General features: G+C 44.1%; 120 protein-coding genes (2 of these 120 only partly in view). 49 read left to right on the top strand and 71 right to left on the bottom strand.

All coding sequences use genetic code 11. The annotated features are described in order from the left end of the window. The 4 genes in view from phnE (LZG75_RS04380) to LZG75_RS04365 are tightly spaced (at most 19 nt apart) and all read left to right on the top strand, a layout consistent with a single transcriptional unit that may run on beyond the window. On the top strand, positions 1-209 hold the 3' end of the coding sequence (gene phnE, locus LZG75_RS04380) for a phosphonate ABC transporter, permease protein PhnE (RefSeq protein WP_233925224.1). Its footprint begins 550 nt before the window's first position; the window shows 209 of its 759 coding nt (coding positions 551-759); its start codon lies beyond the left edge, outside the window; its stop codon occupies positions 207-209. Next, complete coding sequence (gene phnE / locus LZG75_RS04375) at positions 206-1,015, top strand: phosphonate ABC transporter, permease protein PhnE (protein ID WP_233935632.1); 810 nt, start codon at positions 206-208, stop codon at positions 1,013-1,015. Before phnE (LZG75_RS04380) ends, phnE (LZG75_RS04375) begins: the two co-directional genes overlap by 4 nt. Before the next feature lie 19 nt (positions 1,016-1,034). Beyond that, positions 1,035-1,877 carry an HAD-IIB family hydrolase gene (locus LZG75_RS04370; RefSeq protein WP_233935629.1) on the top strand — a complete coding sequence of 281 codons (843 nt, stop codon included), beginning with the start codon at positions 1,035-1,037 and terminating at the stop codon, positions 1,875-1,877. A gap of 1 nt (position 1,878) precedes the next feature. Beyond that, on the top strand, positions 1,879-2,871 hold the full coding sequence (locus LZG75_RS04365; protein WP_233935627.1) for a tripartite tricarboxylate transporter substrate binding protein: 993 nt from the start codon (positions 1,879-1,881) through the stop codon (positions 2,869-2,871). 159 nt (positions 2,872-3,030) lie between these two features. Here LZG75_RS04365 and LZG75_RS04360 read toward each other — a convergent pair whose 3' ends face one another. Beyond that, positions 3,031-3,945 (bottom strand): tripartite tricarboxylate transporter substrate binding protein, encoded by a 915-nt coding sequence (locus tag LZG75_RS04360; protein ID WP_233935625.1) that lies wholly within the window; start codon positions 3,943-3,945, stop codon positions 3,031-3,033. 68 nt (positions 3,946-4,013) lie between these two features. Further along, entirely contained in the window at positions 4,014-5,327 is a 1,314-nt protein-coding gene (locus LZG75_RS04355; RefSeq protein ID WP_233935621.1) for a sulfatase-like hydrolase/transferase, read from the bottom strand. 251 nt (positions 5,328-5,578) lie between these two features. On the opposite strand from LZG75_RS04355, the gene LZG75_RS04350 reads away from it, so the two are divergent. Together LZG75_RS04350 and LZG75_RS04345 are read left to right on the top strand one after the other, a co-directional pair. Beyond that, a complete protein-coding gene (locus tag LZG75_RS04350) occupies positions 5,579-6,028 on the top strand; it encodes a fasciclin domain-containing protein (protein ID WP_233935618.1) in 450 nt (149 codons plus the stop codon). A 53-nt stretch (positions 6,029-6,081) separates the two neighbouring features. Beyond that, positions 6,082-6,978 carry a histone deacetylase gene (locus tag LZG75_RS04345; RefSeq protein WP_233935616.1) on the top strand — a complete coding sequence of 299 codons (897 nt, stop codon included), beginning with the start codon at positions 6,082-6,084 and terminating at the stop codon, positions 6,976-6,978. Positions 6,979-7,135: 157 nt separating this feature from the next. On the opposite strand, the gene LZG75_RS04340 is transcribed toward LZG75_RS04345, so the two are convergent. The 3 genes from LZG75_RS04340 to LZG75_RS04330 all read right to left on the bottom strand — a co-directional run bounded on the left by LZG75_RS04340 (position 7,136) and on the right by LZG75_RS04330 (position 9,235). Continuing rightward, positions 7,136-7,663, bottom strand: a complete 528-nt coding sequence (locus LZG75_RS04340) for a DUF427 domain-containing protein (protein ID WP_233935614.1) — start codon at positions 7,661-7,663, stop codon at positions 7,136-7,138. 11 nt (positions 7,664-7,674) lie between these two features. Then, the gene (locus tag LZG75_RS04335; protein ID WP_233935611.1) at positions 7,675-8,073 is read right to left on the bottom strand and encodes a VOC family protein; all 399 of its coding nucleotides are present in this window, start codon (positions 8,071-8,073) and stop codon (positions 7,675-7,677) included. 94 nt (positions 8,074-8,167) lie between these two features. Next, positions 8,168-9,235 carry a TauD/TfdA family dioxygenase gene (locus LZG75_RS04330; protein ID WP_233935609.1) on the bottom strand — a complete coding sequence of 356 codons (1,068 nt, stop codon included), beginning with the start codon at positions 9,233-9,235 and terminating at the stop codon, positions 8,168-8,170. A gap of 120 nt (positions 9,236-9,355) precedes the next feature. On the opposite strand from LZG75_RS04330, the gene LZG75_RS04325 reads away from it, so the two are divergent. Beyond that, positions 9,356-11,005, top strand: coding sequence for a thiamine pyrophosphate-binding protein (locus LZG75_RS04325; RefSeq protein ID WP_233935606.1), 1,650 nt, complete (start codon positions 9,356-9,358; stop codon positions 11,003-11,005). A gap of 77 nt (positions 11,006-11,082) precedes the next feature. Then, positions 11,083-11,370 (top strand): hypothetical protein, encoded by a 288-nt coding sequence (locus LZG75_RS04320; protein ID WP_233935603.1) that lies wholly within the window; start codon positions 11,083-11,085, stop codon positions 11,368-11,370. Positions 11,371-11,376: 6 nt separating this feature from the next. Here LZG75_RS04320 and LZG75_RS04315 read toward each other — a convergent pair whose 3' ends face one another. The 12 genes from LZG75_RS04315 to gspG are packed head-to-tail and all read right to left on the bottom strand — an operon-like array spanning position 11,377 to position 23,142. After that, positions 11,377-12,270 (bottom strand): M23 family metallopeptidase, encoded by an 894-nt coding sequence (locus LZG75_RS04315; RefSeq protein ID WP_233935601.1) that lies wholly within the window; start codon positions 12,268-12,270, stop codon positions 11,377-11,379. An 18-nt stretch (positions 12,271-12,288) separates the two neighbouring features. After that, positions 12,289-13,509 carry a type II secretion system inner membrane protein GspF gene (gspF, locus tag LZG75_RS04310; RefSeq protein WP_233935598.1) on the bottom strand — a complete coding sequence of 407 codons (1,221 nt, stop codon included), beginning with the start codon at positions 13,507-13,509 and terminating at the stop codon, positions 12,289-12,291. A 23-nt stretch (positions 13,510-13,532) separates the two neighbouring features. Beyond that, on the bottom strand, positions 13,533-14,969 hold the full coding sequence (locus tag LZG75_RS04305) for a GspE/PulE family protein (protein ID WP_233935596.1): 1,437 nt from the start codon (positions 14,967-14,969) through the stop codon (positions 13,533-13,535). Then, a complete protein-coding gene (gene gspD, locus LZG75_RS04300; protein WP_233935586.1) occupies positions 14,969-17,287 on the bottom strand; it encodes a type II secretion system secretin GspD in 2,319 nt (772 codons plus the stop codon). The genes LZG75_RS04305 and gspD overlap by 1 nt, the downstream gene beginning before the upstream one ends. Before the next feature lie 29 nt (positions 17,288-17,316). Next, entirely contained in the window at positions 17,317-18,105 is a 789-nt protein-coding gene (gene gspN, locus LZG75_RS04295) for a type II secretion system protein N (protein ID WP_233935575.1), read from the bottom strand. Beyond that, positions 18,102-18,755 (bottom strand): hypothetical protein, encoded by a 654-nt coding sequence (locus LZG75_RS04290; protein ID WP_233935566.1) that lies wholly within the window; start codon positions 18,753-18,755, stop codon positions 18,102-18,104. The genes gspN and LZG75_RS04290 overlap by 4 nt, the downstream gene beginning before the upstream one ends. Beyond that, on the bottom strand, positions 18,752-20,107 hold the full coding sequence (gene gspL / locus LZG75_RS04285; RefSeq protein ID WP_233935563.1) for a type II secretion system protein GspL: 1,356 nt from the start codon (positions 20,105-20,107) through the stop codon (positions 18,752-18,754). Before gspL ends, LZG75_RS04290 begins: the two co-directional genes overlap by 4 nt. After that, a complete protein-coding gene (gspK, locus tag LZG75_RS04280; protein WP_233925252.1) occupies positions 20,104-21,078 on the bottom strand; it encodes a type II secretion system minor pseudopilin GspK in 975 nt (324 codons plus the stop codon). Before gspK ends, gspL begins: the two co-directional genes overlap by 4 nt. Before the next feature lies 1 nt (position 21,079). Beyond that, complete coding sequence (locus LZG75_RS04275) at positions 21,080-21,802, bottom strand: prepilin-type N-terminal cleavage/methylation domain-containing protein (RefSeq protein ID WP_233925253.1); 723 nt, start codon at positions 21,800-21,802, stop codon at positions 21,080-21,082. After that, positions 21,799-22,212: a type II secretion system minor pseudopilin GspI gene (gene gspI, locus LZG75_RS04270; protein WP_233925254.1), complete on the bottom strand. Its 414-nt coding sequence runs from the start codon at positions 22,210-22,212 to the stop codon at positions 21,799-21,801. The genes LZG75_RS04275 and gspI overlap by 4 nt, the downstream gene beginning before the upstream one ends. Next, positions 22,209-22,709, bottom strand: coding sequence for a prepilin-type N-terminal cleavage/methylation domain-containing protein (locus tag LZG75_RS04265; RefSeq protein WP_233935561.1), 501 nt, complete (start codon positions 22,707-22,709; stop codon positions 22,209-22,211). The genes gspI and LZG75_RS04265 overlap by 4 nt, the downstream gene beginning before the upstream one ends. Beyond that, on the bottom strand, positions 22,687-23,142 hold the full coding sequence (gspG, locus tag LZG75_RS04260; RefSeq protein WP_255696520.1) for a type II secretion system major pseudopilin GspG: 456 nt from the start codon (positions 23,140-23,142) through the stop codon (positions 22,687-22,689). The genes LZG75_RS04265 and gspG overlap by 23 nt, the downstream gene beginning before the upstream one ends. Positions 23,143-23,225: 83 nt before the next feature. Between gspG and LZG75_RS04255 the strand changes: the two genes are divergently transcribed. After that, the gene (locus LZG75_RS04255) at positions 23,226-23,993 is read left to right on the top strand and encodes a hypothetical protein (protein WP_233925256.1); all 768 of its coding nucleotides are present in this window, start codon (positions 23,226-23,228) and stop codon (positions 23,991-23,993) included. Positions 23,994-24,044: 51 nt separating this feature from the next. After that, complete coding sequence (locus LZG75_RS04250) at positions 24,045-24,515, top strand: hypothetical protein (RefSeq protein WP_233925257.1); 471 nt, start codon at positions 24,045-24,047, stop codon at positions 24,513-24,515. Here LZG75_RS04250 and LZG75_RS04245 read toward each other — a convergent pair. Beyond that, complete coding sequence (locus tag LZG75_RS04245; protein WP_233935557.1) at positions 24,512-24,787, bottom strand: hypothetical protein; 276 nt, start codon at positions 24,785-24,787, stop codon at positions 24,512-24,514. The two genes, LZG75_RS04250 and LZG75_RS04245, sit on opposite strands and share 4 nt — an antisense overlap. Further along, positions 24,787-25,158, bottom strand: a complete 372-nt coding sequence (locus LZG75_RS04240; RefSeq protein ID WP_233935555.1) for a TetR/AcrR family transcriptional regulator — start codon at positions 25,156-25,158, stop codon at positions 24,787-24,789. Before LZG75_RS04240 ends, LZG75_RS04245 begins: the two co-directional genes overlap by 1 nt. Before the next feature lie 196 nt (positions 25,159-25,354). Here LZG75_RS04240 and LZG75_RS04235 point away from each other — a divergent pair, with 196 nt between their 5' ends. The 3 genes from LZG75_RS04235 (at position 25,355) to LZG75_RS04225 (ending at position 29,195) form a co-directional block, all read left to right on the top strand. Beyond that, the gene (locus LZG75_RS04235; RefSeq protein ID WP_233935553.1) at positions 25,355-27,424 is read left to right on the top strand and encodes a glycoside hydrolase family 5 protein; all 2,070 of its coding nucleotides are present in this window, start codon (positions 25,355-25,357) and stop codon (positions 27,422-27,424) included. 82 nt (positions 27,425-27,506) lie between these two features. After that, on the top strand, positions 27,507-27,956 hold the full coding sequence (locus tag LZG75_RS04230; RefSeq protein ID WP_233925261.1) for a DUF2844 domain-containing protein: 450 nt from the start codon (positions 27,507-27,509) through the stop codon (positions 27,954-27,956). A gap of 30 nt (positions 27,957-27,986) precedes the next feature. Continuing rightward, the gene (locus tag LZG75_RS04225; RefSeq protein WP_233935551.1) at positions 27,987-29,195 is read left to right on the top strand and encodes a DUF3443 family protein; all 1,209 of its coding nucleotides are present in this window, start codon (positions 27,987-27,989) and stop codon (positions 29,193-29,195) included. 14 nt (positions 29,196-29,209) lie between these two features. Here the strand turns inward: LZG75_RS04225 and LZG75_RS04220 are convergent, their stop codons facing one another. The 5 genes from LZG75_RS04220 to LZG75_RS04200 are packed head-to-tail and all read right to left on the bottom strand — an operon-like array spanning position 29,210 to position 33,409. Next, positions 29,210-29,515, bottom strand: coding sequence for a hypothetical protein (locus tag LZG75_RS04220; protein WP_233925265.1), 306 nt, complete (start codon positions 29,513-29,515; stop codon positions 29,210-29,212). 8 nt (positions 29,516-29,523) lie between these two features. Then, the gene (locus LZG75_RS04215; RefSeq protein ID WP_233925266.1) at positions 29,524-29,778 is read right to left on the bottom strand and encodes a MoaD/ThiS family protein; all 255 of its coding nucleotides are present in this window, start codon (positions 29,776-29,778) and stop codon (positions 29,524-29,526) included. A gap of 18 nt (positions 29,779-29,796) precedes the next feature. After that, entirely contained in the window at positions 29,797-31,056 is a 1,260-nt protein-coding gene (locus tag LZG75_RS04210) for an NAD(P)/FAD-dependent oxidoreductase (RefSeq protein WP_233935549.1), read from the bottom strand. A gap of 8 nt (positions 31,057-31,064) precedes the next feature. Further along, positions 31,065-32,912: an aldehyde ferredoxin oxidoreductase family protein gene (locus LZG75_RS04205; RefSeq protein WP_233925268.1), complete on the bottom strand. Its 1,848-nt coding sequence runs from the start codon at positions 32,910-32,912 to the stop codon at positions 31,065-31,067. Between the two features lie 20 nt (positions 32,913-32,932). Then, on the bottom strand, positions 32,933-33,409 hold the full coding sequence (locus LZG75_RS04200; RefSeq protein ID WP_233925269.1) for a 4Fe-4S dicluster domain-containing protein: 477 nt from the start codon (positions 33,407-33,409) through the stop codon (positions 32,933-32,935). A 177-nt stretch (positions 33,410-33,586) separates the two neighbouring features. On the opposite strand from LZG75_RS04200, the gene acsF reads away from it, so the two are divergent. Next, positions 33,587-34,663 (top strand): magnesium-protoporphyrin IX monomethyl ester (oxidative) cyclase, encoded by a 1,077-nt coding sequence (gene acsF / locus LZG75_RS04195; protein WP_233925270.1) that lies wholly within the window; start codon positions 33,587-33,589, stop codon positions 34,661-34,663. Between the two features lie 2 nt (positions 34,664-34,665). On the opposite strand, the gene hemN is transcribed toward acsF, so the two are convergent. The 3 genes from hemN to LZG75_RS04180 are packed head-to-tail and all read right to left on the bottom strand — an operon-like array spanning position 34,666 to position 38,073. Beyond that, on the bottom strand, positions 34,666-36,102 hold the full coding sequence (gene hemN / locus LZG75_RS04190; protein ID WP_233935547.1) for an oxygen-independent coproporphyrinogen III oxidase: 1,437 nt from the start codon (positions 36,100-36,102) through the stop codon (positions 34,666-34,668). Positions 36,103-36,156: 54 nt separating this feature from the next. Further along, complete coding sequence (locus tag LZG75_RS04185; protein WP_233935544.1) at positions 36,157-37,428, bottom strand: DEAD/DEAH box helicase; 1,272 nt, start codon at positions 37,426-37,428, stop codon at positions 36,157-36,159. Positions 37,429-37,479: 51 nt separating this feature from the next. Further along, positions 37,480-38,073 (bottom strand): hypothetical protein, encoded by a 594-nt coding sequence (locus LZG75_RS04180; RefSeq protein ID WP_233935542.1) that lies wholly within the window; start codon positions 38,071-38,073, stop codon positions 37,480-37,482. 143 nt (positions 38,074-38,216) lie between these two features. Between LZG75_RS04180 and LZG75_RS04175 the strand changes: the two genes are divergently transcribed. Further along, positions 38,217-39,407 carry an MFS transporter gene (locus tag LZG75_RS04175; RefSeq protein WP_233935540.1) on the top strand — a complete coding sequence of 397 codons (1,191 nt, stop codon included), beginning with the start codon at positions 38,217-38,219 and terminating at the stop codon, positions 39,405-39,407. Here the strand turns inward: LZG75_RS04175 and LZG75_RS04170 are convergent. The 3 genes from LZG75_RS04170 to LZG75_RS04160 form a co-directional block, all read right to left on the bottom strand. Further along, a complete protein-coding gene (locus tag LZG75_RS04170; RefSeq protein WP_233935537.1) occupies positions 39,404-40,273 on the bottom strand; it encodes a tetratricopeptide repeat protein in 870 nt (289 codons plus the stop codon). The genes LZG75_RS04175 and LZG75_RS04170 overlap by 4 nt on opposite strands. An 85-nt stretch (positions 40,274-40,358) precedes the next feature. Next, positions 40,359-41,123, bottom strand: coding sequence for a VOC family protein (locus tag LZG75_RS04165; protein WP_233935535.1), 765 nt, complete (start codon positions 41,121-41,123; stop codon positions 40,359-40,361). Positions 41,124-41,197: 74 nt separating this feature from the next. Continuing rightward, positions 41,198-42,022, bottom strand: a complete 825-nt coding sequence (locus LZG75_RS04160; protein ID WP_233935527.1) for a substrate-binding domain-containing protein — start codon at positions 42,020-42,022, stop codon at positions 41,198-41,200. Between the two features lie 76 nt (positions 42,023-42,098). Here LZG75_RS04160 and LZG75_RS04155 point away from each other — a divergent pair, with 76 nt between their 5' ends. Continuing rightward, positions 42,099-43,124, top strand: a complete 1,026-nt coding sequence (locus LZG75_RS04155) for a helix-turn-helix transcriptional regulator (protein WP_233935525.1) — start codon at positions 42,099-42,101, stop codon at positions 43,122-43,124. A 4-nt stretch (positions 43,125-43,128) separates the two neighbouring features. Here the strand turns inward: LZG75_RS04155 and LZG75_RS04150 are convergent, their stop codons facing one another. The 12 genes from LZG75_RS04150 to LZG75_RS04095 all read right to left on the bottom strand — a co-directional run bounded on the left by LZG75_RS04150 (position 43,129) and on the right by LZG75_RS04095 (position 54,886). Next, the gene (locus LZG75_RS04150; protein ID WP_233935523.1) at positions 43,129-44,154 is read right to left on the bottom strand and encodes a DUF6352 family protein; all 1,026 of its coding nucleotides are present in this window, start codon (positions 44,152-44,154) and stop codon (positions 43,129-43,131) included. 87 nt (positions 44,155-44,241) lie between these two features. After that, positions 44,242-44,541, bottom strand: a complete 300-nt coding sequence (locus LZG75_RS04145; protein WP_233924842.1) for a hypothetical protein — start codon at positions 44,539-44,541, stop codon at positions 44,242-44,244. 3 nt (positions 44,542-44,544) lie between these two features. Continuing rightward, positions 44,545-45,624 carry a formate dehydrogenase subunit gamma gene (locus tag LZG75_RS04140; protein ID WP_233924843.1) on the bottom strand — a complete coding sequence of 360 codons (1,080 nt, stop codon included), beginning with the start codon at positions 45,622-45,624 and terminating at the stop codon, positions 44,545-44,547. 25 nt (positions 45,625-45,649) lie between these two features. Further along, entirely contained in the window at positions 45,650-45,883 is a 234-nt protein-coding gene (locus LZG75_RS04135; protein WP_233924844.1) for a hypothetical protein, read from the bottom strand. Beyond that, entirely contained in the window at positions 45,880-46,542 is a 663-nt protein-coding gene (gene fdh3B, locus LZG75_RS04130) for a formate dehydrogenase FDH3 subunit beta (RefSeq protein WP_233924845.1), read from the bottom strand. Before fdh3B ends, LZG75_RS04135 begins: the two co-directional genes overlap by 4 nt. A 36-nt stretch (positions 46,543-46,578) precedes the next feature. Next, complete coding sequence (locus LZG75_RS04125; protein ID WP_233935520.1) at positions 46,579-49,563, bottom strand: formate dehydrogenase subunit alpha; 2,985 nt, start codon at positions 49,561-49,563, stop codon at positions 46,579-46,581. 52 nt (positions 49,564-49,615) lie between these two features. Continuing rightward, on the bottom strand, positions 49,616-49,846 hold the full coding sequence (locus LZG75_RS04120) for a formate dehydrogenase (RefSeq protein WP_233924847.1): 231 nt from the start codon (positions 49,844-49,846) through the stop codon (positions 49,616-49,618). Between the two features lie 114 nt (positions 49,847-49,960). Further along, a complete protein-coding gene (locus LZG75_RS04115; RefSeq protein ID WP_233924993.1) occupies positions 49,961-50,560 on the bottom strand; it encodes a molecular chaperone in 600 nt (199 codons plus the stop codon). A 53-nt stretch (positions 50,561-50,613) separates the two neighbouring features. Further along, positions 50,614-52,719, bottom strand: coding sequence for a 4Fe-4S binding protein (locus LZG75_RS04110; protein WP_233924848.1), 2,106 nt, complete (start codon positions 52,717-52,719; stop codon positions 50,614-50,616). Positions 52,720-52,728: 9 nt separating this feature from the next. After that, complete coding sequence (locus tag LZG75_RS04105) at positions 52,729-53,310, bottom strand: DUF3306 domain-containing protein (protein WP_233924849.1); 582 nt, start codon at positions 53,308-53,310, stop codon at positions 52,729-52,731. Further along, complete coding sequence (locus LZG75_RS04100; RefSeq protein WP_233924850.1) at positions 53,310-53,852, bottom strand: DUF3305 domain-containing protein; 543 nt, start codon at positions 53,850-53,852, stop codon at positions 53,310-53,312. The genes LZG75_RS04105 and LZG75_RS04100 overlap by 1 nt, the downstream gene beginning before the upstream one ends. A gap of 44 nt (positions 53,853-53,896) precedes the next feature. Then, complete coding sequence (locus LZG75_RS04095) at positions 53,897-54,886, bottom strand: Bug family tripartite tricarboxylate transporter substrate binding protein (protein ID WP_370634823.1); 990 nt, start codon at positions 54,884-54,886, stop codon at positions 53,897-53,899. Positions 54,887-54,994: 108 nt separating this feature from the next. Here LZG75_RS04095 and LZG75_RS04090 point away from each other — a divergent pair, with 108 nt between their 5' ends. Both LZG75_RS04090 and LZG75_RS04085 read left to right on the top strand, forming a co-directional pair. Further along, positions 54,995-55,384 (top strand): cytochrome c5 family protein, encoded by a 390-nt coding sequence (locus LZG75_RS04090; RefSeq protein WP_233935518.1) that lies wholly within the window; start codon positions 54,995-54,997, stop codon positions 55,382-55,384. A gap of 12 nt (positions 55,385-55,396) precedes the next feature. Next, complete coding sequence (locus LZG75_RS04085) at positions 55,397-56,071, top strand: alpha/beta hydrolase (protein WP_233935515.1); 675 nt, start codon at positions 55,397-55,399, stop codon at positions 56,069-56,071. Between the two features lie 18 nt (positions 56,072-56,089). Here the strand turns inward: LZG75_RS04085 and LZG75_RS04080 are convergent, their stop codons facing one another. Further along, positions 56,090-56,320 carry a hypothetical protein gene (locus tag LZG75_RS04080; protein WP_233935513.1) on the bottom strand — a complete coding sequence of 77 codons (231 nt, stop codon included), beginning with the start codon at positions 56,318-56,320 and terminating at the stop codon, positions 56,090-56,092. A gap of 124 nt (positions 56,321-56,444) precedes the next feature. Between LZG75_RS04080 and LZG75_RS04075 the strand changes: the two genes are divergently transcribed. Then, positions 56,445-57,032 carry a histidine phosphatase family protein gene (locus tag LZG75_RS04075; protein ID WP_233935510.1) on the top strand — a complete coding sequence of 196 codons (588 nt, stop codon included), beginning with the start codon at positions 56,445-56,447 and terminating at the stop codon, positions 57,030-57,032. Between the two features lie 12 nt (positions 57,033-57,044). Here LZG75_RS04075 and LZG75_RS04070 read toward each other — a convergent pair whose 3' ends face one another. The 6 genes from LZG75_RS04070 to LZG75_RS04045 form a co-directional block, all read right to left on the bottom strand. Next, positions 57,045-57,848: a hypothetical protein gene (locus LZG75_RS04070; RefSeq protein WP_233935508.1), complete on the bottom strand. Its 804-nt coding sequence runs from the start codon at positions 57,846-57,848 to the stop codon at positions 57,045-57,047. A gap of 62 nt (positions 57,849-57,910) precedes the next feature. Continuing rightward, positions 57,911-60,010, bottom strand: a complete 2,100-nt coding sequence (locus LZG75_RS04065) for a TonB-dependent receptor (protein ID WP_233935506.1) — start codon at positions 60,008-60,010, stop codon at positions 57,911-57,913. 79 nt (positions 60,011-60,089) lie between these two features. Next, on the bottom strand, positions 60,090-60,470 hold the full coding sequence (locus tag LZG75_RS04060; RefSeq protein ID WP_233935503.1) for a hypothetical protein: 381 nt from the start codon (positions 60,468-60,470) through the stop codon (positions 60,090-60,092). A gap of 44 nt (positions 60,471-60,514) precedes the next feature. Continuing rightward, on the bottom strand, positions 60,515-60,964 hold the full coding sequence (locus tag LZG75_RS04055) for a tetratricopeptide repeat protein (protein WP_233935500.1): 450 nt from the start codon (positions 60,962-60,964) through the stop codon (positions 60,515-60,517). A gap of 20 nt (positions 60,965-60,984) precedes the next feature. After that, on the bottom strand, positions 60,985-61,731 hold the full coding sequence (locus LZG75_RS04050; protein WP_233935498.1) for a hypothetical protein: 747 nt from the start codon (positions 61,729-61,731) through the stop codon (positions 60,985-60,987). A gap of 51 nt (positions 61,732-61,782) precedes the next feature. Continuing rightward, a complete protein-coding gene (locus LZG75_RS04045) occupies positions 61,783-63,039 on the bottom strand; it encodes an MFS transporter (protein WP_233935494.1) in 1,257 nt (418 codons plus the stop codon). A 98-nt stretch (positions 63,040-63,137) separates the two neighbouring features. Between LZG75_RS04045 and LZG75_RS04040 the strand changes: the two genes are divergently transcribed. The 3 genes from LZG75_RS04040 to LZG75_RS04030 are packed head-to-tail and all read left to right on the top strand — an operon-like array spanning position 63,138 to position 63,729. After that, positions 63,138-63,377: a hypothetical protein gene (locus LZG75_RS04040; protein WP_233924864.1), complete on the top strand. Its 240-nt coding sequence runs from the start codon at positions 63,138-63,140 to the stop codon at positions 63,375-63,377. Positions 63,378-63,397: 20 nt separating this feature from the next. Further along, on the top strand, positions 63,398-63,580 hold the full coding sequence (locus LZG75_RS04035; RefSeq protein ID WP_233924865.1) for a hypothetical protein: 183 nt from the start codon (positions 63,398-63,400) through the stop codon (positions 63,578-63,580). Continuing rightward, positions 63,577-63,729 carry a hypothetical protein gene (locus LZG75_RS04030; protein ID WP_233924866.1) on the top strand — a complete coding sequence of 51 codons (153 nt, stop codon included), beginning with the start codon at positions 63,577-63,579 and terminating at the stop codon, positions 63,727-63,729. The genes LZG75_RS04035 and LZG75_RS04030 overlap by 4 nt, the downstream gene beginning before the upstream one ends. Positions 63,730-63,744: 15 nt before the next feature. Here the strand turns inward: LZG75_RS04030 and LZG75_RS04025 are convergent, their stop codons facing one another. Further along, on the bottom strand, positions 63,745-64,344 hold the full coding sequence (locus LZG75_RS04025) for an isoprenylcysteine carboxylmethyltransferase family protein (protein ID WP_233924867.1): 600 nt from the start codon (positions 64,342-64,344) through the stop codon (positions 63,745-63,747). 127 nt (positions 64,345-64,471) lie between these two features. Here LZG75_RS04025 and LZG75_RS04020 point away from each other — a divergent pair, with 127 nt between their 5' ends. Further along, entirely contained in the window at positions 64,472-64,819 is a 348-nt protein-coding gene (locus tag LZG75_RS04020) for an FKBP-type peptidyl-prolyl cis-trans isomerase (protein ID WP_233935752.1), read from the top strand. 36 nt (positions 64,820-64,855) lie between these two features. On the opposite strand, the gene LZG75_RS04015 is transcribed toward LZG75_RS04020, so the two are convergent. Then, on the bottom strand, positions 64,856-66,010 hold the full coding sequence (locus LZG75_RS04015; protein ID WP_233924868.1) for an iron-containing alcohol dehydrogenase: 1,155 nt from the start codon (positions 66,008-66,010) through the stop codon (positions 64,856-64,858). Between the two features lie 130 nt (positions 66,011-66,140). On the opposite strand from LZG75_RS04015, the gene LZG75_RS04010 reads away from it, so the two are divergent. Further along, positions 66,141-67,436, top strand: coding sequence for a Rieske 2Fe-2S domain-containing protein (locus LZG75_RS04010; protein WP_233924869.1), 1,296 nt, complete (start codon positions 66,141-66,143; stop codon positions 67,434-67,436). Continuing rightward, positions 67,436-68,401, top strand: a complete 966-nt coding sequence (locus LZG75_RS04005; RefSeq protein WP_233935492.1) for a tripartite tricarboxylate transporter substrate binding protein — start codon at positions 67,436-67,438, stop codon at positions 68,399-68,401. Before LZG75_RS04010 ends, LZG75_RS04005 begins: the two co-directional genes overlap by 1 nt. A gap of 12 nt (positions 68,402-68,413) precedes the next feature. On the opposite strand, the gene LZG75_RS04000 is transcribed toward LZG75_RS04005, so the two are convergent. Next, positions 68,414-69,043: an LON peptidase substrate-binding domain-containing protein gene (locus LZG75_RS04000; RefSeq protein WP_233924871.1), complete on the bottom strand. Its 630-nt coding sequence runs from the start codon at positions 69,041-69,043 to the stop codon at positions 68,414-68,416. A 147-nt stretch (positions 69,044-69,190) separates the two neighbouring features. Here LZG75_RS04000 and egtD point away from each other — a divergent pair, with 147 nt between their 5' ends. The 3 genes from egtD to LZG75_RS03985 are packed head-to-tail and all read left to right on the top strand — an operon-like array spanning position 69,191 to position 72,617. Then, positions 69,191-70,135 carry an L-histidine N(alpha)-methyltransferase gene (gene egtD / locus LZG75_RS03995; RefSeq protein WP_233935488.1) on the top strand — a complete coding sequence of 315 codons (945 nt, stop codon included), beginning with the start codon at positions 69,191-69,193 and terminating at the stop codon, positions 70,133-70,135. Positions 70,136-70,137: 2 nt separating this feature from the next. Further along, positions 70,138-71,469 (top strand): ergothioneine biosynthesis protein EgtB, encoded by a 1,332-nt coding sequence (gene egtB / locus LZG75_RS03990; protein ID WP_233935486.1) that lies wholly within the window; start codon positions 70,138-70,140, stop codon positions 71,467-71,469. A gap of 11 nt (positions 71,470-71,480) precedes the next feature. Beyond that, entirely contained in the window at positions 71,481-72,617 is a 1,137-nt protein-coding gene (locus LZG75_RS03985) for a MalY/PatB family protein (protein WP_233935484.1), read from the top strand. On the opposite strand, the gene LZG75_RS03980 is transcribed toward LZG75_RS03985, so the two are convergent. After that, positions 72,614-73,033, bottom strand: coding sequence for a carboxypeptidase regulatory-like domain-containing protein (locus LZG75_RS03980; protein WP_233935482.1), 420 nt, complete (start codon positions 73,031-73,033; stop codon positions 72,614-72,616). The genes LZG75_RS03985 and LZG75_RS03980 overlap by 4 nt on opposite strands. Before the next feature lie 63 nt (positions 73,034-73,096). On the opposite strand from LZG75_RS03980, the gene LZG75_RS03975 reads away from it, so the two are divergent. Together LZG75_RS03975 and LZG75_RS03970 are read left to right on the top strand one after the other, a co-directional pair. Continuing rightward, positions 73,097-74,008 (top strand): NAD(P)H-hydrate dehydratase, encoded by a 912-nt coding sequence (locus LZG75_RS03975; protein ID WP_233924876.1) that lies wholly within the window; start codon positions 73,097-73,099, stop codon positions 74,006-74,008. A 94-nt stretch (positions 74,009-74,102) separates the two neighbouring features. Beyond that, positions 74,103-74,507: a translational machinery protein gene (locus tag LZG75_RS03970; RefSeq protein ID WP_233935480.1), complete on the top strand. Its 405-nt coding sequence runs from the start codon at positions 74,103-74,105 to the stop codon at positions 74,505-74,507. Positions 74,508-74,515: 8 nt separating this feature from the next. Here LZG75_RS03970 and LZG75_RS03965 read toward each other — a convergent pair whose 3' ends face one another. After that, positions 74,516-75,421 carry a fumarylacetoacetate hydrolase family protein gene (locus LZG75_RS03965; RefSeq protein WP_233935478.1) on the bottom strand — a complete coding sequence of 302 codons (906 nt, stop codon included), beginning with the start codon at positions 75,419-75,421 and terminating at the stop codon, positions 74,516-74,518. An 83-nt stretch (positions 75,422-75,504) separates the two neighbouring features. On the opposite strand from LZG75_RS03965, the gene LZG75_RS03960 reads away from it, so the two are divergent. Beyond that, positions 75,505-76,524, top strand: coding sequence for a Bug family tripartite tricarboxylate transporter substrate binding protein (locus tag LZG75_RS03960; RefSeq protein WP_370635388.1), 1,020 nt, complete (start codon positions 75,505-75,507; stop codon positions 76,522-76,524). A gap of 39 nt (positions 76,525-76,563) precedes the next feature. On the opposite strand, the gene LZG75_RS03955 is transcribed toward LZG75_RS03960, so the two are convergent. Next, entirely contained in the window at positions 76,564-77,142 is a 579-nt protein-coding gene (locus tag LZG75_RS03955; protein ID WP_233935476.1) for a lipocalin family protein, read from the bottom strand. A gap of 74 nt (positions 77,143-77,216) precedes the next feature. Here LZG75_RS03955 and LZG75_RS03950 point away from each other — a divergent pair, with 74 nt between their 5' ends. Together LZG75_RS03950 and LZG75_RS03945 are read left to right on the top strand one after the other, a co-directional pair. Then, complete coding sequence (locus LZG75_RS03950) at positions 77,217-79,013, top strand: ABC transporter transmembrane domain-containing protein (RefSeq protein WP_233924881.1); 1,797 nt, start codon at positions 77,217-77,219, stop codon at positions 79,011-79,013. Positions 79,014-79,038: 25 nt separating this feature from the next. Further along, on the top strand, positions 79,039-79,335 hold the full coding sequence (locus LZG75_RS03945) for a hypothetical protein (protein ID WP_233924883.1): 297 nt from the start codon (positions 79,039-79,041) through the stop codon (positions 79,333-79,335). 53 nt (positions 79,336-79,388) lie between these two features. On the opposite strand, the gene LZG75_RS03940 is transcribed toward LZG75_RS03945, so the two are convergent. Genes LZG75_RS03940 through LZG75_RS03930 form a run of 3 tightly spaced genes read right to left on the bottom strand, consistent with a single transcriptional unit; the run spans position 79,389 to position 82,397 of the window. Continuing rightward, positions 79,389-80,384, bottom strand: a complete 996-nt coding sequence (locus LZG75_RS03940; protein ID WP_233935474.1) for a tripartite tricarboxylate transporter substrate binding protein — start codon at positions 80,382-80,384, stop codon at positions 79,389-79,391. Then, entirely contained in the window at positions 80,385-81,440 is a 1,056-nt protein-coding gene (locus LZG75_RS03935) for an Ldh family oxidoreductase (RefSeq protein ID WP_233935472.1), read from the bottom strand. A 27-nt stretch (positions 81,441-81,467) separates the two neighbouring features. Next, positions 81,468-82,397 carry an SMP-30/gluconolactonase/LRE family protein gene (locus LZG75_RS03930; protein WP_233924889.1) on the bottom strand — a complete coding sequence of 310 codons (930 nt, stop codon included), beginning with the start codon at positions 82,395-82,397 and terminating at the stop codon, positions 81,468-81,470. A gap of 172 nt (positions 82,398-82,569) precedes the next feature. Between LZG75_RS03930 and LZG75_RS03925 the strand changes: the two genes are divergently transcribed. The 8 genes from LZG75_RS03925 (at position 82,570) to LZG75_RS03890 (ending at position 92,733) form a co-directional block, all read left to right on the top strand. After that, complete coding sequence (locus LZG75_RS03925) at positions 82,570-83,505, top strand: 3-hydroxyacyl-CoA dehydrogenase family protein (RefSeq protein ID WP_233935463.1); 936 nt, start codon at positions 82,570-82,572, stop codon at positions 83,503-83,505. Between the two features lie 381 nt (positions 83,506-83,886). After that, complete coding sequence (locus tag LZG75_RS03920; protein WP_233924892.1) at positions 83,887-85,128, top strand: cytochrome c; 1,242 nt, start codon at positions 83,887-83,889, stop codon at positions 85,126-85,128. A 214-nt stretch (positions 85,129-85,342) separates the two neighbouring features. After that, positions 85,343-87,646, top strand: a complete 2,304-nt coding sequence (locus LZG75_RS03915) for a chemotaxis protein CheW (RefSeq protein WP_233924893.1) — start codon at positions 85,343-85,345, stop codon at positions 87,644-87,646. Beyond that, positions 87,643-88,104, top strand: coding sequence for a chemotaxis protein CheW (locus LZG75_RS03910; protein WP_233924894.1), 462 nt, complete (start codon positions 87,643-87,645; stop codon positions 88,102-88,104). Before LZG75_RS03915 ends, LZG75_RS03910 begins: the two co-directional genes overlap by 4 nt. A 58-nt stretch (positions 88,105-88,162) precedes the next feature. After that, positions 88,163-89,263, top strand: a complete 1,101-nt coding sequence (locus LZG75_RS03905) for a chemotaxis response regulator protein-glutamate methylesterase (RefSeq protein WP_233924896.1) — start codon at positions 88,163-88,165, stop codon at positions 89,261-89,263. After that, complete coding sequence (locus LZG75_RS03900; protein WP_233935461.1) at positions 89,263-90,117, top strand: protein-glutamate O-methyltransferase CheR; 855 nt, start codon at positions 89,263-89,265, stop codon at positions 90,115-90,117. Before LZG75_RS03905 ends, LZG75_RS03900 begins: the two co-directional genes overlap by 1 nt. Continuing rightward, entirely contained in the window at positions 90,117-91,241 is a 1,125-nt protein-coding gene (locus LZG75_RS03895; protein ID WP_233935459.1) for an adenylate/guanylate cyclase domain-containing protein, read from the top strand. The genes LZG75_RS03900 and LZG75_RS03895 overlap by 1 nt, the downstream gene beginning before the upstream one ends. 31 nt (positions 91,242-91,272) lie before the next feature. Continuing rightward, complete coding sequence (locus LZG75_RS03890) at positions 91,273-92,733, top strand: mechanosensitive ion channel family protein (protein ID WP_233935456.1); 1,461 nt, start codon at positions 91,273-91,275, stop codon at positions 92,731-92,733. On the opposite strand, the gene LZG75_RS03885 is transcribed toward LZG75_RS03890, so the two are convergent. Next, a complete protein-coding gene (locus LZG75_RS03885; RefSeq protein WP_233935454.1) occupies positions 92,720-93,664 on the bottom strand; it encodes a hypothetical protein in 945 nt (314 codons plus the stop codon). The two genes, LZG75_RS03890 and LZG75_RS03885, sit on opposite strands and share 14 nt — an antisense overlap. Positions 93,665-93,694: 30 nt before the next feature. Next, positions 93,695-94,864, bottom strand: coding sequence for a GNAT family N-acetyltransferase (locus LZG75_RS03880; RefSeq protein ID WP_233935451.1), 1,170 nt, complete (start codon positions 94,862-94,864; stop codon positions 93,695-93,697). Between the two features lie 92 nt (positions 94,865-94,956). Between LZG75_RS03880 and LZG75_RS03875 the strand changes: the two genes are divergently transcribed. Further along, entirely contained in the window at positions 94,957-96,240 is a 1,284-nt protein-coding gene (locus tag LZG75_RS03875; RefSeq protein WP_233935448.1) for an amidase, read from the top strand. Positions 96,241-96,248: 8 nt separating this feature from the next. On the opposite strand, the gene LZG75_RS03870 is transcribed toward LZG75_RS03875, so the two are convergent. The 4 genes from LZG75_RS03870 to LZG75_RS03855 form a co-directional block, all read right to left on the bottom strand. Beyond that, positions 96,249-97,274, bottom strand: coding sequence for a cytochrome d ubiquinol oxidase subunit II (locus LZG75_RS03870; protein WP_233924909.1), 1,026 nt, complete (start codon positions 97,272-97,274; stop codon positions 96,249-96,251). Beyond that, the gene (locus tag LZG75_RS03865; RefSeq protein WP_233924911.1) at positions 97,262-98,614 is read right to left on the bottom strand and encodes a cytochrome ubiquinol oxidase subunit I; all 1,353 of its coding nucleotides are present in this window, start codon (positions 98,612-98,614) and stop codon (positions 97,262-97,264) included. Before LZG75_RS03865 ends, LZG75_RS03870 begins: the two co-directional genes overlap by 13 nt. A 103-nt stretch (positions 98,615-98,717) precedes the next feature. Beyond that, the gene (locus LZG75_RS03860; RefSeq protein WP_233935444.1) at positions 98,718-99,341 is read right to left on the bottom strand and encodes an NTP transferase domain-containing protein; all 624 of its coding nucleotides are present in this window, start codon (positions 99,339-99,341) and stop codon (positions 98,718-98,720) included. Between the two features lie 15 nt (positions 99,342-99,356). Next, the gene (locus LZG75_RS03855; protein WP_233935442.1) at positions 99,357-99,593 is read right to left on the bottom strand and encodes a hypothetical protein; all 237 of its coding nucleotides are present in this window, start codon (positions 99,591-99,593) and stop codon (positions 99,357-99,359) included. Between the two features lie 110 nt (positions 99,594-99,703). Between LZG75_RS03855 and LZG75_RS03850 the strand changes: the two genes are divergently transcribed. Both LZG75_RS03850 and LZG75_RS03845 read left to right on the top strand, forming a co-directional pair. Beyond that, complete coding sequence (locus tag LZG75_RS03850; RefSeq protein WP_233935440.1) at positions 99,704-100,927, top strand: Coenzyme F420 hydrogenase/dehydrogenase, beta subunit C-terminal domain; 1,224 nt, start codon at positions 99,704-99,706, stop codon at positions 100,925-100,927. Further along, positions 100,924-101,547 carry a 2-hydroxychromene-2-carboxylate isomerase gene (locus LZG75_RS03845; protein WP_233935438.1) on the top strand — a complete coding sequence of 208 codons (624 nt, stop codon included), beginning with the start codon at positions 100,924-100,926 and terminating at the stop codon, positions 101,545-101,547. Before LZG75_RS03850 ends, LZG75_RS03845 begins: the two co-directional genes overlap by 4 nt. On the opposite strand, the gene LZG75_RS03840 is transcribed toward LZG75_RS03845, so the two are convergent. After that, positions 101,536-103,128 carry a 4-hydroxyphenylacetate 3-hydroxylase family protein gene (locus LZG75_RS03840; protein WP_233935436.1) on the bottom strand — a complete coding sequence of 531 codons (1,593 nt, stop codon included), beginning with the start codon at positions 103,126-103,128 and terminating at the stop codon, positions 101,536-101,538. The genes LZG75_RS03845 and LZG75_RS03840 overlap by 12 nt on opposite strands. A gap of 74 nt (positions 103,129-103,202) precedes the next feature. On the opposite strand from LZG75_RS03840, the gene LZG75_RS03835 reads away from it, so the two are divergent. From LZG75_RS03835 to LZG75_RS03815, 5 genes are read left to right on the top strand one after another with little or no spacing between them, the layout of a single operon-like run. Continuing rightward, the gene (locus tag LZG75_RS03835) at positions 103,203-103,742 is read left to right on the top strand and encodes an isochorismatase family protein (RefSeq protein ID WP_233935434.1); all 540 of its coding nucleotides are present in this window, start codon (positions 103,203-103,205) and stop codon (positions 103,740-103,742) included. A gap of 11 nt (positions 103,743-103,753) precedes the next feature. Next, positions 103,754-104,962 (top strand): acyl-CoA dehydrogenase family protein, encoded by a 1,209-nt coding sequence (locus LZG75_RS03830; RefSeq protein WP_233935431.1) that lies wholly within the window; start codon positions 103,754-103,756, stop codon positions 104,960-104,962. Next, complete coding sequence (locus LZG75_RS03825) at positions 104,963-105,745, top strand: SDR family NAD(P)-dependent oxidoreductase (protein WP_233935428.1); 783 nt, start codon at positions 104,963-104,965, stop codon at positions 105,743-105,745. 11 nt (positions 105,746-105,756) lie between these two features. Then, entirely contained in the window at positions 105,757-106,818 is a 1,062-nt protein-coding gene (locus tag LZG75_RS03820; protein ID WP_233935427.1) for a phosphotransferase family protein, read from the top strand. A gap of 49 nt (positions 106,819-106,867) precedes the next feature. Continuing rightward, complete coding sequence (locus LZG75_RS03815; RefSeq protein ID WP_233924938.1) at positions 106,868-107,224, top strand: phage holin family protein; 357 nt, start codon at positions 106,868-106,870, stop codon at positions 107,222-107,224. A 107-nt stretch (positions 107,225-107,331) separates the two neighbouring features. Here the strand turns inward: LZG75_RS03815 and LZG75_RS03810 are convergent, their stop codons facing one another. From LZG75_RS03810 to pcaD, 6 genes are all read right to left on the bottom strand, one after another. Further along, positions 107,332-107,850 (bottom strand): c-type cytochrome, encoded by a 519-nt coding sequence (locus LZG75_RS03810; RefSeq protein ID WP_233935424.1) that lies wholly within the window; start codon positions 107,848-107,850, stop codon positions 107,332-107,334. Between the two features lie 77 nt (positions 107,851-107,927). Next, positions 107,928-109,229 carry a sorbosone dehydrogenase family protein gene (locus tag LZG75_RS03805; RefSeq protein WP_233935423.1) on the bottom strand — a complete coding sequence of 434 codons (1,302 nt, stop codon included), beginning with the start codon at positions 109,227-109,229 and terminating at the stop codon, positions 107,928-107,930. 154 nt (positions 109,230-109,383) lie between these two features. Beyond that, positions 109,384-111,564 carry a TonB-dependent receptor gene (locus LZG75_RS03800; RefSeq protein ID WP_233924941.1) on the bottom strand — a complete coding sequence of 727 codons (2,181 nt, stop codon included), beginning with the start codon at positions 111,562-111,564 and terminating at the stop codon, positions 109,384-109,386. Between the two features lie 17 nt (positions 111,565-111,581). After that, positions 111,582-113,330, bottom strand: a complete 1,749-nt coding sequence (locus LZG75_RS03795; RefSeq protein ID WP_233935420.1) for an AMP-binding protein — start codon at positions 113,328-113,330, stop codon at positions 111,582-111,584. A gap of 102 nt (positions 113,331-113,432) precedes the next feature. Then, positions 113,433-113,663: a hypothetical protein gene (locus tag LZG75_RS03790; protein ID WP_233924943.1), complete on the bottom strand. Its 231-nt coding sequence runs from the start codon at positions 113,661-113,663 to the stop codon at positions 113,433-113,435. Positions 113,664-113,674: 11 nt separating this feature from the next. Further along, positions 113,675-113,763: the end of a 3-oxoadipate enol-lactonase gene (gene pcaD / locus LZG75_RS03785; protein WP_233935418.1), read on the bottom strand. It continues 736 nt past the right edge of the window; the window shows 89 of its 825 coding nt (coding positions 737-825); its start codon lies off the right edge, out of view; its stop codon occupies positions 113,675-113,677.

Below are 113,763 nucleotides of genomic sequence, written 5' to 3'. Positions count from 1 at the left end.
CTAATTTAAGAAACTCAACAATGGTGGGAATTGTGGGTGCTGGAGGTATTGGAGGTACTTTATTTGCCGCCTTCCAACGCTTCGACTATGACTTTGTATGCGCTATTTTGCTCGCCATCATCGCAATGATTATGACTGGCGAATTATTAGCTAAATTGATTCGTATTCTACTTACCGGAAAACAAAGTCGAATTGAAAACGAATCATGATTACATCCCAAAAAGAATACCCTAGTACTTGGTCGCGTTATAGCTTTATTCAAGTACAACTTCGATTTTTTTTATCGCTTATAGCCATCGCACTAATTATTTTCTCAGCTAAAAATGTTGAAGTTATCCCCGAGTTTTTATTAGATGCTCCAGAACAGGTGCAGGATCTATTTTTGCGTATGTGGCCAATTGATTTTGACTACTACCCAAAGGGAATTCATGAAGCCTTGTTGGATACAATCCATATTGCAACTTTAGGCACTATTATTTCATTAGCAATTGCCTTTCCCATTGGGCTTTGCACCTCTTATCGCTTAATACCTTTTCGCATTATTAATTTAATCGCACAATTTATTTTAGTTGCCTCAAGATCAATTAATTCAATTATTTGGGCCTTATTATTTGTGGCGATTTTTGGTCCAGGAGCTCTAGCTGGCACTCTTGCAATTGCTTTTCGATCAATTGGTTTTGTTGGTAAGTTACTGGGCGAGTCAATTGATACTGCTGACATGAACAGCATTGAAGCATTAAAAGCCTGTGGTGCACCTTGGCTTTCAATTTTTACCAAAGGCTATTGGCCTCAGATTGCGCCAAGTTTTTGGTCAATTGCCTTATTTCGTTGGGATATTAATATTCGCGAATCTTCAGTCTTGGGCCTAGTTGGTGCTGGGGGTATTGGGATGGCACTCGATTCTGCACTAAATCTATTTCAGTGGACTCGTGTTTCATTAATACTATTATGTATTTTTATTATCGTTGTAATTGCTGAAATTATCGTGACACAAATCCGCAAAAAATTAATTTGACTTTTTGAGCAATTATTCCTTGAGCCGATTAATCAATCCCAAGCCAATTGCTGATCTACCTACAAAGGTTGTCACAGAAATTGAGTACGTATTTACAGATATAGATGACACTATTACAGACGGGGGGAAATTACTTCCTGAAACTTTTACTGCAATAGCCGCCCTTCAAAATGCGGGTTATAAAGTAATCCCAGTTACAGGAAGACCGGCTGGATGGTGTGACCTAATTGTCAGACAGTGGCCAGTAGATGCTATTGTTGGCGAAAATGGAGCCTTTTATATGTGGCAGGATAAAGTCTCAAAAAAACTTTGCACCCATCATGTGCTTGACCAAAACGAAAGAATTGTTTATGCCCAGCGCCTTTTGCAAATAAAAGAGTTATTGATTAAAGAATATCCTAAGATTGTTTTTGCTTCAGATCAATTTTCACGTCTATACGATTTAGCTATCGATGTTAAAGAAGATGTTCAGCCATATTCAGCTAAAGACATAGAAACACTACTACAATTTCTTGCCGCCTATGAATTAACAGCTAAATTAAGCTCGATTCATGTCAATCTTTGGTTGGGTCATTGGGACAAGCTAAGCACCACCAAACTAATGATGAAAAACCTCTTTCATAAAGACTTGGAAACTTATAATCAAGCTTGTCTCTTTATAGGCGATTCTCCAAATGATGCTCCAATGTTCTCTTATTTCAGACATTCCTTTGGAGTTGCTAATGTATTAGACTATCGGGATAGAATAGAGTTTATGCCCAAATGGGTTACTAAATCTAAGGGGGGCAAAGGTTTTTCTGAGTTAAGTGAAGTCCTGATCAGATCAAAATCTTCTGTATCAACTATCGTGAATGGATCTTGAGATGATTACTAGAAAAATTTTTATTGTAAAAATTGCATTAATGTTGAGTACGGGTCTTTTTTATTTGCCTAGTAACACTAATGCCCAAGCAAACCCGGTACCCGACTACCCTTCCAGACCAATCAAATTAGTCATTCCCTTTCCTGCAGGCGGCAGTTCTGATGGCATTGGCCGGCAAATTGCTGATAAATTATCGGGCGTATTAAAACAAACTGTAGTAGTTGATAACAAAGGAGGTGCAGGAGGGATTATTGGCACCGATTACGTCGCTAAAGCTGCGCCCGATGGCTACACCTTAGTTCTAGTCGATGTATTCCATACTAGTACGCCCATCTATACCCGTAAGATGCCTTATAACGCACTTAAAGATTTCACACCGATTTCACTAATTGGTCGATCGCCAGCATTTTTAGTTGCAAGCCCCTATTTTCAAGTTCAAACTGCTCGTGAAGCTATTACTTTTGCAAAAGCCAATCCTGGCAAAATGACCATGGCAATTGCTGGCACTGGTAGCGTTGTCGTTGATCTTTTTAAAGCACGCTCTGGGCTTAATTTTATTAGTGTTCCCTATAAGGGATCTTCACCAGCGATGATTGATTTAATGAGTGGGCAAGTAAACGTCATGATTACCACCATGGCTAGCGCAGGAACCCACATAAAAGCTGGAAAACTACGCCCATTAGCTGTGACTGGTAACAAGCGGAATAGTGATTTTCCCGAAATACCTACCTTTGCTGAATTGGGAATTAATGGCATGGACTATGAACAGTGGTTCGGCATTATGGGGCCAGCTAATCTACCAAAACCCATTATCGATAAAATCTTTTTAGCAATGAAGCAGGTATTAAATATGCCTGATGTCCGAGAGCGCTTGAGTGGAATGGCGCTTGAGGTTGCATCCCCTACCCCAGAAGAAATGAAGCGTAAGGTTGAAGAAGACAGCAACCGCTGGCAAAAACTAGCTGTAGAGCTAGATATAAAGCCGATTGATTAATTAATCTCGGTATTTTCTAACAAAGTGCGAATAAAAACTAGGTTTAACAAGCTAAAATTTCTATTTATTAATCTAATCTCAGTAGTGCTTTCTTTCAAGATGATCTTTTATGGGTATAACCCTAGATTCATATGCTGAGCCGATTAAATAAGCTACTGCTTACTGAGCCTCGATACCAGCAAACTGTGCGATCTTTTCATATTTTGTCATTTCTGTTCGCACAAATTTCTTAAACTCATCTGTTGTCATTTGCCTTGAGCGAATGCCCGCCTTTGCATACGCGTTCTGTACTTCTTTATCTTGCATAGCCAAATTAATATCAGAATTAATTTTTTGAATGATTGCTACCGGTGTTGCGCTAGGGGCCCATACTCCAAACCACAGACTCATGTCATAGCTAGGGTAGCCCTGTTCAGCAATCGTTGGAATATTAGGAGCAGCCTCTGAGCGTGTTTGGGTCGTTACCCCTAAGGCCTTTAATTTGCCAGAGTTAACTTGTGTAATTGCGGTATCAAAAGCAATCATAAAAAAGGCAACCCGATTACTCATCAGATCTTGCATGGCATCTGGCCCACCCTTGTATGGCACATGGACCATTTTAATGCCGGCAATTTGATTGAAATATTCTGCCGCTAAATGGGTTGAACTGCCAATGCCTGCAGAGGCGAAGGGAATTTCTCCTGGCTTGGCTTTGGCTGCCAAGACCAGATCCTTAAGAGATTGATACGGCCCACCAGGAGAGGTGGACATTAAATAGGGGGTAATTCCTAAAATATTGACATCTACTAAGGCCTTTAAAGGATCGTAAGGTAATTTTTTATAAATTGCGGGATTAGCTGCATAAGAAGCGGACTGAACTAAAAGTGTATAGCCATCAGGTTCCGCGTTCACTACTGCGCCCGTCCCAATTAAACCGCCAGCTCCAGGGCGATTTTCAACTACTACCGGCTGCTTCCAAGTTTCACTTAAATTCTTGGCCACAATCCGCGCCACAATATCAACCCCAGAACCAGGCGTTAGGGGCACAATTAATTTAACTGGTCGATTTGGGTAAGACTGTGGCAACTGCGCCATACTGTACGAACTAAATAAAATAAAAATGCAACCCAATATTATTTTGATTTTTTGCTTCAAGTTTTCACCTATCTCTGGGGCATATTTTGAATTGAATAACCTACGCTGATATTAGCACCCTGCGGAATTTCTGGCATCGTTAAATTCCAACTTAGCCAAGATTCTCGCATTGACCTTAACTGCTCAGGAAAATATTCGGCTAAATTTGCCCGCTCACGCTCATCTGCTCCAACATTAAAAAGGTACTCATTTTCATCGACCTTAAGATACTTCCATTCATCTAAACGATAAGCCCGCTGGCCTCGATAATTCATGCGCCAAAACAGAGGCCTTTCAAATAGGTGATTAGCATTTTTTAAAATAGGCAGCATTGAGACGCCATCGAGGGGATATTCTGGGTCTATATGAGCGCCAGCAATATCCAATATCGTTGCCGTCCAGTCCATCGTGATACCAATTTGCGTACTCACTTTATTTTGAGGAATGAGGGCTGGCCAATGCACAATCCAGGGAACGCGAATGCCCCCCTCAGTCAAATCCATTTTCCCGCCGACTAAAGGCCAGTTATCAGAAAACCGCTCGCCACCGTTATCGCTAGTAAAAATAATCAAGGTGTCATTCAACAAATTTTCTGCTTGAAGTGTGGCAACTATTTTGCCAATACCTTCATCCATATGATGGATCATTTGCTGATAGGTTTTTACATTACCGCCATGCAGATGAAATAAATTATTCTTTACTTCACTTGCCAGATGGGCATCATCTCTTGTTTCCCAGGGCCAATGTGGGGCAGTGTAATGAAGGCTAATAAAAAAAGGGGTTCCTGCCCTTGCCACAGCAGATTTTTTCTGAATATATTCAATAGTTTTATTGGAAAGCAAATCTGTTAGATACCCTTCTTCGGCGGTCTCCTCGCCATTGAGCCAAAGATCATGAATTCCCTGTGAGTCACAATGGGTAAAGTAATCAACTCCACCTGCCATTGGACCAAAAAATTCATCGTAGCCCGAAAGTAAAGGTCCAAATTGTGGCGGAAAGCCTAGATGCCATTTGCCAAATAAGGCGGTTTGGTAACCCACTTCGCGGAGCATCGATGGCAAAGTGGGGATATCCACTGGCAATCCTAAAGTTGTATTGCCTCTACTTTTAAAATTAATTGGCTCCTCTGCTGCCCCACGCAAGCGATACTGATATCGTCCAGTCATCAAAGCAAAGCGCGTTGGCGAGCAGACTGGAGAATTCGAGTAACCCTGAGTAAAAAGGAGACCATTGAGTGCTAACCAATCAAGCGTGGGTGAAGCGTTTGACTTCGCGCCATAACAGCCTAGGTCTGCATAACCCAAGTCATCAGCAACAATAAAAATAATATTAGGGCGATTCACAGATTCTTTACCCACCAAATAATGCAAAAGTTAAGGGCAAATAGTATCAATAAAAAGGGGTTAATCAAGCCTAAAGCGGGAACTACAGCCTTAAAGATCAGGATTAATTGGTAAAGCTATTTTAATAGTAAGGTAATTTCACCTTTCAACAGCCTTATTCCAAAGGGCGTATATTTATTTAGGGTATTCCCTAACTTTTTTTATCAATCCATTCTTAACTGTATTTGCAACTACAAAATAAGGTTCTAAAGATGAGCTCTAGCACTTATGAGCATTTTGAAGGATGCGTTTTATGTGGGCTAATTGATACTGCAATTAGCTCTGGAATTTTTAAAATCTGGACAAAACTAATCAAAAAATCAGAATGGTTTCAGTTACTCGATAACGGTGGATTTTTTACACTTTTTATCCCTACTGATGCTGCCTTCAGTAGAGTCCCCCCAGAATATCTTCAAGCGCTTGAATCTAATCCCGAGGAATTAAACGATTTTATTGATCACTTTATTGTTCCTGAGTTTGCCTCAACTAAAGTTCATAATTCCCACTATTCCTCCATTGCTGGTGATGATCTTTTAATTGAATCCAATCTGAGTGGCCCGAGTGTAAATCGAGTCAGCATAAAAATAGAAAATATAATTGCTACAAATGGCATGATTCATGCTGTTGATTCAATTGATATTTTTAATACGAAGAAGAATTAATTCATTACTTTCTCAGTACTCATTAAATACTTACTAATCAGGACCAATGTCTAGTGAAAGCGTATTATAGCGATCACTTTGTGTTACCCCTTCCAAAAGGGCATCGCTTCCCGATGGAAAAATATGCTCTACTGCGACAATCAATCCAATCATTAGCCGATTTAGAACTGCTTGAGGCTCCAAGCGCAACTAATGCGCAGTTACTTCTTGCTCATGACGCAAAGTATGTTGAAAAAATAATTAGTGGACAACTTAATGTAGCTGAACAAAAGGAAATTGGCTTTCCATGGAGTCCGCAGATGGTTGAACGCTCTAAAAGGTCGGTTGGCGCAACCTTAGCAGCTTGTAATGCCGCACTTATGGATGGAGTCGGTGTTAATTTAGCTGGTGGAACTCACCATGCCTATCGCGATAAAGGCAGTGGGTTTTGTGTTTTTAACGATGTCGCAATCGCAGCTAAAAATTTACAGGCCATCAAGGGCAATCATTTCCGTGTTGCCATTGTTGATTTTGACGTGCATCAAGGTAACGGAACCGCTAGTATCATGCAATATAACGATTCAATTTTTACTTTATCAATTCATGGAGAAAATAACTTTCCCTTAAATAAAGAACAAAGCGATCTTGATATTGGCTTAAAAAATCAATGCGCAGATAACGAATATTTAAATGCTGTTACTTATGCACTTGATGAACTTGAAAAAAGATTTAGTGCAGACTTTGTGATTTATTTAGCTGGTGCAGATCCGCATACTGATGATCGCCTAGGTAAATTAAGCCTGAGTAAAAAAGGTTTGTTATTGCGTGATCAGGCAGTATTCGATTTTGCAAAGATTTATGGAATTCCGATTGCAGTTGTAATGGCAGGTGGTTACGGCGAAAAAATCGAGCAATCTGTTGAGATTCATCACCAAACTATTGCTCTAGCACTCCAATATTCTCATAATTAAATGATTAATTCCAATCTACTGTTAATTGCAGCATTTATCATTCTGTTTGTCAGTATTGGTTTGGGATTAATGTATCAAGAATTCAAACAATGGCTAGCCGACCTCTGGTCGGATTAAAATCAACTTTACTCACCATGATTCACTTCCGGGCTCACCTTTAAATGGTCCAACTAGCTCTGGAGTAACCCAGCCACCATAAAAGCCCGCTAGGCTGAGGTAAAACCTGTTCTCCATCAACAGTACAGTGCAGCTGAGTAGGGTAAAAAGCAATGTGATCGGCAATCATCTTTGCTTCATCAAAGGGTTGGGCATAGCTCCATGCAACTTTTTTGAGTTGATTAACACCATCATTTATATCCCAGTATTGAGCGGGGCCTTTCCACTCACAAAAAGAATTGCCGGTAGATGGCTTCAAAAATTTGAAGTTGATATCCTTTGGTGGGATATAAAAACTCGGTGGATGAGAAGTTTCTAATACCAAAATAGCATTTTTTGTGCGCGCAATTTCTTGCCCATTAAAGCAAATAACAACCTGCCTACAATCCTCAACATACTTTGGGGGACGTGGAAAATCCCATACCGAAATTTGCGACGCATTGGGTACAACTGCAAATGGTGGTCTTGTGGCTCCTCGCCAATTCCATTGCTCTTGTGCAAGCTTGACCCAAGCCGGTAACTGACTCATAAGCAATGAAATTAAATATACTCAGACACCTCTACCAAGTTCCCATCAGGATCGCGTAGATAGACTGACCGAATTGGGCCCAAGGCACCCCGTCTAGCAACGGGCCCAACATCAATCGCAATATTATTAGCTGTCAAATGGGTGATCACATCATTAAGCGGAATGGCAGTAATCAGACAAAAATCGCCAGCGCCAATAGTGGGTACTTTTGCTTTAGTTGGTGTTTCAGTAGCTCGATCTTGTAAATTAATTTTATATTGCCCAAAGCGTAAGGCGTAACGAGGTTGACCTTCAGGCCCAGTGAAAAATTCACGCTCAAAACCAAGAGCCTTTTCATAAAACTGGGTAGAAGCCTCAATATCGGTAACAGTTAATACCACATGATCAATGCGATCAATAATACTTTTCATTTTTTTCCATTCAACTTTTTAAAAAATACTCAATTTTTATCTGCATTAGGAGACCTTAAGCCCTAAACAATCTCGCTCTATTGGGTCTCAAGCTCTACTGATAATCAAGCTCTACTGATAATTTAGTGCCAGGCACAATAATACCGCCTCGCTCACCTGCTTGGGTTGAGCCCCAGCGGGCTTTAAAATAATCAGGTAACGGTCTACCCTCTTTAGGGGCCATCCATAGCCGTAATAAATGCCGCTGACGCTCCCGTTCGGGCCAATTTTCAAAATCATTACGGGAATGCAAGATTTGATGATTATGCAAAAGTTGCATATCACCAGGCTCAAAAGCCATAGGCAAAACAAAGCCAGGCTCAGCTAAAATTTCATCGATTAAGTCCATGACTGCAAGTTGATCGGTAGTTAAGCGCTTCGCTTCAGGAAAATTATTTTGTGCCGCTTCAATGTACTGACGAATATAAACACACGATAAATTATTTTCATACCAAGTAAAAATGGGCATATCAAACCAAGGGTGCAGTCCCTCCGGCACTTCGCCACGCCGATCCGTTGGATAAGGCATAAATAACGCCTCAACTAAATCAGGGCGCCGGCGCACCACTTCGTTATACAACTTCATCGAGCTAGCTATAAAAGATTCACCGCCCGCTTTAGCCTTTTGTAAACATAGCAAGCCCACAAGATCAGCTGAATCTGTATGAAAATCAAGTTTTTTATTCGTTTGATAAAAACGTCCACCCGTCTTAGTAATGTCGACACCTTGGTCGCAAACATGACCCAATAAGTGGCCTTTGCCATTACTACTTCGCAAGGTACCTAAATGAACGCCTAAGCCCATATAGATGATGGCAGCAAGCTCAATACCTAAATCTTGTACTGGTATACCGCGTAGCAATACAAACCCTCTGCCATGCAGTAATTCAGTCAATAAACGACCCAAAAATGGCTTAAGTTGTGTAAGCGGAAAATTATCAGGTGAAATTTGCTCAAAAGGCAAATTGAGTGCCTGAAAGTGCAAAGCCGCGGCACGCATTTCAGCTAGCTGCTCTGGTTTCCAAGGGACAATCCATAACGGCTCAGCCAACATCTCGGCCCCAGTCCAGACGCTTGGTCCCTCAACAGCTATCGGCGGTGGCTCTAAAGCGAATATAGACATCCAACCCTCAAATGATTTTTACCTCAATTAAGATTAAACTCTTTATACCTTTTAAGCCCTTAGTGTTATCCCTTAATTGATCAATCGATAGCTAGTAATTCACCAGAAAGTACTGTTTTTATGCCAAATAATTCCTCACCAGTGCTAGGTGCCAATGCTTTAGTCGCAGCCTTAAAATTAGCTAAAGTGAAAACAATTTTTACGCTTTCGGGCAATCACATCATGCCAATATTTGATGCGATTCTCGATAGCGATATCAAATTAATCCACACCCGTCATGAAGCTGCCGCAGTGCACATGGCAGATGCTTATGCGAGACTGACAGGTGAAGTTGGTATCGCACTCGTTACTGGTGGCCCAGGCCACGCGAATGCAATAGCAGCGCTTTACACCGCACAAATGGCTGAGTCGCCGGTAGTCTTAATTTCGGGTCATGCGCCCCTTGCACAATTGGGTACTGGTGCTTTTCAAGAAATGGCGCAAGCTGATTTGGCTGCGCCGCTTGTCAAAGCAGCCTTGACTTCGAACTCGATTGAAGCAATTCCTTTTGACCTAGCCAAAGCAATCAATCTCGCGAAATCGGGGCGTCCAGGGACTGTGCATTTAAGCCTGCCTTCTGACTTATTAGAAGGCCCCTACCCCAGTGTAAAAAATTTGCCTACAGAGCAGACGTTTACCGCTAAAGAAACATCGGCGGCAAGCGAGGCTATTGAAACGATCTTGCAAGCGCTACAAGTTGCCCAACGCCCCATCATCTTAACTGGGCCACAAATGCAATCACAAGCGGGAAGAAAACAACTGGCGACTCTAGAGCAGGCATTAGGAATTCCCGTGGTGGGCATGGAAAGCCCTCGCGGCATCAATGATCCGTGTTTGGGCGCCTTTCCGGAAGTGCTGGCAAAAAGTGATTGTGTGTTACTCCTTGGGAAAAAATTGGATTTCACTTTAAAGTTTGGGCAATTTCCAAGCTTTGCTAAAGATTGTCAATTTTTACAACTTGATCCAGAGCCTGCTGAAATTCAACGCGCAAGTGTTAGCTTAGGCAAAAGCTTGCAACTCTCTGCACTTGGTGATGTGCACTCCAGTATTACTTTGCTAATAAATTCAGCGCGTACTATAAACTTTAAAAGTAGTTCTCATCAAGTCTGGTTGCAAGAAGTTCAGACCGCAATTAACTATCGCCCTAATGATTGGCAATCGGCGACTGTTGAGCCTGGCCGGGTTCATCCAGCGCAAGCATTTGCCGTATTACAAACAATTCTCGATAGTCACCCAGATTCAGTCCTCATTAGCGATGGTGGCGAGATTGGACAATGGGCTCAAGCTTGTCTGCAAGCGCCAAACCGAATTATTAATGGTGTGGCTGGCTCAATTGGTTCTGGCCCACCCTTTGCAAGTGCAGCTAGCCTTGTCAAACCGAATGTGCCTATCGTTACAGTGATGGGAGATGGTAGTTTTGGCTTTCATTGCGCAGAAATAGATACTGCAGTTCGTTATAAATTGCCCTATCTTTTGGTCATCGGTAATGATGCTTGCTGGAATGCCGAACACCAAATCCAATTGCGCGACTATGGTCAAGAACGGCTCATTGGCTGCGATCTGCTACCAACTCGATATGACAAAGTCTGCGAAGGATTTGGTGGTCATGGAGAATTGGTTACGGAACTAGGCGCCTTACTGCCCGCTACAAAAAGAGCGCTCGCGAGTAACTTACCGGCCTGTATTAATCTGCTGATTCCGAGTTTAGCGGCGCCGAAGATGCAGAGATAAGCAATGACATAAATAGGTTAATATTTACTATGAACATCACAATTCTGTGCCGAAAATTATTTCTACTGCTTTGTCTCATGCCAGCATTTTCTGCGCTTGCCCAAATTGGTACCGCTTGGACACCTGGCAGCTGTCAGTGCCCTAACGGGTTTATTTTTGCGCAAGCTACAGCACCCAATTGTACGCAGACATTTAATTATGAGGGTTGCATTAACCCGAACGTTGGTGCGAATGGTGCTTGTTTCGAGTGTGGGCAAGGCGGCACGCGTGCGCTCAATACCTATGGTTGCATGGGCGGCCTACAAAACCAAGAATGGCGCCCCGCATTTAATGCTGGTACCGTCGATTGCGCTGCCCAAAACTAAGTCTTGCTAACTAGCAGGCGCGCCATCGCGCAAAATTTCATAATGCAAATGTGGGCCAGTCGAGCGCCCCGTAGAACCAACCTTAGCTAAGGGTTGGGATTTTTTCACTTTTTGCCCTAGTTGTACCATCAGCTCTTGAGCGTGGGCATAGCGCGTTACGGTGCCATTGCGATGCTGCACATCAACTAAATTACCGTACTCACCACTCCAACCTGCTTTAATCACAATACCGTCGGCGGTTGCCAAAATAGGCGTACCATAAGCAGCCGGAAAGTCGGTGCCATCATGCCAAGCAATTTGTCGCGTAAAGGGGTCAATGCGATAACCGAGGCCACTCGATGGCGCAACCTCAAAGGGTAATGGTGATCCTGCAGGGACCCCACTCATTGAAACTTGGGTTTCAGCAAAAGCCCGCTGTAAAGTCAAAACTTGGGTTTGCAAACTAATGGAGTCTTGCAAGGTCCGATCAAGGCGAACGCCATAAGTCTCATCGGGTGAAAAAATCTCGCTTGATAGTTTTAGTGGGCCACCTAGTGCAAGGGGCGTCTCTGGCAGTAGCTCTTTTTGAATAACTTTGGGTGAACTATTTAATTGTAATAATTGGTTTCTGAGGGAATCTAATTGTCCCAAACTTTGCTGGGCTTGCGCTAAACGCGCTTGTAACTCGTGCAGCTTATATTCATAATCAGCCTCGGCTAAAGTGACAATTTTTTTCTCCTGTAGCTCTGCTTGACCTAGAGTAAATAGAGTATCTCGAGTTAAATTAACGCTAGCAGCTACTAGCCAGTTCACTGCCACCAAAGCCAGGAATACTGCCATTGCGCCAAGCAAAAAATGCATTTTCGATAAATGAAATTCTTTGACGCGACTGGTTGGACTAGTAATAATTAAAATTTGCATGTTTACCTCACTAAAAAATCAATGAATTCCAGAATTCATTTCTAAAATTGGTTGCATTACTGCCATCACAATACCTAAAACCATCAGCCCCATAAATAATATTAATACAGGCTCTAATAAACTAGTAAAAATTTTTGTTTTTTGTTCAGCCTCTAGTTCTGCATTTTCAGCGCCATATTTAAGCATCTCAGCAAGCTGACCAGAAGCCTCTCCAGAACGAATTAAATGGATCAAAATAGGAGAGAAAACCCCTTGACTTCCTAATGATCGAGACAAGCTAGAGCCTTCTCGTAAGCGCGCTTCAGTGGAGTCAATGGCCTCCTTCAAAACTTCATTGCCCAAAGTACTGCGCGCGCTATGTAAGGCAGTTAAGATCGGCACATTGGCGGCAACCAGCATCGCCATGGTGTTGGCAAAACGGGCAGTTTCAAAACCCAATAACAAGGGACCCAAAAAAGGTAAATTAAGGATGAAGCGATCAAAGCGCAGCCGTATTTCGATTTGCTTTAAAGCCCGGCGACCAAAATAAATACCTAGAGCAATAACTAAAGCCAACAACCAACCCCAATCAACTAAAAAATTAGATAAGCCCAAAATAAAACGGGTCATAAATGGCAAGGTTTGTTTGGTACTTTGAAAAACGCGGGCAATTTGCGGTACAACATAGGTCATTAAAAATAAAATGACCATAAACGAAACCGCAGTCAACATTGCAGGGTAAGCTAAAGCACCCAAGGCTTTTTGTTTTAACGCTTGCCGCTTTTCTAAAAATTCAGCTAATTGGGTTAAGACTTGACCCATGCGGCCCGATTGTTCAGCGGCACCAACCACCCCTTGATATAAAGGGTCAAAGGTTTGTGGTTGCGTAGCGACTGCGCGCGATAAAGATAAGCCGGCGCGTAATTCAGCAACTACTGACTGTAAAACATTTTTGATGTGGGGTTTTGAGCTTTCATTCGATAAAACAGTGAGCGCTTCATCAATTTGTACACCAGAACGCACTAGCAAAGCAAATTGCTTGGTAAGTACCGCTAATTCATTACGGCTCAGTGGCCTATCTTCAGAGAATAAACGCTGCCAAAATTGTTGCTTAGTCCATTGGTTCTCAAGCTCAATGCGCACGGGTACGAGCTGCTTCGCCATTAACTGCTGCCGAATAGCACGCTCATTCTCGCCATCAACACTACCCCGCTCACTCTTACCGCCATAGGTTAAAGCCTCAAATCGGTAGCGTGGCATAGCTTAGTTGCTCGAAGGCAGAATTAATCAATTTCAACAGCACCAGTGACGCGCATCATTTCTTCTACCGTCGATTGACCTGAATCAATCCACCGCTGGCAATCTTCTGCCAAATTGCGCATCCCATTTGCAGTCGCCTGCTTACGGATTTCACTTTCAGCAGCACGGTTATGAATTAATTCACGAATCGTTTCATTAGTGGCCATTAATTCATAAATGCCTGCTCTGCCGCTATAGCCAGATTCGCCGCAGGCTGGGCATCCCTTGCCGCCACAGGCTTTACAAGTAAGGCGAATTAAGCGCTGTCCTAATACCCCTAAAAGCGTTGAAGAAAGTAAAAACGGTTCAATTCCCATATCAATTAAACGCGTTACCGCCGATGGCGCATCGTTGGTATGTAAAGTTGCCAACACCAAGTGTCCGGTAAGAGAGGCTTGAACCGCAATTTGTGCGGTTTCTAAATCGCGAATTTCGCCAATCATCACAATATCTGGATCTTGCCGCAAAATCGCCCTCAAGGCTCGTGCAAAATTCATATCAATCCGCGCGTTCACTTGTGTTTGACCAATCCCATCCAAGTTATATTCAATTGGATCCTCAACCGTCATAATGTTATTGGTTTTATTGCGTAAGCGTAATAAGGCGCCATAAATCGTGGTGGTCTTACCGCTACCCGTTGGTCCAGTAACCAATACAATGCCGTGTGGGCGATGAATCAATTGATCAAAATTAGTAAAGGTATCGTCAGCCATTCCCAGTGCTTTGAGATCAAGGCGATCGTAATTTTTCTCTAATAAACGCATTACCACCCGCTCACCATGGGACGTAGGCAGGGTAGAAACCCGAATGTCAATGGCTTTACCGCCTACCCGCAAAGAAATGCGACCATCTTGCGGCATGCGTTTTTCAGCAATATCAAGCGACGCCATAATTTTGATCCGCGATACTAAAGCAGCATGTAAATCGCGGCGCATATCAACCACATCGCGCAAATTTCCATCGACCCGAAAACGTACTACCGATTTACGCTCAAATGCTTCTAGGTGAATATCAGAAGCGCCATTACGGCTAGCTTGTTTTAATAAACTATTAATCATCCGAATTACTGGAGCGTCATCATTCATTTCTAAGAGATCTTCTGAAATGGGTATCTCTTGCAATAAACGGGATAAATCAATCGTGTCTTCAACCTCATCAACCACTTGCGAGGCGTCTAAATCGCCTTGTGAATAAGCTGCATTCACTGCTTGCATCACCTCATCGCTGGATTTTTCTACTCGCTTTACAGGGCCAACTAGACGACAAATTTCTTGGAGTACTGTTAAATCGGTAGTGGGGCTATGAATGACAATCAGATCATCTTCTTGTCCACCATCTAAAAATTGCTGGCCTTCAGTTACAGGCGCTTTCATTAACAGCACCTGATTATCCCGCGCGTAAACAAAAGGAATACGTAGCATTATTTATTCGCCGGTAATGCGGGGGCTATTGGAGCAATAGAAGGTGGACTTGAGGGTTTTATCGCAGGGCTGGTATTGATGGTGTCAGAGGGTAATCTTGGTGGAACCAGCGGCACTTCGGCATCTTTAACGTTTGGCATATTCTTTTCTGTAGGCAATAACATCGGTAATTGCTTAAACTGATCTTCTTTGGTTTGCATTAGGTCTAAACGATTTTTAGTCATTTGCTCATTTTCATCTTTATCCCGCAAAACATAGGGGCGAATAAAGACTAATAAATTACTTTTGATTCTTTTTTTATTGTCATAGCGAAATAAATTGCCAATAATGGGAATGCTGCTTAAAAATGGAATACCGCTTGTTTGATCTCCGTATTCATCTGTGATCAAACCGCCCAACACGATCATTTGGCCGTCATCAACCAATACATTCGATTCAATATTGCGTTTATTTATAATCGGCCCTGAAGGATCATAAATTGGGACAACAGATGAGACTTCTTGGAAAATTTGCATTCTAACAATACCGTTAGCTGAAATTTGTGGCCGAACCCGTAAAGTTATTCCCACGTCTTGCCGCACAATTGTTTGAAACGGCGTGACCGTTGAGGTGGTCCCCGTTTGCGCATAGGAACCGGTTAAGATCGGGATATTTCGACCGACAATAATGCGCGCTTCTTCATTGTCAAGTGTGATTAAATTTGGGGTTGAAAGAACATTGGTGCCAGTAGCAGTTTCTAGTGCTCTAATTAAAGCCGACATGGCATAAACACCATTAAACCTACTTATCATGCCTAAATTTAAGCCAGGCGCTGGTGGTATTGGTACGCCAGTAGCAGGCGTGCCTGGATTTGCAATTATGCTCGTATCTCGCCCCAGACCTATAATATTTGCGCCAGGGCCTTGACCGGGAACATTAAAGTTAGTGCCACCAAAACCCACGTTTTGATTACCCGAGCCCAATAAAAAATTCCATTGAATACCCAACTCTGCAGCAGTTTCAGAACTCACCTCAACAATAAGTGCCTCAATGTAGACCTGAGTACGTCTTCGATCTAATTCTTCAATGACTTGTCGTAAATTACGATAGAGCGGTTCGTTAGCCGTAATAATGAGCGAATTCGTTGCTGGCTCAGCTTGAATAAAACCGCCTACATTGGGAGTGCTAGTACTAACTAATGCAGAGGTGGCTAAGCTCGTGCCAGAACCCGTTGCCGCAGGATTGGCAGCCGGATTTTGCTGTGGATTTGCTGCTGCGGGATTAGCAGCAGCATTACCGCCAGCAACCTGCGCAGATAAAGCTGCATCAGCTGCTACTATAGCGCGTAAGGTTATTGCTAATTTACTAGCCTCAGCATTCTTTAGTGGCACTACCCAAATATTGCCGTTTTTATTACCTGGAATATCAAGACGTGCCACTAAAATACGAACTTGTCTTACGCGCTCTGCACTCGAGCTACGTACTAAAATCGAATTACTCCGTGGCTCAGCCAAAATAATGGTTTTTAATGCAGGGTCTGCGGTACCCGCTGCGCCTGTATCCAACACCTTACTTAAGATTGCTGCTATATCACTTGCAAAAGCATGTTGTAATTTAATCGTCTGCACATCAGTTGTAGTTGGTGCATCAATTGCATCAATTAAAGTTGCAATTCGCTGAATATTGCTCGCATAATCGGTTACCACAATCGTGTTATTGCCTGGATAAGCGTTAATCGTATTGTTCGGTGAAACCAAAGGCCGTAAAACTGGTAATAAATTATTGGCTGATTCATAGCTCAATCTAAAAACTCGTGTAATAATTTGATCGCCCTCTTGCTTGGTTTTCCCTGTTGAAACCGATGTACTGACTAATTTTGCATCTGCTTGGGTAACAACCCGATATACGCCGTTAACTTCCACTAAAGCAAAACCCGCTGTTCGCAGGGCGGTAGAAAAAGAATCTAAGGCCTTGGCTTTACTCACTGGTTTATTACTAATGAGATTAATCGTGCCCTTCACTTGTGGGTCAACCAAGATGGTCTGTCCAGTTGCTTTGGCAACTACACTTGCAACTGAGTCAATGTCCGCATTCATGAAAGATAGGGTGACAGTGCCAACCTCACTATTACTAGCAACGTTGGGGGTGGTTTGTGCCATTACCATAGCTGGGGCCAAAACAAAATCACCCATTAAGCAGCAAAGTAAAAATTGTAAACAAGCTTTACGTAAGCTACTACGCGAAAAAAATGAATAGCCTAATCCGTCACTCGCTCCCTGTGGAGCTAGCTTAGTTTGTTTCAGTGACCCAATTTGCTGAGTCAATTTACTTAGCCGCATACGTCTTCTATTCCGCAGTTCATTGCTATTCAATATTGCATGCGGTAAATTTCACCGTCTTTTTTGCCTAATAAAGACAATAACCCAATCAACGATTCTTCAGCCTCAGCTGAGGCGGTAGCTGCGCCTAAAAAATGTAAGCCTGCGCTAGTGCCAGTACCCATATTACCTTTGCCACTCAACAACAAAGGCCCCACCGTAGTGCTGAGGTTAAACACTGTACCAGCTTGTGCCAAATTAACCTGTATTTCATAGCTACCCAAGGGTTTTACTGGGCTAATTGGACTGCTTAGGCTGCTCATCATAAGGCGTATTGTTCCCGCAGTTTCTTTGCCTATTTTAAGCTCAGTCCAGCGGGCAGATAACTGCCCACGGGGTCGCAGCGTACTCCAGGGGTTGCCAACCCCTTCCAATATAGTGGCTGGCAGGCTAATTTCGCCACTGGCAACCGCTACTTGCCCTAATTTCAACAGTATTTGCAGCGGTTGATCGAGCGCTGAAAAACTTATCGACAAGCCACACTCTCCATTAACTGCATTACACTGCGCAGTCCAATGAAAACGTTCGGTTAAAGCGCTGGCCTCGCGGCAGCCTCCCCCTGCTACATTCGACTCCGAAAAGCCAAGCGCTGCACTGCCTTGCCAGATTGTGCCAATTGGTTGATGCAATGTAACCCGACATGCTGTTTGGCTACTAATAAAGCTAGTAAACCAGCTAGCGGGAAGTTGCCTAACAATGACGACTAATACAGTCAATAATAAGGCAACCCAAAGTAACTTTGGTAAATGTCCACGTGTAGAATCTAGCAGTATTTTCATTTTGATAAAGCGCCTGCAAGCAACGAGACATTGCTGGAATAACTAGAGGCACTCGTTTGTACCAGACTAGCGCTTAAGTTAACTACTGCCGTAGCTGGAGTGGCCACCAACTCAATGCGCTCTGGATACAAGCGCCAAGTCATACGTAATTCTTCTAAGACATCAACGACCACAGCAAACATCACATCACTTGCTTGCAATTCAATGCGGGGAGGGTTTTCCACGCCGAGTCTAAGAACACTAGGCTTTAAGCCTCGTGCGACTAAGATATTACGAATTTTTTGTAGCTCTGCCTCATCCACTAAGACTACGGTATTAAGTTGCATAGGCTTGCTTTTAGACAATTTGATTAAATTCTCTAATTGAGCCCACTGCATAGGGCGCAATGAAATTTGCCCCTCTAAGCGGTGCACATAAGGAGTCGCCCAAAATTGCATTAAAGCCCACAGCGCGCCAAGAACAGCTAAGTTTAGTAATAACTTACGCTTAGCGTGAGCAAAGTTCAAGGCGCTAGCAAACCCCCATGCAGCACTAGCTTGTGAGGGTTTTTTTTGTTGTAGTGCGTTGAGCGTCATTTGGCTTGAGCCCATCACTTGATTTAAAGCAGCGCGACATTTTTTTACTAGCTCTTTTAATGAAAAAGGGGTCATAAGCTGGCCTCCTTAGTATTACTTCCCAATCCCGCATAAGGCTCTAAGCGATAACGATTGTTGCCTAAGTCGATCACCATCATCCCTAGTAATTCTGCTTTTTTAATGATCTCGCTTGCACTAAGAGGAATCGCGCTTGGTTTGAATTCAAAATCTATGCGGTAGCCATCATAAGTAATTTTTTGTAATGTCTCTTTGCCTAAGGCGGCTTTTAATTGCTGTACTTTTGCAGCCATCGGTACAAAATCAGCATCTGTAGTTTGCCCTTTTCTTCGCTCTTCTTGCGTCAACTGTTTAATAAAGGCGCCTGTCACTGAATCATTTGTTTTATTTTGCGCTAGTAACGCAATAGAAGTTGGTGAAATAAATTGGGCTGCAGTTATTTCAAGATTTCTGACCCAGCGCCAATCATCAACTGCAAGCCAAGCTGCATGCAAACTAAAGCCAATAAAAATACTGGAAATTGCATAAATTGCCCAGCGTGAAGGTGCTACCCATAAATTTTTATCAACCCAGGATTGATATACATTAGCTAGTCCGTTGATGCCTTTAGCTTGCGCCGATTGCCAACGCGCATTTAATTTCAACGGAGTTTTTTTCGCGTTTGGCGCTGCCAATAATAAATTAAGGCTAGCGGCTGCTATATCTGTGCGCCGACTAAATGCTACGGCACTTATCATCAGCCAATTCCATGACCACTCAACTGGTTTGCAGTTCTCCACCATACTAGGTAATTGCTCGCTGGGATTCTGCTCAACCCATGCTAGGCCTAATTGCTCACTCTTACGCCAAGTATAAATAATTTCATTTTCAGCAGTTTTAAAAGCAAGGCTAGGAATAGCAATTTCAGGATATTGATCTGCAGTTAATGGCTCTTCTGCCTTAGCGTAAGATAAAAGTAAACAGTCGGGAATAAAACGTATCCGCGGTGCGAGCAAAGCACTCAGTTGTTGATTAAGCCAATAAAACCAAACCCGATCAATAATTGCTAAGGTTCTTTGCGAACCCATTTGTCCGAGAAATGGCGGTAATGCATGCACTAAAACACTATCAGCACCAGCCAATAAATATTCCTCAACTAGGCTCGGTAAAACCTGTTGTAATTTTTTTGCCTTCACTAGAGGAACTTTAGTTTCAATCAGCCGTACATCTAAAGTTGGAATTAATACTAAAACCTCATCTGCGTAAGGCATTGATTCTGCACTACCAATACCCTGCCGTCCCGCGGTCGGGTCTTCAGCAGGATTTTCGCAAAGACACCAGGCAAATTGGTCGGCGCGCGCGCTCTCCTCACTTTTACTGGATGAACCAGCAAAAGGTTTGAGGGGGCAATGAATTACTAATAAACTCATTCTGGCAACATCCTGACTGATTTATTCCAAATTACTTGGGTAAAAATACCGCTTGGTAATGGCACTGGGGAACGCTGTATTAATGCCGAGTTCACAAATATACCGCTTCCTAGGTGAATTTCGGATTGCGCCAGCCAAAACTGTGACTTTACATTGACCAAAGAGCCGTCAACTGCCACCCCTGCACCCGCACCAGCTTTAGTCAATAAGGTGGTGATTTCATCAAGCGCCTTCATAGGTGCCGCCGTTCGGTATTGCACTAAATTATTTGCTGCACTGCGAGATAAGCCTGCAAATGCAGCCATTAGCACCTCAGCACTTGCTGTATTGACATTAATAGCAGTATTAATAGGCAGGACTGCTACATGAGGACGTAATTTCTCAATTAAGGCGGGGGTATAACCAGGGATGCTGGCTAACCCATCTAAATCAACCAGAGGGATTTGAGTTTGGAGCACGGCTTGGGCAGTTTGCTGTGCTAAATTCGCATCTAGTCCTAAGGCAGCTAATAGGCGACCATAGGCGGATACTCCGCCTGCATTAATGCCTTGAAATTGATTGTTCCATAAATTAGTTAAATTAAATAATCCTTGTGCATCAGTTAGCCTACCCTGTACAGTGACGCTTTGTAATTCGTCTGGAATATCAGCATTTTTCAAAAAATCAGCAACTTTACTATCAGCTAACGGTAAGGCCCAAGATTCTCCCAAGTGATCATATTGACTGGTGCGGCCATCTTGAGCTAGAACCAACCTAGCAAAATCAAGAATGCCGTGCTGCAACCAAAGTACTTGCGTGCGATCGCGTAAATTTTCTAAAGTACGCACCTGCAATTGCTGGCGCCACATTAAGCTAGCCATCAACACCACTGAAACGCCAACCACAATGAGCGCAGTAATTGTCGCCGAGCCGGTTTGCGCGCTGACGCCAGATCGAGCAAGTACATCATTTGTCGGCTTTACATTTTTCATCTTATAAACTAGTTCCCGCTAAACAAGATCTAGTAATAGGAAAGGGCATAGTTTTAAGGCCCCAGCGCATAGCAATACCATTTAATAATTCGTTTTTTTCTGCTGGGTCAGTTGATGTAGTTTGGGTGCCTGGTGGATTAGCACTGGTTGGCGTACCCGACCCACCAGGTGTAGTTGGTGTCGTTGGAGTAGTTGGTGCTGCTTGATTTCCTTGTCCCGCTTGGGTGGCACTTGGGTTACTAGTTAAGACTTGGGCTTGCTGACTAACTACTTCTGGTATCTCAAGACTTACTTTCATTTCGGTTGAAAGTAGATCGGGATCACTCAAAATAGCTTGCCATACCGTCAACGCATCTGCTCTGCCTTTCAGAGGCCTACTAGTCCAACGTTGCAAACCCGCTGGAGTCATGCCAAAACCCACGATCATCCAGGCATCAATATTATCGAGTCGATAGCGGCGTACCCACCAAACATTTTTTGTACCTGCGGCATATGGCTTAACACCCAATTCTGAATTGCTTAACATTTCTTGGCAATCTCGCTCAAACTGCCGAACCAATTGCACATAGCCAGCATCTTGAGTAGATCGACGATCAATCGTCTCGCGTCCGCGAATCATGGCATCCATGCCGCGCCATGCCATTAAGCCAACGACGGCCATAATGATTAGCGCTACCAATACTTCTACTAGCGTAAAACCTGCATCATTAACGCGCAGTTTCACAAGACACCGCCAGTTGGGTTGGCCACCACCGTAACTAACCAAGCTAAGCGTGGGCCATTAGACTCGGTAGCACTTGCCTGGCTGGCTAGGTAAACCGTAATTTCAACTCGTCGAAAGGCTGGATTGGGGGTGGCCAATACTTTGCGCTGACAAACCAAGATTATTGATACTTGTGGGCAACTAAATGAGCTGGTGCCCAAATCAGGCCAAATTTTTTTCATACGAATTTCGTTTAGTGCATCATCAGCACTCCATAGGGCCATGGTCCGTTGTGAAATTGCCAGCTGCGTATCGGCACTGTATGCCACTGCTCGTAAGGCTGCAATTAAGGCGACGCTTAAAATAATTAAGCCTACCAATACCTCAACTAATATAAATCCATTTTGCTTAGGTGAACTTTGCTGGTTCATGGCGACTCCCAACTAAAACGCCCGTTACTGGCGCGCACTAAGGTCGCAAAACGCCTATCTTGTTGAATTGGAATACGCATGGCTGTGGTCACAGACTCAGCGCCTAAAGTTAGTTGGATTGGACTGACGATCACTGGTTTAGCCCAAACCTTCGCCTTATAGGCATCCGGAATAAATGTGGCAGGAGTATTCGCTTCAGCCATTGGATTTACATTTAGTGGTCGGCTAAAACGCCAACCGGTTTCATCAATTTGCGCCAACATGGAAGACCCACTCATCAGGCTTTCATCCTGAGCTGCATTCAGTGAGGCCACTAATTGATCGAGGTTATCGCGCCAATAACGTTCATCATGATTCGGAATTGTCAGCACTGCAATTCCTAACATCACCGCCACAATTGTGAGGGCTAGCAACAGCTCGATTAAAGTAAATCCACTTTCAGCAGAAGAACACTTAATTAAGCCCCTACTTTTTTTACCAATTCCCAATATCCGCATCGGTTCCGGTTCCGCCCGGCTTGTTGTCTGCCCCATAACTCAAGATATCAACTTCACCTTTAGTCCCAGGGTTACTGTACTGATAAGGATGGCCCCAAGGATCATTTGGTAATAAATCTAAATAGCCACCCGTTTTCCAATTTTGTGGCACTGGCTCAGCACTAGGGCGAGTAACGAGTGCCTTGAGGCCTTGCTCGGTAGTGGGATAGCGGCCAATATCTAAGCGATATAGTTTTAGTGCTTGGGATAAGGTGCCAATATCATGTTTAGCAGCGGTCACGCGCGCCTCATCAGGACGCCCCATAATGCGGGGCACTATTAAAGTAGCCAAAATACCAATAATGGCTATAACAACCATAATTTCAATTAAAGTAAAGCCGGCCTCGCGCTTTTTGCAATCAATACGCGCCTTGTTTAGATTGGGGCTGACCAGTGCTGTAGGTAGTTTAAGTAGGTATTTCAAAAGGGGCTCTCAATCAATTAAACTGAATGAATATTATAAGGATTAATTCTAATTTGAGCGAATTTCTGCATCGTCTTCAAGAGCGTCTAAAAAAGCGCTCTGCTAGCGCTACTGATAGCTCTGGCACAGGGCGCTTACCCTTGTCTTGGGCAGAGCGTTGGGCGTCTTTTAATCACTTCGCCCAGCAACTACTGACCGCAAGCAAACAATCTCTGACTAAAAATGGTTTTAATTCTGATTTAAATAAATCTAGCATTATTTTACAGTTAAAGCTGTTTGCTAAAAATTATCTTAAACCAAGCCCAGTTATTCATAGCCTTACTTATCTGGGCATGTTAATTACTATTGCTTCAGTGACTTATTGGCTGATGCATTTATCACAAATTCCCAGCCCACCAGAGGCTCTAAGCAAAAATGCTAAAGGGGCTGTACTTTATAGTAATCAAGGTAGTGCTGAGAGTTATGCACTGTTTGGTAGCAAACCTATCGCAACCGACAATATCATCTTACGCGGTGTTGTTGTCACTGATAAAAATAAAGATGGTTTACTGCAAGGCTTTGCCCTCTTTGAAATTGATGGCAAACCGACTGGCGCTATTGCAGTTGGTGAAAGTTTAGGCAAAGGACTGATGTTGCAAACTATCACCACAGAAACTGCAACTTTGCTCTATCAAGGCAAGCGGCTCAACTTTAGTCTGAATAAATCAAATAAAGATAAACAAGCGAATAATTCTAGTAACGGATCTAATAGTGGTACAGCAGCAGTACCCAAGGCTCGTGCAATTCCTAATGTCTCACCAAAAACAGAATTACCAAAATAGCTAGCCCGCTTAATGATCTGTTTACGCTTCGCTATATCTTTTATATTAAGCATGTTAGGCCTATTAGCCTGTAACTCAGTCTATGCGCAAGCCGATACTTTTATTGGACTACTTGAGCCAAGTGCAAAAAACGAATTGTGGCTTAACCCAGGTATGGTCACTTACCACTTTCAAACTGATCAAAACCTCAATGGCGCTAACTGGGGCGCAGGGGCTGAGTATCGCTTCTCTACGGTATCTTCAATCACAGCCGGCCGTTTTTATAATAGTAATAATGCTTATTCTAATTACGCTGGCATCTACTACCAACCCCTAGCGATTGGGCCAATTAAAGTTGGCGCTGTTATTGGTGGCTTTAGTGGTTATTCATCAACGAATAATGGCGGATGGTTTCCAGCTGCAATTCCCGCGCTCACTTGGGAAGGGGATTGGGTTGGGGCTAATGTTTTTATTATTCCTACTATCGGTGATCGAGTGCATGGTGGAATTTCTCTGCAACTGAAATTTAAAGTGTTTAGCTAAGCCTGTCCTTTGGCCTTACCAAATAAACCAACTCCAAATTCACAGACATATTTTTTATGCTCTGCTGAACCTGCAATCGGATCATTCTCTAAAAATGGACTCCGAATAACAGCCTGAAATGCCCTAAGGGCTAAGCGGCATTCATTTTCATTCATTATTCTGAACGTATTGGTTACATTATCTTGCGCCAACTGCAGAAGCGCGGGAATGACAGAATCCATCACTTTATTTAATTCTTCAGGTTTTTTAGATACTTTTAATAAAAGTCTCATCAAGAGCTTATATTTTTTACCCGTATGTTTTTTTTGTTCAGGCGCGCAAAAAGTAGATCAACAATAGTGCCTATAACTGGGCCAATCTCTTCATACGGGGTAAATTGCTGGATGATTTCTTCCGCATGAAGGGCGACCTTACGCAAATGGCGATCAATAAAAATAAATGCAAATAGTGAGTTGAGTGCGCCAAAATAACGGTAAAAGGTGCCAATAGAGTAACCCGACTTAGAGGCCAATTCTCTTGCAGTAGGCATCCCATCACTGTCTTTTTGCATCAAGTCATCAGCGGCTTGAGTAATGTCGATAAAGGTTTTTTCAGCACGTAACTGCAGTGATTTTTTATACTCAAATTCCTGAATTTCTTTCATATTGAGCCATCATAACCAAAATTACGCATATTTGAAGATGAACATGCTGCAGATTAGTGCAAAGAAAGGATGAGAGCCATATATATATTGGGTCTCAGGCCATCAAAAAAAAATGGAAAGTGAACTAGAAAAGCGTTGAAACGCACAAAATTGTAGGTAAATTCGAGGCTAGCATCAATTTTCTAAGGATAAAATCATGAAAAAAACGATCGGTCTTTTGATGTCTTTAGCAGCCTCGCTATTCTTGGTTGCTTGTGGCGGAGGCGACATGGGTTCGGCATCAACAGGTAATTCAGCAACGCCTACCTCAGTTTCAGCAGTTTCTGCGGCAGCAACTAATAGTTGTTTCAGCATTACAGCTCCAAGCACTAATCTGGGTCAATGGTGGACCAGCGGCTCATTTAATGTCACCAATACTTGCGCTACCGTACAAAGTGCTAGTGGTTTGCAAATTAAAATTGCTAGCAGTAGCACTGCTTTGGTAGGCTCTAAGTTTCAGCTGGACTCGATTAATGGCTTATATTTTCCGCCGCCAATCTATTGGGCCCAATCTACAGGGACGTTTATTACCAATAGTGTGGCCGGTAGTAAAGATACGGTCACCTTAACCTTAAATACGACTGGGTCGATTCAACCCAATACTTCAGCCACCGTATTTTATGGCTATAACCCCAATGGTACGACGCCAGGCGCAATCAGCTATACGGTTAATGGTGGTAGTACTCCGGTGACGCCAACCGGTGGTTCAATTGCTTTTAGTATTGATGCCACTGCGTTAAAGGCGGTTTGTGTTAGTGGTACAACCTGCAATATTCCGGTGATGCTGAGCGGGCCTAATAGTTATGCATCGACGGTTGCGACCATCGATAATAATAATGCCGGCACGGTTATTACGAACAATAATTTCACTCGACTAGCTACGGGCTCTTATACCCTTACTGTTGCTAGTAGCGCTTTACCTGCTAATGTCAGCTTTAGTGCTCCCGCAATTAACGTTACTGACAATAATACGGTGAATGAAGCTGCCCTCTTCACGGTTGCTAGTACACCCGTAGTTATCGGTTCTTATAGTGTTGGTGGTACGCTAAGCGGCTTGAATACAGGCTTAACAGTGGCGCTGAATAATAATGGTGCTAATTCACTGAGTCTTAGCTCAAATGGCGCATTTAAGTTTAGTACGCTAGTAGCCAATAACGCTAACTATGCAGTGACAGTTGGCACACAACCTAGCGGGCAAACGTGTACCGTTTCAAACGGTGCAGGTAAGGTAACTGCTAATATTACTACCGTTACTGTTTCCTGCACCACCAACTCAACGGGCTCTACCGGCGCAATTAAATACCGCGGTGTTAATTTAGCTGGCGCTGATTTTGGTGAAAGTAATTTACCTGGCACCTATGGTGTGGATTACACCTATCCAACCAATGCTGAAGCGACTTACTTTAAAAGTAAAGGCATGAATGTCATTCGCTTGCCATTCCGGTGGGAGCGTTTACAGCCCACTTTAAATGCAGCCCTTGACCCAACTGAACTAAATCGGATGCAGACTTTTGTTAACCAAGCAATTGCAGCAGGCCATACAGTTGTTTTAGATCCGCATAACTATGCGCGCTATAAAAACAATATTATTGGCGCCAGCTCGATTACAAATGCTAACTTTGCTGATTTTTGGGGTCGTTTAGCAACAGTGTATAAAAATAATCCAGCTGTCTTATTTGGTCTCATGAATGAGCCTAGCGAGATGTCCACTGAAACTTGGGTGGCAGCCGCCAATGCTGCAATTGTCGCAATTCGTAATGTTGGGGCTAATAATGTGATTCTGGTTCCTGGCAATGGCTGGACTGGTGCCCACAGTTGGGCGCAAAATTGGTATGGCACCGCAAATGCCGTTGCCATGCTATCGATCAAAGACTCTGCCAATAACTTGATGTTTGAAGCCCATCAATATCTAGATTCCAATAGCTCGGGAAATTCAGATATTTGTGTTAGCTCCACCATTGGGGCTGAGCGCTTAGTTACTTTTACCAATTGGCTACGCGCCAACGGCAAGAAAGGCTTTTTAGGGGAATTTGCTGGCGGCAATAATGCTACCTGTAATCAAGGCATTGCTAATATGCTCGCTTATATGGAAGCTAACGCGGATGTCTGGGCTGGCTGGACTTGGTGGGCTGCAGGCCCATGGTGGGGAGGCTATAAATTTACTATTGAGCCGAGTAATGGCGTAGATGACCCCAAACTAACCAATCTATTACCATATTTGAAATAAGTTGTAAATTCAGCATAAAATCTTAGCCTAAGATCTCATCCTTAGGCTAAGATTAGTTTTTATCTCATTTTGAAGTAATCCTATGAAAATCATACGAACTGCTTTAGTTACTATTTTTAGTATTTTTCTTTTAGTTTTACCGATGGTATCCCAAGCAGAATTAGGCGGTAATCTTGCTAGCATTAATCTAGAACAAAAAACTTTTGGGTCAACTCTGACCTCTTCACCGCAAGCTGGCTACACTATTTATTCGCAAAATATTAACCCCGGCTTAGTCATTAAAGAATATTTAACTAACAATGGCAATGTTTTTGCAGTGACCTGGAAAGGCCCCAACCTACCTAATTTTCAAGTGGTATTAGGGTCTTATTATTCAAACTACCTCACTGCATTGCAAAATAACCCGCGAGCGATTTTTTTTCAAGATGACAACATCGTGATTGAATCGGGCGGCGTGATGGGAGGGTATGTAGGGCGTGCCTATTTACCTAAGCAATTTCCAGCGGGTATGACATCTGCAAATATTCAATAGGCCATGCATTTAATGGCTATGGCTTTCCTATTGAGATGGCAATTCATGCGTGGCATGGCAATAATGGTATTTGCAGTCGTTTTAGTTGCCTGTGGTGGCAGTAGTACTAGTAGCTCATCCTCTAGTAGTAATCAAGATTCTCTGCCCAGTATTAACTTAGCGGCTAATTCAATTAGCGTTAATGTTGGTGCTGGGCAAGCAAAAAATATTAATACGCCTTATGTTAGTGTGACTATCTGCCAGCCTGGTACAAGTATTTGCAAGACCGTTGATAACATTCTGCTCGATACTGGCTCAACCGGCTTACGAGTTTTGGCTTCTACCATCACCTCTTTACAGCTCACCCAAGTAGTTGTCAATAATGCCCCTATTCTGGAGTGTGCCTCTTTCATCAGTGGTGATGCGTGGGGGCCCGTAAAGCTGGCCGATGTCAAAATGAGTGCAGAGGTAGCTAGCTCAATTCCGATTCAAATTTTGGCAGACCCTAGTTACAGCACCATTCCAAGTTCGTGTGGCGGTTCACAAGCCACCCAAATTTCAAACACCCTTAAAACTAATGGTATTTTAGGGGTTGGTTTATTCATTAGCGATACCCAAAGCTACTTTAATTGTGTGCCAACCACTTTAAATAATTGTCGAATCAGCCTAAGTCTCAGCCCTAATTTACAAGTTCAGAATCCGGTTTCTGCCTTTCCGGTCGACAATAATGGAATCATTATTAAACTTCCTACAGTTAGTGCCAATGGCGCAAGCCTCATTACCGGATCACTCACTTTTGGAATCGATACCCAAGCCAATAATTCCTCGAGTGGGTCTTATGTCATCCCCACTAATAGTAGCGGCCTATTTACTACTATTTTTAATAACACTACGTTTACTAGTAGTTTTATCGATAGTGGCTCAAATGGTCTTTATTTTCCATCTGGCAACTTAAGTTCTGTTTTGGTGAATTGCTCCTCGTATTCGTTAGCAGGTTTTTACTGCCCTGCCACCACTCAATCGTATTTGGCCGCCCTCACCTTAAAAAATAATATTCAGGGTAATGTCAGTTTTTCTGCTGCTAATGCGAAAACTTTAGTCGCTAGTGGCAACTATGCTTACAACAATATTACCGGGCAAATTGGTAATAATTTATTTGACTGGGGCCTGCCTTTTTTCTTTGGCCGCAGCGTCTATATTGGCATTACTGGGCGTACGAGCAACGCTGGTATAGGGCCTTATTACGCATATACAAATTAACTATTCTTTTAGCCTTAACCCCCACCCCTACGGGTATATAAATCAAATTTAGCCATTACCTGCGCTACTTGCTCTGCATTAAAAGCGTTCATTGCAAATGAAAAATTTACCACCAACACAGGAATTTTCAGTAAGGCAATTTGTTGGGAAGGTTTTGTGTGGGCGGCAATCAATAATCTGGGGCCGGGAACTTCATAATGCGTTTTATTATCGATTGCTACTGCAGTTGATTGTAGCAACTCACCCAAAGCATCTGGTAGCCAGCGAATTAAATCATCGGCAGAACAACCCATCACTCTTTGCACTTGAATTACAGTCACACTGAAAATTAACCGCCAGCAACGGGTGGGCAAATAGCTAAAGCATCATTTTCTTGCAAGACTGAACCGAGTCGCTCTTGGGGTGGAATATATTTACCATTAATCATTACTAAGTGGGCTTGAGGATGAGGAATGTGATGCAAGTCCATCACTTCACTGACTGTAGATCCATCAGGCACTTGAATAATCGCCTCAATTGTATTGATTTTATTGGCGGGCAAATAGCGATTGAGGCTGGCAAAAAGCTTGAGGGTAACTTGCATACGTAAAGCTTAATTCATTCAAGCAGATTGTGCTTGTCCTTTAGCTAAATATGCCTCTACTAGCTGGGTGGGGTCTTCTAGTAAAGTCTCTTTCCAGGCGCCTAAGGCAAGCTTCGTTTGAATTAGGCCCCGCAAGACTCCGACATGCTCGGTAAACCCTAAGCTAGTTGCGCCAATCAAAACATCACCTAAAAATTCTAACCGCAGGTATTTAAAACGCTGGGGATCACAAAGCTCTACGTGATCACCGCCTTTAGCGCCTGACCATAAGCCAAATGAAGAAGCAATTAAACCGAGGGTATCTAATACATTCACTTGCAAGGTGCCAATACTTTGCACCATCCCTCCAGTCATATTGATCGCAGCAACTCCGGCTTGCTCAGCAGCATTAGGTTGAATGGCATTAATCATGCGCTCACCAGTGAGAAAATCAACACTTTCAGTTACATCACCCGCTGCATAAATATCGGCAATCGAACTTTGCATTTGCTCATTTACTACAATTCCAGTTTTGATGTCTAGTCCCGAGTCTTTCAAAAAGGCAATGTTCGGGCGTACGCCTGCTGCTGAGATCACTAAATCAACTTCAAGTGTCTGTCCATTTGAAAGTTTTACAGCTAAACCTGCTTTGCCTTGGGTAATAGCCTCAACCTTAGTATCGGTAAATACGGTGATACCTTTAGCTTGCACCCATTTTTTGATGAGAGCGCCCGCCATTTCCGTCATCATGCGCGGCACCATCCGGTTTCCCATTTCAACTACGGTTAGTTCAACTTCTCTACTGGCCAATGCCTCTAGAATGATGCAACCAATAAAACCTGCGCCCATTTGTAATACTCGTGCCCCAGGCTTGGCTAAGGCATGAATCGCCCGTGCATCCTCTAGTGTCCAACAATGGTGAACCCCTGGAAGGTCAATACCAGGTACAGGCGGTAGCACAGGCACTGAGCCAGTGGCAATCAGCAACTTATCAAAATTGATTTTTTGTGGTTTTTTATTACCTTCTTCAACTTGCAGTGATTTACTTTTGGCGTCGAGTGAAAGCACTCTGCCCTGTACTTGCTGTATTTTGAGCCGTTCAAAGTGATTGGCAGTTTTCCGCAAATACGTTCCCGATTCGTCAATATTGCCAACCAATAAATAAGGAATTGCCATGCGAGAATATGGTGGCGAGAGCTCATCACCAATTAGGATAATCTCGTCCGCAGGACAACGCTTGCGAATCGTCTCTGCTGCAATTACGCCAGCTGGCCCATTGCCAATAATGACATGCTTCATGGGGCTACTTAAAGACCTAAACGCTTGCGAGTATCGGCATTAATTTGCCCATCGCTATCCCAGCCACGAATCTTGTAATACTGCGGTAACATCTTGCCCAAGCCGCTGACTGAACCCTTACCAGGTCCAGTTTTTGCAGCTTCAGACATTAAACGCTTGGGTAGCTTATCGTCTTTACTAGTAAAGCCAGCACGATTATTAAAATCACGCTCCATATTCCAAATCCGCTCGCCAATTAAAGTTAAATTTTCAACTGTAAATTCATCTCCACAGGCTGCTTGAAGTTGGGGCGCAACATCGGCTAGTGTCCAAGCAAAGCTAGTAAAAATACAGAGTCCAGCAGAATCAAAGGCAGCAGTAGCATCTTGAAAGGCTTTTACCAACTCAGGCTTACCATCCGTATCAGCAGGCTCTGTTTTAACAGGAATGCCTAAAACTTCAGAGGCGATAGTGTAACCACGTAAATGACATGCGCCCCGATTCGAAGTGGCATAGGCCAAGCCAATACCCTGAATCACCCGCCCATCGTAAGCGGGAAACTCTTGCCCTTTGACGCTCATCGATAAATCGGGTTGGCCATATTTCGCTGTCAGCCGAGCAGAACCTAAGGCAATTTCTTTACCAAAGCCAATTCCTTGCGCAGTAATTTCAGCAAAGTGGCAAAGTGCTTTGACCGAACCAAAAGGCGCTTCAATACCGAGTTGCTCTTTGGTCAAGACCCCCATTTCATACATTTCCATCACTGCGCCAACTGTAGCACCAAAAGTAATCGGGTCAAAACCGTCTTCATTACAAATCATATTGGCATACTGCAAAGCCTCAAGATCATTGACACCATTAGCTGCGCCCAAAGCCCAAGCAGCCTCATATTCAAGGCCGCCCGAGGTATTCTTATATTGCGGTTTATTTTCAATCGTGAAATGAGATTCATCTATTTGCGAAATACGACCACAGGCAATCGTGCACGCAAAGCAAGCTTGAGTTGTTACCAAATGTGATTTTCCATCTGAGTCACGTTCAACTGCCATCGCTTCAGCTGAAATATCTTTTGCGCCTTCAAATTGCACATCTTGATGATTACGAGTTGGTAGGGCTCCCACCTCATTAATTACATTCATTAATACTTGGGTGCCATAAGTCGGTAAACCTTGGCCGGTTACAGCGTGCCCGGCTAAAACCGCTTTACCAGCATTTACTGCCGCCATAAAGGCTTTGGGGTTTTTAATATTGCCAACCCCTTTGGTACCACGCACTGCCAGCGCTTTCAAATTCTTGCTACCCATCACAGCGCCAACGCCAGAGCGGCCTGCAGCGCGATGCAAGTCATTGACGATAGCGGCAAAATATACTTGATTTTCACCAGCACGCCCAATGCAGGAAACCCGAATTTGGGGATCTTGATGTTTAATTTTGATCGCTGGCTCGGTTTCCCAAACCGTCTTGCCCCACAAATCACCTGCGTCTACTAATTCAGCGCGATCATCTTCGATATATAAGTAGACAGGCTTAGGCGACTTGCCTTCAAAAATAACCATGTCCCAACCAGCCATTTTTAATTCAGCACCTAAATACCCGCCTGAATTAGAACAAGCAATTGCACCAGTTAAAGGACCCTTGGTAACCACCGTAAAACGCCCACCAGTAGAGGCCATGGTGCCTGTTAACGGCCCAGTTGCCCAAATAATTTTATTTTCAGCTGATAAAGGATCGACCTTCGGATCAACTTCATCGACAAAATATTTTGTGGCTAAGCCCCGTGAACCTAAATAGGTTTTAGCCCACTCCATATTCAAAGGCTCAGACTTGCAAGTGCCTTTAGTTAAATTAACGCGTAGTAGTTTCCCAGCCCAAGACATAGTATTTTCCTATTCAATAATTAGTTAGTACTAGCTTGATTGCCAAGCTTATCGGCCCATGCGCGCATGCGATCGAGCCCTGTCCAATCGGCATCTACATAAGTAATAGCTTCGGTTGGACACGCTGTAGCGCAAGCTGGGTCACCAGAACACAAGTCACACTTTTGTACCTTACCAGTATCCTGCACATAATTAATCGTGCCAAAAGGACAAGCAATTGTGCAAACTTTGCAGCCCACACAGGTGTCCTCAGAGACTACTTTTGCGCCCGTTACTAGATCAATGGAAATGGCATCTACCGGGCAAGCCTTTAAACACCATGCCTCATCGCATTGAGTACAGGTATAGGGTACCTTTACCCCAGTGTTGTGAAAATCAAAGACCCGAATGCGGGATTTAGAAGGATTAAAGATCCCATAATGTTCATAACTACAGGCCATTTCACACTGGAGGCAACCCGTGCATTTATCAGCATTAATCAGTAAAGACTTTTGCATTTCTAATCCCTTGTTTATTTGAAAAATAAGCTATTTATGCAATATTCTGCCAATATAAAACAAATGGGAAGCTAGTAGTAACCCTAGTAAAACAAGCCCTATCTTTTTGACCTACATCAAACGCCTTCAATAGCGTATTAGCTACATTAAAACCTCGTCCTTAGTAGCTAGGAAGACATGCAAACTGTAAAAGAAATTGAATCGGCAGCTGACGCCGCCCGAAGGGCGGAGGTGAATAACTTAATTAGCCCTCGTTTTTATAAGACCGACTATGCGTATATGGATAGGCTGAATATCGAACCCGTTCGAGCAGAGTGGGACATGATGATGAAAGAATATGAAGGTGACAATAATCAAGATCATTTTCAGCGCGATGAGCAGTTTGTCGCCGAAGTTGCTCGATTAGTTCCCCAACTTAATCCCGAATTAAGGCGTGAATTTCTTGATTTTCTGGTAACGTCCCTAACCTCAGAATTTTCTGGCTGCGTGCTGTATAACGAGATTCGCAATCATGTTGATAACCCCGATATTAAACAATTAATGGCGTATTTAGTGCGCGATGAATCACGTCATGCAAGCTTTATCAATTCGTCACTTAAAGATTTTGATTTAGGTGTAAATCTAAGCGAATTAAAGAAAAATAAAGCTTATACCTACTTTAAGCCGAAATATATATTGTATGCAACATATCTATCTGAAAAAATTGGGTATGCGCGTTACATTACGATCTTTAGGCAACTAGAAAAAAATCCAGATAAACGCTTTCACCCTATTTTTCGCTGGTTTGAACGCTGGTGCAATGATGAATTCCGTCATGGCGAATCATTTGCCCTCATCATGCGTGCTGATCCAAAATTATTGCAAGGTACTAATTTATTATTCATTCGCTTCTTTTTATTGGCGGTATATGCCACGATGTATGTCCGCGATCACACGCGCCCTGCACTAAAACATGCAATGGGGCTTGATCCTACTCAGTACGATTACGCAGTATTTAAAATTACTAGTGAAATTTCGAAACAAGTATTTCCGATCTCTTTGGATATTGATAGTCCTGCATTTCGCCAAGGGATGAATCGACTATTTCGCATTGCTGAAAAATATTATGCGGCACGGGAAAAGGGAGGGATCTACGCATATTTCCAGCGAGGTGGATATGGGTTAGCGGGCTTTATGACCTTCGTTGGCATGTATTTCATTCCAGTGAAACGTCATAATCTACCTCAGCAAATTCGGATAGCGGCAGCCTGGTAATTTCAGACTACTTTTGAATAGGACCCCATGGTCAGGGATTCACGCAAATGTCGATCGAAAGCCATTGCCACCCGCCGTACCAATAAGCGCCCGCTCATGGGCACCATTAAAGAGTCGCCATGCCATTCAATTAAACCAGAATCTTCGAGATAATTTAGGTCGGACTCTTCATTGACAAAATACGCGTCGAAATCAATTGCATGTTTTTGCGAAAATTGACTAGCATCGATCTTAAAGTGGCACATGAGTTGCCCAATTAAATCGCGTCGCACTATATCATCTTCGGATAAACGCATGCCCCGCAATGTAGGCAGGCGATGTTGATCAAGCAAAGCGTAATACTCATCTAAAGTTCTTACGCTCTGAACATAGCAATCGTCAACTTTACCTATAGCTGTTACTCCAAATGCCAACATATTGCACTCGGCTTGTGTAGAGTAGCCCTGGAAATTGCGATGTAAACGACCTTCTTTTTGCGCGATTGCTAGCTCATCATTCGGTTTGGCGAAATGATCCATGCCAATAAAGATATAACCTGCTTGCATTAACTGGTCAATGGTACTCGACAAAATTTGCAGTTTATCTACCGCATTCGGTAAATCACCTGCGACAATACGGCGTTGCGGCTTAAAAATATGCGGTAAATGGGCATAACTATAAACTGATATGCGCTCTGGATTCAGCGCGATTACGGCTTGCACTGTTGCTACAAAACTGGCAGGCGTTTGCTTTGGCAGGCCATAAATCAAATCAACACTACGCGAAGTAAAGCCATATTTACGCGACCAATTCAGCACCGACTGAGTCTCTTCTAGGGTTTGAAGCCGATGAATTGCCTGCTGAACCTCGGGATTGAAATCTTGCACTCCCAGACTAATGCGGTTAAAGCCTAACTCAGCAAGCAATTTAATATCGGCTTCAGTTACTCGACGCGGATCAATTTCAATTGAGTATTCCCCGTTTTGCTGAAATTCAAAATGGTTTTTAATCGAGGTCATTAATTCCCGCATTTCAGAGTGAGACAAAAAGGTCGGTGTGCCACCGCCCCAATGCAGTTGACTAATAGGTAATTTTTGCTCGGGAGCCAGCTCCATCGCCTCACAAACAGCAGCCATTTCTTTGGCTAGATATTTAATGTACTTAGCGCTACGCCCATGATCCTTCGTAATAATTTTGTTACAAGCACAGTAATAGCAAATATTAGGACAAAATGGTAAATGCATATAGAGCGAAAAAGTCTGCTCGTTTAATGAAATTCGCTTTAATGCTAAACGATAATCAACCTCAGTAAAATCTTTATGGAAACGATCGGCGCTAGGATATGAGGTGTAGCGCGGACCATTAATATCAAATTTTTTTAATAGCGCAGGCTCTAATAAACTAGTTCTCGCACTAGCTAAGCCAACTACTTGATGAGAAGCTGTTATTAATTGGTCCATCCCATTCTTTGTAGCAGAATAAGAGTGGGTTGATTTTGATTTAAATCAAAATTCTTATCTCGATGTCGGCCTTTTTTGCCGTCCTTTTGATTGGGTGATCTGCGAGTTAGATGAATTTTTAGGCTTCGCTTTGGCTTGAGGTCTCGCTTGGCGCGTAGCCTTTATGGGCTGCACACCAATACTGGGATCAACTTCAAAGCCTGTAATAATTTCTTGCGGAATAGTTTGTTTTGTTAATTTCTCGATATCTTTTAGCAGCCCCAATTCATCGATACAAACTAATGAAATCGCCACCCCATTCGAGCCAGCGCGGCCCGTTCTCCCTACTCGATGGACATAATCTTCAGGAACATTGGGTAAATCGTAATTAACTACATGGGGCAGTTGATCAATATCAATACCCCTTGCTGCTATATCGGTTGCTACTAAAGCAGTAATTTTTCCAGACTTAAAATCAGCCAAAGCTTTAGTGCGGGCGGATTGACTTTTATTTCCATGAATAGCCATGCAAGTAATGCCATCTTTCTCAAGCTGCGTGACGAGCTTGTTAGCACCATGTTTTGTCCGCGTAAAGACTAGCACCTGCTGCCAATCATTCGCTTTAATGAGGTGGGCTAATAGCGCCTGTTTTTTATTTTTATCGACTGGATAAATTTTTTGCGTAATCGCTTCGTGGGTACTATTACTGCGGGCAACTTCAATTAAGGCTGGCGACTTTAGTAAGGTATTGGCTAGCGCTTTAATTTCGGTTGAAAATGTAGCAGAAAATAATAGGTTCTGACGTGCTTTTGGTAAGGTTGCCAAAATGCGTTTAATATCGGGTAAAAATCCCATGTCTAACATGCGATCCGCTTCATCTAAAACAAAAATTTCTATTGCCTTTAGTGAGATATGACCTTGTCCCATTAAATCGATTAAGCGACCAGGCGTAGCCACTAAAATATCGAGGCCATTCTTGATTGCATTAATTTGTGGATTAGCACCGACACCACCAAAAATAACCGCTGATTTCAGTCCAGTGTATTTGCCATAAGTTAAAACAGATTGCTGTACTTGCGCCGCAAGCTCACGCGTTGGAGTCAAAATTAAAACTCGGATTTGACGCCGCACGCTTGCTTGAGGTAGCTTTGAATCTATCAGTCTTTGCAAAATAGGTAAGGTAAAGCCCGCAGTTTTTCCTGTGCCTGTTTGAGCTGCCGCCAGCAAATCGCCGCCTTTTAAAACAGCTGGAATTGATTGAATTTGAATTGGGGTAGGCGTTGTATAGCCTTCTTCTTGTACCGCGCGCAAAATGGGAGCAGATAAAGCAAGTTCATTAAATAACATGGGGGCCGATAAGTGATTACTGCAATTGAATTGGCCATTTTAAGCGATTAACTAATTTGGCCAATCAGCTGCAGGTAATCCTGCGAAGGGAGCGGTAAATATTTGGCGCTTCATCAAAAATGATTGGGGCACTGGATTGCCGGTTTGGTACTCAATAATCCAAAAATAATCATAAACATCATCTGGCCAAGTAGTAGGTACCCCCACCATTTGATCTAAATTAAGTAATTGCCGCAAAGTGACTTTTTCGCCAGCAAACTCAGCTTCTAGGGCGGCGCTGGCAATATGAAAATGCTCCCAAATCATCAGTACCGTCTTATCTTCATACTGAGCGCTAAATAGTAAGTCCTCTGCTACTGCCTGATTGCGCACATTCTGTACTGCCATATGCGCTCGATCTATGCCTGCTTCTGCCCAATAAGCTAACATCGGCATATTCCAACTAGCAGCAATTGGCGCCATTGTTTCAATTGTATGTAAGGTCATTACCATTAATGCAGCAGGCCGTTCTTTTCCAATGAATAATGATTGTTTGGCATTCTGACCTAGATATTGCGCTGCAAGCGCTTGGGCGCGTAATTTGCCTATTTCAGAAAGGCTAGGGGCATCTAATTTTTCCGAATGACGCGCAATAATAATTTTCATAATAAGTAAAATAGTATCAAAAATTGAGATTAATAAAAATCGGTTACATTCTTAGTTATGCAAAAACCACAGACAATAACAATTAAAGAATGGGGACCTCAGAATAATCTGCATTTTATAGGGGTTTATAGGTCACAATTCGCATGAAAGCGCACGCGACTCTGCTCAATAAAAACTTAGTTTTACTAATTATTTGCCAAGGGCTTTTCTTAACCAATAATGTTACTTTTATTGCTATTAATGGCTTGGTTGGTCTCAGCTTAAGCCCATCAGCTTGGATGGCCACTTTGCCGATTATGGGCTATGTCGTTGGCGGTGCACTCTCCACCTCTATCGTGGCCAAAACTCAACATCAATTTGGGCGACGTCGCTCCTTTCAATTAGGTTTATTGATTGCGATTATTTCAGCCCTGATTTGTGCCTACGCCGCAATTTCTAATAATTTCTGGTTACTCATTGCAGGCACATTTGTGGCGGGGTATTACAGTGCCAATGGGCAGTTGTATCGTTTTGCGGCCGCGGAGTTAACTGTTGCAAGCTTACGCGATAAAGCGGTATCGTGGGTTTTAGCGGGGGGTATATTGGGTGCCGTAGTGGGCCCAAATTTAGCCTCATGGACTAAAAATAGTTTTTCTGTGCCTTTTTTAGGCGCCTATATAACACTTGCCATTGCAGGTACGGTGGGTATTTTAGTGATGCAATTTATTCACTTTCCTGGTGAATTGAAATCGCAGCAACCCCTTTCCGCTGGTCGTAGCTTGAAAACTATTTTGTTACAACCCGTATTTTTAGTTGCTACTATTGGCGCCTCACTTGGCTATGGTGTAATGAACTTACTAATGGCAGCTACACCGTTAGCGATGCAAATTTGTGGCTTACCGTTTACTGATACCGCCCTCGTTTTAGAGTGGCATGTAATTGGTATGTTTGCCCCAGGTTTTTTTACTGGCTCTCTCATTCAACGCTTTGGCGCCATCAAAATAATGGGGGTTGGAGTAATACTCAATTTAATCTGTATCGCTATTGCCTCGACTGGCACCGACCTACACCAATTTTTATTAGCGCTTTTCATACTCGGAGTAGGTTGGAATTTTTTATTCACCGGCTCTACCACCTTAGCGATGACCGCTTACCGTCCCGAGGAAAAAGATAAAGCCCAAGCAGCAATCAACTTTTTTGTCTTCGGCACAATGGCTTTTACATCCTTCGGCTCGGGAGCAATGGTCACCACTCAGGGCTGGGAACTCTTAAATCTGGGATCTCTCATTCCTGTAATGGTGACTGGGTTGGCCTTAATTTGGCTCAGAGTAAAAAAATTAACTCCCCAGCCTTAAACGTCATCCATAAAACTACCGCCTCCGCCACTATCGTCCCAATCTGAATTACCTGCGTTACCCGAGTCTTCCCAGGTGCTAACGTCGCGCACGCCAAAATCGGTATTATCTCGCCCTGCTTGAGCTGGCTGGATATTGCCAGAGGAATCCCGATTACCATGTTCGCCACCCATTAAATGACTAGCTAAAGCCTGCCCAGCGACCATGCCAGCCCCTAAGGCTGCCCCAGTTGCTAAACTGCCCATGAGGCCAGAACCCCCAAAGCCAGTGCTTGGTGCGCCAGCGGGGCCATTAGGGTTGCCAGGGCCTCCCGGACCATTAGGTCCTTGCCCACCAGGGGGGTTTGGTGCCAAACCGCTCTGCGGGCCATTACCTAATGCCGCCGCATTTGCTTGTTCGCGCTTTCTTTGCTTCATGAAATAAATCAAGCCGCCAACTAAAACCACGATTAATAGCCAAAAAATCGGGCTACTAAAGATCGAGGCAGACGCCCCCGCATTACCCCCTAAATTCGTACCTGAAACCTTTGCTCCAGACGCCAATTGCGTTCGCAGCTTTTGGACTGAGTCAACCTGCGCAAAAGGCAAACCAGGGGCAAGTATCTCGGCTCGAGCAAGTTCCGCACGACCTTCATCCAAACGCCCCTCTTTCAGCCTTAATTCAGCCAAGATAAAGTGCGCTTTAGCGCTATTGGGGTGAGTTTGTAATACGCCCTTCATCATGGCATCTGCTTGTGCGTACTGCCCTGCCTCAATCTTTTGATAAACCTCATGCAAACTGGGCTCATTCGCGAGCGCAAATACACTGCTGCTGAAAATTAAAGCGGCTAACAGGCTGGCAACTAAGGGAAATTGGGCTAAGCGCATACGAGTTCCTTTTCTTCAATCGGAGAATAAGTTAAAAAATACTCCTTTTTAATGAAATTAGAAATACCCTAAATTTAATAGGGATTTACTGCTTAATAGGGGTAGCGCGCAGCATGACTTGGTTTATGCGTAACTCCGCTGGCTGACCCTGCTGCACCAAGACAAAGTCAATAATTTGTGCGACCTGCATCTTTTCCTGGTACTCAATTTTCAAGACACAATTGGGCAAAAGAAGTTGCAGCGGCCCTAATTCTTGACTGGCGGAATTGAATGCATCTGCTTGATTATCTAACTTCTCTAGTTGCAAGAGTTTTTTTAAACTAGACAAAGTTTTCCGAGGATTTGCTGAGCCTAAGGTAATACTTTGCAAATGGTTGAATAGATTCGGATGTTGTTGATCAGTATTGACCCAAACAAAATCGGGGGTCAAGTGCTCACAAAAATAAATCCGTAAGCCTGCAATCGGCTGTTGAGAAAACCGTACTGTCTTAAAAAAGGCCTGCTTGATCTCATTGCCAACCTGCGCAGGTCGCGATAAATCTTGTACTGCATTTGGCACAAAGCCTGCTTCATTAAGTGACTTAAAACAAGCTGCGGCATTGTTGGTACGAAATACTAAGGCATCTAGACCAAACGCTAAATTCGCAATTTCTGCGCGTTGAGGTAGCGTTCCCGCCTCCCAACCCAAGATCTCTAAATAGGTCGAATCCAGCACAATTAACTGGTTTGATGAACCTAAATTGTGAGTAGACTTCGCGCTGAGATGAAAGCCAAGATCACTAAATTGCTTGGCAACCAAACTCATTTGGTCTCTTGCCATTATGACTAAATGGTCAAATTCATACTGCATAGGGGGCTCTTTTTGCCGTTCGAGTCCTTAATACTAAATCAATGCCACTAAACCTCCTAGACGGCTAAATTGCATTATCTTCCCGCATTGGGAAAAAATAATTGCTGACCCCCAATTTTATAAGCAGCAATTGCATCCTGGCCTGGTTTGGAAATGAGCCAATCGATAAAGGCTTGACCCTCGGCTTTTTTCACTTGGGGATATTTCATGGGATTAACTAGCATGACACCATATTGATTAAATAAACTAGGGTCGCCTTCAATCAAAATATCTAAATCGCCCCGATTTTTGAATGACAACCATGTGCCACGATCAGCCAAGATATAACCATTCATCGCGGAAGCCGTATTTAATGCTGGGCCCATCCCAGAGCCTGTTTCTTTATACCAATTCAGATTCGAATTAACTGCAATGCCAGCATCTTTCCAATAGCGTAACTCTGCTGCATGCGTACCACTTTTATCGCCACGAGAAACGAAGGGGGCTTTGGCCTCAGCAATTTTTTGAAAAGCAACTTTAATATCCTTGCCGCCAGCAATTTTTGCGGGGTCGCTCTTAGGGCCAATCAAAATAAAATCGTTGTACATCACTTCATAGCGTTTGGTAGAAAATCCTTCGTCGATAAATTTTATTTCAGCTGGTTTATCGTGAACAAATACCACATCAGCATCACCGCGACGGCCAATATCAAGTGCCTGCCCAGTCCCAACTGCAACAATTTTTACCTGGATGCCAGACTGCTTTTGAAAAATCGGCAAAATAGATCCAAATAAACCCGATTGCTCTGTTGACGTCGTTGACGATACAAGGATGCTTTTATCCTGTGCAAAGCTGGGATTTACAAAAAGGGTTGCACTCCAAATGGCAACTATAAGATAACGATAGGGATTTGATTTCATCTGATTATGAGGGCCTTATTCATTTCAAGTTAATATGCTTTCATCATACAAAACTTCAATATGAAATAAATTACATATGCGCATACAAATTAGGCCCACCCTTCTGATTAACAATAAGGGCTCAAAACGGCTTGATTCAATTGATTTGGTATGGCTAAGTGACCTTCTCCAAGATATTGAAAGGGAGTCGACCTTAATGGGCGCAGCTAAGCGGGCGGGCAGCTCCTACCGTACGCTGTGGAATAAATTAAATGAAATAGAGTTGGTACTGAACGAAAAGCTCGTTGAGCGTATTAAAGGCCATGGTTCAACTATCAGTCATTTTGGGCTTTTTTTAATTCAATTTGTAGCCCAAATGCAAAGCCGCTATAGTGAATATAGCGAAAACTATCTAACCACCTTATCCCAAGAAATGGCTGCCTATCAGTTAAAACAGGGCAAAAAATGGCTGCTATTTTCTAGTAGTGATCCCATTATTCAACAAACTATTGCTAAATTCAGCAGCTTTGAGCTTCGGGTAGCGGGCTCTGGCGAATCACTGGAACGTCTCCTGAATCACGAGGCCGACATTGCGGGATACCATGTTTCTGATCCAGAAAATTCTCGCATCATTCATCAGCGCCTCATTAAAGCTGGTATGCAAGTAGTGCCAGTGATGAAACGAATCCAAGGTTTAATTGTGCAAAAGGGCAATCCGCTGAATCTGACCTCCATCAGTGACTTGACCAAGCCAAAAGTCCGTTTTATAAATCGCCAAAGAGGCTCGGGTACCCGCTTATTGCTGGATTCTTTATTGGCTGAAAAAGGCCTTAATCCAGAGAAAATTAAGGGCTATAACAATGAAGAATTTACCCACTCAGCTGTTGCCAGTGCGATCTTAGCCAACAAAGCCAATGTTGGCATTTCCGTTAAAAATATTGCGCTAGAAAATAAACTGGGTTTTATCTACCTTAAAGATGAACTATTTTTTCTGGCGATGCGTAAAGAATTGGCTGTCAACAAGGAGGTCAGCAAATTGATTAGCAACATTAGAAATTATGCGGGCATTACCGAAGGTTATAAATCTTTAGGCGCCAAGGTGCAACTACATGACTGGATTTAAATACTTAAGAAACTGGTGCAAGCGGGAGATTAAATAACAGATTCTGGGGTTTGAGCTTGAGAAGCTTGTCGTGATTCATGGCCATACCCAAATAAACGGGTTTGCCAGTTAACTCAGGAAGAGCCACATTAGGACTGATAAAATCTAAACGAAATAAACAAATTAACCGAGCAATACTATTCGCCTCCACCATGTCTTTGTTATAGAGTGCATTTAAGATTTCAGTAGAAGCAGCATCTAAGCCAACATGCCAGACCCACTGTGGATCATTAATTGCTGCTAAAGGGGTAATCTTAACCTCGATACCTAAAAAGTGATTAAGCCATTGGGCAAGTAATTTACTGAAATGCTCAACAGCCGTTTGCCCAAAATTTAACGGTATTGCAAAATCATAATTACTATCTCGCGTCCAATACAAATCGATATTATCTTCATGCAATACATCTAGATCGATCGATTTCATTGTTACAGTCGTTTGTTTGAGTAAATCAACAATATTGGCAAACTCTGGGGCCTGGGCATTGCGCTCTATGGTTTCGTGATCAGCACTCATCACCAAGCCGTCTTCTAATACGGTCATTTTTTGCGACCGAAAAAATAATTCCGCTACCCTAGCATCCATCGCGCTTGGCTTGTCACCCAAAATATGCCGCATAAAAATTTGGACTAGTTGATTAACAAATAAAGGCGGTACATCTACCCCATCGCCAGCAAATAAGCCTAAATAAAACGATTCTAATGACGATGCAGTAAGTAATTTAGTGCGATAACGTAACCAAATACGATAATTTTCTTGAATATCACTATCCATCATTTCAGCTATCTCAGTCTCGCTAACAGCGGCGCGAGGATTTTGCGTTAAGCGCTGATGGAGCAACTTTTCTACGGCACAAGATTCAGGTACTAAATTCAGTTCATCCCGAAGTAAATAGGTACGTAAAAAATCATCGGTCACCAATAATTGATTATCTGCACTAACTTGCAAGGTTTTATAGGCACACTGCGGCCAGTAATTTATTGGTGCATTCACTTCAATGGTCTCGAGCAGAAAGCGCTAAGCATAAAGCATGTCCTGCCAACCTGATGGTAGCAGGGGGATCTATCAGGGGGGGGCTGGCTATTTCTTAGTTGGGGCAGCAGCAGGTGCGGCAGGTGCTGCAGCAGAAACTGCAGTGGGCGGTACAAAAGGCGGCACTTCAGCACAAGCTGCGGGTGCTGGGGTTCCAGCAACTTTAAATCGATTCGCTAAGGTATTTTGCACCATACACAGCTTGAATGCGCCAACTTTATCACCATAAGCGGTCTTCGCTTTTGCTAAATCAGCTGCTGCTTGTTGCTCTGGCGTTAAGGGTGGGAGCATGGCCAACACCGTGCTGGCGCTGAAGGCACAAATGACGAATGCAATGATTTTTTTCATAGCTCAACCTTTATTTAAATCGTTGTACCAAATTTCATGATGCTCTTTAGCCCAAGTAGCATCGACATAACCAGTTTTCATACCATCGATAGAACCCTGCATACCAATGGTACCAATATAGATATGACCAAAGGCCATAGCGGTCATGAGCAATGCAGCGGTACTATGAATAATGTCGGCAATTTGCATCGTGCCGCGCCAATATTCAATCGCAATAAACGGCACAATCATATCTAAGACCCAGCCCGAAGCCGATACGGTGAGCCCCAGAATAACCATTCCGAACCAAAACCAGATTTTTTCACCGCAATTAAAGAATCCCGCAGGGATATGTTTTCCTGAAAGCATGCCACCGAAACCAGTTAGCCATGCCATATCCCCTTTTTCAGGGATATTTTTACGCACGAACAAGAAGAAGAAAATGACGATGCTAAGCGTAAATAATGGGCCACTAAAGTTATGGATATTTTTACATACTAATAAAAATAATCCGTAGGTCACACCGCCCATGAGAGGCATCACAAAATATTTACCATACAAAATCATTAAACCAGTAAAAGCGAGGCCCACAAAACTAAATGCCATGGTCCAATGAATAATTCGATCGAGCAAACTAAAGCGCTTAATTTTGCGTCCCGACATGGGTTCATGCAGCTTAATTGAGCCCTTGAGAATAAACATTGCGAGGATGCCACCCAACGCTAATGCTAAAAGCCATGCGCCATAAACGGTAATGACACCGTTACGAATTAAGCGCCACTGTTGTCCAGATTTTTGAATCAAAACACCCGCTTGTTTATCGGGAATACTCACATAATTAACCGCATCGCTATTGGCAGTATTCCAAATCGGTGCATTATTGCCCGGTTGATTCTGGTTGGCCTTACGCTCTGCTTCAATCGTGGCATTTGGCGCACGGCCTACATCCATAATATTGGCTGACTCTACTTTCGGTAAGGCGGCAGGAGCGGGAGTTGCTGCTGGCGCAGTCGGCTGAGCGATGCTAGTTCCAGCAAGCAGGGCAAGGCAAAAGCCTGCTGGAAGCAACCAGGAACGAAAAGAAGCGCTTACGGTTTGATTCATGCAAAATCCTTCACGGCATTGATCATTACTTAATACGGCTGTATTCAGTTTGATTTTGATTACGCTTATTGATTTCTTGTGTCCAGCTCACCTGATTACCTGGAGTCCAGCCTTTTGCCATAAAGCCATCATTGGCGCCCATATAAGGCGCAACATCAGGTCGCTTTGATGCTTTGAAGCCCTGCTCTTCATCTTTACATGCACTCAATAAGCCTAGCGCTAAACATACCAATAAGCCTGCTTTAAGAATTGCTTTCATGACTTACCTCCTTGCGGTCCGGGGGGTGCTTTAGTAGGCGCAGGCGGGGCTTCGCCTGGCTTGCCATATGCGGTAGTCCAACCAAACACGTTCGCACCAGCATTCTTTCCGTTAGTTTGCCGTTTAACCACACGGGCACGAAAGATATCGGCGATCACATCTCCATCTCCACCAATTAAAGCCTTGGTTGAACACATTTCAGCGCAAATGGGTAACTTGCCTTCTGCCAAACGATTACGACCATACTTCTCAAATTCAGCCACGCTACCATTGGCCTCTGGACCACCGCTGCAGAAGGTGCATTTATCCATTTTGCCGCGCATGCCAAACAAACCTGAAGTGGGAAATTGAGGCGCGCCAAACGGGCAAGCATACGAGCAATAACCACAGCCAATACAAATATCTTTATCGTGCAATACGACACCTTCATCGGTACGATAAAAACAGTCGACTGGGCAGACGGCCATACAAGGCGCATCTGAACAATGCATACAGGCAACGGAAATGGATTTTTCAGCGCCAATTACGCCATCATTAATCGTTACAACCCGCCGACGATTTACGCCCCAAGGTACTTCGTTTTCATTCTTACAGGCCGTAACGCAACCGTTGCATTCAATGCACCGTTCTGCGTCACAAATAAACTTCATTCTTGCCATGAGATTCTCCTGAATTTAGCTCGTTAATTTAGGTGCTTAGGCAAATTTTTCAATTTGGCACATCGTGGTTTTCGTTTCTTGCATCATCGTTACGCTGTCGTAGCCGTAGGTCGTTGCTGTATTCACCGCTTCACCTAAAACAACGGGACAGGCTCCGGTTGGATAGTATTCGCGCAGATTCTTGCCTTCCCACCATCCAGCAAAATGGAAAGGTACGAAAGCAGTATCTGGTCCAACTCGCTCAGTAACCATCGCCCGCACTTTAATTTTGGCTCCAGTGGGCGATTTAACCCAAACATAATCCCAATTTTTTATCCCCCGCCGAGCTGCAGCACCTGGATTTATTTCTACATAATTTTCTTGCTGTAGTTCTGCTAACCACGGGTTGGAGCGCGTTTCATCGCCACCGCCCTCATATTCAACAAGGCGTCCTGAAGTTAAAATGATCGGGAATTTTTCATACAACTTCTCGTTCAAATTCTGCTGCTGAACTGTTAGGAACAGAGTTGGTAAACGCCAGAAATTTTTCTTGTCGGCCGAAGTGGGATACTTGATCATCATATCGGGACGCGTACTGTACAACGCTTCACGATGCTGCGGAATTGGGTCTGGAAAATTCCACACCACAGCCCGCGCTTTAGCGTTACCGAATGGATGGCAACCATTTTTCATCACGACCCGCTGGATACCTCCAGATAAGTCGGTCTTCCAATTTTTGCCTTCAGCTAATTTTTGCTCTTCTGGCGTCAATTGACTCCACCAGCCCAATTTCTTCACAAAAGCAGCATCAAATTCAGGGTAGCCAGTAGTAATGGCAGAACCTTTGGAACAAGAACCATCTTCAGCCAATAGTGTTTTACCGTCTTTTTCTACCCCAAAGTTCGCACGGAAATTACCGCCGCCTTCCATCACGCTCTTGCTGGTGTCATATAGATTAGGCGAGCCCGGGTGTTTAATTGCCGCAGTACCGTAGCAAGGCCATGGCAAACCAAAGTAATCACCAGTCGTATCGTAACCACTAACTGGGTCTTTGCCGCCGCGTGATTTTAAGGTCTTCGGATCAAACACACTCATCATGCGCATGTGTGCTTTAAGGCGCTCAGGCGTTTGTCCCGTATAACCAATGGTCCAAACAGAACGATTAATTTCGCCCAAAATAGATTCAGGTTCAGGTTCACGCCACGATTTTCCCGCGTACTTCGAATCGAGCATTTTGTAGTTCACCGACAGCTCTTTACCAAACCCAAGGCGATCAGCAAAAGCTTGCATGATGACGTGATCAGGTACCGACTCAAATAAAGGATCGATGACTTTTTCCCGCCATTGAATCGAACGATTCGAGGCAGTTACAGAACCTTTGGTTTCGAACTGCGTGGTGGCCGGCAACAAATACACTGCCCGATCTTTATTCACTTGGCCGCCTGCAGCAGGTGGCATAGCAGCCATCGCCGCCGTTGCACTAGGATAGGGGTCGACTACCACCAATAACTCTAACTTATCCATTGCCTTTTTCATATCTAGGCCACGAGATTGCGAGTTCGGTGCATGACCCCAATAGAACACCCCTTTAACATTGGTAGCTTGATCAACCATGTCGCTTTTTTCCAGTACCGCATCAATCCAGCGGGAAACTGTCGTACCTGATTTTTCCATCATATCGGGCGCATAGCGGCCCTTAATCCAGTCATAATCCACACCCCACACGGTGGCGTAGTGCTTCCAAGAGCCAGCTGCTAAGCCATAGTAACCAGGCAATGAATCTGGATTTGGCCCCACATCAGTAGCGCCCTGCACATTATCGTGACCACGGAAAATATTTGCTCCGCCGCCCGATCTACCAATGTTGCCTAGGGCCAATTGCAAAATACAAGAAGCCCGAACCATCGCATTTCCAATAGTGTGTTGGGTTTGACCCATGCACCAAACAATTGTGCTGGGGCGATTCTTCGCCATGGTTTCAGCAACTTTATAAACTTCCGCTTCAGGAACACCACAGGCTGCTTCAACATTGGCAGGCGTCCATTTTTCCATCACATCTTTACGCACATCATCCATGCCGTAAACGCGATCGTTAATATATTTTTTATCTTCCCAGCCATTATTAAAGACGTGATACAAGACGCCAAATAAGAAAGGGATATCGGTTCCTGAGCGGATCCGCACATACTGATCTGACTTAGCTGCAGTGCGGGTATACCGTGGATCAACCACCATTAATTTGCAACCGTTTTCTTTAGCATGCAACATGCTCAACATCGACACGGGATGTGCCTCTGCGGCATTTGAGCCAATATAGAGTGCAGCTTTCGAATTCATCATGTCGTTATAGCTATTGGTCATAGCACCATAGCCCCAGGTATTGGCTACCCCGGCAACCGTAGTCGAGTGACAAATACGTGCTTGGTGATCGGTGTTATTGGTACCAAAGAATGAAACCCACTTACGCATTAAATAAGCTTGCTCATTATTGTGCTTAGATGAGCCAATAAAAAACAAAGAATCAGGAGTAGATTTAGTGCGCAACGCTTTCATCTTGGCGGTAATTTCATCAAGCGCTTGATCCCAAGAAATCTTTTGGTACTTGCCATCAACCAATTTCATTGGCGAGCGTAAACGGTAGTCGCCGTGGCCATGTTCACGTAAAGCAGCACCTTTTGCGCAATAAGAACCCAAGTTTATCGGCGAATCAAATACTGAATCCTGTCGAACCCAAACCCCATTTTCAACTGTTGCATCGACCGCGCAACCCACTGAGCAATGGGTACAAACGGTTCGCTTTACTTCAATCTTGCCGGCTTTGCCATCCAACATCGCCTTAGTTTCAACGGCATTCGCTTTTTGTAACAAGTTCAATTGTGAGACAGCTAGACCTGCGCCTACACCAATTCCTGAGCGCCGTAAAAAAGTTCGGCGATCCATAGTTGGCACAGCCGCTTTTAAACCCCGCGCCAAACTACCAATTAAATGTGTTGGGGTTTTGGAATTACTGCCAGAAGAAGATGTTTTACGAACCAGGCTCATGTGCTACTCCAGAAAGAATTCTTAAAGATTAATTATGTAAAGATTTAAATTCTTATATTAAAGTTGTTTCATAGTACTTTTTAATATGAGCCGACAACTGGTAGCCATCAGCCTGGGGTGCAATCGCACTGCCGACCTCTTGAATCACAGCTTGCCCTAAAGGTGTTTGCGACGCAACTGCTACAGCACCTGCGGCCACTCCTGCTGTCAGAAAAAAGGTTCTGCGCGATGGTTTGGTCGTGGGCTTCACAGCATCAGCAACGAAAGTCGATTTATTTGTCATAGATTGTCCAATCTAATGTAAATGCAAAATTGAATATTACGAGTTGAGTGTAATACGAATCAACCTTTAGTGCGCGGTTAGCTACAGCTAGTGTTAACCCTAGTTATTGTTCAATCACACCATATCAAAGCTTTGCGCCTCAATGGCAAAAAATTCGCGGATCAGTTGTGCAACTGGTAAGTAGAAATGGGTATCAGGCGCATTTTCTATTGCATCGCAACAATCCTCGTACCAACTACGCATATAGTTATTAAAGAATATTTTTTGATTCGTTAGGTTAGAAACTGCCGCATCATCACCAGCGATCAAATAGCGCATTACTTCGCATAAGGCGGCAAGATGATCTTCTGTCTCAGAAACACTTTCAGCAGCTTCTAAGCCAAAAGTCTGCAGAGCTCTGCGGATCTCGACTAAGGGCTTTTCATTTAAATGGCCAGCCATAAAATATGAGCCATTCAGAAATACATTGGGCCGACCCACCCCCACAAAATTCGCATCGTATTCTTTACGCCATTCATCTGCTTGACTATTTTTGGCGAGCGTTACTAAATTTCGCCAGGCGCTTGCTAAAACTGTGGCGTCATTGGTTTCGGGTAATGATGAGGCAATACGCTCTAATAAATCTTGGCTGGGGGGCTGATGCAGCAAGGCAGCCAATAAACCATATAGGTCAGCACGGGCCAAGTCTTCTGCTAAGCCAATCTCTCCCACCATTGCTGGTGATGCCTCTACTTGATCTAATTTGGGTTTTGGAGGATCTTGGCTCATCAAACATCTTTCATCATATCGACCACCCTACAGTCACTACACATTTTTAGGCGATTCTGGGCGGCTCCAGAAAAAGCTTCATGGGTTCCTAGTCGACCCAACATGAGCTCTACCATTTTTAAGGTGCCAAAAGCCTTGCCGCAACTAATGCAATGGTAAGGCAGGGTTTCATTCAGGATAACCTTTTGCTTGCGTTGTTCCACACTCAATAAGCGTGGCACTAATTGCAAGGCATTTTCGGGACAAGTTTGAACGCACAAACCGCATTGCACACATTGCTTTTCTAAAAAGGATAACTTTGGTTCATCGGGGTTATCTAATAGTGCACCTTCAGGACAGCTACCTACACAGGACATACACAAAGTGCAGGCCGCTTGATCAATAGCAAGGCCACCGAATAATGAAGGGGTAGGCAAAACTGCGCCCTCGGTCGGTAGCGAGGTTTTAGCTTGCTTCTCGAAATAAGTCAGTACAGCCTCTAATGTTTCGCGCTTTTGATTGGCCAAGCCAAATGAGGCTGGTGCGCCTAAAGTAGGTAAAGCGCCGCGTTTGCGGAGGATGCCGAGCGCTTTACTGACGGTTTCTAAATCATCGTCGGAATGCGCCTCAATCATACTTATCCGAGTTTCAGAAGAATTGAGATTTAAACCATAGGCTTGCAAAACAGCATTGCCTAATGCAACTTGCTGGGCGAGCGCCTGACGATAAGCCGGATCTTCATTCCCAGTTAAGAGAAGCTTGACCTCAGCAAAGCCAAAACTCAAAGCACCCAACCATAGTTCGATCCCAGTTGAGGCAATATTTTCAAGGCCTAAAGGCAAGACAAAACTGGGGAGGCCTTCATAATTCTTAGCCTGTAAATGGGCGGCACGACCCAAACTCTCGATGAGTTGCAGGCCTTCAGTGTGACTATGTAAAAGTAAGGTAGGTGCGCTGGCAGCTAAATTTGTTCGGGCGATTTCGTTAGCATAGGTTTTGCTTAACGCCTTTAGTTGCAAGCCCTGATGCGAAACGCTCGGATAGTTGTAACGCATCGCACCCGATGGGCAAACTGTGGAACAAGCCCCGCAACCCATGCATAAATTGGGATTAACCGCTACTTGACCTTGCCCATTTTTAAAGACCGACTGAATCGCCGCAGTTGAACACACATCGATACACGCAGAACACCCGGTAAGCCCATTACGACCATGTGCGCAAATTTTTTCGTTGTAAACAAAATATTTTGGTTTTTCAAACTCACCAACCAAACCCAATAACTTCGAGGCAGCTAAAGCTTGCTCAAACGGGTCGACACCTGGTGCCAAATAGCCTTGTGGCGTTTGGCTCATCGGCATTCCAGTGTTGGCGCGTAAATCCATAATTAAATCGAACTCGCCACTACGCAAAGTGTCGGGTCGATCAAACTGAATTGCACCAATGCCTGCACAGGCAGTAACACAAGCACGATGCGATTGACAGCGCGCCAAATTAATTTGGAAAGAAGCATCAATTGCATCCTCGGGACACGCGGTCACGCAAGCGCCACAGCGCGTACACATTTCAGGATCAATGGGATTGATTAAATTCCACTCAACCGTAAATTGCCCTAAAAAACCCGCTAAGCTCGATACCACTCCGCTATAAATTGGAAAATCGCGATTCAATGGAAGTGCCCCTGCTTCAGTAGCTAAAACACTAATATCGAGTGCTGCGCCTAATTTCTCAGCCCATGGCAAAGCTTGGTGTGCAGGGCCAATAATCAGTAAGCGCCCTTGACTTTCAAAGTTAACTACGGGAACTGGATCGGCCTGTGGCACCTCAGCCAAAGCCAATAAAGCTAAGATTTTAGGGGTGGATTTTTTTGCTTCTTGAGTCCAGCCCGCTAGCTCACGAATATTGACAAAACGCAGGGGCGCGCCTAAGGGCTTAGCCGATTGCTCTGCCAACTCACTAAATAAAGCGCGTTCTTGCGTACAGGCCACAATGATCGGCTCAGGCTCGCCAAGTGCTGTCAAAAATTGACCGACTTCTTGACGACATAAAGAGGTATGCACTGCAAGACCTAGTGCTTTCGCATCAAGGGGCATGGTTCGGTTGCAATCACAAACGAATAACTTGGTCATGGTTTACTTTTAGGTTTTTAATTGGGGATCAAGCGGTGGTTTGCTTGACTTAATCTCAGTAACTTCGGTCTTAGGCTCTGGCGGCAAAATATGCGTCACCTCATTAGACTCCCTAGACTCCCGATCAAGCGCCTCCAATGCCATTTTTTCTTTGGTGTCTTCAGTGGCTTGGTCCTGAGCGTCTTCTTCGGCCTTAAAGAGATTTAGCATCTTTGATTGCACCAAACGTCGCAGCATTTCAGGTGGAATAGGGTCTGGCTTGGAATAGTCATCAATATAAATATCTAAACCATCCATGATGTTATAGCGGGGGTCAGAAAATAATTTCTTCAGAGCAGCACGCTTAACATCAGGATCAACCCCACTTTGCATAAAGACCGAAAAATCATCTTGATGATTAAGCTTCGCAACATCGTCTAATGTCAACTGGGGTAGTACTTCGCTTGTCGTTGCTGACTGCTGCGCCGGGAGTTTGTTGGACTTTGCGCTCTCAGCCAAATTGGCGGGGGTTTCAGCGACCGGCTTCACTTCATTCGGTAATTCCTGTCCAGCCTTGCGTTGCGACCAGCGATTTAAAAAACCATCTGCCATTATTCCTCCGCTGGGCGCACTGCGCCCTTGAAAGAAGCCGGTTTTTGGCGCCGCTTCGGCTCAGGTCGATATTTTTCATCGACATACTCCGTAAGCCAAGTAATTTGTTCAGCACTCATGGGTATATTGTCAACCGTTTCACCCCCATCCAATAAACGGGCTGCTTCGTTATAGCTAACTAAAATCCGGTGAGGAATTGCCAGCGCTTCATTAGCAATTAAAAATGTTTGCGACTGCTGAGTGATATACGCTTGCGGCTCCTCTTCTAAACGCCACATCACAAACCAACATGGGCTTTGCGCTATTACATTTAAGTAATATCCTTCTGCTTCGTCAACAAAGAGGTTTAAATTAAAGCCCGTAAAAAGCCATGATTCACCCAAATCATTGCGCTCTAAAAAGCGGCCGCTTATTTTTTGCGTACGCTCCAATGTTTCAGCTCCAAACTGACCAATGTCTGGAATCACCTCTTGAGGAAACCAGCGATGACTAACCCATTGATTGGTCATTTTTTGTTTACGCATAACAACTGCAAATTGCATCAATTTTCTCGTTTCTAGTCGACATTCATTAATTAGTTGCAACACTAATCAGGGGTAATACCTTTTTCTTTTATTACCTTAGCCCATGCGCTAGACTCTTTTGCCATATATTTAGCAAGTTCATCCCGCGACATTGGGTTGGGAGTTAAACCATGCTCTACCAGAGCGGCAGCGACCTCTTTGTCATTCAAAACTTTGACAATTTCTAAATTCCAGCGATCTAATAAAACAGTTGGCGTTTTGCTAGGCGCAACGAAAGCATACCAGTTGGTTGCATCAAAACCTGGATAACCCGACTCAGCAATAGTGGGCACATTCGGAAATAAGGGCGCCCTTTTTGCACCGGTGGTGGCCAACGCTACCAACTTACCTGTTTTAATATGTGGCGAGGCTGACGACAGTGCAGAGTAATAAGACGAAACTCGTCCAGCTAAGACGTCAACCAAAGCGGGGTTACCCCCTTTGTACGGAATATGTACTACATCGATGCCCGCTCGTAAATTAAATAATTCTCCCTGCAAATGCGATGCGGAACCATTCCCAGTTGAGGCGTACGTTAACTTGCCTGGCTCTTTTTTTGCTAAAGCCACAAATTCTTTTAGTGTAGTCACACCTAAAGAAGGTGGTACCACTAATATATTTGGAAAGCTCATTCCCATGGTTAAGGGCGCCAAATCTTTAACGGGATCGTAAGGGAGTTTCATTAAATGGGGCGCAATCGTTAACGGCCCAATCGAACCTAATAAAATCATTGAACCATCTGTTGGTCCATTCGCCACCGTAGCATGGGCAATATTACCGCCAGCGCCAGGCTTATTATCAACGACCACCGTTTGACCAATATTTTCACCCAATTTTTTAGCGATTAAGCGCGCGCCGGTGTCAGCCGCGCCACCAGCAGCAAAGCCAACCACCATGGTGACTGTTTTTTTAGGGGGAAACTCTTGCGCCTGGAGAGCTGGACTTAACAACAGCCCCATCAATGGCAATAAAGTTACCTTCAATATACGTACTAAATACGATTTTTTATTCATTTATGCTCCTTTGCGCGACTTATTCATATCTATTGCAGGCTATTTTAGGAGCTTTTGCAGAATTATTGATTCAACGATACAATTTTTTATCCCCTCTCCTTAGAAACTATGATGAAATATGTAGTAATTACCCTTGGAATACTCTCTTTAAGCGCAAATTCCTATGCGGCCAGCGGCTCTGAAACGTATCAGCAAGTGTGTTCTGCTTGTCATGCTACAGGGCTTAATAATGCACCGAAAGTTGGCGATAAAAAACAATGGGGGAAACTCATTAAAGAAGGTCAAGCAAATATCAGTGCCGATGGTTACTATGGCGTGCGAGCTATGCCTGCCCGAGGTGGCAGCCCGAATTTATCCGTCGCAGAATTTGCCGCTGCTGTAGTGCATATGGCAAATCAAGCCGGTGCAAATTGGCAAAACCCAGATGAGGCGATGCTAAAAACCATTAATGAGCGTCTGGCCAAAAAACAAGCCCAAGCCAATGCTAAAAAAACGTAAGCACTTTATTTCATGAGCGATTTATTACCTTGCATCGAAATTGAAACGGCGCCTAATCCTCAAGCTGCAGTCATATGGCTACATGGTCTCGGTGCCGATGGCAATGATTTTGCCTCAGTCGTTCCCCAGCTTGATTTAACAGGCTGCTTACCAATTCGCTTTGTATTTCCTAGTGCGCCGAGCATGCCCGTGACTATCAATGGAGGCTATGTGATGCCGGCTTGGTACGATATTGCTGCGCCCGATTTAACCCATCAACAAGATATCAAAGGTATTCAAAAATCAGCCAGCGCTATAGCTGCGTTGATTGAACGTGAAATACAAAAGGGTATTCCATCGAACAAAATAGTCCTTGCTGGGTTTTCACAAGGCTGTGCGATGGCTCTATATATTGGTTTAAGTTTTCCACAACCTCTAGCAGGCATCATAGCTCTGTCAGGTTATTTACCGCTCGCAGAACAGTTTCTCAGCTTTAGAAATAAGGCCAATTTCAATACCCCTATTTTTATGGCGCATGGGGTTTGGGATCCAGTCGTCATTCCTAAACGGGGTGAAGATTCGCATGCTTTACTCAAACAACATAGTTACCAGGTCAATTGGCAAACCTATCCAATGGAACACTCGGTTCACCCAACTGAGCTAGCTGATATTTCTTTATTTCTACAGGAAGTACTGTCACTTGCTTAGTTCTCGTCTTATAAGCAACTAACAATTATCAGTTGGGCACGCCTTAACGCAATTTTGCCGCTTCATGGCGCAACTATTTTTTGCTACCAAATCAGTTGCTTTTTCCATGCAAAGGTTATTGTCCATATCACACTCGCGCACACACCCTTGGTCCTTATTGCCCATATCAACATTAGGCGCATAGGTGCCACAAGCACTTAAGGTAAATAGGCAGATCGCGCTAAGACAAATAAATTTATTCAAGTACACAATAATTCCTAAATCTACTGTTAAGAGGTATTTTTATGCAGGTTTTCATTGATTAATACATTTTCTATTAAGATTCAATATTATCTATTAATTATTTCAAGCTTGTGGAGTGCTTATATCTAATATGAATAACCCTATCAGACGTAGGCTTACAGTTTTTTTTATTGGCTTACCTCTTTATTTATTTGGCGCCAGTGTTTATGCGGGGCTAAAAGAGGATCTGAATGATGGTCATCATGTGCTGTTGATACGCCACGCCGACGCTCCCGGCATCGGCGACCCGGCCGGCTATAAACTCGACCAATGCGCTACCCAACGCAATTTAGGTGAGCGCGGGCGCAAACAATCTGAACTCATTGGTGCTTGGCTGGCTAAACAAGGCATTGATAAAGCTCAGGTGTTTACTAGTCCTTGGTGCCGGTGCGTTGATACCGCAAAATTACTAAAAAAGGGCGCCATCACAATTGAGGCCTCACTTGGCTCCTTTTTTGATGACATGTCTTTAGAAAAAACCCAAACTCAGGCGCTGCAAACCTTCATTAAAAATAGCCTTGCTAAAAATTCGCAGACGCCCTTAATTTTAGTAACTCATCATGTCAATATTCAAGCATTTACGGGCAAGGTTGTTAATGTAGGCGATATGGTCTTAGTAAGAGTAGATAAAGCTGGGCGCTATCTCAGCCATACCCATTACCCTAGTCCGCAGCCATAATATACAGTCGAATTACATCGAGTTACGGAAATGAGCAATCTCCTGATCAACTCGATCTAAATTAATCATCCCATCTCGGGGGTGCTCGATATCGAGGACCAGTGAAATTGTCGCGACCATCACAATAATGAAGACGATCGTTAAAAGCCAGTCTCGCCGCTCTTCAATACCCATGATGTAACCAGCCACCAAAGAACCAACAAACGCGAGTAAAAATAATAATGCCCATAAGGCTGGCGGCGGATGCGTTTTCATTCCAACACGCTGGTAATCAGAGGCGTCAAACATTGCGGAAATGGTCGGCAAAATTTTTGCAGCCACTAATGTATCTGCAAAGCTTAAAGGGCTCATGGTTTTTACCGCTTTAACAGCGCCCTGCCAAATCTCGTTACCGATCTCTAAACGCTGTTGAAAGATCTTTGCCTGATCTTCTATTGCCATTGGTTTTTTATAAACCTGAAGGCGTAAATCAACATATTTTTTAAATAAAGCCCTTAACTTGGGTTGATCTTCAGCTTTTAGTAAGTCGATGGATAAATAAGCGCTACTTATAGTGCTGAGCTCATTCATGATTAAGTCTCGACGCTTATCAAACCGATCAGAAGCTCCAGAAAAAGTAATGGCAATGACCAGAGCCAACAAACCAAAAATTGCTGCCATGAACGTATCGCTAGCATTGATCTTGCTAGCATTGTATTTTGCTTTAGCTCGCCGGCCAACTTGCCAACCAATCTCTACCATTAAGGCCATACCAAGAATTAAGGTAACAGCAACTAGATGATGATCAATAATATAAATTCTTAATGCTTCGTTCATTATCAATTTCAGTTTCTGGTAAGCGGATGTTTAGATAATATTTTTAGTCAAGCAAAAAAACTTTAAAAACTCGCTTTCACCCCGACCATAATACTCCGTCCAGGCTGTGGAGCATAAAGTCGCACTGGCATTGGCGTAGTGGCATAACGGATATCTTGATTTAAGAGATTTTTTAGCACCATATACGCTGTCCAATTAATTTTATTCATTTTTTCGGTATAGGAAACTCCACCGTTTAATAGGCTATAGCTTGGGGTTGGGCCAATTTCAAAGGAGGCCAGTCGAGTTTGCTGTAAACCGTAAATATAAGTAGCATTAGTCAGCCATCCACCAGTCCGGTGCGCTAACTCTAGTCCCATGCGGGGGGCTGGTTGAAGCGGTAAATTCCCGCTAATTTGGCCGCCGCTATTAAACGTGCCATACGATACATCACCAAAAATACGTCCAGCAGCACCCTTTTGATTCCAGTTATAAGTTAGCTCACCTTCTGCGCCACGAATGGTGGCATTTGCTTGTGATGACTGTACTACTGAGAAGTTTTCATTAGAGGGGCTATACGCACCAGTATAAAAACCATAAATATAATTAGAAAACATATTTTGATAAACGCTCGCTTTACCACGTAGCAAGCCAACTGTTTTCTGAATATTTACCTCAAGATTGCGGGATGTCTCGGTTGATAAATTCGAGTTACCTACATCGAAGGTAGCAGTTGCATCGTGTGGACCATACGAGTAAAGTTCTTGTGCGCTTGGTGCTCGTTGCGATACAGTAAACGCCATTCCTAAGCCGTAGCCACCCTGCATATTCCACATGCCGCCTGCTGAATACGAAAAAAGATTAAAGTTGCGATTTTGCAGGCTAGGCGCCGTGGGATTAGGACTGCCGTTTTGACTTGTAAAATCAATATCGGTAGGAAATGCCGTCGACTGATTGGGATTTTGTGAAACTAAGTTATAGCGTGCACCCAAACTTGTTTGTAAAGCCCCAAAACGACCTTCTTCAATCCAAAATACCGAATTTGAATTACTTTTCGTGGGCGGCACAATCGCGTAGCTATTTGACTGCAAGTCGGTAGCGTTTAAGCTTGCTCCAGTAAATTGAGCACCGACCGTACCACTCCAACCCAAAATTTCTTTATGGGCTAATTCAAATCTTGCCTCATTCGCTTTGTTGCTCCACTGGGTAAAAGCTGCGCCATTATTGTTATATTCGGTATGTAGATAATTAATATTAGCTGCATTAAATTTAAACGAGGAAAAACCTGCAAATGGATCGCGGGTTTGGTGACTAAAGTCGTAACGATTTTGAGATTGTTGAATAAAACCACCCTCACTCGTTGGCGTACCATAGTTATGATTGAGGCGTTCGACTGAAATACCAGTATATCCAGACTGCCCTACATACGATGCACCCAATCCCAAATTATTTTGGTTGCTATAAGAAAAGGGAAGTTTGCCGCTGTAAGGTACATTCACTGGCTCACCCGGATTAATTGCCCAATTTGCATTTGGGCCGTTTAGTTCGGCATTGCCTGGAATACGATAGTTATTGGCATTATTCACAGCTGTATCTAAATGTAGGGCAACTGAGCCGATCGCGGTATCGAGATCCAATGAGGCGGCCTTCCCTTGATTCACGCTTTCTACACTAGTATTGATTACACCTGTCGTAGCGTCGGGTAGATTAGTGAGAATACGGTCATTCACAATATTAACTAAGCCACCGCTTGAGCCCGAACCATAGAGTAATGCTGCGGCGCCACGCAAGATTTCAATTTGCCGCGCTGTTTGAATCGGAGTTGCCACAGCATGATCAGCTGAAATATTCGAGACATCGCCAACGGATATACCATTTTGTAAAATTTGCACTCTTGGGCCGTCCAGACCGCGAATTACTGGGCGGGAGGAACCCGAACCATATCCGGTAGCTGATACACCTAATTCATTTGCTAACGTTGCCCCAAGCGTAGCGCCTAGTTTATTTTGCAGCTCATCGCCAGCCAAAATTTTTGTTGGCGTCAAAATACTTTGGCCACCCTCACGCGAGCCTGTAACGTCAACTTGTAGAGAGTTGGCATCTTGATTTTGCGCAAAAGCTACCGTACTTGAGCTCGATAGAGCCAAGGCGAAAGCCAGTTTACTTACTTTAAAATTTTTCATCCCTACCTTGATCACTCTATTGCCTAGCAATAGTCTTAAAGATGTTCGCCTAAAAAAAGCAAACTAAATCTAAAAAGTGTTACAAGTTAAGGATAGGAGGCGCCTGAGATTGATAGGGCCAAAATGCCGTTGGCTTGGCCAGAGAAATGAAAACTGCAGCAGGTAAATTATTGTCATGCTGCTGAAGATGAAAAGTAAAGCTTGCTGTAGTAAGACAACCACCCAGCAACAAGGCATCGAATAAGTGGCAACTACTTTTTGCCTGTTCAGATTGAATTGGTCCAGCCTGTTTTGCATGTTGAAAAGCAGCGCTTATTTGCGTTTCTGCCCCCAAGCCTGAATGGGCAATGCCATGGTAAAAACCGAGCCACTGCACACCAAGCAAAGCCAGCGCCAGAAAGCCTGAGAGCAATAGGAGGCGCGTTTTGCGTTTAAGGGAAGTGACTGGGATGAGAAGCATTGCTGGCTATTTTACTTAAATGAAAGGGCTAATTCTCAATGGCCCTATTTTTGGGCTTTTTTATAGCTTGCAACTGCTTCTTTTAAATCACTATATTCCTCGCAACCAAACGTGCAGGTTTTATCCAGTCTGGCTAATAAACCTTCGGCGCCCGTCAAATTTTTATTGAGCAACATTAATTTTCCGTAATACTCTAAAGCGCCACGATGGGTAGGATCAATAGCCAAAGCGGCTTGATAAAATTTTTCTGCGCCAACTAAGTCGGGTGGGGTTTTCTTGCGTAAGCTATAACCCATTAAATTATTCCAGTCTGCTGATGTAGGATCATTAGCCGCCTGCAACTGTTTAATAGCGTCATCATATTGGCCTGCTTTTACAGCAATACGAGCATTAATGAGCCAGACGGGATCGAATTTAACTGGCGGGGAATCGGCAGCAAATCCCGTCCCACAAAATTGCCAAGCCATAAAAAAAGAGAGTAAGTATTTTTTCATTGAATTCCTCATAAAGTTCCTTATTGACGTTGATACGAGTTATAAAAATTATCCTGAATCACATAAGCCTTACCCTGCGCCTGCAAGACCAAATCTTGGGAAAGCGTTTTAACTGCATATGTCCAGCCATCGGGTAACTTAAGGCGCGTGGCTAATTGCGCCAAATCGTTCATGGACAAGTTAGGGTCAGCAATTTGTGAATACGATTGCATAATATAAGTCTGTCCTTGGGGTGAAGTTAGTTGGTAAATTAGCGTGCCACTCTTGTAAATAAACGCTGTTTTGCGGTTTACCACATTCGGCACAAAAAATTGGGTGCCTGCTAATTGCCGCTTTATACCCACATCTAAAGTTGCCCGTAAGCTCATTTCAATACCGCCGAAATTCTCAATGACATCTTGGGCTGTTTTGCCAGCAGCTTTAATCTCATCCATAGTCCAGTAACGCGGGCCATTCAGACGCACAAATGAGGCATCATTTTTTTTCTCAATTACTTTAACGTCGAGTGCTTTCCATAATGCCTCAGGACATTCGTTAAGACCCTGGGTATTAAATACTTTTACTGTCAGGGTACCCAAATGACGCTTGCCATACAACACTTCGCAATAGCGTAGGTTACGTAAGCCTGATATCGATTTAGTGTACTGATTTTCTGAAGGAGGTGGATTTACCTCGTTCGCCTGAGTTTCTACGGCGGATGCAGCGAGGGGAGTAAATAACTGAGCGAAGAAAATAAGGCTTAAAACACCGATATTAGTAATTGTCATCTTGAGATAGTTAAATAAAAAAAGTGGGTTTGCTTAAAATAGGCCAAAAAATTAGCTGGGCGGTTGATTTGCAGGCGCTCGATACGGATGAATTTTACCGACAAGCCAAAAAGTTAGCAAACCGCACAGCACTGCGCCATAGCCAACCCTGTTGTAATGCTCAATTTGTCCGCCTGGGCTAATAGTAATAACCATTCCGGCTATTACCGATGCAATTCCTGAGCCTAGCATTTGTACCGAGCCAATTAAGCTCATAAAGGTGCCCCTGTTTTTGGGCTCAATCACCTGACTCACCATAGCCATTGCTGGAATCATGCGCCCTGAAACTAAGATAAAAAATGCGGTGGAATTAATGAGTACCAACCAAATGGGTACGGGGACTAAATTCGTGGTGACAATAATCGGTACCAAACTCAATATTGCTAAGGCGCGAAAAGTACGCTTTTTACCGTAACGGTCAGCTAAAGACCCAATATAACGCGAGCTCAATAAAGATGCGATACCGCCAAACAGATAAACCAAGGAAATATAAGCATCAGGTACGCCTACATTCATGGTGAAGTAGAGCGCGATATAAGGAATGACAGAAAATCCTGTCAGCATAATCAAGGCCATAAAACAAAAAGCAATCAGGTGATCGCGCTGTACCACTAAGCGATAAATTTGTCGAAAGCGATTCCCATCAGCCTTATGGGCTAAATGACCTGCAATTGAGGGGATAAATTGATAGCCCAGCCAAAAAATAAGGCTGGCTAAAAGCGCGATAAAAATAAATGGGGCGCGCCAACCTAAAAAAGAAATATGGTTAGCTAAAAATAAACTTAGGGGAACACCCGCAACGGTTGAGACCGAAAATGCCGCCATGACTGTGCCAATTGCTTTACCTCGGCGCTCAAATGGAATCACATCAGCCACAATGGTTTGCACTAGTGAACCCAAGATGCCGCCAAAAACACCAGCTAAGGCACGCGCGAGAAACAATGTTTCATATGATGTAGCTAGGCCACAAGCTAAGGTAGCTAGGGTAAAGGCAATATAGAGACTTAGCAATAGCTTGCGCCGCTCGAAGCGATCAATATAGTATGTAGCAAATACGCCGGCGATGGCAGCAGCAAATGTATAAGAGGAGATAAGTAAGCCAAATTGATGGGTATTAATTTGGAAAGCACTAATAAATTGAGGCCCTAAAGGCATCATGATCATAAAATCCAGAATATGAGTAAACTGAATTCCTGCCAGCGCAAATAGAAAATAGCGTTCGCTTTTTTTACTACCACCTAAATATTGCAGCACTGAATTGGGGCTCAAGGAAATTTCCGCGAATTGATGTCTAAAATGAGGATTTACTTAATAATACTTAGATCTTATGTATTATTTATTTAGGCTCAATTATCCCGTATCCCATAATGATCAAACACATAATTCAATGGACTTTATTAACTTTAGGGCTTTTTCTCATTTTCTTTGGATTATTAACGTGTGTATTTGTAATGTTAGGTCTGTATGAGTTTGAATTATTTAATTTTCGCCTATCCTCAGGGGTGCGCGTGATTAGCGAATTGTCGATTGCCGGCTGTTTACTATTAGCAATGAGTTTTGGTATAGATGATTATTTTAATGAGCCCATTAAGATCGGCTCTAAATAAGATTTTAACTAAGGAGATATATGTTTAAAAAATCGGATTTTTTTATCTTGCTTGCAGTGGTTATTTCATTTATAACTTCGGCCTACCTATGGTTTGTGGTTGGCGATAAAGATCAGGCCATCTTTACCTCTCTCTGGGTACCTTCCATTTTTGGCTTTGCTATTTATTTCAAAGTTTCGGCTTTATTGAGCAGAAAATCATGAGTAACACTGTCCTACTCATTATTTCTATTTTTGTCTTTTGTCTACTTGTGACAGGTTTACTACTGATGGTGCGAGAATTTATGGGAATGATGGAGGAAGCCTCTCCTGAAGTAAAACATTGGCTCGACACTAGCAACGACAAAAAATAGAAGCGATCTGGCTGCTTAGTATATTAGTGGCAAAAGCTTGCGAACGTGTTTTTGATAATCTGAATATTCAGGAAAAGTAGTAACTAACCACTGCTCTTCTTTTCTCGATTTGATGTCAAAGAATATAAAAATCAAGCCTACATAAGCAAGGGTTAGTTCGCCCTGGGTAATTAAAAACCAAGCAAAAGAAAGCATAATGACCCCAAAATAAATCGGATGCCGGACCAACCGATACAATCCCCTTCTCACGAATTTAGCCCCCGGTTTTGGCCCAGGGAGTGGGGTCAGGTTGCTGCCCAACTGAAATGCGGCCACCCCAGAAAAAATGATGCTCGTAGTAAATAAGATCCAGCCTAGCCAAAATAGCCAATGACTGATTGAGCCCGTCCATATTTTTTCACCGCTCAAACTACTAGGGCCAAAGAATAGTAAAACTAATAATAAAGCTTGGATAAGGACATAGAGCGCTCCGCGCGCAAATATAGAGGGTGGACTTGGCGGGTTTGGTTTACTATCCATAACAAGATCCTCTTTTAAGCATGCCTCAATGGTATGCGCATTCAGAATATAATAAATCGGATGTTTAATGTTTCTTTTTAAAAGACCTAGCGCCATGAAAATGAATCTTCCCAACACCTTATTATTTGTTTGTACTGCATTAAGCTGCTTACTAATAGTAGCGCCGAATGTGCTGGCACAATCGGCAAACCCTTCTCAACCCCCTGCTGCAAAGGTAACTAAAGTGACTGAATTGAAAAAAATTGATGTTGTTGTCGGCACGGGTGCCGATGCCACCTCCGGCTCTAATGTGTCGGTACATTACACCGGCTGGCTATACGATCCCAGCGCGCCCAATAATAAGGGCAAGAAATTTGATAGTTCTTTAGACCGTGGTCAACCTTTCAGCTTTCCTCTCGGCGGTGGTCGTGTGATTCGTGGTTGGGATGAAGGTGTTGCCGGCATGAAAGTGGGCGGCAAACGCACTTTAATTATTCCACCCGAAATGGGCTATGGCGCTAGTGGGGCGGGCGGCGTCATTCCACCAAATGCCGCCCTACTGTTTGACGTTGAATTATTGGGCGTGAAATAAATTTATTCTTTAAATCTTATCAAAGTGCTTAACTGCTTAATAAGCGCTTTGATATAAGCTCAACGCATCTGCAAATTGCACATCACGCGGATTATTAATCAGTAAACGCTGCACATTCATCGCATCGCGTGCGAGCATTTCTAATTCGTGTTCTTTAACACCCACTTCGCGCAAACGCTGTGCATAAGGCATGGTAATGACATGCGCTGCAATCGCTTCAATAAAATCAACTGCGGCTAATTCATCACTAACAGAATTTAACTCAGGCAAAATAGCGCGGCCTAGCTCAGCATATAAGGACTCAGCCGCAGGTAAATTAAATTTCAATACAGGCAACAAGACCAAAGAATTGGTTAAGCCATGCGGTAATTGATAGTGACCACCTAATGGGTAAGCAAGGGCATGTACCGCGCCTACTGGCGCATTGGCAAAAGCCATTCCCGCCAATAGCGAACCTAAGAGCATGTTTTCCCGAACTTGCGCATCTTTGCCGTCACTCACTGCCTCGGGTAAGTTGGCATAAAGTAACTGTAAGGCCTTAATCGCCAATGCATCGGATAAAGCATTCTTCTTAGATCGAGATGTGAAAGCTTCAATCGCATGAACCATTGCGTCAACGCCCGTCATTGCAGTAATTACTGGGGGTAAACCTAAAGTAAGCAAGCTATCCAGTACGGCAACATCGGGATAAAGTAATGGCGAAACTACGCCTTTTTTCTCATGACTTGGTGTAGTCAGAATAGCAATTGGGGTTACTTCTGAACCCGTTCCTGCCGTGGTTGGCACTTGAATGAGGGGCAAGCGGGGTCCACGCGCCAAACCAATGCCATAAATCGTGGGTAATTCTTGCGGTGTTTTTGCCAACAGCGCAACCAATTTAGCGGTATCGAGTGAACTACCGCCACCAAAACCAATGACGCCGTCAGCATGAACAAGTGCTGCAGCTTTAACAGCTGCCTGCACACTCACCTCAGGTGGGTCAGCGAGCACATCCGAAAATACCGTGACCTTCACCCCGGCTTCACTTAATGAAGTTAAAGCGCCATCGATTAAGCCAGCCTTCATCAAGCCAATATCAGTCACCAAAAATACCTGGCTCATGCCTAAGCCGCGAGCTATTTCACCAAGACGCTTTGCGGCGCCCTGCTCACAAATGATTTTTGGGGTGGTTTCAAAGGTAAATTGAGGCATATCGCTATTTTATTACACCTCCCCCCAAAAGCAGCATAACTGCGCCTTTTGGAGCAAAAGCTTTACCTCATTCAGAAGCTCGTTAGAATAGGAAAAAAGTCGTTTATTCAAATGAGGTAATGAGACCACCATGCTTTCTGCTGCTGACAACGAATTATTGGTTCGCACTAATCAAAATACGCCTCTGGGGGAATATTTTCGGCACTTCTGGCAGCCTGTTGCCTTAAGCGAGGAAATACCTCTACCTGATTGTGCCCCAATACGGGTTACTGTCATGGGTGAAGAGTTACTGTTATTTCGTAACTCAGCTGGCAAAGTAGGTTTAATTGATCGTTACTGCGCGCATCGCGGTGCTGACCTCTTTTTTGGGCGTAATGAAGAATGCGGAATTCGCTGCATTTATCACGGCTGGAAATATGATACCGATGGTAAGTGCATCGAGATGCCAAATGTACCTCCAGGTGCGGCCTACCATGACACGATTCAAATTAAAGCCTATCCAACCCAAGAATTTGCCGATATGGTATGGGCCTATATGGGGCCAGCAGAATCCATGCCCGCACTCGTCCCACAATTAGAAGTTGGCTTAGTGCCGTCAGAAAATCGTTATGTAACCAAGCGTTTAATCGAGTGCAATTGGGCTCACTCAATGGAAGGGGCACTCGATACAGCCCATTTTTCTTTCTTACATATGCCGGCCCCCTCACAAATGAATGATGACAACCCCAATGTCGCTGCCGATGTGAAGCGCTTACGCTGGCTACGCAATGACCCAACACCGCGCTTTACTTTTGTTGACCATGAAGTTGGCTTTGTCATCGGCGGTGCCCGCCATGCCGATGAGGATGAACACTATTGGCGCTTAACGCAATATTTATTACCGAATCATTCCATCACGCCATCGTCAATGCCAAATGAAATTTATTATGGCTATAGCTGGACACCAATTACCGATGAGGCGTGCTGGATGTATGTCTATGCTTGGCATCCTGAGCGGGCTATTACTGCAGAGGAGCGTACCCGTTTTGACCAAGGTGGATATGGCCAATTTGCCGCCCTCGGACCTGGCTACTTACCCTTAAGAAATCGCAGTAATAATTATTTATTAAGTCGAGAAGAACAGCGCACTGAATCTTTTACTGGCATTCGGGGCATTGCTGAACAAGATCAAATGGCACAAGAAAGCCAGGGCTATATTCTTGATCGCACCAAAGAACATTTAACCCCTACTGATGTTGGCATTGTGCGCTTTCGTAAACTGATTTTAGATGAAGTGAAGGCACTGAGTGCTGGCAATACCCCAAAAGCAGCACACTTAGGACAAGCCTATCGTACTCGGGGTGGTGGTGCTTTAACTGCAGATCAATTGCAGTTAGAAGAAGTCATGATAGAACGCTTTGGAACCAAAACAGGAGTAGTTAACTAATGAAGAATGCAAGAAATCTATTAGCCGCGCTATTGATATTTTTTAGCTTTAATGCTGGCGCGCAAAATACGGCTAAGCCAATTAATTTCATTATTCCCTTTTCAGCGGGTAGCGCTAGCGATGTAATTACGCGTATTTTGCTCGAACAAGTGACGACGAATACGGGTCAACGTTTTGTTTTTGATAATAAGCCAGCTGCTGGCGGCAATATAGGAACTGCAGCAATCGCTCGCGCAGAGCCTGATGGATTTACCATGGGCACCAGTACTTCGGGCCCTTTGGCGATCAATAAAATTCTTTATCCTGATTTAAGTTACGATCCAGAAAAAGATTTTCAACCGATTGCGCTCATTGCCATCCTACCTAATGTGGTCGTTGCTAGCTCAACACTCAATATCAATACCCTTGCCGAACTGAATGACTATTTACGCAAAAACCCAGATGTCGCATATGGCTCGGTAGGCAATGGTAGCTCGCAACATCTAGCGGGTGCTTATTACGAACAATTACTGGGGGTGAAAATGACCCATATTCCTTATCGCGTTACCGCTAACCTAGTGACAGATTTAGTCGCTGGTCGAGCACCCGTCAGTTTTCAATTACTACCAAATGTGGTTGGGCAAATTAAGGCAGGAAATATTAAACCCCTAGCCGTAGCATCCAATAAACGCTTAGCGGCACTCCCTAATGTTCCTACTGCGGCCGAGGCAGGCGTTAAAGGCTATGACTCTGCCGCGTGGTTTGCCATTGTTGCTCCTAAAGGCACACCTAAAGCTGTAGTTGAACGCCTCAATAAAGATATTGTCAAAGCCAGCGCCGATCCCAATGTGAGAGCACGCTTTACTGAACTCGGCGCTGAACCACAAGCAAGCTCACCTGAGGAATTGCAACGCTATATTAATTCTGAAATTAAGAAATGGACTGATATTATTAAAAAAGGGGGTATTACTTTAGAGAAAAGTTAAGGCCCAAAAAATTTATCGCACACCTTCCTGCTCTAAAAAGTCATTTACTAAATCCAGTCTCAGGCGCGGATTTTCTTGTAATAAAAGCTGTTGTTTTTGCAACGGTGTTAATGGTAATAACTCCGCCCAGCGATTCGCAACCCAACCGCATTCATCCAAGCGAAAGGGTTGCTTAAAAGGCATTTCCTCTTGAGGCACACCCTGCTCTTGTAAGGCACGAATGACTTTTCCCAAAGTAGCTGCACTGGCAGTCAATTCCGCTGGAATTGGCATGATGGCATCATCTCCCATCAGTTCAACAGTGGCCATGACTAAGCCATTAGACTGGACTGTGCTTTCTAAAATACGAAAACGCCTTTGTCCTTCGCATTGAATCAAATAGAGCGCTGGCTGCAAAGCATCAAAATGCATAATTTTTGCCAAAGTACCAATCGGCATTAATTGCACTGCTTGGTTTGGCGTGCGCACCTCAGAACCTGCAGCAATAGTGGCAATGCCAAAGCAAGAATTCTCCTTAAAGCACTTCTTCACCATATCCAGATAACGTACCTCAAAAATCTTTAAGGGTAAAACGCCCCCTGGAAAGAGGGTGGTTCCCAATGGAAACAAGGGGATGGCTTGAGTTAGAGTGGCTTGTGGCATAAGGCAGAATTCAATATGGATAAAGAACTTAAGCACAATCATAGTGCTAAATAAGCTTATTTGCAGATACCCATACACTCTGTCGGCTTCACACGCAATTCATCGAGTTCAGGTATAAAGAAGTGCCCTACCTCAAGTGAAATTGCTGTGCCAATCTCTTTTATTGAAACACTCTCGCCCCAAGCTACTACCCTTCATCAAGAAGCTGAATTAGGCATTTTAAGTACTCCCGCGAGTTTGCCGCCGAAGTTCTTTTATGACAATCTAGGTTCGCGCTTGTTTGAAGCTATTACCTATCTCCCAGAATATTACTTAACTGCGACCGAAGAAATCATTTTTAACCAATTTGGTGCAGAAATTCAAGCACACATCGGCGCCAAACCTTTACTCATTGATTTGGGAGCTGGCAATTGCCAAAAAGCGGCGCGTTTCTTTGGTTTGCTCAAGCCCAATCTCTATGTCGCGATCGATTTTTCGATTGCTTATCTTAGAACCATCTTATCTCACCTACAAAGTCAATATCCCACGATCCCGATGATGGGAATAGGGATGGATTTTTCTCAGCAATTGCGCTTACCGCCAGAAGTTCCCCAAACGCCTCGTACCTTCTTTTATCCCGGCTCTAGTTTAGGGAACTTTTTACCAACTGAAGCCTTGCAACTACTCAAGCAAATCCGTCAAGAATCTTTGGGTGGCGGTCTGCTGCTTGGTATCGATTTATTCAAATCAGCGAGCATCCTTGAGCCCGCTTACAACGACCCACTTTTAGTAACGGCGGCTTTTAACCTCAATATTTTGCGCAACGTGAATCAATTGCTAGGGTCCAATTTTGAAGTGGCTAAATTTAAGCATCACATCGAGATTAATGCTGAGCTGATGCGCGTCGAACTCTATTTGGAGGCATTAGAAGCTACTACAGTGCAATGGCAAGGAAAAGAGCGTTATTTTAAAAAGGGGGAACGAATTCATACGGAAAACTCCCATAAATATTCTCTAAACTCCATCCAAAAGTTATTAACTGCTGCAGGATTTGATAAGATGAAAGTGTGGACTGATCCGCAACAATATTACGCCGTAATTTATGCCACCTAAACATGTCAAACAAAATTAATCCTGCCACCTTGAATGAACAAGTAAATTTACAGACTGAGTTTATGCAAACGCGGCAGCAATCGCTTGATCTTGTTGCTCACTTAAGCGCCGAAGATTGTCAGGCTCAATCAATGCCAGATGCCAGCCCAGCTAAATGGCATTTAGCTCACACGACTTGGTTTTTTGAGACCATGGTCTTGCAGTATTTTGAAAATAATTTCGCTCCTTGGCGTAAGGTATTCGCCGTCTTGTTTAATAGTTATTACAACGCCGTTGGTGATAAGCATCCCCGACCAGATCGTGGCTTATTAACCCGCCCAACTTTAGACGAAGTGATTGCTTGGCGCCAGCACGTAGATGCACGTATGCAGAAACTATTAGCCGATGAGATCACAACTGAATTAGCGTGGATTACTGAACTCGGTATCCATCATGAACAACAGCATCAAGAATTACTATTAACCGATATTCACCATTTATTTTCAACTAATTCGCTGCTGCCGAGTTACTTACCAGAGCAAATTCGTCCTACTGAAGCTGCTGGCGTCCATCATTGGATGCGCGGGCCCCAACAAGAGCACAACTTATTTAAGCTCGGGTTTAATACCGCGGCCACGGGCTTTCATTTTGATAACGAAGCACCGCAGCATACAGTCTACCTTGCGCCCTACTCACTCGATAGTCAACTCATTACTAATCGTCAATGGCTTGAGTTCATTCGTGCAGGCGGTTATCAAGAGCATCAATGGTGGCTAGACGCGGGCTGGGCCTGGATTAATCAAGAAAAAATTCAGGCGCCAATGTATTGGAGGCCAATTAATACTGCACAAGGTATTGCTGCAGAATATGCTGAATTTACTTTACGTGGTAATGCCCCGCTTAATCTCGCAGCACCGGTTAGCCATATTAGTTACTTTGAAGCCGAGGCTTTTGCTCGCTGGTTGGGCACATCCCATGCAGAATATCGTGGTGCACGCTTGCCGACCGAATTTGAGTGGGAGGCATTTGCACTCAATCAAGCGGGTAATGCAATTCCTGGAAGTAGCCATTTGCTTGAAAGTCACGATCTCGTACCAATGCCTTCAGCAAATCAGACTCTTTATGGGGATGTCTGGCAATGGACTTCGAGTAACTATGGTCCGTATCCCGGATTTCAACCGTGGGATGGCATCGCAGGAGAATACAACGGCAAATTTATGGTTAACCAAATGGTGCTCAAAGGTGGCTCTTGCCTAACGCCTCGATCGCATATTCGCCCCAGTTATCGTAATTTCTTTCCTGCCCATACGCGCTGGCAAATGACCGGATTGCGTTTGGCTCGTGACGCTAGTTAAGCTAATTAAATATGGTATTTAATTTTGATGCGCCCATCAATCGGCGCAAGACGGATTCCATTCGCTGGGATGCAAACCCCCAAGATGTGATTCCACTCTGGGTGGCTGATATGGACTTTGCTTGCCCGCCTTGTGTTGTAGATGCTCTTTCGGCCCGCGTGCAACACGGTGTATTCGGCTACACGCACTCACCTAGGACTTTGCCAGAAGCTATTGCTAACTATTTACAAGTGCATTACACGTGGGAAGTTGATCCCAGTTGGATTGTCTTTCTCCCCAATGTTGTATCGGGTTTGCATACTGCGGTACGGCAACTAACTACACCCAATCAACATGTATTAATTCCTCGGCCTGTTTATCACCACTTGCGCTTAGCCTGTACCCATGCCCCACGCGACTTTACTGAACTCCCTTTAGCTTTGGAAGCAAATCGCTGGGTCTTGCCATTCGCTCAGCTTGATGAGTTTGCTAAGCCGGGTACGCGCTTATTACTCTTATGTAATCCACAAAATCCAGGGGGCACCGTTTTTACGCGCGCTGAATTAAGTCAAATCGCTGATTTTTGTTTAGCTAAGGATATTCTGATTTGCGCTGATGAAATTCATGCAGGTTTAGTACTCGATGACAATAAGCGCCATATTCCCATTGCCAGTTTGAGTAAAGCCATTTCAATGAATACCGTTACCTTAATGTCCTTGAATAAAACCTTTAATTTCCCGGGTGCTGGCTTAGCTTGGGCGGTAGCGGAAAATCCACTAATACGTAAAGCCATGCAGACTGATCTTCATAGCACAATCGCTGATCCATCCTTATTTAGTTATGTTGCTACGCAGGCAGCGCTTGACGAAGGTGAACCATGGAGAAAAGCACTGATTCAGTATCTACGAGAAAATCGCCATCTAGTTGAAACCCGCATCAATGCAAGCAATATCCTGCACTTTGCTCATAGCGAAGCGAGCTATTTAGCCTGGATTGATTGCAGCAAACTCGGGCTAGCCAAGCCCCAGGATTTATTTTTACAGCACGGCATCCATCTTTCGCCCGGGTCCCAATTTAATGAGCCCAAATTTGTCCGTCTCAACTTTGGCACCCAAAGGGCATTACTAAATCAAGCGCTCGACCGCATGGAATTAGCAATCCGCAATTAAGAAGGGCTTTTCCAAGTAATCACTATTCGCTGAGGCACGTCTTTCGCAATCACCAGAGTACGATTTTGAGCCATGCCATTATAAAAAGCCGCAATTGAATAAGAGCCTGGTGGAAGTTTTACTAACATGAGTGGCCCATCGCAGACCGTCTCGAGCAAAGGTGCATTTTTTGCATCACTAATGACAACTTTAACGCCCGCAACCCAAGCTGGTTTTGCTTGACCATCCGCTTGCGAAAACTCAAGTAATAAAGGCCATTGTTTAGCTTCAGCCTGCATCGCCTTAGATACGTCTGAACCAATTCCGCCAGTAATAAAACGAATACCATTAATAGTACGGGCATCTGGTAGCTGAGCCAAACAAGCGAAAGTAGCAAAATAAAGCACTAAAAAAATAATTCGGTGATGAATACGCATTATTTGCTCCTACAATTAATAGGCTTTCAGTATAAGACCTTTAAGTCTATTCTATTACCTTAAATGATCAAAAAACCCCTTCCCAGCCCCGTCAATCAGCGCAAGCTCACTGTGCCTGAGTTGAATCGCTTGGCCAAAAAATTGTTACGACAAGCAGATGAACATAAAGGAAACGCTGGTAAGGTTTTACTTATTGGTGGCGACGCCGGTAAAGCAGGTGCCATTATTTTGGCTGGCCTTGGTGCACTTTATAGTGGCGCAGGTTGGACACACATCGCTATGCTGGACTCTGCCTCGGCCCATCTGATCGATTCTTACCCAGAATTAATGCTCGTAGACGCCATGCGTTTTTCTCCCAAGCAAATTCTAGGTAATATCAATCCAGATGTAATTGCAATTGGTCCGGGTTTGGGTTTTAGCAAAACTGCAAAAAATTATCTCCGCCAAGCACTCAGTAGCAGCCAAATTCTAATTTTAGATGCTGATGCACTGCAGCTCTTAGCAAATAATACGGGGTTGATGAGTGCTCTAAAGGCAAGGTCTTTTCCTGCCATCATCACACCGCATGCCGGTGAAGCTGCGGCACTCTTACAAACTGATGCCGCAAGTATTCAAGCTAATCGCCCGCATGCTTTGCTTGACTTAATTAAGCTGACGAATGCAATTGTGGTGCTGAAGGGTCAACATACATTAATTGGTTCACCAACGCAAAAAACGCTAGTTTGTCCCTACGGTAATCCAGGCATGGCGACAGCAGGCATGGGCGATGTGCTCACAGGTTGTGTAGCTGCACTGACTGCGCAAGGAATTCAGCATGACCTGAATGCTTGGGGTGCAACTATCCTGGCAGTTTATTTACATGCCTTAGCAGGCGATTCCCTAGCTAAGAAGGGCATTGGGCCCATCGGCATGACCGCCTCTGAGTTGAGCCAAGAAATTCGCGCTGTGCTAAATACAGTAATAAGTCAAAAATGACTCAGTAAGCCCATATAATGAGGCGAGAGGAATATGGGCTTAGATTAATTAGCGCATATGCCATTTTCAGTTGTTATCGTATCAAGGAGCAGTAATGTCATTTAATCATGTCGTCGTTTGGATTGACCATCAAGAAGCCCATATTATTCGTTTCGATGCTCAGGCCAGCGAAAATCAAATCATTTCCACCCACTCTAAGCACCTCCATTTACATCATAAAAAAGGGGCTTCAGGTAGCGGTCACGTGGCATTAGATTCAGGTTATTTGCACGCGGTCATTACGGCAATTAAAGATGCCAAAGAAATTTTAATTATCGGCCCAGGCTCTGCAAAACTAGAATTATTTAAGCACGCAAACCAACACGATCCACAGGTAGCAAAAAATATTTTAGGCGTAGAGACTGTCGATCACCCAAGTGATACGCAAGTATTAGCTTACGGCAGAAAATATTTTATTAAAGCCGATAACATGCTCGGTGATTCTAAAATTAAACATTAAGCCTTCTACTAACCCATTACCAATGGGTTTTCTAGTACGCCAACGCCACCAATCTCTAGTTTCACAATATCGCCCGGCGCTAAATACTTGGGGGGTTTAAAACCTAAACCTACCCCAGCGGGTGTGCCAGTTGCAATGATGTCACCTGGATACAAAGTAATCCCCGCTGAAATTGTCTCAATGAGCTTGGGAATATTGAAAATTAAATCTTTTGAATTAGAGCTTTGCCGTAATTCTTGGTTAACCCAACATTTAACTGAGATATCGTTAACATCTAGCTCATCGGCTGTCACTACCCAAGGCCCCATCGGGCAAAAAGTATCAAAGCTTTTTCCTAAGAACCATTGCTTATGCCGTTGTTGCCAATCGCGTGCGGTCACATCATTAATTGCGGTATACGCCCAAACATGTTGCATTGCATTGGCTTGACTAATGCCTTTACCACCTGTGCCAATAATCACCGTTAACTCAACCTCGTAATCAACAGCATTTGAAACTTGTTGCGGAATTACAATATTTGCTCCTGGACCGATCACCGACTCAGGGGGTTTAGTAAAAATAATCGGGTCCTTCGGAATTTCATCGCCTGGCTTTGAAGTGCTGCTATCAAAGCCGCTAGTCCCAAACTCTTTTGCATGCTCAAAATAATTTTTACCAACACAAAAAATATTACGCCGCGGCCTTGGAATTGGGGCCAACAACTGGATTGCACTGAGGCTGTGAGTAGTAGTAGTAGCTGGCAAAGGCTGCTTGGCCAATTGCAGATTTAAAAGCGTTAGAACTCCGGCTTCAGTCAGATTAGTAGATACGCCGTATTCAGCAATATTGTCTTGCTCAGTGGACACTAAACCTACCCGCACGCGCTCGATTTCAGCGGGTGTGCCATGACGCAAACGGAATGCAGCAAATTTCATGAAACTCATCTCCTCAAACGATTGTATTCACCTGAAAATGATTGTAGTAGGATATGAATTCCTTCATTCGAGTAAATAAAAATATGAGACAAGCTCACCCTCTTTCGGGTTTACCCCAACCCTGTATTTTAGTCTTGAGTACCATGCTGGGTTTATTGACTATGCTCTCCGGCCTTTTAATCAGCGCGGCTCATGCGCAAGAGGCGTGGCCTACTCGTCCTCTGACGATGGTCGTACCTTTCCCACCTGGGGGAGTGGCTGATACCGTAGCCCGCCCAGTAGTTGAAGCGCTGTCGCGTAGCTTAGGCCAAGCAGTAATTATTGAAAACAAAGTGGGCGCTGGTGGTGGGGTTGGAATGGCGGCAGTCGCCAAATCAAAGCCGGATGGCTACACCATGTTGATGGCGCTATCCTCAATTTCCATTATTCCTGAAGCCGATAAAATTTTAGGGAAAACGCCCTCATTTCAACTAAATCAATTAAAGCCGATTGCCCGCTTCACCGCCGATCCAACTGTTTTAGTGGTGCGGAGTGACAGCCCATGGAAAACCTATAAGCAATTTTTGGATGCCATGAAAGCATCCCCAGGTAAATATAATTTTGGCTCATCAGGAAATTACGGCACCATGCACGTTCCCATGGAAATGCTGAAAGCCAATGAAAAATTTTATATGGTGCATATTCCCTATACTGGAGCAGGCCCTGCAATTGTGGCCTTACTGGGTGGTCAAGTTGATGCCTTGGCAACGGGGCCATCTTCGGTGGTGCAATACATCAAAGCTGGAAAATTACGACCTCTAGCGCACTGGGGCAATGTGCGCCTAGTGAGCTTGCCTGATGTGCCCAGCTTTAAAGAGCTGGGGGTGCCGATTGAATTTGCCCAGTGGTCAGGCTTATTTGTGCCCAGTAATACTCCGGATGCGATTGTGAATAAATTGCGCGAAGCTGCCAAGCTAGCTGCAAATGATGAAAAAGTGAAAGAAATTATTGGTAATTCTGGTAGCCCGGTAATGTACCTCGATGCGCCCGAGTTCAAGACTTACTGGGATAAAGATGCGGGAGACCTAGCTATCTCAGTGAAAAAAATTGGTAAGGTCGAGTAACAGCGAATTTAACGCAAGTACTCAATTCGCTCATGCAGTTTAGTCTTGCGGCGTGAGACTCAATTGACTTAAATCAAATTGCTGTGTGACGAGTCGTTGTAATAAATCATCATAGGATTTTTGATTGACCTTTGGCGTGCGCGATAAGATCCATAAATACTCGCGCCGCGGATCACTTACAGCAGCCAATTGATACTGTGGATCAAGATCAATCACCCAATAATCACCCCACACAAAGGGCAAAATTGCTAACCAGTCAGGAGCAAAACGAACCTCTAATTTAGGGGAAGTAGCGCCGCCAATTTGCCTCGCGGTGCCAATTGCTTGGGCCATTTCACCACCCTCAACTTTGCACCGATTCGTTACCTTTACATTGCCATCTTCTTTTAATTGGTAGTTTGCATTCGTGCCAGAAAGGCATTTCCGCTGAAACCAATTAGGAAATTTTGCGATCTCATACCAAGTACCCAAATAACGAGCAACGTCAATTGACGGTATGGTTTTAACCGGTTGTAGCTCGGCAGCCGGGTTAGCCTGAGCATTAGCTTGCGCGGTCGCTGGTGCACTAATCTGCAGCAACGCAGTACAGATTAATGCTTGGCATACCAGAAAGTTCATTTTTAATTTTATCAACATATATTCATCACCTACAATACTTGATCAATCTAAATAGTGTAAAAGTATCATCATATATGAGTAAAAAGCCTGTAAAGATCAGTAGCATTCGCCATTGGCTCAAAGACTATCAAGTGATTCGCCAATATCGTCTGCAATGGATTTTAGCCATTATCTTTGTGTTTGTTGCTGCAGGCGCTACCCTAGCGGTACCCATCGCCTTTCGGCAATTAATTGATACTGGCTTAACTAGCCAAGCGGTTCACCGTGAATTTATTTACCTCCTAATCATCGCTGTAGTCTTAGCGCTTGGCACAGCCGCGCGCTTCTACTTTATGTCATGGCTTGGCGAACGCGTCGTTGCCGATATGCGTGAGCGGGTTTTTCAAAATGTCCTTCGGCAAAGCCCGAGTTATTTTGAAACCTTACAAAGCGGTGAAGTGTTATCACGCCTAACTAGCGATACCACCCTAATTCAAACTTTAGTTGGCACGAGTATTTCCTTAGCCTTACGCAGTTCAGTCATGGCAATTGGTGGAATTGGCATGATGTTAGCTACCAGCCCTTGGTTAGCAGGCATGATGGTAGGTCTTTTATTGTTTACTGTGTTGCCACTGTGGGCTTTTGGCCGTCGCGTGCGCAAGATGTCGCGGGCTAGTCAAGATAAAGTTGCCGACGCCAGTGCGATTGCCGGTGAAATCCTCAGTGCCATGCCTACTGTACAAGCCTTTGTACGCGAACCGTATGAGCAAAAGCGCTATCGCACTGCGGTTGAGTTGGCCTTTACCGTTGCTAAAGAACGCATCAAAGTACGCTCAATGCTTACTGCCTTAGCGATTACGCTTGCATTTTCAGTCATCGTTTTTGTCTTGTGGGTAGGAGCCTTACAGGTTGGTACGGGACAAATTACGATTGGCCAATTAACCCAATTTGTTTTATACGCAGCCTTAGTATCAGGTTCAATTGGCGCTTTGTCTGAGGTTTGGGGCGACTTACAACGCGCATCTGGCGCAACTGAGCGACTCGTTGAACTAATCCAAGCGAAACCCGCAATCGCCTTTGATCATCATGGTATTGATGACTCAGCTAATCGGCTTAAGCAACAAATGGATAAGATTGGGGCTTTAGCCGCCACGCAAACTGAGGCCATTCAGTTTGCCAACGTATCTTTTTCTTATCCATCGCGCCCTACATTTTTGGCCTTAGATCATTTAAACCTCACCATTCCTAAGGGTCAAAGCTATGCCTTAGTAGGGCCATCTGGCGCAGGCAAAAGTACTATTTTCTCCCTGCTATTACGTTTTTATGAGCCGCAAAGTGGCGCTATCAATATTTTTGGCCGCACACTAGAACAGTGGCCCATCGACGAGTTACGCCATCTGATTGGCATTGTTCCGCAAGAGCCTTTAATTTTTGCTAATAGCGCACTTGAAAATATTCGCTATGGTCGTCTAAATGCTACCGATGATGAAGTGATTGCTGCTGCCAAAATGGCATATGCCGATGAATTTATTTCTGCACTACCGGAGGGTTATCACAGCTTTTTAGGTGAACGCGGTGTACGCTTATCGGGTGGACAAAAACAGCGCATTTCAATTGCCCGAGCCATTTTAAAAAATCCTTTCATCCTTTTATTGGATGAAGCGACTGCTTCACTCGATGCCGAATCGGAACGTGCCGTGCAAAAAGCCTTGAATGCGCTCCTGCCCGGAAAAACTGCTTTAATTATTGCGCATCGCTTAGCTACCGTATTACGTGCAGATCGCATTATTGTTTTGGATGAAGGCCGCATTGTTGAGGAAGGTACCCATGCCGAGTTGCTTGAAAAAAATGGCCTCTATGCGCGCCTCGCAAAATTACAATTCACGGCTTAAGCATAGATACTATTAAAATATTAGAATGCATCCCATCAAAACTTCTCATCTACTACCGCTCTTGTTGCTCTTAATCGCTCTTACTACGAGCGTTATTTTCAGCGCCTGTGGAACCTCAAAAAGTAATTTCAGAGCTGTGCAAACGTCCGATGGACGAGTCGGCGTTCAAACCGTGGTTACCGCAAATGATGAAGAAGTGATGGCAGTAGCCATTGAGGAATGTAAAAAGTTGGGTAAAAAGGGCGCGGCTATTTCTGAGGTACGGACAACCTTAAATGACCGCTTTCCAGTGATGCACACCTATACCTGCACCACATATTAAAGTCCTGTAGCCAATCAAAACCCCTATAGCAAAACAAATTCGACGTGCGCGTTTCATTCAAGCTTAATATTGGTTTTTTCCATAACTTGCTTCCACCGTGCAATTTCTGAAAAATACAGTTCACTAAATTGGGCTTGATTCATTGGGGCAATTTGTACGCCAGCTTTATTTAAACGTGCCTTCGTCTCAGGGTCTTCAAGCAATTTTAAAATCGTAGTGCTGAGTAAACTCATGATTTCCTTGGGTGTACCTGCAGGGACAAAAACACCCTGCCATAAGGTCATGTCATAAGCTCGTACCCCCGCTTCAATCATCGTTGGCAACTCAGGGGCGCCACTAAAGCGCTGTTTACTGGTTACCGCCAAAGCACGTAACTTATCGCCTTTATATAAAGGGAGGCCCACTGGCATCCCGGCAAAATAGAAATCAATTTGCCCACCTAAAACATCGGTAGCCGCAGGTGACCCGCCTTTGTAGGGCACATGAATGGCCTGTAAGCCAGTCATTGCTAAAAATAGTTCGCCCGCCATGTGATCCGAGTTGCCAATACCCGATGAAGCAAAGCTTAGTTTGCCAGGCTTGCTTTTTAGTAGGGCTACTAATTCAGCAACATTCTTTGCTTGAAATTCTTTATTCACTACCAAGATATGAGGAGTTGCAGTAACCCCAACCACGGGAATTAAATCTTTCATGCCGTTAAAGGCTAATTTTGGGTTTGCAGCCACATTGATGGCTAAACCATTTTGGGCAAATAAAATCGTATATCCATCGGGTGCACTTTTGGCTACCGCATCTGCTGCCAAACTACCGCCAGCACCCCCACGATTTTCAATCACTACAGTTTGTTTTAGCGCGATACTTAAATCTTGGGCAATAATGCGTCCAATAATGTCAGTTGAACTTCCCGGTGCATAACCCACCAGCACTTTAATAGGCTTATCGGGATAGGCAGCAAATACGGGTTGCATTAATCCAGCCAATAAGAAAAAGCTGCCAAGTAAAATCGAACGTGCGCCAAATGGAATCCTGCACCATTGTTGAAGTGTCATCTACTGCTCCTTAAGTAAAAGAGGTACGCCATGTTCAATGGCTAATGCATCTAAAGTTTTAAATAGTTCTAATGATAGGGGAATACCGTCGCGCTGTCGTTGTTCAGTTGTGCGCGCGGCACCCTCCCCTGGCACACGTATTCCAGCTCCACCTGGAATAGGAGTCGATTGCTGTATATCACGCACAACTTGATTGACCCTTTCAATAAATGCTTCAGGGTCACCAAAAGCCGAGGGGTCTAGAGCAATGACAGCTTGGCCTGTGTTGGTAGCGCTAGCTTGCTGGGCATTGAAATCGATGGTCTCTTTACCTACCGCAGCACCGTTTAAACTCCCCGCTAATAACCCAATCATCAGTGCTAAGCCGTACCCTTTGTATTCGCCAATTGGTAAAAGCGAACCTTCGCTAGCGCGCTTCGGATCGGTAATGGGTTTACCGCTTCGATCTATCATCCAAGTATCGGGCATCAACTCCCCCCTTTGCGCGGCTAATTTAACCTTACCATAGGCGGCAATGGTTGTTGCCATATCTAATAAGACAATGGGCTGCTTGCCGGCAGGTATTGCGATTGCAAGGGGATTAGTGGAGAGCAACAAATCAATTCCGCCCCACGGGGCCATATGATTTGCGTTGCCCACTGCCATATAAATTCCGATGAGACCCTGCTCAGCAAGCATCCGCACATATACTGCTGCTGCGCCAGCGTGGTTACCATGATGACTACCAATCCAAGCTACACCAAACTGCTTCGCTTTTACTTGAGCTAGCTCAACCGCCCGTGCCATTACCAAATGACCCAGCGCATTATCGCCATTTAATAGCGCAGTGGCGCCGAAATCTTTTTCAACTTGCATCTTGGGATGCAAATTAACGCCACCCGCTTGAATTCGCTTCACATATGAAGGTAAGCGAAATAAGCCATGACCATCGGCGCCTGCTAAATCAGACTGCAACATGAGATGCGCAACTCTCGCCGCATCATCGGGCGGTACGCCTACCGCCCTTAAAATATCGCTTATGAAACCTTGTGCGGTGGCTAAGGAAATGTACTGCATCTTCAGTGGTATCAAATCTAATAAAAACTAAGTAAGACCAAACATTTTTTTACCGGCTACAGGTAGGCGGGCTTTTAAAATATCGCCAGATAGTGATTCAGTAATGTAAACATCTTTGCCATCACCGCCAAAACATAAATTGGCTAAATGATGATGATGGGGATTTTCAGAATAAATTAAATGGGTTGGCAACATATTGCTATCGAAGCGCCATACTCCTATACCGAGATGACATACCAATAGGCCATTCTCCGCATCCATTTCAATGCCATCAGGCCCAGCAACCCCACCTGTTAACTGAATCGCTACCCCGGTTTTCGAGACCGAGCCATCAGCCATCAAGGGTAAGCGCCAAATTTGCTGAGAGCGAGTTGCCGCAACAAAAACATGTTTTTCTTGCGTATTTAAAGTGATCCCATTCGGGCTCGGTACATTTAAGGCTAAGCGATCAAGCTGCCCATTTGCGCGCAAACGAAAAACGCGCCCAGTAGGATCGGCAATGCCTGTTTGCCCTTGATCAGTAAAATATAAATCGCCATTCGAGGCAAAGTGTAAATCATTTAACCCTTTAAAATTTTCGCTGTACATCGAACCTAAAATGGTTTCTAACTTGCCAGTTTTCGGATCTAAAGCCAATAAGCCTGCTTTGTAATCACAAATAAACGCACGGCCATCTTGATGAAACTTCAAGCCATTCGGCCAGCCATCGTATTGGGTAACTAACTCCCAATCTCCTTTAGGCGTAATGCGGAAAATCCGCCCAAAAGGAATGTCAACAAACCATAAATTACCTTCACGGTCAAAAGAAGGCCCCTCTAAAAAACACTCGACTTCGGCATTTTGACGATTCGGGTCTGACCAACCCGTACGAGATTTTTTTTTAAACTTGGCTGGCATCGACATAAAAACTTCAGCTTTAATCTTTTCTACTGGCTGAAACGGGTTGTACATTGACATTACAAATTTTCCTTAAATGGTGCAAGTGAAGTAGCCTATTTAAACATAATTATGCGCGGACAAGCTCAGGTAGCCGCAGACATTTTCAGTCCTTCGCAGTTATGCTACTTTATTGCGAATTAGCTCGACTTCGACTTAAAATTGAGTTCCAACCCATCTCGGACAATACCCCATGACATATATTGCAGTAATTGGTAGCGGCACCATGGCCGCAGGGATTGCTGCTGGCTTTATTGCGGAGCAATACCCAGTTTTAATCTTGGGTCGCAATCAAGCTAAGGTATCGCAGTGTCTGCAAAAAGCGGTGGCCTTAGCGCAAACTATTTCCACCCAAGCTGCTATTCGTGAGCAAAGCCCAAGCACACTATTGGCGCAACAACGGGGTGGCGATCTCGATACTTGGGGTGATTGGCAAGATTGTATTTGGGTCATTGAAACTGTTGCCGAAGATCTAGCACTCAAACAAGCGATTTTCCAGTCGCTAGATCAGCGTGTTCCCCCGCATATTCCTATTGGCAGCAATAGCTCAGGCTTTCCAATTTCAAAAATTGCCCAGAATTTAACTACTGCCAATCGCATGATTGGCGCGCATTATTTTATGCCCGCAGAAATCGTGCCTTTAGTCGAGATTGTGCTTGGAGAAAAATCGGCTCTTGCGATTGCGGAACAAGTTTGTGAACTCTATCGGCAAATTCATAAAAAACCGGTCTTGGTGAAACGCGATATCCCTGGTTTTTTAGCTAACCGTATACAACATGCGCTGATGCGTGAAGCTTTAGCCCTGGTGGACGCAGGTATTGCCACTCCAGCTGATATTGACGATGCAGTACGTTATAGCTTTGGTTTTCGCTATGCGGCGATTGGGCCCATGACTCAAAAAGAAATTTCTGGTTGGGATGGGATGGCCAACGCCGCAAAAGAAATCTATCCCTCCCTTTCGAATAGTCAAACTATTCCCCCGAGCTTGGCGCAATTAATGGCAGAAGGTAAAACAGGGATGAAGGCGGGGGCTGGCTATCGTAGTTGGACACCAGAAGAAATTAAAGCAACTACCGCGCTCTATTCCAAACGCTTAAAAGCAGCTTTTGAGATTTTGAATATGCAGTAATGGTGATTGCACACTTAAGAAAAGTGCAAGCTACCTAAAAATACAATCGTTAGAATTGCGATAGAAAAGATAATGATTCCTACCAAATAAATTTTAGCCGATCTATTTTTAACGTACTGCGGATAACTTTCTTTCATACCGATCTTTCAATATGGGATTAATTGAGGGCCTCAATAATCTTAAATCAAAAGTGAGCTAACAAACTACCTCTAGTGGAAAACCCCTAAAAGCTAGCCCATTTTGAATATTTATACAGCTTAGGCATAATGTTTTTAATCCTTATATCCTTTTTATGATTGGCACAATCAATTGCTAAACCAACAACCTATGCTCGGTATTACTTCCAGTTTCGCCTTACTAAGGTTGACCAAAAGCAATTTTTTGAAGGCTCGCAAACATGGCTTTGAGCAGGCGCTTGTCATGGTCATGGTGGCACTGAGTATCGCGCCTGTATATGCACAAAAGGCCACCGCCCCGATAGCTGCGCCGCAAACTCAACTACAAAAAGGCGAGTACCTCGCCCGCGCTGGTGATTGTATTTCTTGCCACCAAGCTCCCGGCGGCAAGCCATTTGCTGGTGGACTTCGCCTCGACACCCCTTTTGGATATATGCTTTCGCCCAATATCACCCCAGATATACAAACGGGCATTGGCTCTTGGTCGGCGAATGATTTTTATCGTGCGCTGCATGATGGCATCAATAAAAAGCATCAAGATCTTTATCCCACCATGCCTTACGATTTTTATACCAAGGCCACGCGCGAAGATATTGATGCAATTTATGCTTATTTACGCACTGTGCCAGCTGTGAGTAATCAAGTGGAGGTAAATCACCTTGATTTCCCCTTCAATATTCGGCTGTCGATGATTGGTTGGCGGGAACTCTTTTTTAAAGAGGGCACATATCAAGCTAACCCCAGTAAATCTGCCTCATGGAATCGCGGTGCCTATCTAGTTGAGGGCTTTGGCCACTGTAGTGATTGCCATTCGCCACGGGATATTGCTGGTGGTATCGAGAAGAAAAAAGCGTATACCGGCGCAGTAATTGATGGCTGGTTTGCCCTCAACCTAACCTCCAATATTACTACCGGGCTTGGCTCTTGGACAGCTGAAGATATTGCTAAATATTTAAAAACAGGCTCTTACAAAGGCAAAACAGCAGTGTTAGGCCCCATGGGAGAGGTAGTGCATAACAGCATGCAATACATGACCGAAGCCGATTTAAATGCCATGGCAGAGTACTTGAAATCCCTGCCACCCAATTCCTCTCTTTACGCCGGTAGGGCTGGGCCAGATCCGACCAAAATCATCGGCGCCAAACTCTATCTCGACAACTGTAGTGGCTGTCACCTCTCAAAAGGGGTTGGCGTTGCTGGAGTCATTCCACCCCTTACTGGCAACCCTGTTGTGAAAGCTCCAGACCCTGCGAATATCTTTAAGGTCGTTCTAGGGGGCATTCATCCACGAGCCAATTACATTGCCATGCCCGCATTTAAAGCCCGCTTAAACGATCGAGAAATAGCCGAAATTGCAAATTATGTACGTACCAGCTGGGGAAATACTGCCCCCGCCAATGCTACCCCCGAGCTGGTAGCGAAAGTGCGAAAAAATTTGGGTAATTAAGTAGTACTATTGCGACGCAATACTTTCCTGGGTCAAGGTGCCCCAAGTCAGGGCAAGGTCTAGGGTAGTACTGGGGAAAACCGAATTATTTTGCCCTTAAACTACTATATTATGAAAAGTCGATTGATTGGCAAAATGATGACTTTTTTAGTTTTGACCCCCTTGATTTAGCCCGCTTTCGTGATCTCTTTAATAGGCTACCCAAGTCTTATCCATGGACAATAACGACGATATTCTGGCTGAATTTATTATCGAGGCAAGAGAAATTCTTGACCAACTCGATTTAGATTTTGTTCAGCTTGAAGAAACTCCCGATGATAAAAAACTGGTTGGCAATATTTTTCGTGCCATGCATACGCTTAAAGGGAGCAGTGGTTTTTTTGCTTTTAAACGTCTCGAGAAAGTATCACACGCGGGTGAAAGTCTATTAGGAAAAATTCGGGATGGGCACCTAGCACTCGATACCCAAAAAACCAGCACCCTACTCATGGCGCTTGATGCTTTACGTGAAATTATTAGTGGTATTGAAGTAGCTAACACAGAACCAGCGGGTGACGATACCCTCCTCATCGCCGACTTGCTTAGTCTTGCGAGTGGTGGCGCTGTTAGCAGTACCGCTAATCGCAATGCAATGCCCTCATCTGAAACCTCCACACCCGCGGTTGACACGGGCGTTACTACCGATGACTTAGTGCTCGAAGCAATTGATTCAGAAGAAGTCGAAACTGTAGATGAAGTTGTGATGGGCGATAGCTTAATTACGATCGAATCAGAAACTGTAGTTGACGCCACTACACCAACTGGTAATGCCCGAACTACTGAAGTGGCAGCCCCTGTAAAAGTCAACTTAGAGTTACTCGATAAGCTGATGAATTTAGTCAGCGAAATGGTCCTAGCACGCAACCGTTTATTGCCTTTTACTGCCGAATTTGGCGATCATAATTTTTCGAATACCGTCAGATCGATTGATCTACTTACCCTAGAGTTGCAAGAGCGCATGATGAAAACGCGCATGCAGCCAATTTCACAGGTATGGTCTAAATTTCCCCGCTTAGTGCGCGATATTGCCAATGATTGTCATAAAAAGGTCACCCTAATACAGGAGGGTGCCGATACAGAACTCGATCGCACCTTACTTGATGGTATTCGTGACCCGCTAATTCATATTATTCGCAATAGCATTGATCATGGTATAGAACCTCCCGCCGAACGCTTGGCTAAAGGTAAATCTGAAAACGGCACTGTTTTACTGCGTGCGATTCATGAAAATGGCATGGTAGTAATAGAGATTGCCGATGACGGTGGTGGCATTAAATTTGAAACTGTGCGCCAAAAAGCAATTGATAAGAAATTAGTTAGTTTTGAAGACGCTAAAAAACTCAGTGACATGCAGTTACTGGAATTTATTTTCCTCCCAGGCTTCTCTACAAATCAGGTTGTTACCAACCTCTCAGGCCGTGGTGTTGGCATGGACGTGGTTAAAAATAATATTTCGGCTATTGGAGGCTCAATTGAAATTGATAGCCATCGCGGCAAAGGCACCAATATTCGTTTAAAAATTCCGCTCACTTTAGCGATCATGCCAGCGCTATTCGTGCGCTGCGAAAGCGAGCGCTATGCAATTCCGCAAAATAGCATTTCCGAAATGGTGCGCATTGATCCTACTAATTCAACTGGCTTGGAAGATTTTTATGGCACCCCAGTCTTTCGCTTACGCGGCAAACTCGTGCCGCTATTATTTTTAAATCAACAACTAAAATTGAGTGCACATGTACCCGATAGCGCAAAAGCGATTAATGTGGCAATCTTGCAATCCTCGGGCATCTCTTTTGGTCTCGTAGTTGATGAAGTACTTAACATGCAAGAAGTAGTAGTTAAGCCCCTTGGCGCCCTCCTGAAAGGGATTCCTGATTTTGCTGGAGCGACGATTTTAGGCGATGGCCGTGTAGCATTAATTCTAGATGTCGATGGTATGGCAATTCACTCTGGCTTAGTAGCAAAAATTCAGGCGCGTCCACTAAACCCCGAAGCGATATTTACTCAAGTACGTGAAGAAGAAGTCTCGATGTTATTGTTTGAATTAGCCGGTCTCGAACGCATTGCTATTCCCCTAGAAGATGTTGAGCGCTTAGAGAATTTTGCGCTCAGTCGGGTGCAGCGCAATGGTAGTCGCGAGGTGGTGCAATATGGCGACCAAATCATGCATTTAATTCGCATGAATGAATATATTGAAGGCGCCCAACCTGCGGTTGACTCAACTACCCAGCCGTTATCAGTGATTGTGCATTACTTTAATCAAATGCCGATTGGCCTAGTAGTAAGTCAAGTTCACGACATTATCCATGTGCCCAAGAAATTGCAAAAAGCGAATCCCCCTCAACGTGGCTTGGCAGGTTGCGTACTGATGGGCGAGAAAGTGATTAATGTCATCGATCTGCAAGAAATCTTAATGATGCGGGATCTACAAGAACATCAAAAGACCTACCCTGAAGTCATAGATATGGACGTAATGCGATGAGTGCTGCCACTGATTATGCGACCTTCTATTTAGGTGGCTTGTATTTTGGCATTACTGCGACAGATGTTCTTGAGTTGAATAAAAACTTAGACGTTACACGTGTACCAAAAAGCCCAAAAACGGTTCGCGGCATTATGAATTTGCGCGGTCAACTTGTGCCTGCAATTGATATGTATGAGCGCTTAGGGCTTGAAAATACTTTGATTCAAGAAGAAACGATTAGTATTATTTTGCAATGTGACAACATGTTAATTGCCTTGTTGGTAGACAGCGTGGGTGAAATTATTCCCCTAGAGCAAGAGACCTTTGAACCACCACCCAATAATTTTCCAAAAATGTCGCGTGAGCTTGTCTTGGGGGTACATAAATTACCAGAAAAATTACTGTTAATTTTAGACCCCAAGCAACTCATTAAAGGCATTGCCTTTTCAGGAAAGCCAGCACTATTAAGCGTTTAACTGTCTTGGATAAATGCCGACCAAGACCTCAGTCCTTTTCCCGTTTTATTATCCCCTTATGAAACATATTATTTCCCCTAAAGATAAAATTCGCGTGCTAATCGTTGATGACTCAGCTGTGATGAGGCGTATCATCATGACGACCCTATTACGCCATGCCGATATTGAGGTAGTTGGTACTGCTGAGGATGGTCTTGAGGCCATTGAAATGATTGGGCGCATTAAGCCCGATTTAATAACCCTCGATGTTGAGATGCCAAAAATGGATGGTTTAACGGCGCTCAAAGAAATTCGTAAACTGGATCGCGATTTGCCGATTATTATGTTTAGCTCGCTAACGCAACGTGGCGGGGAAGCCACTATTACCGCATTAACCAATGGCGCAAGTGATTATGTTGGTAAGCCAAGCGATAAAACCAATATGGCGGAAGCGCTACGGGTACTAGAAGATGAGCTCATACCCAAGATTCGTGAGTTATGTAAGCCCACACCAGTGAAGCCTAGCAAAATCATTTCGCCAAAAGAAATCATTGCTGAAGTGAAACAACAAATCTTTGCTAAACCGAGCGGACTTCCCTCAAGCCGCATTGAAGCTCTTTGCATTGGCGTGTCTACTGGTGGGCCAGCCGCATTGATGGAGTTATTTGAAGCCTGGAAGTCACCTCTCAGCGTACCAATATTTATCGTGCAACACATGCCACCCAAATTTACTGAGCTGCTAGCTTCAAGATTAACTAGTGTTGGCGTTATTCCAGTTGAAGAGGCTCAGCACGGGCAAGAAGCATTTCCGGGTAAGGCGTATATTGCTCCCGGCGGTAGGCACCTAGAGCTGCGTAAGTCAGGGGCCAAAGTAGTAATGATGCTCAATGAAGATCCACCTGAAAATTCCTGCCGACCCGCGGTCGATGTGCTGTTTAGGAGTGCAGCAAAAATCTATGGCAGTCATCTACTAGCCCTAGTATTAACGGGCATGGGTTACGACGGACTGAAAGGTGCTGTCGATATTGTTAATGCCAATGGCAGCGTGTTAGTGCAGGATGAAAAAACGAGCGTCATCTGGGGTATGCCTGGCGCAATTGCCAACGCCAATTTGGCTGAAAAGATTTTGCCATTAGGTGATATTCCGAACGAAATTATCTTTCGAACGCAAAAAAAATAATGACTCAAGCGCTCACTATCCATCAAAATAATATTCATTTATTTTTCCAAATGCTAGAAGAGCATTTGGGTATTGCTCTTGATCATAGTAAAGAATATTTAGTGGCCTCCCGTTTAGCAGTAATCGCCAGATCTCATAACTTCAAAGATCATCATGCCTTAATTCAGCATCTCTTAGTCAATCCTCTCGGTATTTTGCATCATCAATCGTTTCATGCAATGACCACAAATGAAACTATGTTTTTTCGAGATAAATATCCCTTTGAAACATTACGAACCACGATTATTCCTGCGCTGATTGCCAAACGCCGCGAGACAAAAACCCTAGAAATTTGGTGTGCTGCGGCCTCTACCGGCCAAGAGCCTTATAGTTTGGCTATTCTTTTACGGGAAAATTTCCCTGAACTCTATTTTTGGAAAATTCAACTTATTGCTACCGATATTTCTGAGCCGGCCTTAACGCAAGCGCGCACTGGCATCTATTCGGAAACAGAAATCAAACGGGGTTTAAGCGAGGAGCAAATTAAGCGGCACTTTAAAAAATTGTCGACTGGTCAATATGAGATTAGTAGCGAACTAAAGCAAATGATTCATTTTGAGAGCCTGAATCTCGTCAAAGATTGGCCGGTCATGCCCAAGTTTGATTTAATTTTGATACGTAATGTACTAATTTACTTTAATGCTGCAACTAAAGCAAAGATATTTCGAAAATTACGCACACAGCTTGCAGATGATGGTGGATGCCTCTTACTTGGCTCCTCCGAATCTATTCTCTATGATCAATCCTTCAAAGTGCAGCAGGAAGATCGTGTTTCATATTACTGCAAAGACCTTCATAAGGAGATGCAACGCTAATGAGTGCCGATCTGATGTTTAAGAATATTTCGCCCGAGGTGCTGGAGCAAACTAAGCTCATGAAAGTATTGGTGGTTGACGACAGTCGTACCCTCAGACGCCTATTAATACGGGAACTGAATAATGTTGGCATTACCAATATTACCGAAGCTGGCGATGGTAACGAAGCGCTAGAAAAAGTGCGGGCTGAGTCGTTTGATCTCATGCTGCTCGATATGGAAATGCCTGAATTAGACGGCTTAGGCGTATTAAATATCGTCAAGTCTGATCCAGCCCTCAGTTATCTACCCGTCATTGTGGTGTCTGGTGCTGAGCAGTTTGAAAAAACGGTGGAGTGCATTCAGATTGGTGCAGAAGATTATTTACCAAAGCCATTCGATCCCGTTTTATTACGCGCGCGGGTTTTTTCTTCCTTAGAAAAAAAACGTTTACGTGATTTAGACCGGGAACACATTGCCCTTTTGCAGCACGAAAAAGAATTACTCAATATTGAGCAAATGAAAACTGAAAAACTCATGCTCAATATTTTGCCTAAGCCGATTGCTGAGCGCCTTAAAAAGGGCGAGAAAAATATATCTGGCTCTTACCCAGAAGTGACTATTTTATTTAGTGACTTAGTTGGCTTTACCAAGATGTCTTCCACTAAATCACCTGCTGATCTCGTGAAATTATTGAATGACTTATTTACGCGCTTTGATAAACGGGCAGAAGAATTGGGTTTAGAGAAAATTAAAACGATTGGTGATGCTTATATGGCAGTAGGTGGCTTGCCGATTCCGCGCTCTGATCATGCCATCATTGCCGCCGATATGGCACTGGGAATGTATCAGGACTTAACGGAGTTTAATCAAGCAAACGGCAGTGATCTACAAATGCGGATTGGCCTCAACTCGGGTCCAGTGGTCGCAGGCGTGATCGGCTTTACCAAGTTCTCTTATGATCTCTGGGGTAATACCGTAAATACCGCAAGTCGGATGGAATCCACCTCAGCTATCGGTCGAGTTCAAATAACCCCAGCTACTGCGGAAGCTTTGACCGGTCACTTTATTTTAGAGGAGCGCGAGCTAATTGAGTGCAAAGGGCTTGGCCCAATCCTCACTTCCTTTTTAGTAAGTAGAATATAAGCACTAAACCCTATACTCTTCAAAAAATATTATGAGCGTACCTAATTCTCGCGTCTTTCTACTTCCTAAGACCATTCTTTGGATCGTCATCACCCTTAATTTTGGCCTGATGATTTGGCTAGATAAATTAGCCGATAGTCCTTGGGGCTGGAATGCCACCGACCTTGAAAAAGGCTCGATGAATCTGCTAGTTGATGGTCTGGCTATTTTCCAATTTGTCTTGCTTGCCTTTACGCTCGATCAAATCATGCGTTTTAGTGTTATCCGCTACAACACCCTCTCGCAAAAAGTGCATGTGCCAGCAATTATTATTCAGCTGAGCAGCATTCTTGTTTATTCGGTAGTAGGCTTGGTTGCCTATGTTTTGCTCTATGACCATTCCTTCAGCCACATATTAGCTACTCTAGGGGCCCTCAGCGTAGGTATTGCTTATATCTTTAGAGATCTGATCGCTGAAGTTGTCAGCAGCATTACAATCCAAGCAGACCGCCTAGTTTCAATCAATGATTGGCTTGAAGTAAGCCATGATGGTTCAAAAGAATATTTACAGGTGAAAGAAATTGATCACCGCATGGTAGTCCTTAAAAATATTTTTGGTCTCACTACGCGCATGTATAACCAAAAGTTTTTAGGCATGTCCTTCATTAACTTATCCAAACAAGAAGGAGGGGTTTGGTCACGGCGCCGCTTTGAGTATCAACTCACGGCACGCAATAATCCCGAGCGCATTTTAGCGATTATGAATTTAGCAATGACCCACGTTATTGAAACACATCCTGAATTTAAGCCTTGGCATTTCTGCTCACTTGCTAGCATTCAAGAAGGGGCAATTTCCTATTTAGTGCTATATGAGTGTTTGCCTGAGGTAGTTCCATATCAAGCGCAAAGTATCATTTTGCTCAGCTTTATTCGTTTCTTTAAGGCAGCTGGAGTCAATCTCAATCGCCTGGAGGCCCAACACCCTCTTGAAAATTTTACTGATACCCAGAATCGCCTTTTAGACTCTTACGAATTAGGTATCTTAAGACTGCTCAATAATGAAGAAATTACTGCCCTCTCTAACGTAATTAAAACCAAGTATTGCTACGCAGGTCAGCCAATTATTAAAAAGGGCGCTGAAGAAGATTGGATGTATATTATTTCAGAAGGCTGTCTGGAAGTGAAAATCGCTGATAAAACCGGTGAACTTAAAGTCGTGGCAACCCTCTGGCCAGGTGATTTTGTGGGAGAGATGTCCATGCTCACTGGTGCGGTTCGCTCGGCTGATGTATTTGCCAAAACAAATGTGATTCTGCTCGAAGTATCTAAAGAAAATATTGCACCTTTATTAGACTCTAACCCTGAATTAGTGAAACAATTTTCTGATGTCTTGGCTCAACGTCAAGCGCAAAATGAAACCTTTGCAACTCAAGACGGTAAAGACAATACGATTGCCGCTGCATCAAAAAGTATTACTGCAAAAATTCTGCATTTCTTTCTTAAGAAGAAATAAGCTTACTTTTTTGTAACTGCTCGATGAGTTCCATGCGGCTGGCATTGAGGGCTAAGCGCTGAGCATGCGGTCCCAAGAAATCAATGTGCTGTAAAAATTTGAGACGACCATCGGGGGCCATCAGTATCTGTGCTTTGTCGGGGTAATGGGGCTGCCATTCGGCAGCAAGCGCCTCGGTTAGTACAAGCCCATGTGTCGGTAAGGAGCTAGCCAATAAATCTGCTTCCACCATCAACATACTCAGATAATTTAATTTAGTCGGCGGTGGGCTGGTGCTCTGAATGATGTTGAGTAGGGTATTTAAATACATTGGGTCGGTTGCTAAAATAATGGTTTCAACCTTGGGCATGAATTCATCAATAAAATTGCTAGGTAAATTCAGGGCTCGTAACCAGAAATTAATTTTTTCAATGGACTTTTTTTCAATCTCAAACAGTTGCGTATTCATCATGCCAGGGTGACCAAAGTCATGACCAATCGCACTAAATAGCAAAATCCAAGGCTCCTCCGCTACTAAAAACCAAGGATTACTAGCGTCGATCATGCCTGCCAAACCTGGCTTTCTCTGAATGCTTTGCTCATTGTTATTGGCTACATTTTGTTGTCCAAGTAGCAAGGTAATGCCTAAACATACATCCTTAAAATGGCTGCGAGAATGATAGGCTGGTTCGGCTTGTAAGCCGAGGTTATAAGCCTCGATCTCCATACTTAATTGCAGGCAAAGTGCCTTATAGGGATTATTTTCATAATCAAAACCTTGCCAGACCGGCGATTCAATCAAGAGTTTAACCAATGCGGCAAAAGATAACTGTTCGAATGCTGGGTTAGTGAAAATCAAATCGAGGTCTGCGGCAATTTGCGCTGGACTCAATGTGGGATTTTCCTCTAGCTGCGCCTGAAATTGCGCCAACCAAGCTAAATCATCTTTCATTTAGTCATTTCCGTAGCTTAAACAAATCTCTTATAAGTCTGCAGGTATTTTGTGTAGATTTTTTTGTACTCGTTGCCACTCAGCTAACACATGATCACGCACTACCTCTCCTGTTTTCCGCGCACAGACAATATCCTGGGCATCAACTCGCTGATCTAACAGGCATTGCAAGCGTAAAATATCTCCCCCCGGTTCAAAATTAGGTAGCCAAGTAGCCCAGAAAAAGCCTAATTGCTCTAAGGCTTCAATTTCTTGGGCAGCCAAGGGATTATGCAATGGAATATCTAAATAAATTACTGGCGGTGAAAATGGTTTTAGATTTTCAAGAACACTTGCTACCTGTTGTACTAGATCATCACCTAGAACCGTAATGCGTAAGTGTGCTGGAGCACCTTGATGAGCAATGACTGAGGAGATCTGTGATACTTGTTTTGCTTTTACTGCCACTGATGTGCCAATCAGCTTTCGGTGCAGATCGAGCGGCGTAAGTAGTGTAGTAAAAAAAGAATGATGATGTAGCGGCAAATAAACATGATATTTTTGATCACTCTGTTGACTTGTCGGTAGTTCTGCTGGTCGATCAGATTTGATGGGAATATAAAAAGGGATGAGTGAATGGCGTACTCCTGTTAAGTTATTTAATCCAGCCATTTGTACGTCGCCCGGTTGGCCATTAATCAAGAGGCCCATTTCCCCGCCACCAGTAGAAATAACCTCATCTTGGCTAAAGGGATGATTACTGACGCAGGCGGCCCAGTAACCGGTAATTCCCATTTCCTCGGCATATCCCCGTCGAACCTTAGCCAAACGATCTGAAATATGATGACCCCGATAGCGCGGGTCAACTACTAGCTTAGCAGCTTCTGGTATGGGGTCTGCTATATCTTCAAAGCTCAATGCACAGTGCCCCACCACCTCACCCTGCGGCGTAAGCGCGACAATAGAAAACATTGAGCCCTCGCTCAAAGCGGCGGCAATTAACTGCGGCTGATACATCATGGGGTTTGGGTAACTGGCCCCATAACAACGGTAAATACATTGGGCTAGACTCAAGGCGTCGCTAGGCTCCATTTTGCGCACCTCAAGTTGAGCTGCCTCTGCCTCTGAAACTTGAGTAGAATCATGCGCTAGCACTGGGGTATTGCCGAATAGTTTTGTCAATAATGGGGAATGATCTGGCATATGCTTAAAGCTCAACATTTTTAATACATAATATAAAACACTATTATCAGCCAACTTGAAAACATCTGTAAGAAGTCCTCCTTATTCCAAATTCTACGAGATACCAAGCAATGACGCTAAATGATCTTAGTCTGATTGAAGCCTGCCAACAAATACAAGCGGGTGAACTCGATCCAAAAAAATATCTTCGTGCCTGCTTTGATTGTGCCAATACCCTTGAGCCAGAATTACATGCTTTTGTTAATCGTGCCTCGCTGGAAACGCTCTTACAGAATGCAGGTGAAATGAATAGCGGCCCACTATGGGGAATTCCCGTAGCGGTGAAAGACATTATTAATACCGTCGATTTACCCACCACCAATGGCTCACCAATCTATGCAAACCACCAACCCACCAGTGATGCTGAAATTATTGGCCTGATTAAGCAGTTAGGCGGCTTAATTTTTGGCAAAACAGTGACTACTGAATTTGCTTGGCGCAATCCAGGACCAACCGTAAACCCCTGGAATCCCTTGCATACTCCTGGCGGTTCATCGAGCGGGTCAGCTGCGGTTGTTGCCAAAGGCATCGTCCCCTTAAGCCTTGGAAGTCAAACCTTAGGCTCAATCATTCGCCCAGCTGCGTATTGTGGCGTGGTTGGTTTTAAGGCAAGTTATGGCGTCATCCCTAACGGCGGAGTCTTTCCTTTTTCGCACTCTTTAGATCATGTAGGTTTATTTACCCGCTCGGTTGCCGATATGATCTTTGCATTTAATTTAATTATGACGCGGCCCCACCAGTCGACAGCTAAGGGCGCTTCCCGTATCGGCATTCTGAAAACGCCCTACGATGCAAAAATGAGTGACGAGCAAGCGCGTACGCTAGAGTTAGCAGTAATACAACTGGCTAAGGCAGGAATAGAGGTTGAAGAGATTGTGCTGCCCACTAGTTATGCTGCTGTATTTGAGTCGATCTTCTGCATGATTGAAACTGAGGCAGCAGTTGTACATCAACATCACCAAGAAAATCACTCAGCTGAAATTAGCGAACATATTCATGCTCTGGTTAAAAACGGGTCTGCTTATACTTCCGCACAATATAGTGCAGCAATGCAACTACAAGCCCATTTAAAAGAAGACATAAAGCAGTATTTTAAAACGGTGGATGTTTTTCTCACAGCACCTGCTACAGGTGAAGCACCCTTTGGAATTCAAGCAACTGGTGACCCCATTTTTTGCTCACTCTGGAGTTTTCTAGGCTTGCCTGCGATAATTATGCCCGTAGCCCGCTCTAGAAACGATTTACCCTTAGGCCTTCAATTAGTAGGGCAATTTCAAGGCGATGATAATTTATTGCAAATTGCTAAATTAGTTGAAGACGCACTAAACAAGGCACGTAAGCCAGCATTAAATTGATTACTTACTTAATAGTAAGACAAAGGTTGTGCCTTGCCCCAGAAGATCCAATAAGAATAAATTGTGTAAAGGATGATGGTGGGCAGCACAATGACCGCGCCCCAGAAAATAAACCACAAGGATTCGGTGGCTGCAGCCGCTTGCCAAATCGTCATTTGATCGATAATCAAATAGGGAAATAAACTATAAGCAATCCCAAGGAAGGCGAGTAAAAATATCACAATGGTAAGAACAAATGGGTGCCATTGCAAATGCAACTTGCCTGAATCTAAATGATTTAAAGACCGATAGATTAAAAAGAAGCAGACCAAGGTTAAGAGCGGTAAAGGTGACAACCATACAATATTTGGGAACACAAACCACTTCTGCATAATGCTCGCGCTGAAATAAGGCGTAGCTAAGGAAATTAACCCAACGCCTGCAGCCGTCAGCCACAAACTTTTACGCGCCCAGCCTACCGCTTTAGCCTGCAGTTCATCCGTGGTTTTCATAATCAACCAGGTCGAACCCAAAAGCATATAACCCATTGGTAAACACATCGCTACCAAAGCAGCAAACAACCAGCCTAAGAGCCCTGAATCAAAGCCTACAATGTAGCGGCCAATCATCACGCCTTGCGCCATCGCCGCAATGATGCTGCCTAAGTGAAATAAATAATTCCAAATGGGTTTATGTTGCGCTTCTGCTTTTACTCTGAAGTCAAATGAAACGCCGCGCAAAATTAAGCCCGCCAACATGGCGGCTACCGGAAGATACAGATTAGTCAAAATAATGCCATGGGCAATTGGAAAAGCCACTAATAAAACCCCCACGCCCAGCACTAACCAAGTTTCATTCGCGTCCCAAAAAGGCCCGATGGATGAAATCATGGCATCTTTTTCTTTATCGTTCGCGCTATTTAATAAGATGCCCACCCCTAAGTCATAGCCATCTAACACGACATAAGCAACCATGGCTACACCCATTGCACCCAGGAAGAAAATGGGCAGCCAACCGGCTGCTTGGGCAAGATCGGGCCACACTAATAAGCCCATGTCACGCCCCCATCCGTATTTGCCTGACGCTTTTCATTAGCTGGCAAATCGGCTTGACGAGCCAAATGAAAAACGACCGCAATGTAGCTAATAATTAAACCAATATACAAGGCTAGATACATCAATAAACTACTGAGAACCATCCCAGTAGGCAGTTTAGTAACCGCCTGTGCAGTGGTTAATACGCCTGAAACCAAATACGGTTGCCGCCCAATTTCCGTAACATACCACCCTGCTACTACCGCAATCCACCCTGAGAACGTCATTCCCAATAAAGCCCGAAGCATCCACTTCGGCAATGAGCGCTGACCTCTTGAAAGCCAAACAGCAGCCCAAGATACCAACATCATTAAGACCCCTACGCCAACCATAATCCGAAAAGCAAAAAAGACCGGAGCTACGGGTGGAATTTTTTCAGGAAACGCTTTTAAACCTTGCACCTCACCATCAAACGAATGGGTGAGATAGAGTGAAGCTAATTTAGGAATGCTGATTTCAAAATCATTTTTTTGTTCTTTGCTATTGGGAATCGCAAAGATCACTGCTGGCGCACCTTTTTCCGTATTCCAAATACCTTCCATCGCAGCAACTTTAGCGGGCTGATATTCCAAGGTATTTAAACCATGTGAATCACCCACATACATCTGCAATGGAATTAAGATAGCGGCAGTGATGATGGCCATTCTGAGGACCGCAGCATTCGCAATCGATGTACTGCCTCTGAGCGCCCGATAAGCAGAAATGCCTGCTAATAAAAATGCCACGGTTAAAAATGAGGCAATGAGCATATGCGTAAAACGGTAAGGCATCGATGGATTAAAAATAACCTCGAGCCAATTACTAATATGGGCTTTACCATCGATCATTTTAAAACCTTGGGGCGTTTGCATCCATGAATTTAATACAATGATCCAAAAGGCAGAGAGGGTTGTACCAAAAGCGACTAGAAATGTCGCTAAGGTGTGCACTCCTCGAGAAACACGCTTAGCACCAAACAACATGATGCCGAGAAAAGTTGCCTCTAAAAAGAAAGCGGTTAACACCTCATAGGCCAACAATGGTCCAGCAATATTACCGACCGTTTCCATATAACCTGGCCAATTTGTACCAAACTGGAAACTCATCGTAATACCGCTGACTACACCCAAGGCAAAAGTTAAGGCAAAAATCTTGACCCAAAATTGATAGGCCTGAGCCCAATATTGCTCACCAGTGCGATTACCTTTTATTTTGAGATATAAAAGAAACCAACCCAGCGCGATGGTAATCGTGGGAAACAAAATATGAAAAGTAATGTTCGCACCAAACTGAATGCGACTTAATAGCATCGTATCAATCATCTAAAACTCCGCCTCTAATAAACCCCAATTAACTCTATTTTGCGCTTGATTACAAAGTCTTGCTGAAGATGGGCTCGAGCAGTGCTGGACAAACCCCACCGGTTCACGGAGTCTTTTGCGTCAATATGTTTAAATCTTCGGGGGTATCGATATCGATTACAAAGTGAGCATGATCGGTTTTCAAAAAAGTAATCAGCTCAGGATGTAAATCAGCGTATTGACGGCAACTCAATTGCTCCGTCGAAGCCAAAATAGCGCGCATCACTGCACCAGAAAAAAGTACCGGATTGCCCCGTTGTCCAGCAACCTCTGGAATCAAAATAATTTCGGGCGCACTGGATAAGCCACCCTTGAGATTAGCAAGTTGACTAAATTCTTCTAGCAGTAAAGTGAGTTCAGCGCGCCCAATAAACGGCTGATCACACAACAGCATGATGATGACATCGAACTCGCTACCGAGGGCTTCAATTCCTAAACGAACCGAGCTTGCTTGCCCGAGTTCGGGCGTGGAATTACGCACTACCTGGACAGGAAATAGTTGCGCAATGGTTTCAACTGACTGATAGTAATAACCAGTCACCACCACTACTTCACTTACACCAACCGCATATAAAGCAGTTAAATGATGCTCAAGAAATGACAGGCCCTGCAGTTTAAGCAGGGCCTTGGGTAACCCCCCAATGCGACTACCTTGTCCAGCAGCTAGTAAAACCGCTCCAATGCGCATCAGGGAAAAACAAGCTTATTTGCGAATGTGGGCGTGGCGAGCCGCGTCTTGCGACATTCCAGCGCCAGACTTTCCATCCATCGCTTCTTTTTCAGCAGTAATCTCTTTACGGCGTTCTTTACAAGCAGTCGTAATCTCTTGCAATGCCTTACGGGCACGGGTTGCTGATGCTTTAATGCCTTTTTCTTTGAACTTTTCATTCTCAGCTTGGTACGCCTCAAAACTAGCGATTATTTTTTCGTGATGTGACATTTTTTTCCTTTTAGAGCAAAACAATGAGGGACTACCAAATCAGTATATCGTGCTGCTATGCCCTACATTGGTGCATGAAAATAAAGGCATAAGTCGGGTATAAAGGTGCCATGACTTTGAACCTACAAGCCTCGGTTGATAACCCCTATCGGAATTTATGTACCGACTGTGGTATTTCGCGGAGTTCCGACCCTAAACGGTGTGGTCGAGCGTGCCAATTTATTCAGCCAAAGTACCCTGAATTAGAGACACAAATTCACGGTCGTGCCCGCGACCCACTGCGCCCAGATGAATTGCACTTTGGCCCTTTTTTGCGCATGTTGCGAGCCAGCTTAAAGCAGCCTAGCGCTGGCGCGCAATGGACCGGGATCACCACCCGCATTGCTGAGTGCTTACTGGAAACCAAAGCGGTGGATGCCGTACTCACCATGACAGCCGACCCAGAAGATAACTGGCGGCCAAAACCCATTTTGGTCGATAAGGCTGCCGATTTAGCGCAATGTCGAGGTATGCGCATGGGTTATGCCCCATTACTTTCTTTGTTAGAACCAGCAGCCGCTAAAGGTTATAAAAAATTGGCCGTAATTGGGATTCCGTGTCAGGTTTATGCACTGCGTGCTTTAGAAAAAGAATTGGGCTTTGATAAGTTGTATGTTATCGGCACACCCTGCTCTGATAACACCACTACAGAAAACTTTCATGATTTTTTAGCGCTCGTTACCGACCAAGCTGAAAATGTCATTTATCTGGAATTTCGGGCTGACTACCATGTTGAAATTCGTTTTAAAGATGGTACCAAACGTGAAATTCCTTTTTTACAATTACCCCTATCCACTTTGCCGAATAATTTCTTTCCTTTAACCTGTCGCACCTGTGTTGATTACACAAACGTCTTGTCTGACATTACCGTCGGTTATATGGGTGGTGAAGGTCAGCAGTGGTTATTGGTACGCAATCAAACTGGGGAAGAATTACTCAAATTATTGGGCGATGAGGTGACTCTTACAGTACCAGGTAGTGCAGGTAAACGTTTCTCTGCTGTAAACGGCTTTATTAAAAATGTGAAATTGGCGGCGGGTGGTTTGCCACTGCGCAAAATGCCAGATTGGTTAAGGCCGCTTGTCGGTTGGCTCATGCCCCGCATTGGGCCACGTGGGCTGGAGTTTGCACGTGCGCGGGTGGAAATGAAGGCTATCGAAACCGTCTTACACTTACGGCGTGAACATCCTGCACGAATTGCCTCAATGGTGCCAAAACACATTTGGCCTTTAGTGGAACCTTATGATTTAAAGCCAGCGGCAAGTGAACTTCCTACCCCTAAGCAATCATTATGAAACCCCCAGCTAATTTTTACTACGACATTATTTCGCCTTATGTCTATTTTTTTCTCAAGTTACGTAAACCACTTGAAGCGCTTGTCGATCTAAAACCGGTCCCCATTTTTTTCCCTGGTTTACTGCGCCTACAAAATAATCGTGGGCCAGCTGAAATTCCTGAAAAAAGAATCCATACCTATACCTTCTGCGTATGGAAAGCCCAACAACTGGGTATTCCCTTTCAGTTTCCGCAGCGCCATCCATTTGCTTCTGCTGCTGCACAACGCTTATTACTACAAGAAGGTGCTGACTTCGCGATGATTGATAAAGCCTTTGATTTCGTTTGGGGTCATGGCGGCGATCCTGAAACCCAATGGAGTGAATTTTGCCTGGCGCTCGGTTTACCTGCGAGCACTGCAAAACCAAGCACTGCAGAGATCAAGCAAGCTTTGATTGCCAATACTGAAAGCGCAAATCAAGCTGGTATTTTTGGGGTGCCCAGCGTTAAAGTCAATCAGCGGGTCTTTTGGGGCTCTGATGCCATTCCCTGGATCTTAGATTTTCTTGAACGCCCCACCATGTTTGCTGAAGCAGCCTATCAGGCAGCAATTTATGCCGAGAACCCCTTACTCCCCTGAATTTTTTAAGGTCTGCGGTAAGTCAACCATGATGGCTGTGCCTGGCACGGTACAGCCTTGATCACAACATTTGCCTGCTTGGGTGTTTTGGGTAATCGGTCGCTCTGCTTGAAGTTCAGAAGGGTTGCTCTCATGAGCAAGCACACCGCGGTTCAGTAGACGTTCTACCAAGGCTACTTTATCGCCAAGCGGATAGTTACGATAAATTTCCCGTTTCATTGCTTCTGGTGACCCGCCACCATGCAAACTAATTACCGAATACCAACCACCTTGATACGACGCAGTTAAGTCTTCAATAAAGCGTGCGGTTTCAATGCGGTTGTCATAAGGAATAGCTGGGTTTGCGCGCAAGACATCGGCCAAATTTGCCGCAGTCGCCGGATTATGATCTTCATCAGGCCCTGGTAAAGCCACAATTAAACCACCAGACACATCATGTGCAATGCGCTGCATATCGTAAATTTGGGTGGCTAATAAAAGTTTGCCAATATTAGAGTAAACCGCATCGGGCATAAAGCTTTTTGAAAACGGATCACGCGTCGCGTATACCGAGGCAGCTACACCACAAGCATAAAATCCTTCGGTTATTTTGATTAGATCAACCATTTGGTCGCGTAAATGACCTTCGTCTTCGGGATTAAAACCATTGGCTTCGCACATTAAGGCGCCAGCACCAATTAAAAGGTCACCAAAACCAGCGCGTGCGCCAATACAACTATGGCGATGATGCGTAGCATAAGAGTGCGTCAGTGCTCCCGAATACTCCCATTCATCAGCATAAAAAACTTTTTCCCAAGGCACAAATACCTTGTCAAACATAACGACCGCAGTAGATTGACCATAGCGATTCGAAAAGAGTGCTGCCTTCTCGCCAGGCCTGCCTGCAGGCCGCGCAACCATCGTAATGCCTGGAGCGTCGATTGGTACAGCACAGCAAACTGCAAAGGCCGCATCAGCAGCCAGCATATTGCGGCCCGGCATCACCAATAACTCGTGCACATAAGGCGCGCCAGTCACAATCGCTTTAGTTCCCGAAATGACAATTCCTTTAGCGTTGCGCTCAACAATATGCACATAACTATCGAGATTAGCTTGTTGATGCGGGCGTTTACTGCGATCGCCTTTAGCATCAGTCATGGCAATTCCCAAAGTTAAATCGCGCTCTTGCACCTCATGCAAATAGGCTAAGAACTTTGCGCTATTTTCAGTGGTGCCCTTGGCATCATCAATTTGCGCTGACACTTGATAAATTGCATTTAAGGCATCATGGCTTAAATAGCGTTGTGCGCATCCCGTTTCTTGACAAAGCAAACGCACTGCTTCTAATTTATTCAGTAAATCACCAGCACTCTGATTAATATGCAAAAGTCGATTGACTGTTTTGCCGCTGCTCTGCTCAGTTGCCAACATTAATGGCTTAAATTCCTCACGCAAGGCATAGTCATAGGTCACACCAATGGCATTAATCCCTGGGGCAAAACCGGGCTCATCCGCTACCGAGGTAACCAAGCGGCCATTCAAATATACCGTGGGTTTATAAGACCGCAGAGAATCGCGGTATTCATTTGCAGACATCAACATAGCGCTACCTTTAATGAGTAATACAAGTAGTGTAAACAAAGTCTACAATTGGCTCTAGAACCTGAAAGATCTTTATGTTGATCACTGCCAATAACTCTGTACTCGTCATGATTGACCTACAAAAACGTCTCATGCCGGCTATCGCTGGAGGTGAGTCGGTCTTACAGCAATGTTTACGGCTTGGTCAAGCCGCCCAATTACTACAAGTGCCTATTATTGGCACAGAGCAAAATCCTGCGAGTCTCGGTGATAACTTACCGGAGATTAAAGCGCTCTGCCAAACCACCATCAGCAAAACCTATTTTGATGCCTGTCATGATGGTTTATTAATTGAACTAGATAAATTTAAACCCGCGCGTCAACAAATAATTTTAGTGGGTTGCGAAACTCATGTTTGTGTACTGCAAACCGTATTTGGTTTAATTGCAAGTCAGTATCAAGTAACGATCGTGGTCGATGCCCTTGGCTCGCGCCAGACGCTCGATAAGGAGACTGCAATTGAACGCATGGAAAAAGCGGGTGCCAATCTGGTGACAAGCGAAATGCTCATTTTCGAATGGTTGCAAACCAGTAATCGACCTGAATTTAAATCTATCCTTAAAATCATTAAATAAATCAAAATAATATGGATTTTTCTCTCGACCCCCAAACGACAGAACTGCGTGAACGCACCAAACGCTTTATCGCCGAACAAGTCATCCCCTTGGAAAGTGAACTTGATCACCATGCACATGGTCCAAGTGAAACCTTACGGAATGAATTAATCGCGCGGGCTAAGAAAGCAGGCCTACTTACACCCCATGCCTCAATTGAATTTGGTGGCTTAGGCTTAAGTCATGTTGCTAAAGCCGTCATCTTTGAAGAGGCTGGTTATTCTTGTTTAGGTCCTACTGCACTTAATATTGCCGCACCCGATGAGGGCAATATTCATTTAATGGAAGCGGTTGCCAATGCAGAGCAAAAAGAGCGCTGGCTGCGCCCACAAGTTCAAGGCCTTACTCGCTCTTGCTTTGCGATGACCGAACCGCCCCCAGGGGCTGGTTCAGACCCTGCCATGCTCATGACTACTGCCACTCCCGATGGCGAGGATTATTTAATCAATGGCCGGAAGTGGTTTATTACCGGTGCAGATGGGGCTGATTACGCCATCATCATGGCACGCCTTGAAAATACTGCACCAAACAGTGCAGATGCCAAGTCAAGCGGTCCTGCTGCGACGATGTTTCTGGCCGATATGAAACAAACCGGTATTGAATTAGTGCGTAATATGGACGCGCTGGACCAATGTTTTACAGGGGGTCATGGTGTTATTGATTTTAAGAACTTACGCGTACCAGCTAAAGATATCTTAGGAAAATTGGGTGAAGGTTTTCGTTACGCCCAAATTCGTTTAGCGCCCGCCCGTTTAACCCACTGCATGCGGTGGTTGGGCCAAGCCCGCCGCGCGCAAGACATAGCCTTGCAATACGCGATTAAACGTACTGCCTTTGGCATGCCACTATCTCAACATGAGGGGGTAGGGTTTATGTTGGCTGATAACGATATGGATTTACAGACTGCCCGTCTACACACTTTGCATACGGCTTGGCTTTTAGATCAAGGTGAAAAATGCAACTATGAATCGAGTCGTGCAAAAGTCGTTTGCTCAGAAGCTGAATGGCGTGTCGTCGATCGTTGTGTACAAATTTTAGGTGGTCAAGGGGTCACAGGCGAGACGCCGATTATGCGGATTTTTACTGATATGCGCGCCTTTCGGATTTACGATGGCCCGAGTGAAGTCCATCGTTGGAGCATGGCGCGAAAATTGGTCAAAGCTGCCCAGGACAATCAATAAATGGCGCAAGATCTTTTCCGCTTAGACGGTAAAACTGTATTAGTGACTGGTGCATCTAGTGGTCTAGGACGGCACTTCGCCCTGCTTATGGCGCAAGCTGGGGCAAGCGTGGCTTTAGCGGCACGACGTATCGATGTCTTAGAAGACTTAGTTCAAGAAATCAATTCAGCTTCACCAAAGTCTGCGGATGTAAAAGCCAAGGCATTTCAACTCGATGTGAGTAATGCGCAACAAGTGAGTCAGTGCTTTGATCAGCTTGCTGCTTGGCATTTGCCGGATGTGATCATCAATAATGCTGGCGTTACCATCACTAAACCCCTGTTACAGCAAAGCGAGAGTGATTGGGATCAAGTCATCGATACCAACCTTAAAGGCGCTTGGCTAGTAGCTACCGAAGCCGCAAGGCGACTAGTAGCTGCCAACAAACCAGGCAATATCGTCAATATCAGCTCTATTCTCGGTGAGCGCGTTGCGGGTGGTGTTGCGCCCTATGCGATCTCTAAAGCGGGCGTACTGCAACTGACAAAAACCATGGCACTTGAATTGGCGCGCTACTCGATTAGAGTGAATGCTTTACTACCGGGTTATATTGCGACTGACCTAAATCGGGTTTTTTTACAAAGTGAAGCCGGCGAAAAACTCCGTGCACGTATACCAAGTCGCCGTTTTGGCGAAGTGAGCGATCTTGATGGTCCGATTTTATTGTTAGCGTCTGATGCTAGCCAAGCAATGTCGGGGACCTCAATCGCGGTCGATGGCGCTCATTTAGTCAATACCCTGTAAAGCTCCGCTAAATGAGTGTGCTGATGAGTACGTCGTTTAATCTGCCTGCCTTTTCTGCCTATCTGCGCAATCATGGCATATCCACAAATAACGACTTACCCAAAGATATCAGTGAAGCCTTAATCATTAAGCCACTGAGTGGCGGCCAATCTAATCCTACCTTCTATATCGAGGCAGGCAAGCAAAAAATGGTGTTACGCAAAAAACCCGCTGGTCACTTATTACCATCAGCACATGCGATCGACCGTGAGTACCGCGTGATGGCAGCACTTGCCAAGCAGGGTGTTCCTGTGCCGCAGATGTTAAGTTACTGTGAAGATGAGTCGATTGTTGGCACGCCTTTTTTCTTAATGTCATTTCTTGATGGTCGGGTTTTAACTGAGCAAGCTTTGCCGGGTATGATCACTACTGAACGCGCTGCTATCTATTCAGAAATGAACCGGGTGATCGCCAGTATTCATGCGGTCGATTACCAAGCAGCAGATTTAGAAAGTTTTGGTAAGCCTGGTAATTATTTTTCCCGGCAAATTACCCGTTGGTCACGTCAATGTAATGAATCTAATTTACCCATTAGTTCTGCGCTGCAACGTTTAATGGAATGGCTGCCAGCGCATATTCCGCCTGGCGATGAAACCACCCTAGTACATGGTGATTTTCGGATGGATAATTTAATCTTTCATCCAACCAAGCCTGAAGTCATTGGGGTGATTGACTGGGAACTTTCAACCTTAGGTCATCCGCTTGCCGATTTTGCCTACCAATGCATGGCTTGGCATATTCCACCTAACTTATGGCGCGGTATTGGTGGCCTAGATTTGACCACCCTAGGAATTCCGACTGAAGCGCAATATGTCGCTCAATATGAAGCTAATACTGGCAGAAATTCTGCTGAACATTGGGATTTTTATTTGGCCTATAACTTCTTTCGTATCGCTGCCATCTTGCATGGCATTGCCCAGCGCGTAGTTGATGGTAATGCTAGCGGGGAAGACGCGATTGCCAATGCCCAACGATCTGAACCCCTTGCCGAGCTAGGGTGGCAGTGCGCCCTCCGCTACTCAGCAAGTCGCTAATACGACTAAATGCTGATACTATGGAAACTAATAAAACGAGGACAAAACCATGTTTGCCAACTCAACACCATTTTTAATTACCTGGGGCGTTACCGCCCTATCGCTGTGGGCAGCTAGCTACGTCTTTAGCGGCCTGAAATTTAACGACACGGGATCCTTAATTATTTCTGCTTTGGTATTAGGCTTTGCTAATGCACTAGTAAGACCGCTATTAATAGTCTTTACCTTGCCGCTCACCGTCCTCACCATGGGTCTGTTTCTGTTGGTGATCAATGCACTGGTATTGATGCTCGTTGCAAAATTGGTGAGTGGTTTTAGTTTGGCTGGTTTTTGGACCGCATTCTTTGCCAGTATCTTTATTTCGCTACTAAACGTTTTTATTAGCTCTTTGTTTACCAGTAACTAAGTTGCGATTTAAAAATCTCCACACTCAGCACCTTTTTAAATTTGAACTATTTTTATAATCGTTATAGTCCGTACAAAGTAAACAATTCTCTCAAAATAAAACTCTATTTATTTTAGTTGCGAAAGGTAATGAGCAATCGCCTTTAAATCGTCCTCATTCATGCCATAGAGCGAGGCGACCATAATAGTATCTCGCCCAGTTGCCTTATTAGAGCGAAATTGCCGCATAGTGTGCAAAAGATATTCCTCCCGTTGGCCGGCAATCCGAGGCATTTGATCTCTACCAACATAAGTTGGTAAATGGCAAGTGCCACACAAGGCTTCCTTCGAAATATACTCACCTTGTACATACAAAATTTGATTACGGATACCCGCTTGAGACTGAGCAGTTTGGCCTGCATAAAATTGAGCTATTTCAACAATCGTAGCATCACTAAATCCATCAAGTAAACCCTTCATTTCTGGCGGAATATTACGTAGACCTTCCCGTATCATGATCATTTGATTTTCAAGAAAAGTTTTTGGTTGGCCAGCTAGCGAGGGGGTGCCAACAATCTTTGAGTTGCCATCAACCCCATGACAAGCGCCACAGGCCTGTAATTTACTAGTGATACCTTGAGCAAACAAAAGCGACGTTGCGCTAGAAAAAATGATACCTAAGGCAAACGTCGCTATTCGTAAAAACAACAAAATAATAAATCTTTTTATTTAGCTGCAAGTTGCTGCTTACTATATGTCACTCTATAAATAGCACCAAGCTGCTCATCTGAAACCAACATAGATCCATCAGGCATCTGCATTAAATAGGCTGGGCGGCCCCAAAAAGACTGATCAGCTGGGTTTAAAAAACCAGTAATAAAAGGTGTTATCTTAGGATTCTTGCCATCAGCTCCTGCTTTAACCATCACCACATCGAAGCCCGACTTTTGATTACGATTCCAAGATCCCTTACGTGCAATTAATGCGGCATTCTTATACTCTGGTGGGAACATATTGCCGGTATAGAACTTGATTCCCATAGTAGCTACGTGAGTGCCCATCAAAGCAACAGGTTGCTCAACCCCCTGACAAGCATTTGCTTTCGTAATGACATTGTCGGGAAGATTGCCTTGGTGGCAATAAGGGAAGCCAAAATTTAAACCTGTCTTAGAAAGTAGGTTTAAAGTGTCATTGGGCTTATCGTCACCCATCCAATCACGCCCATGATTTGTAAACCAAAGTTGCTTGGTTGTAGGATGCCAATCAAAGCCAACGCTATTGCGCACACCCGTCGCCAAAACTTCCATTCCCGATCCATCTGGGTTATAGCGGCGAATTTGTGCATATTCTGCAGTGGGTGGCTCACAAATATTGCAAGGTGCGCCAAAGGGGATATATAGCTTGCCATCGGGACCAAATGCAATGTACTTCCAATTATGGTGCTGCTCAGGAGGTAGATTAAATTTAGCGGTTAAGTCAACTGGTGTAACGCTCGCATTTTTATCTATACCGTCAAAGCGCAATACTTTATCAATTGCCATCACATATAAAGAGCCCTTATTAAACGCAACTCCTGCAGGTTGGACTAATTTATCGACTACTATTCGATTCGTGCGCTCTTTCCCGTTATCGGTGACCTCATAAACACGGCCAATAGCACGGGTGCCAATGTAAACTTTGCCATTATCACCAAGCGCCATGGCACGTGCGCCCGGCATTCCAGTAGCCCAAACCTCAATCTTGAAGCCGGGTGGTAGCTTGAGTTTATTAATGGGAATATCACTGATTGGCGTTGCGGTCATCTTGCCTGCTAAGGGGGCCAAAGTTGAATTGGCCATATCAGGTCCCATTCCTTGCTTCCAAGCGGGGGGTGGGGCGGCGGCGGCAGGGGCTGGGGCGGCTGCTGCTTTTGGCTTCTCTGGCGGAGATGAGGCACAGCCTGCCAAGATGACAACAATTGCTGTAACTGCCCATAAAGATGCATTCAATTTGACATCGTTATTTGTGGAATTTTTAGATAAGTTCATGCTTTTCCTACTTTCTTCGGATGGATCAAAAACGACTTATTAATTTAATCACTTTTTAGACTGTTATAACCAAGTCTTTACTTAGGGTTTAGCCTAATTAATCTTCTGTTAGTTCCTCAGCATGAAGCGGGCAAAACCTGATTAAAGCCCTACTCTAAAACACTAAGCGCGCGCCAACAGATACGGCTAAAGGCATTCCCGCCTGATAACTACTAGCGCTATTAGCAATATTAAAAGTCACATATTGGCGGTTAAATAAGTTCACCACAGAAGCAAAAATTGTCGCCTGCGGGGTAATCTCATAATTGGCTCTAAAGCCAACTACCGCATAAGCTGGCACCGGAAAAGCATGGGCTGTATCCATCCATGAATTTCCCGCATAACGCACGGTTGCAGTCAGGCTGGCTTTAGGTAAGGGGTAATAAGTAATTCCAGCACTGCCCAAATTTTGGGGAACGCCGCCAACTTGGCTATTCGTCGGGTCACTGGTGGCAGTCCAAGTTAGACGGGTCACGGTATAGGTATAGCCACCGTCAAGACTCCAGTGTGAATTAATATCGTGGTGATACTGAAATTCAAGGCCTTGACTTAATAAATTTTGATTATTGGTGAAGTAACTAATCGAACTCGAATTACAAACTCCTGCTCCGCCATTTTTAGTTAAGGGATTGACTGCACCAGAATTACATAAATTTTTAGCCAAAGCCACATCGGTAGAATTTGCCGCCTTCAAGGTGTAATTGGCAACTGCATTGGTAATGTAATTATTAAAAGCAGTGACTTGCGCAAAACCCCCGCCCCAGCGGTAATCGCTTCCGAATTCAAAACCTTTCATCGTTTCTGGAATTAAATTAGGATTAGAGAAGTACCAACCTGTCGCCGAGCCATAGGTCCGCAAAGTATTGTTTAAGCTGGGCGCGTGATAAGCCTGATAAGCAGCGGCCCGAAAATCCCAATCTTTGCTTGCTGGAAATAAGAGTCCCAGAGAAGGATTGAAGGGGTTCACATTTTGGTTTTTAATGGTTTGCACCGTTTTATTATTGCCATTGGGGCCAGTGTTGTAATACGTGGGTGTTTGACTATTCCACGCATCAATTCTGGCGCCTAAAGTTACCTCAAGAGGAATCGTTGTGCCCTTCGACTTCAATTGCCCCATCAAGCCATAAAAATTTTGCTGACCTTGAGCATAATTAATCGCTGCTACATTACCATTGGTTGTTAAGTTATTGGTGGTATTCGAAGCGGATATATTGCGCGCGTCAATTCCCACAAGATATTGATCAACTAATTTTGATTTTAAATTATGGGTATATTGAGCAGACGCACCAACCGTACTATAGGGATCGGTGTAATTAGCATTGATATAAGGCGTGCCGTTGGCTGCGGTTGAACCGCTTTGTTTATAAAAATGGGTCTTTTCATAAAACGCGTTGACATCAATTTTTTTATCGACATCTAACTTTGTTGTTGCGCCAGCCGCGATATTGGTTTCCTGAATAAAATTGGGTGCGATACTGTAATTGGTACTTAAGTCTTTCATGGTGCTATAGCCGAGCCGAAAAAAACCTGAGGTATCTTGAGTAGGCTTGAAATAATTCTGCAAACGAATATTCGAGTTACTTGCATTATCCGTACCCATGCCGTTTTTTATATTATTAGGTGAGGCCGGTGAAATAGTGGCGTAATTTTGATATCCCAAGGTAGAGAAAAAATCAGCCGAGATACGCGTTTGCAAAGCATCAGATGTGACGATATCTTTTGAAACAGCTACGTTACTGGTATTAAAGGCACCGTAGCTAGCCGAGACATCTTGCGAACTATTTTTTGGCGTTTTGGTATTAATGTTAATCACCCCGCCCATGCCATAGTTACCCCATAAATTCGAGACGCCTCCACGGACAAACTCTACACTTTCTACTGACGAGAGTGGGACCAAATTCCATTGCACTGTGCCATAGAAGGCATCATTAGCTGGCAAGCCATCAATTAATACTAAGGTACGACCAAAACCTAAACCACGCACGTTAATACTTTGGCCAGTGGGATCTTTTTGATAGTAAGGTACATCATTTAAAAAAGTACCAGGAACATTTTTTAGCACTTGATCTAAGGTTTGATCAGGCGCCACTTCCAACACTTGCGGAGTCAAAATAGTAGTGTTTAAGGGAATTTGATTGAGTGGCGTATCTGATCTCGTAGCATTGACAACCATATCACTTAATTTTTGATCATAGTTGGCTGGCGGGGCAATTTGTGCGACTGCCAACCTAACTTGCAAGGCAGAAAATAAAACCATCACTAGGATGGCTTGAACACTTTGCCGTATTACTTTCATCGCTCAAACACCGAGATTCATTCCCTTAATTCACGCCGCAAAATTTTGCCTAAATTGGTTTTCGGTAAGCTTTCTTTAAATACGATGTATTTAGGCCGTTTATAGTTAGTAAGTTGGGCTTTACAAAAATTCTGAATACCTTCTTCCGTTAGATTACCCCTTGGTTCGACGGATAGATTCTCGCTTGGATCCGCAGTTACATCCTGTACTACAAATAATTTCACTGCTTCACCTGTTTCTTCGTCTGGAACCCCAATTACCGCACATTCCATTACCCCATCGAGTTGCATTAAAAGCGCTTCTATCTCATTGGGATATACCTTAAATCCAGAAACAATAATCATGTCCTTTTTACGATCAATGATTTTGACGTAGCCATCTGCATTCATCGTGCCAATATCGCCTGATTTAAAAAATCCATCTGTCGTCATCGCCTCACGAGTATCTTGCAGTCTATTCCAATAACCTGCCATCACTTGCGGTCCGCGAATACAAATCTCGCCCGGCTCGCCAAGCGCGGTCGGCAAACCATCGTCGCCTCTTATTTGGATCTCTGTACTGGGTAACGGTAGACCAATGTGCCCCGTAAATTCCTTAATTAATGGCGTATTTACACACACCACCGGTGCTGTTTCTGATAAACCATAACCTTCGGCAACGGGTACACCCGTCATTTGTTGCCACAAATCGGCAACGTTTTTTTGCACTGCCATACCGCCGCCAATGGTAACTAGCAAATTGGGAAACTGTAGCTTAGCAAAATTAGGATGGCGCAATAAGGCGGCAAGTAAAGTATTCACTACAGGGAAAAGATGGATTGATGGATTTTTTGCTAACAATTGAATGAAGCCCGCAATATCTTTTGGATTTGGTACCAAAATGTTTAAGGCGCCCCGCTGAATTCCCACTAAAGCACACGCTGTTAACGCAAAGATGTGATACAGCGGTAAAGCACATAAAAACACTAATTGATCATCTTTGCTGACCGTTGCACCAGCTGGCGTTTTTAAGGTCAGCGCTGGCTCTAACCAAACATCCACCTGCAGTACATTAGCCAAGATATTTCGATGCGATAAAACCGCTCCCTTGGAAACTCCAGTTGTCCCGCCGGTATATTGCAAAAAAGCGATATCCGCGGACAAAATTTGCACCGCCTGTAGTTGCTTCTTTGCGCCAATGTGTAATGCGCTTTTAAAAGCAATGCTACCTTCAAGATGCCAGGCTGGTACAACTTTTTTAACATGACGTAAAACAAGATCAATGGCCCACCCTTTAATGCCAATTAGCTCGCCAATACTAGTAACGATGACCTGCTTCAATTGCATTTGCGCGTGTATGCTTTGATAAATATGAGCAAAATTTTCTAAGATGATTAAGGCGGAAGCGCCGCTGTCCTGTAGCTGATATTCCAATTCGCGGGGGGTATACAGTGGATTAATATTGACCACCACGAAGCCCGCTCTTAATATGCCTAGCATCGCAATCGGGTATTGCAGAACATTTGGCAGCATGATGGCAATCCGCGCGCCGCGCTCTAAGCCTAAGCTTTGTAAATAAGCGGCAAAATCTTGCGAAGCCTGATTGAGCTCGCTAAATGTTAGCGCCTGGCCAAAATATTGATAGGCTTTACGTTGCGAAAAGCGCGTAAACGATTCGCTAAATAAATCAAGTAGCGAGTTATACCGTGAGATATCAATCTGCTGAGGGACTCCCGCAGGATAGTTTTTTAACCACGGCTTATTTAATTCATCTCCCGCCGTATTCATGATGAAGCCCTCTTTCAAGAAACTTAAATCGCTCTGTCAGTTATAGAGTTAAATGCTGAAACTGATTAATAGCGATTTTATTTTCTATTGCGGTTCTATTTTCTATTTTGATTTTAATTTTGCTGATGATTTTGTCGTACTTGCTTTAGCTACATGTACCTTAACTACTGGCTCAGTTTTGCCCATTAAGGATGCGAGTAAAGGATTTTTTCTGGCGAGTGCATTTTTTTGCGCTGAAGTATCGGCTTTACCAAGCTGCTTCGCTTTAGTTGCATTTTTCATTTGGTGGGCCACTGCTAGCCCTTGATTTTTATATAGATCCGTTTTTTTCATGATTTTTTTACTTAAAGACGATCTTCAACACCATCTATAAAGCCGCGAATTGCGGTATTAAACGCAACGGGCTGTTCAATATTGGATAAATGCGCAGCAT

It is taken from the genome of Polynucleobacter sp. IMCC30063, from assembly GCF_021395235.1.
Taxonomy (GTDB): Bacteria; Pseudomonadota; Gammaproteobacteria; order Burkholderiales; family Burkholderiaceae; genus Polynucleobacter.
This window is presented reverse-complemented; position numbering and strand designations above follow the sequence as displayed.

Excerpts from the sequence above, each read along its gene's own strand:
- phnE (WP_233935632.1), top strand. The coding sequence starts at position 206 with ATGATTACATCCCAAAAAGAATACCCTAGTACTTGGTCGCGTTATAGC.
- LZG75_RS04365 (WP_233935627.1), top strand. The coding sequence starts at position 1,879 with ATGATTACTAGAAAAATTTTTATTGTAAAAATTGCATTAATGTTGAGT.
- LZG75_RS04360 (WP_233935625.1), bottom strand. The coding sequence starts at position 3,945 with ATGGCGCAGTTGCCACAGTCTTACCCAAATCGACCAGTTAAATTAATT.
- LZG75_RS04350 (WP_233935618.1), top strand. The coding sequence starts at position 5,579 with ATGAGCTCTAGCACTTATGAGCATTTTGAAGGATGCGTTTTATGTGGG.
- LZG75_RS04340 (WP_233935614.1), bottom strand. The coding sequence starts at position 7,663 with ATGAGTCAGTTACCGGCTTGGGTCAAGCTTGCACAAGAGCAATGGAAT.
- LZG75_RS04335 (WP_233935611.1), bottom strand. The coding sequence starts at position 8,073 with ATGAAAAGTATTATTGATCGCATTGATCATGTGGTATTAACTGTTACC.
- LZG75_RS04330 (WP_233935609.1), bottom strand. The coding sequence starts at position 9,235 with ATGTCTATATTCGCTTTAGAGCCACCGCCGATAGCTGTTGAGGGACCA.
- LZG75_RS04325 (WP_233935606.1), top strand. The coding sequence starts at position 9,356 with ATGCCAAATAATTCCTCACCAGTGCTAGGTGCCAATGCTTTAGTCGCA.
- LZG75_RS04320 (WP_233935603.1), top strand. The coding sequence starts at position 11,083 with ATGCCAGCATTTTCTGCGCTTGCCCAAATTGGTACCGCTTGGACACCT.
- LZG75_RS04315 (WP_233935601.1), bottom strand. The coding sequence starts at position 12,270 with ATGCAAATTTTAATTATTACTAGTCCAACCAGTCGCGTCAAAGAATTT.
- gspF (WP_233935598.1), bottom strand. The coding sequence starts at position 13,509 with ATGCCACGCTACCGATTTGAGGCTTTAACCTATGGCGGTAAGAGTGAG.
- LZG75_RS04305 (WP_233935596.1), bottom strand. The coding sequence starts at position 14,969 with ATGCTACGTATTCCTTTTGTTTACGCGCGGGATAATCAGGTGCTGTTA.
- gspD (WP_233935586.1), bottom strand. The coding sequence starts at position 17,287 with ATGCGGCTAAGTAAATTGACTCAGCAAATTGGGTCACTGAAACAAACT.
- gspN (WP_233935575.1), bottom strand. The coding sequence starts at position 18,105 with ATGAAAATACTGCTAGATTCTACACGTGGACATTTACCAAAGTTACTT.
- LZG75_RS04290 (WP_233935566.1), bottom strand. The coding sequence starts at position 18,755 with ATGACCCCTTTTTCATTAAAAGAGCTAGTAAAAAAATGTCGCGCTGCT.
- gspL (WP_233935563.1), bottom strand. The coding sequence starts at position 20,107 with ATGAGTTTATTAGTAATTCATTGCCCCCTCAAACCTTTTGCTGGTTCA.
- gspK (WP_233925252.1), bottom strand. The coding sequence starts at position 21,078 with ATGAAAAATGTAAAGCCGACAAATGATGTACTTGCTCGATCTGGCGTC.
- gspI (WP_233925254.1), bottom strand. The coding sequence starts at position 22,212 with ATGAACCAGCAAAGTTCACCTAAGCAAAATGGATTTATATTAGTTGAG.
- LZG75_RS04265 (WP_233935561.1), bottom strand. The coding sequence starts at position 22,709 with ATGCGGATATTGGGAATTGGTAAAAAAAGTAGGGGCTTAATTAAGTGT.
- LZG75_RS04250 (WP_233925257.1), top strand. The coding sequence starts at position 24,045 with ATGTTAGGCCTATTAGCCTGTAACTCAGTCTATGCGCAAGCCGATACT.
- LZG75_RS04245 (WP_233935557.1), bottom strand. The coding sequence starts at position 24,787 with ATGAGACTTTTATTAAAAGTATCTAAAAAACCTGAAGAATTAAATAAA.
- LZG75_RS04240 (WP_233935555.1), bottom strand. The coding sequence starts at position 25,158 with ATGAAAGAAATTCAGGAATTTGAGTATAAAAAATCACTGCAGTTACGT.
- LZG75_RS04235 (WP_233935553.1), top strand. The coding sequence starts at position 25,355 with ATGAAAAAAACGATCGGTCTTTTGATGTCTTTAGCAGCCTCGCTATTC.
- LZG75_RS04230 (WP_233925261.1), top strand. The coding sequence starts at position 27,507 with ATGAAAATCATACGAACTGCTTTAGTTACTATTTTTAGTATTTTTCTT.
- LZG75_RS04215 (WP_233925266.1), bottom strand. The coding sequence starts at position 29,778 with ATGCAAGTTACCCTCAAGCTTTTTGCCAGCCTCAATCGCTATTTGCCC.
- LZG75_RS04210 (WP_233935549.1), bottom strand. The coding sequence starts at position 31,056 with ATGAAGCATGTCATTATTGGCAATGGGCCAGCTGGCGTAATTGCAGCA.
- LZG75_RS04205 (WP_233925268.1), bottom strand. The coding sequence starts at position 32,912 with ATGTCTTGGGCTGGGAAACTACTACGCGTTAATTTAACTAAAGGCACT.
- LZG75_RS04200 (WP_233925269.1), bottom strand. The coding sequence starts at position 33,409 with ATGCAAAAGTCTTTACTGATTAATGCTGATAAATGCACGGGTTGCCTC.
- acsF (WP_233925270.1), top strand. The coding sequence starts at position 33,587 with ATGCAAACTGTAAAAGAAATTGAATCGGCAGCTGACGCCGCCCGAAGG.
- hemN (WP_233935547.1), bottom strand. The coding sequence starts at position 36,102 with ATGGACCAATTAATAACAGCTTCTCATCAAGTAGTTGGCTTAGCTAGT.
- LZG75_RS04185 (WP_233935544.1), bottom strand. The coding sequence starts at position 37,428 with ATGTTATTTAATGAACTTGCTTTATCTGCTCCCATTTTGCGCGCGGTA.
- LZG75_RS04180 (WP_233935542.1), bottom strand. The coding sequence starts at position 38,073 with ATGAAAATTATTATTGCGCGTCATTCGGAAAAATTAGATGCCCCTAGC.
- LZG75_RS04175 (WP_233935540.1), top strand. The coding sequence starts at position 38,217 with ATGAAAGCGCACGCGACTCTGCTCAATAAAAACTTAGTTTTACTAATT.
- LZG75_RS04170 (WP_233935537.1), bottom strand. The coding sequence starts at position 40,273 with ATGCGCTTAGCCCAATTTCCCTTAGTTGCCAGCCTGTTAGCCGCTTTA.
- LZG75_RS04165 (WP_233935535.1), bottom strand. The coding sequence starts at position 41,123 with ATGCAGTATGAATTTGACCATTTAGTCATAATGGCAAGAGACCAAATG.
- LZG75_RS04160 (WP_233935527.1), bottom strand. The coding sequence starts at position 42,022 with ATGAAATCAAATCCCTATCGTTATCTTATAGTTGCCATTTGGAGTGCA.
- LZG75_RS04155 (WP_233935525.1), top strand. The coding sequence starts at position 42,099 with ATGCGCATACAAATTAGGCCCACCCTTCTGATTAACAATAAGGGCTCA.
- LZG75_RS04145 (WP_233924842.1), bottom strand. The coding sequence starts at position 44,541 with ATGAAAAAAATCATTGCATTCGTCATTTGTGCCTTCAGCGCCAGCACG.
- LZG75_RS04140 (WP_233924843.1), bottom strand. The coding sequence starts at position 45,624 with ATGAATCAAACCGTAAGCGCTTCTTTTCGTTCCTGGTTGCTTCCAGCA.
- LZG75_RS04135 (WP_233924844.1), bottom strand. The coding sequence starts at position 45,883 with ATGAAAGCAATTCTTAAAGCAGGCTTATTGGTATGTTTAGCGCTAGGC.
- fdh3B (WP_233924845.1), bottom strand. The coding sequence starts at position 46,542 with ATGGCAAGAATGAAGTTTATTTGTGACGCAGAACGGTGCATTGAATGC.
- LZG75_RS04125 (WP_233935520.1), bottom strand. The coding sequence starts at position 49,563 with ATGAGCCTGGTTCGTAAAACATCTTCTTCTGGCAGTAATTCCAAAACC.
- LZG75_RS04120 (WP_233924847.1), bottom strand. The coding sequence starts at position 49,846 with ATGACAAATAAATCGACTTTCGTTGCTGATGCTGTGAAGCCCACGACC.
- LZG75_RS04115 (WP_233924993.1), bottom strand. The coding sequence starts at position 50,560 with ATGGTGGGAGAGATTGGCTTAGCAGAAGACTTGGCCCGTGCTGACCTA.
- LZG75_RS04110 (WP_233924848.1), bottom strand. The coding sequence starts at position 52,719 with ATGACCAAGTTATTCGTTTGTGATTGCAACCGAACCATGCCCCTTGAT.
- LZG75_RS04105 (WP_233924849.1), bottom strand. The coding sequence starts at position 53,310 with ATGGCAGATGGTTTTTTAAATCGCTGGTCGCAACGCAAGGCTGGACAG.
- LZG75_RS04100 (WP_233924850.1), bottom strand. The coding sequence starts at position 53,852 with ATGCAATTTGCAGTTGTTATGCGTAAACAAAAAATGACCAATCAATGG.
- LZG75_RS04095 (WP_370634823.1), bottom strand. The coding sequence starts at position 54,886 with ATGAATAAAAAATCGTATTTAGTACGTATATTGAAGGTAACTTTATTG.
- LZG75_RS04090 (WP_233935518.1), top strand. The coding sequence starts at position 54,995 with ATGATGAAATATGTAGTAATTACCCTTGGAATACTCTCTTTAAGCGCA.
- LZG75_RS04085 (WP_233935515.1), top strand. The coding sequence starts at position 55,397 with ATGAGCGATTTATTACCTTGCATCGAAATTGAAACGGCGCCTAATCCT.
- LZG75_RS04075 (WP_233935510.1), top strand. The coding sequence starts at position 56,445 with ATGAATAACCCTATCAGACGTAGGCTTACAGTTTTTTTTATTGGCTTA.
- LZG75_RS04070 (WP_233935508.1), bottom strand. The coding sequence starts at position 57,848 with ATGAACGAAGCATTAAGAATTTATATTATTGATCATCATCTAGTTGCT.
- LZG75_RS04065 (WP_233935506.1), bottom strand. The coding sequence starts at position 60,010 with ATGAAAAATTTTAAAGTAAGTAAACTGGCTTTCGCCTTGGCTCTATCG.
- LZG75_RS04060 (WP_233935503.1), bottom strand. The coding sequence starts at position 60,470 with ATGCTTCTCATCCCAGTCACTTCCCTTAAACGCAAAACGCGCCTCCTA.
- LZG75_RS04055 (WP_233935500.1), bottom strand. The coding sequence starts at position 60,964 with ATGAAAAAATACTTACTCTCTTTTTTTATGGCTTGGCAATTTTGTGGG.
- LZG75_RS04050 (WP_233935498.1), bottom strand. The coding sequence starts at position 61,731 with ATGACAATTACTAATATCGGTGTTTTAAGCCTTATTTTCTTCGCTCAG.
- LZG75_RS04040 (WP_233924864.1), top strand. The coding sequence starts at position 63,138 with ATGATCAAACACATAATTCAATGGACTTTATTAACTTTAGGGCTTTTT.
- LZG75_RS04035 (WP_233924865.1), top strand. The coding sequence starts at position 63,398 with ATGTTTAAAAAATCGGATTTTTTTATCTTGCTTGCAGTGGTTATTTCA.
- LZG75_RS04030 (WP_233924866.1), top strand. The coding sequence starts at position 63,577 with ATGAGTAACACTGTCCTACTCATTATTTCTATTTTTGTCTTTTGTCTA.
- LZG75_RS04025 (WP_233924867.1), bottom strand. The coding sequence starts at position 64,344 with ATGGCGCTAGGTCTTTTAAAAAGAAACATTAAACATCCGATTTATTAT.
- LZG75_RS04015 (WP_233924868.1), bottom strand. The coding sequence starts at position 66,010 with ATGCCTCAATTTACCTTTGAAACCACCCCAAAAATCATTTGTGAGCAG.
- LZG75_RS04010 (WP_233924869.1), top strand. The coding sequence starts at position 66,141 with ATGCTTTCTGCTGCTGACAACGAATTATTGGTTCGCACTAATCAAAAT.
- LZG75_RS04005 (WP_233935492.1), top strand. The coding sequence starts at position 67,436 with ATGAAGAATGCAAGAAATCTATTAGCCGCGCTATTGATATTTTTTAGC.
- LZG75_RS04000 (WP_233924871.1), bottom strand. The coding sequence starts at position 69,043 with ATGCCACAAGCCACTCTAACTCAAGCCATCCCCTTGTTTCCATTGGGA.
- egtB (WP_233935486.1), top strand. The coding sequence starts at position 70,138 with ATGTCAAACAAAATTAATCCTGCCACCTTGAATGAACAAGTAAATTTA.
- LZG75_RS03985 (WP_233935484.1), top strand. The coding sequence starts at position 71,481 with ATGGTATTTAATTTTGATGCGCCCATCAATCGGCGCAAGACGGATTCC.
- LZG75_RS03980 (WP_233935482.1), bottom strand. The coding sequence starts at position 73,033 with ATGCGTATTCATCACCGAATTATTTTTTTAGTGCTTTATTTTGCTACT.
- LZG75_RS03975 (WP_233924876.1), top strand. The coding sequence starts at position 73,097 with ATGATCAAAAAACCCCTTCCCAGCCCCGTCAATCAGCGCAAGCTCACT.
- LZG75_RS03970 (WP_233935480.1), top strand. The coding sequence starts at position 74,103 with ATGTCATTTAATCATGTCGTCGTTTGGATTGACCATCAAGAAGCCCAT.
- LZG75_RS03965 (WP_233935478.1), bottom strand. The coding sequence starts at position 75,421 with ATGAAATTTGCTGCATTCCGTTTGCGTCATGGCACACCCGCTGAAATC.
- LZG75_RS03960 (WP_370635388.1), top strand. The coding sequence starts at position 75,505 with ATGAGACAAGCTCACCCTCTTTCGGGTTTACCCCAACCCTGTATTTTA.
- LZG75_RS03955 (WP_233935476.1), bottom strand. The coding sequence starts at position 77,142 with ATGAACTTTCTGGTATGCCAAGCATTAATCTGTACTGCGTTGCTGCAG.
- LZG75_RS03950 (WP_233924881.1), top strand. The coding sequence starts at position 77,217 with ATGAGTAAAAAGCCTGTAAAGATCAGTAGCATTCGCCATTGGCTCAAA.
- LZG75_RS03945 (WP_233924883.1), top strand. The coding sequence starts at position 79,039 with ATGCATCCCATCAAAACTTCTCATCTACTACCGCTCTTGTTGCTCTTA.
- LZG75_RS03940 (WP_233935474.1), bottom strand. The coding sequence starts at position 80,384 with ATGACACTTCAACAATGGTGCAGGATTCCATTTGGCGCACGTTCGATT.
- LZG75_RS03935 (WP_233935472.1), bottom strand. The coding sequence starts at position 81,440 with ATGCAGTACATTTCCTTAGCCACCGCACAAGGTTTCATAAGCGATATT.
- LZG75_RS03930 (WP_233924889.1), bottom strand. The coding sequence starts at position 82,397 with ATGTCAATGTACAACCCGTTTCAGCCAGTAGAAAAGATTAAAGCTGAA.
- LZG75_RS03925 (WP_233935463.1), top strand. The coding sequence starts at position 82,570 with ATGACATATATTGCAGTAATTGGTAGCGGCACCATGGCCGCAGGGATT.
- LZG75_RS03915 (WP_233924893.1), top strand. The coding sequence starts at position 85,343 with ATGGACAATAACGACGATATTCTGGCTGAATTTATTATCGAGGCAAGA.
- LZG75_RS03910 (WP_233924894.1), top strand. The coding sequence starts at position 87,643 with ATGAGTGCTGCCACTGATTATGCGACCTTCTATTTAGGTGGCTTGTAT.
- LZG75_RS03905 (WP_233924896.1), top strand. The coding sequence starts at position 88,163 with ATGAAACATATTATTTCCCCTAAAGATAAAATTCGCGTGCTAATCGTT.
- LZG75_RS03900 (WP_233935461.1), top strand. The coding sequence starts at position 89,263 with ATGACTCAAGCGCTCACTATCCATCAAAATAATATTCATTTATTTTTC.
- LZG75_RS03895 (WP_233935459.1), top strand. The coding sequence starts at position 90,117 with ATGAGTGCCGATCTGATGTTTAAGAATATTTCGCCCGAGGTGCTGGAG.
- LZG75_RS03890 (WP_233935456.1), top strand. The coding sequence starts at position 91,273 with ATGAGCGTACCTAATTCTCGCGTCTTTCTACTTCCTAAGACCATTCTT.
- LZG75_RS03885 (WP_233935454.1), bottom strand. The coding sequence starts at position 93,664 with ATGAAAGATGATTTAGCTTGGTTGGCGCAATTTCAGGCGCAGCTAGAG.
- LZG75_RS03880 (WP_233935451.1), bottom strand. The coding sequence starts at position 94,864 with ATGTTGAGCTTTAAGCATATGCCAGATCATTCCCCATTATTGACAAAA.
- LZG75_RS03875 (WP_233935448.1), top strand. The coding sequence starts at position 94,957 with ATGACGCTAAATGATCTTAGTCTGATTGAAGCCTGCCAACAAATACAA.
- LZG75_RS03870 (WP_233924909.1), bottom strand. The coding sequence starts at position 97,274 with ATGGGCTTATTAGTGTGGCCCGATCTTGCCCAAGCAGCCGGTTGGCTG.
- LZG75_RS03865 (WP_233924911.1), bottom strand. The coding sequence starts at position 98,614 with ATGATTGATACGATGCTATTAAGTCGCATTCAGTTTGGTGCGAACATT.
- LZG75_RS03860 (WP_233935444.1), bottom strand. The coding sequence starts at position 99,341 with ATGCGCATTGGAGCGGTTTTACTAGCTGCTGGACAAGGTAGTCGCATT.
- LZG75_RS03855 (WP_233935442.1), bottom strand. The coding sequence starts at position 99,593 with ATGTCACATCACGAAAAAATAATCGCTAGTTTTGAGGCGTACCAAGCT.
- LZG75_RS03850 (WP_233935440.1), top strand. The coding sequence starts at position 99,704 with ATGACTTTGAACCTACAAGCCTCGGTTGATAACCCCTATCGGAATTTA.
- LZG75_RS03845 (WP_233935438.1), top strand. The coding sequence starts at position 100,924 with ATGAAACCCCCAGCTAATTTTTACTACGACATTATTTCGCCTTATGTC.
- LZG75_RS03840 (WP_233935436.1), bottom strand. The coding sequence starts at position 103,128 with ATGTTGATGTCTGCAAATGAATACCGCGATTCTCTGCGGTCTTATAAA.
- LZG75_RS03835 (WP_233935434.1), top strand. The coding sequence starts at position 103,203 with ATGTTGATCACTGCCAATAACTCTGTACTCGTCATGATTGACCTACAA.
- LZG75_RS03830 (WP_233935431.1), top strand. The coding sequence starts at position 103,754 with ATGGATTTTTCTCTCGACCCCCAAACGACAGAACTGCGTGAACGCACC.
- LZG75_RS03825 (WP_233935428.1), top strand. The coding sequence starts at position 104,963 with ATGGCGCAAGATCTTTTCCGCTTAGACGGTAAAACTGTATTAGTGACT.
- LZG75_RS03820 (WP_233935427.1), top strand. The coding sequence starts at position 105,757 with ATGAGTGTGCTGATGAGTACGTCGTTTAATCTGCCTGCCTTTTCTGCC.
- LZG75_RS03815 (WP_233924938.1), top strand. The coding sequence starts at position 106,868 with ATGTTTGCCAACTCAACACCATTTTTAATTACCTGGGGCGTTACCGCC.
- LZG75_RS03805 (WP_233935423.1), bottom strand. The coding sequence starts at position 109,229 with ATGAACTTATCTAAAAATTCCACAAATAACGATGTCAAATTGAATGCA.
- LZG75_RS03800 (WP_233924941.1), bottom strand. The coding sequence starts at position 111,564 with ATGAAAGTAATACGGCAAAGTGTTCAAGCCATCCTAGTGATGGTTTTA.
- LZG75_RS03795 (WP_233935420.1), bottom strand. The coding sequence starts at position 113,330 with ATGAATACGGCGGGAGATGAATTAAATAAGCCGTGGTTAAAAAACTAT.
- LZG75_RS03790 (WP_233924943.1), bottom strand. The coding sequence starts at position 113,663 with ATGAAAAAAACGGATCTATATAAAAATCAAGGGCTAGCAGTGGCCCAC.